Annotated in this window: 88 protein-coding genes and 1 riboswitch (2 of these 89 only partly in view); of the genes, 37 read left to right on the forward strand and 51 right to left on the reverse strand. The window is 71.5% G+C overall.

Annotation, left to right across the window (positions count from 1 at the left end; translation table 11 throughout):
- The 3 genes from ACQPZG_RS08345 to ACQPZG_RS08355 form a co-directional block, all read left to right on the forward strand.
- Nucleotides 1-1691, forward strand: the 3' portion of a protein-coding gene (locus ACQPZG_RS08345; RefSeq protein ID WP_433545196.1) for a multinuclear nonheme iron-dependent oxidase. The gene continues 28 nt to the left of window position 1, outside the view; only the last 1691 of its 1719 coding nucleotides appear in the window; its start codon lies beyond the left edge, outside the window; the stop codon is at nt 1689-1691.
- Nucleotides 1688-2809: a TIGR04222 domain-containing membrane protein gene (locus tag ACQPZG_RS08350; protein ID WP_433545197.1), complete on the forward strand. Its 1122-nt coding sequence runs from the start codon at nt 1688-1690 to the stop codon at nt 2807-2809. The genes ACQPZG_RS08345 and ACQPZG_RS08350 overlap by 4 nt, the downstream gene beginning before the upstream one ends.
- 195 nt (nt 2810-3004) lie before the next feature.
- Entirely contained in the window at nt 3005-4675 is a 1671-nt protein-coding gene (locus tag ACQPZG_RS08355) for an alpha/beta hydrolase (RefSeq protein ID WP_433545198.1), read from the forward strand.
- Nucleotides 4676-4759: 84 nt separating this feature from the next.
- Here the strand turns inward: ACQPZG_RS08355 and hemQ are convergent, their stop codons facing one another.
- Together hemQ and hemG are read right to left on the reverse strand one after the other, a co-directional pair.
- A complete protein-coding gene (gene hemQ, locus ACQPZG_RS08360) occupies nt 4760-5521 on the reverse strand; it encodes a hydrogen peroxide-dependent heme synthase (protein ID WP_433545199.1) in 762 nt (253 codons plus the stop codon).
- A 4-nt stretch (nt 5522-5525) separates the two neighbouring features.
- Nucleotides 5526-6980 (reverse strand): protoporphyrinogen oxidase, encoded by a 1455-nt coding sequence (gene hemG / locus ACQPZG_RS08365; protein ID WP_433545200.1) that lies wholly within the window; start codon nt 6978-6980, stop codon nt 5526-5528.
- A 149-nt stretch (nt 6981-7129) separates the two neighbouring features.
- Between hemG and ACQPZG_RS08370 the strand changes: the two genes are divergently transcribed.
- Entirely contained in the window at nt 7130-8296 is a 1167-nt protein-coding gene (locus ACQPZG_RS08370) for a DUF4349 domain-containing protein (protein WP_433545201.1), read from the forward strand.
- A gap of 211 nt (nt 8297-8507) precedes the next feature.
- Complete coding sequence (locus ACQPZG_RS08375; RefSeq protein WP_433545202.1) at nt 8508-9896, forward strand: FAD-dependent oxidoreductase; 1389 nt, start codon at nt 8508-8510, stop codon at nt 9894-9896.
- Nucleotides 9897-10010: 114 nt separating this feature from the next.
- Here the strand turns inward: ACQPZG_RS08375 and hemE are convergent, their stop codons facing one another.
- The gene (gene hemE / locus ACQPZG_RS08380) at nt 10011-11078 is read right to left on the reverse strand and encodes a uroporphyrinogen decarboxylase (protein ID WP_433545203.1); all 1068 of its coding nucleotides are present in this window, start codon (nt 11076-11078) and stop codon (nt 10011-10013) included.
- Between the two features lie 91 nt (nt 11079-11169).
- Between hemE and ACQPZG_RS08385 the strand changes: the two genes are divergently transcribed.
- The 6 genes from ACQPZG_RS08385 (at nt 11170) to ACQPZG_RS08410 (ending at nt 18246) form a co-directional block, all read left to right on the forward strand.
- On the forward strand, nt 11170-11865 hold the full coding sequence (locus ACQPZG_RS08385) for a DUF3000 domain-containing protein (RefSeq protein WP_433545204.1): 696 nt from the start codon (nt 11170-11172) through the stop codon (nt 11863-11865).
- 201 nt (nt 11866-12066) lie between these two features.
- Entirely contained in the window at nt 12067-12732 is a 666-nt protein-coding gene (locus ACQPZG_RS08390) for a LuxR C-terminal-related transcriptional regulator (RefSeq protein WP_433545205.1), read from the forward strand.
- A gap of 145 nt (nt 12733-12877) precedes the next feature.
- Nucleotides 12878-14170 (forward strand): HRDC domain-containing protein, encoded by a 1293-nt coding sequence (locus tag ACQPZG_RS08395; RefSeq protein WP_433545206.1) that lies wholly within the window; start codon nt 12878-12880, stop codon nt 14168-14170.
- A 247-nt stretch (nt 14171-14417) separates the two neighbouring features.
- Nucleotides 14418-15638: a thiolase family protein gene (locus ACQPZG_RS08400; RefSeq protein WP_433545207.1), complete on the forward strand. Its 1221-nt coding sequence runs from the start codon at nt 14418-14420 to the stop codon at nt 15636-15638.
- Nucleotides 15635-17767, forward strand: a complete 2133-nt coding sequence (locus ACQPZG_RS08405) for a 3-hydroxyacyl-CoA dehydrogenase NAD-binding domain-containing protein (RefSeq protein WP_433545208.1) — start codon at nt 15635-15637, stop codon at nt 17765-17767. Before ACQPZG_RS08400 ends, ACQPZG_RS08405 begins: the two co-directional genes overlap by 4 nt.
- 89 nt (nt 17768-17856) lie before the next feature.
- Nucleotides 17857-18246, forward strand: coding sequence for an NTP pyrophosphohydrolase (locus tag ACQPZG_RS08410; protein WP_433545209.1), 390 nt, complete (start codon nt 17857-17859; stop codon nt 18244-18246).
- Between the two features lie 278 nt (nt 18247-18524).
- Here ACQPZG_RS08410 and ACQPZG_RS08415 read toward each other — a convergent pair whose 3' ends face one another.
- The 13 genes from ACQPZG_RS08415 to ngcE form a co-directional block, all read right to left on the reverse strand.
- Complete coding sequence (locus ACQPZG_RS08415; RefSeq protein WP_433545210.1) at nt 18525-20024, reverse strand: glycosyltransferase family 39 protein; 1500 nt, start codon at nt 20022-20024, stop codon at nt 18525-18527.
- 920 nt (nt 20025-20944) lie between these two features.
- A complete protein-coding gene (locus ACQPZG_RS08420; protein ID WP_433545211.1) occupies nt 20945-22480 on the reverse strand; it encodes an amino acid permease in 1536 nt (511 codons plus the stop codon).
- Nucleotides 22481-22665: 185 nt separating this feature from the next.
- Nucleotides 22666-24585 carry a 1-deoxy-D-xylulose-5-phosphate synthase gene (gene dxs, locus ACQPZG_RS08425; protein WP_433545212.1) on the reverse strand — a complete coding sequence of 640 codons (1920 nt, stop codon included), beginning with the start codon at nt 24583-24585 and terminating at the stop codon, nt 22666-22668.
- Nucleotides 24586-24807: 222 nt separating this feature from the next.
- Nucleotides 24808-26121, reverse strand: a complete 1314-nt coding sequence (locus ACQPZG_RS08430) for a sugar ABC transporter permease (protein WP_433545213.1) — start codon at nt 26119-26121, stop codon at nt 24808-24810.
- Nucleotides 26118-26936, reverse strand: a complete 819-nt coding sequence (locus tag ACQPZG_RS08435) for an ATP-binding cassette domain-containing protein (RefSeq protein WP_433545214.1) — start codon at nt 26934-26936, stop codon at nt 26118-26120. The genes ACQPZG_RS08430 and ACQPZG_RS08435 overlap by 4 nt, the downstream gene beginning before the upstream one ends.
- A 166-nt stretch (nt 26937-27102) precedes the next feature.
- Complete coding sequence (locus ACQPZG_RS08440; protein ID WP_433545215.1) at nt 27103-28212, reverse strand: substrate-binding domain-containing protein; 1110 nt, start codon at nt 28210-28212, stop codon at nt 27103-27105.
- A 121-nt stretch (nt 28213-28333) separates the two neighbouring features.
- Nucleotides 28334-29557, reverse strand: a complete 1224-nt coding sequence (locus tag ACQPZG_RS08445) for an ROK family transcriptional regulator (protein WP_433545216.1) — start codon at nt 29555-29557, stop codon at nt 28334-28336.
- A 221-nt stretch (nt 29558-29778) separates the two neighbouring features.
- Complete coding sequence (locus ACQPZG_RS08450; protein ID WP_433545217.1) at nt 29779-30657, reverse strand: carbohydrate ABC transporter permease; 879 nt, start codon at nt 30655-30657, stop codon at nt 29779-29781.
- Nucleotides 30657-31604, reverse strand: a complete 948-nt coding sequence (locus ACQPZG_RS08455) for a carbohydrate ABC transporter permease (protein ID WP_433545218.1) — start codon at nt 31602-31604, stop codon at nt 30657-30659. The genes ACQPZG_RS08450 and ACQPZG_RS08455 overlap by 1 nt, the downstream gene beginning before the upstream one ends.
- 45 nt (nt 31605-31649) lie before the next feature.
- Complete coding sequence (locus tag ACQPZG_RS08460) at nt 31650-32927, reverse strand: extracellular solute-binding protein (RefSeq protein WP_433545219.1); 1278 nt, start codon at nt 32925-32927, stop codon at nt 31650-31652.
- Nucleotides 32928-33178: 251 nt separating this feature from the next.
- The gene (locus tag ACQPZG_RS08465) at nt 33179-34078 is read right to left on the reverse strand and encodes a carbohydrate ABC transporter permease (protein WP_433545220.1); all 900 of its coding nucleotides are present in this window, start codon (nt 34076-34078) and stop codon (nt 33179-33181) included.
- Nucleotides 34079-34098: 20 nt separating this feature from the next.
- Nucleotides 34099-35013 carry a carbohydrate ABC transporter permease gene (locus ACQPZG_RS08470; protein ID WP_433549312.1) on the reverse strand — a complete coding sequence of 305 codons (915 nt, stop codon included), beginning with the start codon at nt 35011-35013 and terminating at the stop codon, nt 34099-34101.
- Between the two features lie 191 nt (nt 35014-35204).
- The gene (ngcE, locus tag ACQPZG_RS08475) at nt 35205-36635 is read right to left on the reverse strand and encodes an N-acetylglucosamine/diacetylchitobiose ABC transporter substrate-binding protein (protein ID WP_433545221.1); all 1431 of its coding nucleotides are present in this window, start codon (nt 36633-36635) and stop codon (nt 35205-35207) included.
- Nucleotides 36636-37058: 423 nt separating this feature from the next.
- On the opposite strand from ngcE, the gene ACQPZG_RS08480 reads away from it, so the two are divergent.
- The gene (locus tag ACQPZG_RS08480; RefSeq protein WP_433545222.1) at nt 37059-40907 is read left to right on the forward strand and encodes a GH92 family glycosyl hydrolase; all 3849 of its coding nucleotides are present in this window, start codon (nt 37059-37061) and stop codon (nt 40905-40907) included.
- Between the two features lie 101 nt (nt 40908-41008).
- On the opposite strand, the gene ACQPZG_RS08485 is transcribed toward ACQPZG_RS08480, so the two are convergent.
- Entirely contained in the window at nt 41009-43828 is a 2820-nt protein-coding gene (locus ACQPZG_RS08485) for an aconitate hydratase (protein ID WP_433545223.1), read from the reverse strand.
- A gap of 272 nt (nt 43829-44100) precedes the next feature.
- Between ACQPZG_RS08485 and ACQPZG_RS08490 the strand changes: the two genes are divergently transcribed.
- The 6 genes from ACQPZG_RS08490 (at nt 44101) to ACQPZG_RS08515 (ending at nt 51741) form a co-directional block, all read left to right on the forward strand.
- Complete coding sequence (locus ACQPZG_RS08490; protein WP_433545224.1) at nt 44101-44511, forward strand: VOC family protein; 411 nt, start codon at nt 44101-44103, stop codon at nt 44509-44511.
- A 401-nt stretch (nt 44512-44912) separates the two neighbouring features.
- Nucleotides 44913-45380 carry a pyridoxamine 5'-phosphate oxidase family protein gene (locus ACQPZG_RS08495; protein WP_433545225.1) on the forward strand — a complete coding sequence of 156 codons (468 nt, stop codon included), beginning with the start codon at nt 44913-44915 and terminating at the stop codon, nt 45378-45380.
- Between the two features lie 205 nt (nt 45381-45585).
- Entirely contained in the window at nt 45586-46518 is a 933-nt protein-coding gene (locus tag ACQPZG_RS08500) for a Vgb family protein (protein ID WP_433545226.1), read from the forward strand.
- 124 nt (nt 46519-46642) lie between these two features.
- Nucleotides 46643-48031, forward strand: a complete 1389-nt coding sequence (locus tag ACQPZG_RS08505; protein WP_433545227.1) for an FAD-binding oxidoreductase — start codon at nt 46643-46645, stop codon at nt 48029-48031.
- Nucleotides 48032-48115: 84 nt separating this feature from the next.
- A complete protein-coding gene (locus tag ACQPZG_RS08510) occupies nt 48116-49645 on the forward strand; it encodes a helix-turn-helix domain-containing protein (RefSeq protein WP_433545228.1) in 1530 nt (509 codons plus the stop codon).
- 428 nt (nt 49646-50073) lie between these two features.
- Nucleotides 50074-51741 (forward strand): alpha/beta hydrolase, encoded by a 1668-nt coding sequence (locus ACQPZG_RS08515; RefSeq protein WP_433545229.1) that lies wholly within the window; start codon nt 50074-50076, stop codon nt 51739-51741.
- A gap of 75 nt (nt 51742-51816) precedes the next feature.
- Here ACQPZG_RS08515 and ACQPZG_RS08520 read toward each other — a convergent pair whose 3' ends face one another.
- Entirely contained in the window at nt 51817-52383 is a 567-nt protein-coding gene (locus tag ACQPZG_RS08520; protein WP_433545230.1) for a hypothetical protein, read from the reverse strand.
- Nucleotides 52384-52932 carry a hypothetical protein gene (locus tag ACQPZG_RS08525; protein ID WP_433545231.1) on the reverse strand — a complete coding sequence of 183 codons (549 nt, stop codon included), beginning with the start codon at nt 52930-52932 and terminating at the stop codon, nt 52384-52386.
- A 390-nt stretch (nt 52933-53322) separates the two neighbouring features.
- Here ACQPZG_RS08525 and ACQPZG_RS08530 point away from each other — a divergent pair, with 390 nt between their 5' ends.
- Nucleotides 53323-54495: an LmeA family phospholipid-binding protein gene (locus ACQPZG_RS08530; RefSeq protein ID WP_433545232.1), complete on the forward strand. Its 1173-nt coding sequence runs from the start codon at nt 53323-53325 to the stop codon at nt 54493-54495.
- 212 nt (nt 54496-54707) lie between these two features.
- Here ACQPZG_RS08530 and ACQPZG_RS08535 read toward each other — a convergent pair whose 3' ends face one another.
- Nucleotides 54708-57044, reverse strand: a complete 2337-nt coding sequence (locus ACQPZG_RS08535) for a collagenase (protein WP_433545233.1) — start codon at nt 57042-57044, stop codon at nt 54708-54710.
- Nucleotides 57045-57206: 162 nt separating this feature from the next.
- Between ACQPZG_RS08535 and ACQPZG_RS08540 the strand changes: the two genes are divergently transcribed.
- On the forward strand, nt 57207-58598 hold the full coding sequence (locus tag ACQPZG_RS08540) for an aminopeptidase P family protein (RefSeq protein ID WP_433545234.1): 1392 nt from the start codon (nt 57207-57209) through the stop codon (nt 58596-58598).
- Between the two features lie 355 nt (nt 58599-58953).
- Here ACQPZG_RS08540 and ACQPZG_RS08545 read toward each other — a convergent pair whose 3' ends face one another.
- The 10 genes from ACQPZG_RS08545 to ACQPZG_RS08590 form a co-directional block, all read right to left on the reverse strand.
- Nucleotides 58954-59388, reverse strand: coding sequence for a VOC family protein (locus ACQPZG_RS08545; RefSeq protein WP_433545235.1), 435 nt, complete (start codon nt 59386-59388; stop codon nt 58954-58956).
- Between the two features lie 76 nt (nt 59389-59464).
- Complete coding sequence (locus ACQPZG_RS08550) at nt 59465-60184, reverse strand: GntR family transcriptional regulator (RefSeq protein ID WP_433545236.1); 720 nt, start codon at nt 60182-60184, stop codon at nt 59465-59467.
- 41 nt (nt 60185-60225) lie between these two features.
- Complete coding sequence (locus tag ACQPZG_RS08555; protein WP_433549313.1) at nt 60226-61614, reverse strand: aldehyde dehydrogenase family protein; 1389 nt, start codon at nt 61612-61614, stop codon at nt 60226-60228.
- Nucleotides 61615-61619: 5 nt separating this feature from the next.
- Entirely contained in the window at nt 61620-62636 is a 1017-nt protein-coding gene (locus ACQPZG_RS08560; RefSeq protein ID WP_433545237.1) for a proline racemase family protein, read from the reverse strand.
- 43 nt (nt 62637-62679) lie between these two features.
- The gene (locus ACQPZG_RS08565) at nt 62680-63591 is read right to left on the reverse strand and encodes a dihydrodipicolinate synthase family protein (protein WP_433545238.1); all 912 of its coding nucleotides are present in this window, start codon (nt 63589-63591) and stop codon (nt 62680-62682) included.
- Nucleotides 63592-63672: 81 nt separating this feature from the next.
- The gene (locus ACQPZG_RS08570; protein ID WP_433545239.1) at nt 63673-65079 is read right to left on the reverse strand and encodes an NAD(P)/FAD-dependent oxidoreductase; all 1407 of its coding nucleotides are present in this window, start codon (nt 65077-65079) and stop codon (nt 63673-63675) included.
- Nucleotides 65060-65383, reverse strand: a complete 324-nt coding sequence (locus ACQPZG_RS08575) for a (2Fe-2S)-binding protein (protein WP_433545240.1) — start codon at nt 65381-65383, stop codon at nt 65060-65062. The genes ACQPZG_RS08570 and ACQPZG_RS08575 overlap by 20 nt, the downstream gene beginning before the upstream one ends.
- Nucleotides 65384-65553: 170 nt before the next feature.
- Nucleotides 65554-66780 (reverse strand): NAD(P)/FAD-dependent oxidoreductase, encoded by a 1227-nt coding sequence (locus ACQPZG_RS08580; RefSeq protein WP_433545241.1) that lies wholly within the window; start codon nt 66778-66780, stop codon nt 65554-65556.
- 150 nt (nt 66781-66930) lie between these two features.
- Nucleotides 66931-67335, reverse strand: a complete 405-nt coding sequence (locus tag ACQPZG_RS08585; protein WP_433545242.1) for a RidA family protein — start codon at nt 67333-67335, stop codon at nt 66931-66933.
- A complete protein-coding gene (locus tag ACQPZG_RS08590; protein ID WP_433545243.1) occupies nt 67332-68483 on the reverse strand; it encodes an acyl-CoA dehydrogenase family protein in 1152 nt (383 codons plus the stop codon). The genes ACQPZG_RS08585 and ACQPZG_RS08590 overlap by 4 nt, the downstream gene beginning before the upstream one ends.
- A 217-nt stretch (nt 68484-68700) precedes the next feature.
- On the opposite strand from ACQPZG_RS08590, the gene ACQPZG_RS08595 reads away from it, so the two are divergent.
- Genes ACQPZG_RS08595 through ACQPZG_RS08605 form a run of 3 tightly spaced genes read left to right on the forward strand, consistent with a single transcriptional unit; the run spans nt 68701 to nt 72157 of the window.
- Entirely contained in the window at nt 68701-70383 is a 1683-nt protein-coding gene (locus tag ACQPZG_RS08595; RefSeq protein WP_433549314.1) for an AMP-binding protein, read from the forward strand.
- A gap of 4 nt (nt 70384-70387) precedes the next feature.
- The gene (locus ACQPZG_RS08600) at nt 70388-71275 is read left to right on the forward strand and encodes a PaaX family transcriptional regulator (protein WP_433545244.1); all 888 of its coding nucleotides are present in this window, start codon (nt 70388-70390) and stop codon (nt 71273-71275) included.
- 57 nt (nt 71276-71332) lie between these two features.
- Nucleotides 71333-72157: a GNAT family N-acetyltransferase gene (locus tag ACQPZG_RS08605; protein WP_433545245.1), complete on the forward strand. Its 825-nt coding sequence runs from the start codon at nt 71333-71335 to the stop codon at nt 72155-72157.
- Between the two features lie 91 nt (nt 72158-72248).
- Here ACQPZG_RS08605 and ACQPZG_RS08610 read toward each other — a convergent pair whose 3' ends face one another.
- Both ACQPZG_RS08610 and ACQPZG_RS08615 read right to left on the reverse strand, forming a co-directional pair.
- Nucleotides 72249-74651, reverse strand: a complete 2403-nt coding sequence (locus tag ACQPZG_RS08610) for a bifunctional salicylyl-CoA 5-hydroxylase/oxidoreductase (RefSeq protein WP_433545246.1) — start codon at nt 74649-74651, stop codon at nt 72249-72251.
- Nucleotides 74648-75481 (reverse strand): enoyl-CoA hydratase family protein, encoded by an 834-nt coding sequence (locus ACQPZG_RS08615; protein ID WP_433545247.1) that lies wholly within the window; start codon nt 75479-75481, stop codon nt 74648-74650. Before ACQPZG_RS08615 ends, ACQPZG_RS08610 begins: the two co-directional genes overlap by 4 nt.
- A gap of 227 nt (nt 75482-75708) precedes the next feature.
- Here ACQPZG_RS08615 and ACQPZG_RS08620 point away from each other — a divergent pair, with 227 nt between their 5' ends.
- Nucleotides 75709-76131: an ATP-binding protein gene (locus tag ACQPZG_RS08620; RefSeq protein ID WP_433545248.1), complete on the forward strand. Its 423-nt coding sequence runs from the start codon at nt 75709-75711 to the stop codon at nt 76129-76131.
- Here ACQPZG_RS08620 and ACQPZG_RS08625 read toward each other — a convergent pair.
- The 7 genes from ACQPZG_RS08625 to ACQPZG_RS08655 all read right to left on the reverse strand — a co-directional run bounded on the left by ACQPZG_RS08625 (nt 76109) and on the right by ACQPZG_RS08655 (nt 86677).
- Complete coding sequence (locus tag ACQPZG_RS08625; protein ID WP_433545249.1) at nt 76109-77548, reverse strand: amino acid permease; 1440 nt, start codon at nt 77546-77548, stop codon at nt 76109-76111. The two genes, ACQPZG_RS08620 and ACQPZG_RS08625, sit on opposite strands and share 23 nt — an antisense overlap.
- Nucleotides 77549-77674: 126 nt before the next feature.
- On the reverse strand, nt 77675-78697 hold the full coding sequence (argF, locus tag ACQPZG_RS08630; RefSeq protein ID WP_433545250.1) for an ornithine carbamoyltransferase: 1023 nt from the start codon (nt 78695-78697) through the stop codon (nt 77675-77677).
- A gap of 63 nt (nt 78698-78760) precedes the next feature.
- A complete protein-coding gene (locus tag ACQPZG_RS08635) occupies nt 78761-79993 on the reverse strand; it encodes an arginine deiminase (RefSeq protein WP_433545251.1) in 1233 nt (410 codons plus the stop codon).
- A 436-nt stretch (nt 79994-80429) separates the two neighbouring features.
- Nucleotides 80430-82994, reverse strand: coding sequence for a polynucleotide kinase-phosphatase (locus tag ACQPZG_RS08640; RefSeq protein WP_433545252.1), 2565 nt, complete (start codon nt 82992-82994; stop codon nt 80430-80432).
- Nucleotides 82991-84490 carry a 3' terminal RNA ribose 2'-O-methyltransferase Hen1 gene (locus ACQPZG_RS08645; RefSeq protein ID WP_433545253.1) on the reverse strand — a complete coding sequence of 500 codons (1500 nt, stop codon included), beginning with the start codon at nt 84488-84490 and terminating at the stop codon, nt 82991-82993. Before ACQPZG_RS08645 ends, ACQPZG_RS08640 begins: the two co-directional genes overlap by 4 nt.
- 284 nt (nt 84491-84774) lie before the next feature.
- A complete protein-coding gene (gene mmuM, locus ACQPZG_RS08650; RefSeq protein WP_433545254.1) occupies nt 84775-85695 on the reverse strand; it encodes a homocysteine S-methyltransferase in 921 nt (306 codons plus the stop codon).
- Nucleotides 85696-85744: 49 nt separating this feature from the next.
- Nucleotides 85745-86677: an LLM class F420-dependent oxidoreductase gene (locus tag ACQPZG_RS08655; RefSeq protein ID WP_433545255.1), complete on the reverse strand. Its 933-nt coding sequence runs from the start codon at nt 86675-86677 to the stop codon at nt 85745-85747.
- A 306-nt stretch (nt 86678-86983) separates the two neighbouring features.
- Here ACQPZG_RS08655 and ACQPZG_RS08660 point away from each other — a divergent pair, with 306 nt between their 5' ends.
- Nucleotides 86984-87223 (forward strand): hypothetical protein, encoded by a 240-nt coding sequence (locus tag ACQPZG_RS08660; protein WP_433549634.1) that lies wholly within the window; start codon nt 86984-86986, stop codon nt 87221-87223.
- A gap of 11 nt (nt 87224-87234) precedes the next feature.
- Here the strand turns inward: ACQPZG_RS08660 and ACQPZG_RS08665 are convergent, their stop codons facing one another.
- From ACQPZG_RS08665 to ACQPZG_RS08695, 7 genes are all read right to left on the reverse strand, one after another.
- Nucleotides 87235-87768, reverse strand: coding sequence for a DUF6099 family protein (locus tag ACQPZG_RS08665; RefSeq protein WP_433545256.1), 534 nt, complete (start codon nt 87766-87768; stop codon nt 87235-87237).
- A 181-nt stretch (nt 87769-87949) separates the two neighbouring features.
- The gene (locus ACQPZG_RS08670; RefSeq protein ID WP_433549315.1) at nt 87950-88318 is read right to left on the reverse strand and encodes a nucleotide pyrophosphohydrolase; all 369 of its coding nucleotides are present in this window, start codon (nt 88316-88318) and stop codon (nt 87950-87952) included.
- Between the two features lie 146 nt (nt 88319-88464).
- Nucleotides 88465-89619 carry an AAA family ATPase gene (locus ACQPZG_RS08675; RefSeq protein ID WP_433545257.1) on the reverse strand — a complete coding sequence of 385 codons (1155 nt, stop codon included), beginning with the start codon at nt 89617-89619 and terminating at the stop codon, nt 88465-88467.
- A gap of 55 nt (nt 89620-89674) precedes the next feature.
- A complete protein-coding gene (locus ACQPZG_RS08680) occupies nt 89675-90064 on the reverse strand; it encodes a cell division protein SepF (protein WP_185026886.1) in 390 nt (129 codons plus the stop codon).
- 201 nt (nt 90065-90265) lie between these two features.
- The gene (locus tag ACQPZG_RS08685; RefSeq protein WP_433545258.1) at nt 90266-91621 is read right to left on the reverse strand and encodes a carbohydrate-binding protein; all 1356 of its coding nucleotides are present in this window, start codon (nt 91619-91621) and stop codon (nt 90266-90268) included.
- 91 nt (nt 91622-91712) lie between these two features.
- Complete coding sequence (locus ACQPZG_RS08690) at nt 91713-92729, reverse strand: DNA topoisomerase IB (RefSeq protein ID WP_433545259.1); 1017 nt, start codon at nt 92727-92729, stop codon at nt 91713-91715.
- Between the two features lie 166 nt (nt 92730-92895).
- Nucleotides 92896-94020 carry a spore photoproduct lyase family protein gene (locus tag ACQPZG_RS08695; RefSeq protein ID WP_433549316.1) on the reverse strand — a complete coding sequence of 375 codons (1125 nt, stop codon included), beginning with the start codon at nt 94018-94020 and terminating at the stop codon, nt 92896-92898.
- A 400-nt stretch (nt 94021-94420) separates the two neighbouring features.
- Between ACQPZG_RS08695 and ACQPZG_RS08700 the strand changes: the two genes are divergently transcribed.
- The 4 genes from ACQPZG_RS08700 (at nt 94421) to ACQPZG_RS08715 (ending at nt 99139) form a co-directional block, all read left to right on the forward strand.
- Nucleotides 94421-95674 (forward strand): APC family permease, encoded by a 1254-nt coding sequence (locus tag ACQPZG_RS08700; RefSeq protein ID WP_433549317.1) that lies wholly within the window; start codon nt 94421-94423, stop codon nt 95672-95674.
- Nucleotides 95675-95871: 197 nt separating this feature from the next.
- A riboswitch (cobalamin riboswitch) is annotated at nt 95872-96062 on the forward strand.
- A gap of 76 nt (nt 96063-96138) precedes the next feature.
- Nucleotides 96139-97134 (forward strand): ABC transporter substrate-binding protein, encoded by a 996-nt coding sequence (locus tag ACQPZG_RS08705; protein WP_433549318.1) that lies wholly within the window; start codon nt 96139-96141, stop codon nt 97132-97134.
- Nucleotides 97131-98192: a FecCD family ABC transporter permease gene (locus tag ACQPZG_RS08710; RefSeq protein ID WP_433545260.1), complete on the forward strand. Its 1062-nt coding sequence runs from the start codon at nt 97131-97133 to the stop codon at nt 98190-98192. Before ACQPZG_RS08705 ends, ACQPZG_RS08710 begins: the two co-directional genes overlap by 4 nt.
- Complete coding sequence (locus ACQPZG_RS08715) at nt 98189-99139, forward strand: ABC transporter ATP-binding protein (RefSeq protein ID WP_433545261.1); 951 nt, start codon at nt 98189-98191, stop codon at nt 99137-99139. The genes ACQPZG_RS08710 and ACQPZG_RS08715 overlap by 4 nt, the downstream gene beginning before the upstream one ends.
- A gap of 162 nt (nt 99140-99301) precedes the next feature.
- On the opposite strand, the gene ACQPZG_RS08720 is transcribed toward ACQPZG_RS08715, so the two are convergent.
- The 3 genes from ACQPZG_RS08720 to ACQPZG_RS08730 all read right to left on the reverse strand — a co-directional run bounded on the left by ACQPZG_RS08720 (nt 99302) and on the right by ACQPZG_RS08730 (nt 102580).
- Complete coding sequence (locus tag ACQPZG_RS08720; RefSeq protein ID WP_433545262.1) at nt 99302-100135, reverse strand: alpha/beta fold hydrolase; 834 nt, start codon at nt 100133-100135, stop codon at nt 99302-99304.
- 104 nt (nt 100136-100239) lie between these two features.
- Complete coding sequence (locus ACQPZG_RS08725) at nt 100240-101079, reverse strand: alpha/beta fold hydrolase (RefSeq protein ID WP_433545263.1); 840 nt, start codon at nt 101077-101079, stop codon at nt 100240-100242.
- Nucleotides 101080-101431: 352 nt separating this feature from the next.
- Nucleotides 101432-102580 carry a serine hydrolase domain-containing protein gene (locus ACQPZG_RS08730; RefSeq protein ID WP_433545264.1) on the reverse strand — a complete coding sequence of 383 codons (1149 nt, stop codon included), beginning with the start codon at nt 102578-102580 and terminating at the stop codon, nt 101432-101434.
- Between the two features lie 372 nt (nt 102581-102952).
- Between ACQPZG_RS08730 and ACQPZG_RS08735 the strand changes: the two genes are divergently transcribed.
- The 6 genes from ACQPZG_RS08735 to ACQPZG_RS08760 all read left to right on the forward strand — a co-directional run bounded on the left by ACQPZG_RS08735 (nt 102953) and on the right by ACQPZG_RS08760 (nt 111046).
- Nucleotides 102953-106063, forward strand: a complete 3111-nt coding sequence (locus ACQPZG_RS08735; RefSeq protein WP_433545265.1) for an AfsR/SARP family transcriptional regulator — start codon at nt 102953-102955, stop codon at nt 106061-106063.
- Nucleotides 106064-106412: 349 nt separating this feature from the next.
- A complete protein-coding gene (locus ACQPZG_RS08740) occupies nt 106413-106994 on the forward strand; it encodes a sigma-70 family RNA polymerase sigma factor (RefSeq protein ID WP_433545266.1) in 582 nt (193 codons plus the stop codon).
- 449 nt (nt 106995-107443) lie between these two features.
- Complete coding sequence (locus ACQPZG_RS08745; protein WP_433545267.1) at nt 107444-107899, forward strand: helix-turn-helix domain-containing protein; 456 nt, start codon at nt 107444-107446, stop codon at nt 107897-107899.
- A gap of 158 nt (nt 107900-108057) precedes the next feature.
- Nucleotides 108058-108672 (forward strand): regulator component, encoded by a 615-nt coding sequence (locus tag ACQPZG_RS08750; protein WP_433545268.1) that lies wholly within the window; start codon nt 108058-108060, stop codon nt 108670-108672.
- Nucleotides 108669-109859, forward strand: a complete 1191-nt coding sequence (locus ACQPZG_RS08755; RefSeq protein ID WP_433545269.1) for an MAB_1171c family putative transporter — start codon at nt 108669-108671, stop codon at nt 109857-109859. The genes ACQPZG_RS08750 and ACQPZG_RS08755 overlap by 4 nt, the downstream gene beginning before the upstream one ends.
- Nucleotides 109856-111046, forward strand: coding sequence for a cytochrome P450 family protein (locus ACQPZG_RS08760; RefSeq protein ID WP_433545270.1), 1191 nt, complete (start codon nt 109856-109858; stop codon nt 111044-111046). The genes ACQPZG_RS08755 and ACQPZG_RS08760 overlap by 4 nt, the downstream gene beginning before the upstream one ends.
- 233 nt (nt 111047-111279) lie before the next feature.
- Here the strand turns inward: ACQPZG_RS08760 and ACQPZG_RS08765 are convergent, their stop codons facing one another.
- The gene (locus ACQPZG_RS08765) at nt 111280-111498 is read right to left on the reverse strand and encodes a hypothetical protein (RefSeq protein ID WP_433545271.1); all 219 of its coding nucleotides are present in this window, start codon (nt 111496-111498) and stop codon (nt 111280-111282) included.
- A 632-nt stretch (nt 111499-112130) separates the two neighbouring features.
- On the opposite strand from ACQPZG_RS08765, the gene ACQPZG_RS08770 reads away from it, so the two are divergent.
- Nucleotides 112131-113135 (forward strand): DUF3800 domain-containing protein, encoded by a 1005-nt coding sequence (locus ACQPZG_RS08770; protein WP_433545272.1) that lies wholly within the window; start codon nt 112131-112133, stop codon nt 113133-113135.
- 43 nt (nt 113136-113178) lie between these two features.
- On the opposite strand, the gene ACQPZG_RS08775 is transcribed toward ACQPZG_RS08770, so the two are convergent.
- Entirely contained in the window at nt 113179-113538 is a 360-nt protein-coding gene (locus ACQPZG_RS08775) for an NERD domain-containing protein (RefSeq protein WP_433549319.1), read from the reverse strand.
- 320 nt (nt 113539-113858) lie between these two features.
- Between ACQPZG_RS08775 and ACQPZG_RS08780 the strand changes: the two genes are divergently transcribed.
- Nucleotides 113859-115343, forward strand: the 5' portion of a protein-coding gene (locus ACQPZG_RS08780) for a DNA/RNA helicase domain-containing protein (RefSeq protein ID WP_433545273.1). Its footprint extends 507 nt past the window's final position; the window shows 1485 of its 1992 coding nt (coding positions 1-1485); the start codon lies at nt 113859-113861; the stop codon falls past the right edge of the window.

The raw sequence follows: 115343 nt of genomic DNA on the forward strand, positions 1-115343 counted from the left end.
TCGGCATCGGCTGGCGCCCGGAGATCGCCGACACGGTCGAGGCCCTGCCCGGCATCGACTGGGTGGAGGTGGTCGCGGAGAACATCTGTCCCGGCCACCTCCCGGACTCCCTCACCCGCCTGCGCGCCCGCGGTACGAAGGTGATCCCGCACGGCGTCTCGCTGGGCATCGGCGGCGCGGACCGTCCGGACCCGGGCCGGCTCGCCGATCTGGCAGCCCGCGCGGAGGCCCTCGGCGCCCCGCTGGTCAGCGAGCACGTCGCCTTCGTCCGGGCGGGCGGCCACCGGACGGCCTCCCCGGTCCTGGAGGCCGGCCACCTGCTGCCGGTCCCCCGGACCCGGGACGCCCTGCGCGTCCTGTGCGAGAACGTCCGCGTCGCGCAGGACCAGCTCCCCGTCCCGCTCGCCCTGGAGAACATCGCCGCCCTGATCTCCTGGCCCGGCGAGGAACTCACCGAGGGCCAGTTCCTCGCCGAACTCGTCGAGCGCACCGGCGTCCGCCTGCTTGTCGACGTGGCCAACCTCCACACGAACCACGTCAACCGGGGCGAGGACCCGGCGAAGGCCCTGGACGAGCTGCCGGTCGAGGCCATCGCGTACGTCCACGTGGCGGGCGGCGTCGAGCGCGACGGCGTCTGGCACGACACCCACGCCCACCCGGTGACCCGCCCCGTCCTGGACGTCCTCGCGGAACTGCGCTCCCGCGTCGCCCCGCCGGGCGTGCTGCTGGAACGCGACGAGGACTTCCCCTCCCCGACGGCCCTGGCCGCCGAACTCGACCTGATCCGCGACACGGTCCGGCTCGCCCCGGCCGCACCGCGGCTCGTCACGGACGGCGCCGGGCCCGTCGCACCCCTGCCGGGGGTCCCGACGGCCACCGAAAGCCCCGCACACGTCGTGCACCTCGACACGCCCGCGCGCACCGCGACCGCCGACACGCCCACGCACGCACCCACCGGTCTCCCCGCACACACCGCCAATCCCGCCACTCCCCGGCCCCCCAGCTTCCTCCCACGCGCCGCAACCGCCGACACACGCATGCCCCCGCACACGCCCACCAGCCTTTCCGCGAGCACCACGACCGCCGACACGCACACGCACGCGCCCACCGGTCTCCCCGCAGACACCGCCACCCCCGGCACGCCCACCGGCCACCCCGCGCCCGTCCCGAACCCCGACGCGCCGGTCTCCGACGCCGCACCGGAAGCCGCCCGTCAGCGCGTCGCCCTCGCCCAGGCGGCCCTGCTGAGCGCCCTGCTCACCGACGCCCCCGTTCCCGAGGGCTTCGACGGCCCCCGGCTGCGCGTGCAGTCCCGCGCCCTTACCGCCAAGCGCGCCGACATCGTGGCCAAGGTCGCCCCGGAACTGCCGGAGATCCTCGGGTCCCGTCCCGGATCCGGGTTCCGTCCCGCGTTCTTCGCGTACGCCAGGAGCCGCCCCATGAGCGCCGGTTACCGCCGCGACGCCCTGGACTTCGCCGAGCACACCCTCGTGCACGGCTCCCTCGACCCGGTCGCCCGGCGTGCTCTCACCCACTGGTGGCAGGACCGCGTCGCGGCCCGCCCGCCGTCCCGCGTCACCCGGTTCCTGCGGGCGGCGTCGGCCCGCGTCCGCCCTGTGCGCGACCCCCTGCACGACGGCGTCGGGACGACCGGTCGCGCCGTGTCCCCGCAGAAGGTGACCCCCGCATGAGCTCCGGCGCCCTCTCCTTCGTCGTCAACGTCGGCGTCTGCGCCTCCGCCGTCCTCCTCGTCCTCACCCTGGCGCTCGCCCGGCGCCGCCGTCGGGGCGACGCCGCCCTGCACGACGTACTGGAGGCGGCGTTCCTATCGGGCGGTCCGGGCCGCGCCGTGGACACCGCGCTGGTGGCGATGCACGCGGACGGCAGGATCGGCATCGGTGGCCCCGGCATCGTCGTGGTGCGCAGCCGAAGGGCCCACGACACCGTGGAGCGCGCGGTGCTCCAGGAGTACGACGCCGCTCCCAGCGGGGCACTGCACAGCCTGCGCCACGCGGTGATGCGCCACCCCGCCGTGCAGGAGATCGGCGACTCCCTCGCCGCCCGCGGGCTGCTCGTGACTCCGCGGGAGACCCGGGTGTGGCGTCGCTGGGGCCTGGTCCAGGGCTTCGTGTGCCTGCTGGGCCTCCCGCTCTCCCTGATCGCCACCTTCTTCTTCGTGTTCGACACGGCCTGGGGGGTCTTCGGGACCGACGAGTACCCCGACGGGGTCTTCGGGACCGACGAGTACCCCGACGCCGGCTCCTCCGACAGTGTTTTCGTCCTCCGGGTGCTGCCCGTCCTCCTCATGGGCGTCGTGACCGGTTTCGCCGTCGCCCACCGCGCCCGGCGCCGGGTCACCGCCACGGGCCGCACGGCCCTGCGCGCGTACCGTACGGACCCGGCGCACCTGGTCACCGCCGCACAGCAGGTCGCCGTCGGAGGCGTCCGGGTCCTCGGCGACGAGGAGATGCGCGACCGGTTCCGCGCCGCGATCCGTCGGCGCCCGGCTCCCGTCCCGTCGGCGCGGGGATCGCGGACGTCGAGCTCCGACGTCCCGCCCGCCTTCGTCCCCGTCGTCTGGTGCGCCGGTACGGTTCCGGGCGGCGGCCGGGCCTCCTGCGGCAGCGGCTCCGGCTGCGGAGGAGGCAGCGGAAGCACCTGCTACAGCACCGCCTGCGGCTCGGGCGGGGGCGGCTGCGGCAGTTCCGGCGGCACGAGCTGCGGCGGAGGCGGCTCCAGCTGCTCTTCCAGCAGCTCCAGTTGTTCCTCCGGCAGTGGCGGAGGAAGCAGCTGCGGCAGCAGTTCCTGAAGCCCGTCACCCGTGGTGGCGGGCCCCTGTGCCTCGTCCGCCCAGGAACCCGGGCCGCGGCCGTGCAGGGTGTCGACGCGGCAGCGTGTCGCTCGTTCGGGTCAATGAGTCCGACACCGCACCCGGGTGCTTTACATCGTCAACTACTTTACTGATTATCCCTTTTGTCCACCATGGTCGGAGCAAGGGATCGCGATGAGAGCACTAGCGCTGTACGGAGCCGCCACCACCTTGGGCTCCCTGGTCCTGACCGCCCTCACCGCGGCCCCGGCAGGGGGCGCCGGCGCCCCGGCGCCCGTCGGCCCGACCGCGTCCCCCGAGGCGCACGGCACCGCGCTCGCCGCCGAGCGCGCCCTGGCCTCGGGCATCGCATTCGGCCGCTGTCCGGCCTCCGAGTCCCTCCCCGACTCGGTCCGGTGCGGCACGGTCAAGGTCCCCCTCGACTACGCGAAGCCGCGCGGCAAGCAGATCGAACTGACCGTCAGCCGGCTGCGGGCCAGGGGCAAGGAAACCGTCCAGGACACGAAGAACGGGAAGGGCGGGACGACCACCCGACCCGTCCCCCGCCAGGGCGCCCTCGTCTACAACCCCGGCGGCCCCGGCGCGTCCAGCATGTACTTCCCCCTGGCCGCCGGGCTGCCCGAGTGGAAGAAGATCGCGGGGGCGTACGACCTGGTCGGCTACTCCCCGCGCGGAGTGGCCCGCAGCGCCCCCCTGAGCTGCGTGGACCCCAAGGACTTCGCCCAGGCCCCCACCCAGTCGCCGGTGCGCCCCTCCGAGTCGTACAAGAAGGAACGGATCGCCCGCGCGAAGACGTACGCGCGCGGGTGCGCCCGCAAGAACGGTGAGGCGCTGCGGCACTACCACTCGCTCAACAACGCCCGCGACCTCGAAGTGCTGCGCGCCGCCCTCGGCGAGCCGAAGCTCAACTTCATGGGCGCCTCGTACGGCACCTACTTCGGCGCGCTCTACGCGACGCTCTACCCCTCGCACGTGCGCCGCATGGTCTTCGACTCGGCGGTGAACCCCGACACCGAGCAGATCTGGTACCGCAACAACCTCGACCAGTCCGCCGCGTTCGAGGGGCGCTGGGAGGACTTCCGCACCTGGGTCGCCAAGCACCACAAGGTGTACGGGCTGGGCGCCACCCCCCGCGCGGTCCAGCACAGTTACGCCCGGGTGCGAGCCGAGCTGGCCCACAAGCCGGCCGGCAAGGTGGTCGGCCCCGGCCAGCTCCACTCGGCGTTCCTCCAGGCGGGGTACTACGACGACGTGTGGCCGATGCGCGCCACCGCCCTGTCCGAGTACCTGAAGGGCAACCCGCAGCCGCTGATCGACCAGGCCTCGCCCCGCCCCGAGACCGCCCGGGACGACGAGAACGGCACCGCGGTCTACACGGCCGTCGAGTGCAACGACGCCCCCTGGCCCACGGACTTCGCGACCTGGGACCGCGACAACACGCGGCTCGCGGAACGCGCCCCGTTCGAGACGTGGGACAACGCGTGGATGAACCTGCCGTGCGCGTACTGGTCCGCGCCCCGGCAGCAGCCAGTGGAGGTGCGGACCGCGGAGGGCGCGCTGCCCCCGACGCTGATCCTGGCCGCGGAACGCGACGCGGCGACCCCGTACAAGGGGGCGCTGGAGCTTCAGAAGCGGCTGGCGGGCGCGGTCCTGGTCACCGAGAAGGACGCGGGCACGCACGGCATCGGCGGCGGGTCCAACGCCTGTGTCAACAAGCATCTGGACACGTACCTGTTGACCGGTGAAACACCGGTGCGGCGCGCTGAGTGCGCGCCGCACCGGGAGCCGAACCCGGTGTCGCTGGACGAGCGGGCCCTCCCCTCGGGGATTCCGGCCGTCGTCTGATCTTCCGGGCTGGGGTGACGGCCCGGCCGACTACGCACCCATAGTCGTCCGGTCCGTCACCAAGTCATGTGCTCCGCGAGGACGTTACGCGAGTCCCGCCACCAGGTCGGCGACGCTCCTGCGGCGCCCGGTGTAGAAGGGCACCTCCTCGCGGACGTGCATGCGGGCCTCGGAGGCGCGCAGATGGCGCATCAGGTCGACGATGCGGTACAGCTCGTCGGCCTCGAAGGCCAGCAGCCACTCGTAGTCGCCGAGCGAGAACGAGGCGACCGTGTTGGCGCGCACGTCCGGGTAGCCGCGCGCCATCTTGCCGTGGTCGGCGAGCATGCGACGACGGTCCTCGTCGGGCAGCAGGTACCAGTCGTAGGACCGCACGAACGGGTACACCGAGACGTAGTCGCGGGGGTTCTCGTCGGCCAGGAAGGCCGGGATGTGCGACTTGTTGAACTCGGCGGGGCGGTGCAGCGCCATGTTCGACCACACCGGCTCCAGGGCGCGGCCCAGCTTGGTGCGGCGGAAGAGGTTGTACGCGCTCTGGAGCTCGTCCGCGGTCTCGGCGTGCCACCAGATCATGACGTCGGCGTCCGCGCGAAGTCCGGAGACGTCGTACGTGCCGCGCACGGTGACGTCCTCGGCGGCGAGCTTGTCGAAGAGCGCCTGGACCTCGTCGGCCCAGCCGTCGCGGTCCTCGGGCAGCACGTCGCGCAGCTTGAAGACGGACCACAGGGTGTAGCGGATGACCTCGTTGAGGTCCTTGGCCTTCTTGCCCGCGTTCGGGGCCTTGCCGACGGCGGCGGCGCCCTCGGCGGCGGCCCCCTCGTTCGCGGCGTTCTCCTGAGCAGTCATGTGGCTATTGTCCCGTGCCTTCCGCCGTGCCCTCCACCAGGGTGGGCGTGGCCAAGATCTCTTCGGTGATCTCCGCCGCCGCCCGCCACCCACTGCCGACGCAGGCGGGGATGCCCACCCCGTCGTACGCGGCTCCGCAGACCCGCAGTCCGGGCAGCTTGGCGACGGCCTCGCGGATCCGGGCGACCCGGTCGAGGTGGCCGACGGGGTACTGCGGCAGCCCGCCGGTCCAGCGGGTCACCCGCGTCTCGACGGGCCGGGCGGCGAGCCCGGTCGCGGCCCTCAGGTCGCTCAGCGACACGTCCACCAGATCGGCGTCGTCGCGGTGCAGGTGCTCCTCCTCGCCGTACCGCCCGACGGAGGTGCGCAGCACGAACAGGTCCGGGGCGTGCTCGTTCACCCAGCCCCACTTGCGGGAGGAGAACGTCGACGCCTTGATGGTGTGCCCGTCGACCGGCGGCACGAGGAAGCCCGACCCCTGCGGCAGCGCGTCCGCCACCTCCGCACGGGCGAAGGCCATCGTCACCAGCGCCATCGACGCGTACTCGACCCCGGCCAGTTCGGCCGCCGCCGACGGGGACTCACCGGCCAGCAGCCGGGAGGCGGGTCCGGCGGGGGCGGCGAGGACGACGCCGTCCGCCTCGTACGTCTCCGCGTCGGTACGCACGAACCACCGGCCCTCGCGCCGGGCCAGCCCCCGCACCGGCGTCCCGGTGCGGATCCGCCCGCCCCCGGCCCGTACCGCGTCCGCGACGGCGTCCGGCAGGGTGCCGATGCCGCCGTCGATGCCCATGAAGACGGGCCCCGTCTGCTGGTGGGCGCCGGCGCGGCGCTGCAGTTCGCGCACGCCGTCGAGCAGCGAGCCGTACGAGGCGGCCGCGTCGTACAGGGTCGGCACGGCGGCCCGCAGCGAGGTGCGGTACACGTCGCCCGCGTACACCCCGCCCAGCAGCGGCTCCACCAGCCGGTCCACGACCTCGCGGCCGAGGCGCGCGGCGACGTACTCCCCGATGGCCATGTCGTCGCCGACCTCGGTGCGCGGCAGCGTCCGGTCCTGTTCGATGCGGGCGAGCCCCTCGGCGGACAGGACGCCGCTCAGCACGGAGGGGTCGCCCGGGACCCCCATCACGTGGCCCTTGGGCATCGGGGTCAGCACGCCCCGGTTCCAGAGGGACGCGGAGGCGGTGGACGGCGGCTGGAGGCGGTCGCCGAGCCCGACCGCGCGGGCGAGGTCCACGGCCTCGGGCCGCCGCGCCAGCATCGACTCGGCGCCGAAGTCGACGGGGGCGCCCGCGATTCTTCCGGCGAGCAGCTTGCCGCCGAGCCGTTCCGCCGCCTCCAGGACGGTCACCCGCGTGCCGCGGGCGAGCAGCCGGTGGGCGGCGGCGAGGCCGGAGATCCCGCCGCCGACGACGACGACGTGCGGCGTGACGCGGGTTCCTGTGTCCGTACCGTTCATGCCTCCACTGTCTCAAACGCTCCGCCCTGTTCCGCCGAGTCCCGTCCGTGACCCGTTCGGAGCCGCTTCGGAACCGGGGAAGGGAAACCCCCGCCCCGCCCCCGCGCGTCGAACCGACGACACGGATCACTACGTTCGGGGGGACCGACATGCAGGCAGCAGGGCGTACGACAGCCCGTACGACGGGGCGGCGGCGGATGTCCCGCGCGGGCGCGGCGCTGGTGGCGGCGTCGCTCGCCGTCGGCGGGTGCGCGGCGGGCGGGAACGCCGAGAGGAGTGACGGCGCCGCGAAGGAGGCGGCGGCGCCCGCGCCGCAGAAGCCGGGAGCGGGGGCAGGGGCGGCCGACCGGGCGAACCCCGGCGCGGGGAAGCCGAACGCGCCCGGCGCGCCCGGCGCCGCGCGGGCGCCCAAGCCCTCCGCGCCCCTCCACGTGATCCGCACCGCCGAGCTCCACCTCCAGGTGTCCCGCGTGACCGAGTCGCTGGCCAGGGCCCGGACGGCCGCGGAGGCGGCCGGCGGTTTTGTCGGCAACGAGTCCACCGAACGGGACGCGTCCGGCTACGTCTACTCCCGCGTCTCACTGCGGGTGCCGCAGGACAAGTACTCCGAGACGCTGACCTCCCTGGAGAACAGCGGCGGCAAGCTGCTGGCCCGTAAGGCTGAGGCCAAGGACGTCACCGACGAGGTGGTGGACATCGACAGCAGGATCAAGTCGCAGCGGGTGAGCGTGGCGCGGGTCCAGGAGCTGATGGACCGGGCGACGAAGCTGAGCGACGTGGTCGCGATGGAGGCCGAACTCTCCAGCCGGCAGGCCGCGTTGGAGTCGCTGATCGCTCAGCAGTCCTCATTGAAGGACCGCACGAGCATGGCGACGATCACGCTCGTCCTGTCCGAGGTCCCGCCGAAGAAGAAGCCCGCCCCGCCGAAGGAGGACGACCAGCCGGGCTTCGCCGACGCACTTGGCGGCGGCTGGGAGGCGTTCGTGACGACGGTGCGGTGGATCTCGGTGGTGGTGGGCGCGGTGGCGCCCTTCGCGGTGACCCTCGGTCTGCTCTACCTGCTGTGGCGCAAGGTCGTCGCCCCACGACTGCCCGCGAGGCGAACCCGTACCGCGTCGGCCTTCCCCACCCTCCCGGCCGCCCCTGGCCTTCCCCGGCAGGACCGCCCCGCCGATCCGGCCCCCGCAACCCCGGCCCCGGCGCCCCGGACCCCGGGCCCGGAAACCCGAGCGCCCCGAACCCCGGACCCCCAGACCCCGGACCCCCAGACCCCGGACCGCGAGACCCCGGACCGCGAGGCCCCGCCCCGCTCCTGACCCGGCCGCTCCCGGCGGGGCCGCGCCTCCTTGCCCCGGCCCCGCCTTCCGACGCGGTCGCCCCTCGGCGGAGCCGCCCCCCTGCGCGCCCTGCACCGCCACCGCTCCTGACCCGGCCGCTCCCGGCGGGGCCGTTCCCTCCGTACCCGGCCCCGCCGCCGCATCCGCACCCCCACACCCGCCCGCCCCTGCCAGCCCCTACCGTGTGGCCATGACCACCACCTCGCCCGAGACCCTCCTCGTCATCGGCGGCGACGCCACCGGCATGTCCGCCGCCTCCCAGGCCCGTCGGCTCAAGGGACCGGACGCCCTCAAGATCATCGCGTTCGAGCGCGGCCACTTCACCTCGTACTCCGCCTGCGGAATCCCGTACTGGGTGGGCGGTGACGTATCGTCCGTGGACGACCTGATCGCCCGTACGCCCGAGGAGCACCGCGCCCGGGACATCGACCTGCGCATGCAGACCGAGGTCGTCGAGATCGACCCGGCGAACCACCGCGTCAGGTCCCGCAACCTCAAGACCGGCAACGACGTGTGGACCGGTTACGACAAGCTCGTCATCGCCACCGGGGCCCGCCCGGTCCGTCCGCCGATCCCCGGCATCGACGCGCCCGGTGTGCACGGCGTGCAGAACCTGGAGGACGGCCGGTCGCTGATCCACACCCTGGAGAAGACCGAGGGCCGTCGCGCGGTGGTCGTCGGCGCCGGGTACATCGGCGTGGAGATGGCCGAGGCCCTCCTGCACCGCGGCTACGAGGTCACCGTCCTCAACCGGGGCGAACAGCCGATGGCCACCCTCGACCCGGACATGGGCGCCCTGGTCCACGAGGCGATGAACGGCATGGGCATCACCACCGTGTCCGGCGCCGAGGTCACCGGGATCCTCACCGGGGACGACGGCCGGGTCCGCGGCGTCGCCACCGAGGAGGCCGAATACCCGGCGGACGTCGTGGTCCTCGGGATCGGCGTGGAGCCGGAGACCACGCTCGCCCAGGAGGCCGGGCTCCCTGTCGGCCCGGCCGGCGGCCTGCTCACCGACCTGTCGATGCGGGTGCGCGGTTGCGAGAACATCTGGGCGGGCGGCGACTGCGTCGAGGTCCTGGACCTGGTGTCGGGCCGGCTGCGGCACATCGCCCTGGGCACGCACGCCAACAAGCACGGCCAGGTCATCGGTTCCAACGTCGGCGGCGGTTACGCCACCTTCCCGGGCGTCGTGGGCACCGCCGTCAGCAAGGTCTGCGACCTGGAGATCGCCCGTACGGGCCTGCGCGAGAAGGACGCCAGGGCGGAGGGCCTCCAGTTCGTCACCGTCCGCATCGAGTCGACGAGCCGGGCGGGGTACTACCCCGGCGCCTCTCCCATGACCGTCAAGATGATCGCCGAACGGCGCACCGGCCGGCTCCTGGGCGTCCAGATCGTGGGCCGCGAGGGCGCGGGCAAACGCGTCGACATCGCGGCCGTCGCGCTGACCGCGGGCATGACCGTCGATCAGATGACCGCGCTGGACCTGGGATACGCCCCGCCGTTCTCCCCGGTCTGGGACCCGGTCCTGGTGGCCGCCCGCAAGGCGGTGGCGGCGGTACGGCAGGCCGGCGGCTGACCGGCCGTCAGCTGCCGCCGCCCGTCGCGGAGTTGCGGTGGGCCGTACGGGAGCATCACTCCGGCGGGCCGGTGCCGCGCCGGGGCGAGGCCCCCGTACTCCGTCGGCCCGGTGTCAGCGCGCGGTCCGCGTGTGCACGTACTCCACGAGCCGCGAGAGGGCGTCGGGGTCCATCGAGGGCAGCACCCCGTGACCGAGGTTGAAGACGTGGCCCTCCAGGTCCTTCGCCGCGGCCAGCACCTCGTCCGTCTTGGCCTCCACGGCCTCCGGGCCGGCGAAGAGGACGGCCGGGTCCAGGTTCCCCTGGAGCGCCTTGCCGGGGCCGACCCGGCGGGCCGCCTCGTCCAGCGGCACCCGCCAGTCGACGCCGACGACGTCCGCTCCGGCCTCGCCCATCAGGCCGAGCAGCTCGCCGGTGCCCACGCCGAAGTGGATGCGCGGCACGTCGTACCGGGCGACCGCGTCGAAGACCTTCGCGGAGGCGGGCAGCACGGACCGCACGTAGTCGGCGGGGGCCAGCGCCCCCACCCAGGAGTCGAAGAGCTGGACGGCCGAGGCGCCCGCCTCGATCTGCACCTTCAGGAACTCGCCGGTGATGTCCGCCAGGCGGTCCACGAGGTCGGCCCACAGCTGCGGGTCGCCGTACATCATGGCCTTGGTGTTCTCGTGGTTGCGGGACGGGCCGCCCTCCACGAGGTAGCTCGCCAGGGTGAAGGGCGCTCCCGCGAAGCCGATCAGCGGCGTCTCGCCCAGTTCCTCCACCAGCATCCCGATCGCCTCGCGGACGTACCAGACGTCGTCGGGGGTCAGGTCGCGGAGACGGTCCAGGTCGGCGCGGGTGCGGATGGGGTCCGCGACGACGGGGCCGACGCCCGGCTTGATGTCGAGGTCGATGCCGATCGCCTTGAGCGGGACGACGATGTCGCTGAAGTAGATGGCCGCGTCGACCTTGTGGCGGCGCACCGGCTGGAGGGTGATCTCCTTGACCAGCTCGGGCCGCATGCACGACTCCAGCATCGGGATTCCCTCGCGCACCTTCAGGTACTCGGGCAGCGAGCGCCCCGCCTGCCGCATGAACCACACCGGCGTGTGCGGCACCGCCTCGCGCCTGCACGCCTTCATGAAGGCGGAGTCGTACGTCTTGCTCTGCGGTCGGCCCGTGGGGCTTTCGTTGGCACTCACGCCCAGAATCTTCGCACGCGCCGGGAAGCACTCGCCCCGGGCCGGGTGTCCCTCCCGCTGTCGGGGCCCCCTTCCGCCTACCCTTCCCCGCATGGCTCCGGCTCAGGGACGATTTTCAGATGACGCGCACGGCCACTCGCACGGCAGCGACAGCAGGGCAGGCATGGAGGACGACACCGCCCCGCTTCCGTTCCGTCAGGCGGTGGCCGCACTGCGCGCCGCGCGGCTGCGTCCCGAGGTGGAGGTCGACCCGACCAAGCCGCCCAAGCGGCTCGCCCCGTACGCGTACGCGCTGGAGTCGGCGGTCGTCGACGGTGACGAGGATCTGGCCGACGGCCGTCTGGTGCTGCTGCACGACCCGGCGGGCCACGACGCCTGGCAGGGCACCTTCCGCCTGGTGACGCTCGTACGGGCGGAGCTGGAACCGGAGATGGCCGCCGATCCGCTGCTGCCCGAGGTGTGCTGGTCGTGGCTGACCGGCGCGATGGAGGCGCGGGGCCTGTCGTACGGGGAGGCGAGCGGCACGGTCACCCGGGCGGGTTCGCACTACTTCGGGGGCCTGTCCGACCGCAGGCCCGCGACCCAGATCGAGATCCGGGCGTCCTGGACGCCCCGCGAGGGGCTCGGCGGCGTGCCGGACACGGCGTCCCATCTGGCCGCGTGGTGCGACCTGCTGTGCCAGGTCGCGGGCCTGCCCCCGGCTCCCGCGGCCGGCCCCGAACAGGGGCTCCAGAGCGTGCCGGGCGTGGTGTCGCTCCCGCAGCGGCGCGGTCCGCAGACGCCCTGACGGACTCCTCGCCGACCGCCCGGGTCAGGGACTTCCTCGATCGCCCGTCCTAATTGCCCGAATTGTTACTCATCAATTTGTGATCTTTCCCTAAAGCCGGGCGGGATTGCTGCCGAAGAGGTCATTGACCCTTCCAGCACGGTTCGCCCCGGCTTGACCCTCTCAAGCCGGAGCCTTCCCGCCACTCCCCCCGGAGGCCTGGTGTCCGTTCTCCTTGAGCAGCCCGCAAGCCTTGGCGCCTACCGGCCGACCAAGCCGACCGCCATGGTCGTCGTGGCCGACCCGCGCGTCCGCTCCACCGTCACCCGCCACCTGTGGGCCCTCGGAGTCCGTGACGTCATCGAAGCGTCCTCCATCGCCGAGGCCCGCCCCCGCGTCGGCCACCCCCGTGACATCTGCGTCGCCGACGTCCACCTCCCCGACGGTTCCGGCCTCACCCTGCTGTCCGAGACCAGAGCGGCGGGCTGGCCCAACGGGCTGGCCCTGTCCGCCGCCGACGACATCGGCGCCGTGCGCAACGCCCTCGCCGGCGGCGTGAAGGGCTACGTCGTCACCGGCACCCGCAACGCCATCGGCCACCACCCCGGCCGCCCCGGTGCCGCACCCATCGGCGCCGCCGCCGCCCGCATGCACCGCCGCCCGCCGGGCTCCCCCAACCACCCGGGCGGCTACCGCGAGCTCTCCGGCCGCGAGGTCGAAGTACTGCGCCTCGTCGCGGAGGGCCAGTCCAACAAGGCCATCGGCGTCTCGATGGGCCTGTCCGCCCTGACCGTCAAGAGCCACCTGGCACGCATCGCCCGCAAGCTCGGCACGGGCGACCGGGCCGGCATGGTCGCCGTCGCGCTGCGCACCGGCATCATCCACTGAACCCCCCGGACGCCTCGGCCGGGTGAACCTCCAGGCACCCGGACGGGCACCGCCCAACCGCACAACAGATGTCTCCCGACACCCCGAGCCCGGCGACGGAACGTTCCGTCGCCGGGCTTCTGTCATACACAGATACCCTGGGCACGTGACCGACGCCCAAGAGACCGCAGCAGAAGCAGACCTGCGAACCACCGGGGGCGCTCCCCCGGACGACGTCGAACCGGCGCCGATCCCGTTGCTGGCACCACGCGAGGGCGTTCCCCCCGTGGTGGCGACGCAGGAGGCCCTCGACGAAGTCGTCGCCGCCTTCGCGGCCGGAACCGGCCCCGTGGCCGTGGACGCCGAACGCGCGTCCGGCTACCGGTACGGGCAGCGGGCCTACCTCGTGCAGCTGCGCCGTGAGGGTGCGGGCAGCGCACTGATCGACCCGGTCGGCTGTCCCGACCTCACCGCCCTGGGCGACGCGATCGCCGACGCGGAGTGGGTGCTGCACGCGGCGACCCAGGACCTCCCGTGCCTGCGCGAAATAGGCATGATCCCCACCCGCATCTTCGACACCGAGCTGGCCGGCCGCCTCGCGGGCGTCCCGCGCGTCGGCCTCGGCGCGATCGTCGAGAACCTCCTCGGGTACGCCCTGGAGAAGGGCCACTCCGCCGTCGACTGGTCCACCCGCCCGCTCCCCGAACCGTGGCTGCGCTACGCCGCCCTCGACGTGGAGCTCCTCGTCGACCTGCGCGACGCCCTGGAGAAGGAGCTGGACCGGCAGGGCAAGCTGGACTGGGCCCTCCAGGAGTTCCGGGCGATCGCCGAGGCGCCGCCCGCGCCGCCGCGCAAGGACCCGTGGCGCCGCACCTCGGGGATGCACAAGGTCCGCGGCCGACGCCGACTGGCGGTCGTCCGGGAGCTGTGGACCGCCCGCGACGCGATCGCGCAGCGGCGCGACGTGTCGCCCGGCAAGGTGCTGAGCGACTCGGCGATCGTCGAGGCCTCGCTGGCGGTACCCCCCAACGCCAACGCCCTGGCCGCCCTGCCGGGCTTCGGCAACCGGATGAGCCGGCGCCAGCTGGAGCAGTGGCAGGCGGCGATCGACCGGGCCAGGGCCCTGCCCGACATCGAGCTTCCCCAGCCGGGGCAGGCGGTGGCGGGCCCCCCGCCGCCCCGCTCCTGGGCCGACAAGGACCCCGCGGCGGCGGCCAGGCTCTCGGCCGCACGGGCGGCGGTCTCGGCGCAGGCCGAGGAGATCAACATGCCGCAGGAGAACCTGGTCACCCCGGACACGGTGCGCCGGGTCTGCTGGGAACCGCCGAAGCCCGCGACGGAGGAGAACGTGGCCGAGGCGCTGGCGTCCTACGGCGCGCGGCGCTGGCAGATCGAGCTGGTCGCCCCGCTCCTCGCGAAGGCCCTCACCGCCACCGCGCCCGCCCCGGTGGAGTCCTGAGCTCCGTACCCGCGCTCCGCAGCCCCCGGCCGTTCCCACGGCCGGGGGCTGCGGTGCGTACCGGACCGGTCGGCCGTGCCCGGCGGCACCCGAATGCCGCGTCCGGAGTGTGACCTTCACCGCTCCGGCCCCGGGGACTGGGCAGCTTGGTTACTCGTAAGTAGCATGATGGGTGTGCGGACGCGCCCACCTCGGCGTATCCGCATACCGGCAGCAGCACACCCCGCACCCCGGAGGAGAGCCAATCGTGCCTCGTACCGTCAGGGACGTCGTCTTCGTCGACGGCGTCCGCACCCCGTTCGGCAAGGCGGGCCCGAAGGGCATCTACCACGAGACCCGGGCCGACGATCTCGTCGTGAAGGCGATCCGGGAGCTGCTGCGCCGCAACCCGGACCTCGACCCCGCCCGCATCGACGAGGTCGCCCTCGCCGCGACCACGCAGATCGGCGACCAGGGCCTCACCCTCGGCCGCACGGCGGGCATCCTCGCCGGTCTGCCGACGAGCGTCCCCGGCTACTCGATCGACCGCATGTGCGCCGGCGCGATGACCGCCGTGACGGCCGTCGCGGGCGGCGTGTCCCTCGGTGCGTACGACATCGCCGTCGCCGGTGGCGTCGAGCACATGGGCCGCCACCCCATGGGCGAGGGCGTCGACCCCAACCCGCGCTTCGTCTCCGACAAGCTCGTCGACGAGTCCGCCCTCTTCATGGGCATGACCGCCGAGAACCTGCACGACCGCTACCCCGGCATCTCCAAGCAGCGCGCCGACGAGTACGCGGTGCGCTCGCAGGAGAAGGCCGCCAAGGCGTACGCGGACGGCAAGATCCAGGCCGACCTGGTGCCGGTGGCCGTGCGCCGTACGAACGCCGAGGCCGGCGAGACCGGCTGGGGCCTGGCCACCGCCGACGAGCCGATGCGCCCGGGTACGACCCTGGAGTCCCTCGCGGGCCTCAAGACGCCGTTCCGCCCGCACGGCCGCGTCACCGCCGGCAACGCCGCCGGTCTCAACGACGGCGCCACCGCGTCCCTGATCGCCGCCGAGGACGTCGCGCGCGAGCTCGGCCTCCCGGTCAAGATGCGCCTGGTCTCCTACGCCTTCGCGGGCGTCGAGCCCGAGGTCATGGGCATCGGCCCGGTCCCGGCGACCGAGAAGGCCCTCGCCAAGGCGGGCCTGTCGATCGACGACATCGGCCTGTTCGAGATCAACGAGGCCTTCGCCGTGCAGGTGCTGGCCATGCTCGACCACTTCGGCATCCCCGAGGACGACGCGCGGGTGAACCAGTACGGCGGCGCCATCGCCTTCGGTCACCCCCTCGCCTCCTCCGGCGTACGTCTGATGACGCAGCTGGCCCGGCAGTTCGAGGACCAGCCGCACGTCCGCTACGGCCTGACGAGCATGTGCGTCGGCTTCGGCATGGGCGGAACGGTCATCTGGGAGAACCCGCACTTCGACGGAGGCAACAAGTGAGCACCCCTACCTCTGAGCTCCTGAAGGGCGCGGCCGAGCTGTTCCCGGACGAGGTCGTCACCCAGGCGCACGTACGACACCTGGAACTCCCCGGCGGCGCGGGCAACTTCGCCCTCATCACCCTGGACAACGGCCTGGACCACACCAAGCCGACCACCTTCGGCCCCCAGTCGCTGGCGAACCTCGACGCCGCCGTCGACCAGGTCGAGAAGGAGGCCGCCGAGGGCACCGTCGTCGGCATCGGCATCACCGGCAAGCCGTTCATCTTCGCGGTCGGCGCCGACCTCAAGGGCGTGGAGCTGCTCAAGCGCCACGAGGACGCGCTCGCCATCGGCAAGGGCGGCCACGAGGTCTTCCGCCGCCTCTCGCACCTCGCGGTCCCCACCTTCGCGTACTACAACGGCGCGGCGATGGGCGGCGGCGTCGAGGTCGGCCTGCACTGCTCGTACCGCACGGTCTCCTCCTCGATCGCGGCGTTCTCGCTGCCCGAGGTATTCCTCGGCCTGGTCCCGGGCTGGGGCGGCTGCGCCCTCCTGCCCAACCTGATCGGCGCCGACAAGGCCGTCTCGGTCATCATCGAGAACTCGCTGAACCAGAACCGCCAGCTCAAGGCCGAGCAGGTCTACGAGCTGGGCATCGCCGACGCGATCTTCGAGGGCGCCGACTTCCTGGAGCAGTCGCTCATCTGGACCTCCGCGGTCCTGCGCGGCGAACTGCAGGTGCAGCGCCCGGAGATCGACCGCGGCGAGGCGTGGGACGCGGCCGTGGCCCGTGGCCGCTTCGTCGCCGACTCCAAGGTGCACGGCGCGGCCCCGGCCGCCTACCGCGCGCTGGACATCATCGAGGCCGCCAAGTCCGGTGACCTGTCCGCCGGCTTCGACGCCGAGGACCAGGCCCTCGCCGACCTGATCATGGGCGGCGAACTCCGCTCCGGCATCTACGCGTTCAACCTGGTCCAGAAGCGCGCCAAGCGCCCGGCCGGCGCCCCGGACAAGTCCCTGGCCCGCCCGGTCACCAAGGTCGGCGTCGTCGGCGCGGGCCTGATGGCCTCGCAGCTCGCCCTCCTCTTCCTGCGCCGTCTGGAGGTGCCGGTCGTCCTGACCGACATCGACCAGGAGCGCATCGACAAGGGCGTCGGCTACGTCCACACGGAGATCGAGAAGCTCCGCGGCAAGGGCCGCATCAACCAGGACAAGGCCAACCGCCTCAAGGCCCTGGTCACCGGTGTCCTGGACAAGGCCGAAGGCTTCGCCGACGCCGACTTCGTCATCGAAGCGGTCTTCGAGGAGATGTCGGTCAAGCAGCAGGTGTTCGCGGAGGTCGAGGCGGTCGCCCCCGCCCACGCCATCCTCGCCACGAACACCTCCTCCCTCTCCATCACCGAGATGGCGTCGAAGCTCCAGCACCCCGAGCGGGTCGTCGGCTTCCACTTCTTCAACCCGGTCGCGGTCCTCCCGCTGCTGGAGATCGTCCGCGGCGAGAAGACGGACGACGCGTCGCTGGCCACCGCCTTCGGTGTCGCCCGCAAGCTGAAGAAGTCGGCCGTCCTGGTCAAGGACGCCCCGGCGTTCGTCGTCAACCGCATCCTGACCCGTTTCATGGGCGAGATCCAGAACGTCATCGACGAGGGCACCCCGGTCGCCGTCGCCGAGAAGGCCGTCGAGCCCCTCGGTCTCCCGATGTCGCCGCTGGTCCTCCTGGAGCTGGTCGGCCCGGCCATCGGCCTGCACGTCTCGGAGACCCTGAACCGGGCCTTCCCGGACCGCTTCACGGTCTCGCCGAACCTGGCCGCCGTGGTCAAGGCCGGCAAGCGCGGCTTCTACGTCTACGACTCGGGCAAGCCCGAGCTGGACCCCGAGGTCGCCGCGCTCCTCAAGCAGGGCGACTCCGTCCTGACCGAGGAGCAGGTCCGCACCCGGGTCATGGACGCGGTCGCGCAGGAGATCCGCCTGATGCTCGACGAGGGCGTCGTGGCCGAGCCCCAGGACATCGACCTGTGCCTGATCACCGGCGCGGGCTGGCCCTTCCACCTGGGCGGCATCACGCCGTACCTGGACCGTGAGGGCTACTCGGAGCGCGCCACCGGCAGGAAGTTCCTGGCGCAGGGCGTGGCGAGCGTGCCCGCGTAGCGTTCGCGGGGGAAGGGGCCGCACCGGTGAACATCCGGTGCGGCCCCTTCGTCGTACGGCGGGGGCACCGCACGTGCGAGGCTGGGCCCATGACAGCTGTCCGGCCTCCGCAGTCCCTCCTCGTCGTCGACGCCGCCAACGTGGTCGGTTCGGTGCCCGACGGCTGGTGGAAGGACCGCCGCGGTGCGGCGGAGCGGTTGCGGGACCGGCTTCCCGCGTACGCCGCGGACGGGATCGCGGGGTGGCCGGGGCCCGTCGAGATCGTGCTGGTGGTGGAGGGTGCGGCCCGGGGCGTGGAGTCCGTGCCGGGGGTGCGGGTCGTGGCGGCGCCCGGGAGCGGGGACGACCGGATCGTGGAGGTCGTCGCGGGGCGCGACCCGGCGCAGGACTGCGTGGTCGTCACGGCGGACCGTGAGCTGAGGCGGCGGGTGGAGGCCCACGGGGCGCGGTGCGTGGGCCCGCGGACGGTAAGGGGGTAGCGGCCCCGGCGGCCCTGTACGGAACGGCGCGCGCCCGTCGTCGGGGCGAGGTTCACGCGTGCGTCACCCGGGGCCCGGTCCGGAGCGGCCCGGTCCGTCGGGGCGCGGCGCGTGCGTGCGGGCCGCTGCCCGGAGCTGCCCGGTCCGTCAGGATGCGTGGGGGCCGCTGCCCGGAGCGGCCCGGTCCGTCAGGGTGCGCGTGCGTGCGGGCCGCTGTCCGGCCCGGTCCGTCGAGGCGCATGCGTGGGGGGGGCCGCTGCCCGGAGCGGCCCGGTCCGTCAGGGCGTGTTCGCGCGTACGTAGATGACCGCGCCGTCGACCGTTCCGGCGCGTACGTACGACTCCTCCAGGACGCGCCGCAGCGTCGGCAGCCGTTCCGGGGCGTACGGCTTGCCCCGGGAGTCGTCGACGACGAGCGCCGGGGGGTGCGCGGCGAGTTCCGCGCGGAAGGTCGGCCAACTGCCTTCGACCCCGTACTCCTCCCCGACCAGGGAGCCGGTACTGCGCCCGCCGCTGAAGTTGGTCAGCAGGCCGGCGGTGAGGTAGCGGCTCGCGGGGGTGCGGTCGGCGAGCCAGTACGTCTCCGGGTGCATGCCCCAGATCAGCACGCGGTCGCCGGGGTCCGTGCGCGCACGGATGGTGTCCGCGAGGCGTCGGGCGTGGGCGAGTTCGGGCCGGGGAGCCAGGAAGCCCCAGGTCACGAACACCGCGCAGGCGAGGGCCATGAGAGCGAGGGCGGTGGCCGTCCAGCGGCGCGGCAGGACTTGCAGGGCGGCGGTGCCCAGCAGGACCAGGGGCGGCATGAGTTGCAGGTAGTAGTGCCCGAAGAAGTGGAAACCGGTCATGACGGCGACCGCCGACGCGGCGAGCCAGAGCCACAGGTCGGCGGTCGGGGCCTTCGGGCGGCGCAGGAGGGGGATCAGGAGGCCGAGGCCCGCGCCCGCCAGGATCGCCGCGTTGCCGAGCCCCCGGCCCAGGGCGTGCAGCCCGGAGCCGGAGAGGTCGGCGTACGAGCCCGAGCCGGTGACCACCCAGAACAGGAAACGCGAGGGCCCGGTGGTCAGTGCCACGGCGGCCACCGGCAGCGCGCATCCCGCGAGGGTACGGAGCAGGGCCCGGCCCCTGGTTCCGGCGGCCGTGGACCAGAGCAGCCACAGGACGGGGACGAGGACCGCGCCGCCCGTCTGCTTGGTCAGGAGGGCGGCGGCGACCGCCGCCCCGGCCGGGGCCCAGTACCCGCGGTCGGCGCACCACATCGCCAGCGCGGTGAACGGGAGCATGAACAGTCCGAAGGCCGCCGCCTGGGTGTCCTCCGGCGGCATGCCGACCGAGAGGAGTACGAAGCCCGCACCGGCCACCGCCCCGGCCCGGTCCCCCCAACGGCGGCGGGCCAGGGAGGCGAGGAGGGCGGCCGTGGCGAGGACGGCGAGAACCGCGAGGACCTTGAGCGGGACAAGGGTGTCGTCCCCGAAGAGGACGAAGGCCGCTTCGTACAGCCAGGGCAGGAAGGGGGGCTTGCGGTCGACGACCGTGTCGTAGAGCACTCCCCCGGAGGCGAGGAGGCGGGCCTGGGTCGCGAGAAAGCCTTCGTCCGGGTTCCACAGGGGGTGGAGGAAGGAGGGGAGGCGGGTGAGAGCTGCCAGGACGAGAAGGACGGGGAGCAGGCGCCGCCAGTAGGGCCCGGGGGTGGTGGGGGGCGTGTGGGGGGGCGTGTGGGGGGACGTGCCCGGAGACGTACGCGAGGGCGTGCAGGGGGGATCGGGCTGCTCGGCGGGCATGGGGGCAAAGTTATCGGGCGGCGGGGGGCGGGGCGGGAGCGGGGCGCTTCGTGAGGGGGCGGGCGGGGGCGCCTACCGCGGGCCGGGGAGTGCGGGCTCGTGGAGACGGGAGCGGGGGCGCGACCGGCGCGGCTCGTGAGGACCGCAGTCAGGGCGCGGCGGGGGCCCGGGGGATGCGGGCTCGTGAGGACCAGAGCCGGAGCACGACCGGCGCGGCTCGTGAGGACCGCAGTCAGGGCGCGGCGGGGGCCCAGGGGATGCGGGCTCGTGAGGACCAGAGCCGGAGCACGACCGGCGCGGCTCGTGAGGACCGCAGTCAGGGCGCGGCGGGGGCCCAGGGGATGCGGGCTCGTGAGGACCAGAGCCGGAGCACGACCGGCGCGGCTCGTGAGGACCGCAGTCAGGGCGCGGCGGGGGCCCAGGGGATGCGGGCTCGTGAGGACCAGAGCCGGAGCACGACCGGCGCGGCTCGTGAGGACCGCAGTCAGGGCGCGGCGAGGGCCCGGGGGATACGGCCTCGTGAGGACCAGAGCCGGAGCACGACCGGCGCGGCTCGTGAGGACCGCAGTCAGGGCGCGGCGAGGGCCCGGGGGATACGGCCTCGTGAGGACCAGAGCCGGAGCACGACCGGCGCGGCTCGTGAGGACCGCAGTCAGGGCGCGGCGGGGGCCCGGGGGATGCGGGCTCGTGAGGACCAGAGCCGGAGCACGACCGGCGCGGCTCGTGAGGACCGCAGTCGGGGCGCGGCGGGGGCCCGGGGGTGCGCCTCCGGTGGGGACTGCCCCCTTGCCCGCCCTCCCCCAAGCACTCGGCTTCGCTCGTGCAGCGGCACCTCCGCGCCCCCGGGGCGGCCCCGCCACCCGAGGGCGCTACCGGGGGCAGGGCCGGCTCCGCCGCTCGAAGGGGGCGACCGCGTGGGGTTATCGGGGATTTCGGGTGCCGTGGTCGAGCTTGCTGTGGCGTTTGCCGTAGACGAAGTACAGCACCACGCCCACCAGCATCCACGCCCCGAACCGCAACCACGTCTCGCCCGGCAGGTTCAGCATCAGCCAGAGGGAGGCGAGGACGGAGAGGGCGGGGATCAGCGGGACCAGCGGGGTGCGGAAGGAGCGCGGCAGGTCGGGGCGCTTGCGGCGCAGGATGACGACGCCGATCGCGACCACGACGAAGGCGAAGAGCGTGCCGATGTTGACGAGTTCGGCGAGTTCGTCGATGGAGGTGAAACCCGCGACGACGGCGACGAGGACGCCCAGCAGGATGGTCGAGCGGTACGGGGTGCCGAAGCGCGGGTGGACGTGCGAGAACGTCTTCGGGAGGAGGCCGTCACGGCTCATCGCGAAGAAGACCCGGGACTGGCCCAGCAGCAGGATCATGCAGACCGAGGTGAGGCCGACGGCCGCGCCGAAGCTGATCAGGCCCGCCCAGAAGGGGTGGCCGACCGATTTGAAGGCGTCGGCGAGCGGGGCGTTCGTCGACAGTTCGCTGTACTTCTGCATGCCGGTGACGACGACCGAGACCGCCACGTACAGCAGCGTGCAGATGATGAGGGAGCCGAGGATGCCGCGCGGCACGTCGCGCTGCGGGTTGCGGGTCTCCTCGGCGGCGGTGGCGACGATGTCGAAGCCGATGAACGCGAAGAAGACGACGGCCGCCGCGGTGAACACGCCCATCACGCCGAAGCTGGTCGGGGTGAAGCCGAAGAGGCTCTGGACCAGGGGGGCGGTCAGGCCGCTGCCGCCCTCGGCGTCCTGGGCGGGCGGGACGAAGGGCGTGTAGTTCGAGCCGGTGATGAAGAAGGCGCCGACGATGATGACCAGAAGCACGACGGTCACCTTGATGCCGACGACGATGCTGGTCACCCGCGAGGAAAGCTTCATTCCGGCGACCAGGATCGCGGTGAGGAGGAGTACCAGGACGCAGGCCAGCAGGTCGAAGCCGAACTTTCCGTCGTGGGTGCCGGAGAGGACGTCGGGGAGGTGGATGCCGGCCGTGTCCAGGAGCGAGCGCATGTAGCCCGACCAGCCGACCGCGACGACCGCGCAGCCGAGCGCCAGTTCCAGGACGAGGTCCCAGCCGATGATCCAGGCCGGCAGCTCACCGAGGGAGGCGTACGAGAACGTGTACGCGGATCCCGCGACCGGGACGGTCGAGGCGAACTCGGCGTAGCAGAGGGCCGCCAGGCCGCAGACGATGCCCGCGACGACGAAGGCGAGGGCGACGGAAGGGCCCGCGGTCTCCTTGGCGATCTTGCCGGTGAGGACGAAGATGCCGGTGCCGATGATGACGCCGACACCGAAGACCGTGAGGTCGAAGGCGGAGAGGGACTTCTTGAGCTCGTGCTCCGGCTCTTCGGTGTCCCGGATCGACTGCTCGACGGTCTTGGTGCGGAAGACGCCGTTCTGCCTCGTGCCCGCTGGTCCCTGGTGGTCCCTGGATCCTTGGTGTTCCGTGCTCACCGCAGCACCTCCGCCGGTCGGGTCGTCCCCACCTCCGTGTGGAGGGTCACCCGCAATCATCGTGATCATTCGTGCGGGTCCGCGACTGCGCGAACATGTTTTCACCCGATGGGGCGAAGGTGCGAAAAGGTCCGGGCCGGGGGTTTTTCCCCGGCCCGGACGCAGAAGGTGACAGCGGCGGTGCGTCAGTCGCGTGCGATCTCTGCCGTCGCGCTCTCCAGGCGGCCGTCGAGTTTCGCGACCAGGCCGGTGACCTGGCGGGCGATGTCCGGGGCGGTCAGCCCGATCTCGGCCATGACCTCCTTGCGGGAGGCGTGGTCCAGGAAGACCGGCGGGATGCCGAAGTCGCGGAGCGGAACGTCCACGTCCGCGTCGCGCAGGGCCTGTGCGACGGCGGAGCCGACGCCTCCGGCGCGGGAGTTGTCCTCGACGGTGACGACGACCCGGTGCTGCTCGGCGAGCGGGGCCATCGCCTCGTCGACCGGCTTGACCCAGCGGGGGTCGACGACGGTGGAGGAGATGCCCTGCGCGTCCAGCAGGTCGGCGATCTCCAGGCACATGGGCGCCAGGGCCCCGATCGACACGAGGAGGACGTCGGGGCGGGCCTCGTCGGCGGTGGGCCTGCGCAGGACGTCCATGCCGCCGACCTTGCCGACCGCCTTGACCGCCGGGCCGACCGCGCCCTTGGAGAAACGGACGACGGTCGGGGCGTCGTCGACCTGGACGGCCTCGCGGAGCTGGGCGCGGACCTGGTCGGCGTCGCGCGGGGCGGCGATCCGCAGGGTCGGCACGACCTGGAGGATCGACATGTCCCACATGCCGTTGTGCGAGGCGCCGTCGGTCCCGGTGACACCGGCCCGGTCCAGTACGAAGGTCACACCGCACTTGTGGAGGGCCACGTCCATGAGGACCTGGTCGAAGGCACGATTGAGGAATGTCGCATACACGGCGAAGACGGGGTGCAGGCCGCCCGTGGCGAGACCCGCCGCGGAGACGGCACCGTGCTGCTCGGCGATGCCCACGTCGTACACCCGGTCCGGGAACGCCTTGGCGAACCTGTCCAGGCCGACCGGCTGGAGCATGGCCGCGGTGATCGCGACGATGTCCTTGCGCTCCTTGCCGAGCTTGACCATCTCCTCGCCGAAGACCGAGGTCCAGTCGACGCCGGAGGAGGCGATCGGCAGGCCGGTGTCCGGGTGGATCTTGCCGACGGCGTGGAAGCGGTCGGCCTCGTCGGCGAGGGCGGGCTGGTAGCCGCGGCCCTTCTCGGTGAGGCAGTGCACGATGACCGGGCCGCCGAAGCGCTTGGCGCGCTGGAGGGCGGATTCGAGGGCTTCGATGTCGTGGCCGTCGATCGGGCCGACGTACTTGATGCCGAGGTCCTCGAACATGCCCTGCGGGGCGATGAAGTCCTTCAGGCCCTTCTTCGCGCCGTGCAGCGTCTCGTACAGCGGGCGGCCGACGACCGGGGTGCGCTCCAGGAGGTCCTTGCCCTTGGCGAGGAAGCGCTCGTAGCCGTCGGTGGTGCGCAGCGTGGCCAGATGGTTGGCGAGGCCGCCGATGGTGGGCGCGTAGGAGCGTTCGTTGTCGTTGACGACGATGACCAGCGGGCGGTCCTTGGCGACGGCGATGTTGTTCAGCGCCTCCCAGGCCATGCCGCCGGTCAGCGCGCCGTCGCCGATGACGGCGACGACCGCGTCGTCCTTGCCGAGCACCTGGTTGGCCTTGGCCAGGCCGTCGGCCCAGCCGAGGACGGTGGAGGCGTGGCTGTTCTCGATGATGTCGTGCTCGGACTCGGCACGCGCCGGGTAGCCGGAGAGGCCGCCCTTCATCTTGAGCCGGGTGAAGTCCTGACGGCCGGTGAGGAGCTTGTGCACGTAGCTCTGGTGGCCGGTGTCCCAGAGGACCTTGTCCTTCGGCGACTCGAAGACACGGTGCAGGGCGATGGTCAGCTCGACGACGCCCAGGTTCGGGCCCAGGTGTCCGCCGGTCTTGGACACCTCGTCGACGAGGAAGGTCCGGATCTCCGAAGCGAGCTGGTCGAGCTCCTCCGGGGTCAGCCGGTCCAGATCGCGCGGTCCCTTGATGCGGGTCAGCAGCGCCACCCGTGCCTCCTAGCGGTTGAACTGGCTTACGTGCACATCAAGTGCGTGGACGGTCGTGCCGATCTGCCGAGTCTAATGTTCCGCGCGCGGCGGCGGTCGGCGGGATGTGCGATGTACGTCACGCAAAGGGATGTACGGGCGCACAGATGTGCCCGGCACCGGTGATTCGCGGTGCCGGGCACGGGAGGTTCGGCGGCCGTACGGGGGGTACGGCCGCCGGGGTCAGGCGCGTCCTGCGGACTTCTGGGTGCGACGGGAGACCGAGTCGATGACCACTGCGGCGAGGAGGACCGCACCGGTGATCATGAACTGGATCTCGCTGGCCATGCCGAGCATGTTCAGACCCTGCTGGATGGACTGGATGACGATCATGCCGAGCAGTGCGGACCAGACCTTGCCCCGGCCTCCGAAGAGACTGGTGCCGCCGATGACGGCGGCGGCGATGACGAGCATCAGGGTGTTGCCCGCGCCGACGCTCTTGGTGGCGCCGCCGGAGAGGCTCGCCACGAAGAGGCCGCCGAAGGCGGCGAGCAGGCCGGACAGGCCGAAGACGGTGATCCGGATCCGGTCGACGCTGATGCCCGCGCGGCGGGCGGCCTCCGCGTTGCCGCCGACCGCGAAGACCTGCCGGCCGAACATGGTGCGCCGGGCCACGAAGTCCGCGATCAGCAGGACCGCCAGGAACAGGACGAGCGCGAGCGGCAGGCCACGGGCGCCCTGCGGCTCGTTCAGCACGTACGCGACGACCAGGCAGAGCACCGCGACGACGGCCGTACGGAGCACGATCTCACTGGTCGGGCGGGCGGGCAGGGCCGCGGCCCGGCGGCGCCTGCTGTCCAGGAACTGCGAGAGGCCGTAGATCAGGATCGCGGCGACGGCGAGGCCGTACGCGGCGAACTTGTCCTCGAAGTAGTAGCCCGTCAGGTTCTCGACCACGCTGCCGGTCGGGGTGTTGATCGAGCCTTCCTTGCCCATCAGCCAGATCTGGAGACCGCTCCAGCCGAGGAAACCGGCCAGGGTGACGACGAAGGCCGGCACTCCGATCTTGGCGAAGAAGAAGCCGTGCAGCAGGCCGAGGGCGAGGCCGGCGAGCAGCGCCACGGCGATGGCGAGCCAGCCGTTCCAGCCGTTGGAGACCTGGAGCACCGCCCATATCGCCGCGCCGACGCCCGCGACGGAACCGACCGAGAGGTCGATCTCGCCGAGGATCAGCACGAAGACGATGCCGACCGCCATGATGCCGAGCCCGGAGGTGTAGACGGCGATGTTGGCGAGGGAGCTGGCGGAGAGGAAGTTGCTGTTCTGGGTCTGGAAGACGACCGCGATGACAACCAGGCCCAGGAACACGGGCAGCGAGCCGAGCTCGCCGCCGCGCACCTTGCGGGTGAACTCCGTCAGGTAGCCCTTGAAGCCCTCTTCGCGGATCAGGAGACGGGGGTCGACGGCGGGAGCCGCGGGGGCTGCCGTGGCGTCCGGACCGGGCGCCGCGGCCGGGTCCGCGGACTTCTTCTCGGGGGTCTTGGCGAGGTCGCTCACTTCGCGTCCTCCTTCGCTGCCGTGGCCGTGGCCGAAGCCGTGGCGGTACGCGCCTTGCGGCGGGTCACGGCGTTGTCCGTGGCGCCGGTGATGGCGGAGATGATCACTTCGTGGGAGGTCGTCTTCACGTCGAAGACGCCGTTGTTGCGGCCGAGGCGCAGGACCGCCACCTTGTCCGCGACGGCGCGCACGTCCTCCATGTTGTGGCTGATGAGGATGACGCCGTGGCCGCGCTCGCGCAGCCGCTCGACCAGGTCGAGGACCTGAGCGGTCTGCTCGACGCCGAGGGCGGCGGTCGGCTCGTCGAGGATGACCACCTTGGGGTCGCCGACCAGGGCGCGCGCGATGGCGACGACCTGGCGCTGACCGCCGGAGAGCGAGGCGACCGGGATGCGGACGCTCGGAATGCGGATGGACAGGGTGTCCAGGAGTTCCTTGGCGCGCTTCTCCATCGCGATCTCGTCGAGGATCGAGCCCCGCCGGATCTCGCTGCCGAGGAAGAGGTTGGCGACGACGTCGAGGTTGTCGCAGAGCGCCAGGTCCTGGTAGACGGTGGCGATGCCGAGGTTCTGGGCGTCCTGCGGCCGGTTGACCTGCACCGGCTTCCCGTCCCACTCGATGGCGCCCTCGTCGATCGGGTGGACGCCCGAGATCGTCTTGACGAGGGTGGACTTGCCGGCGCCGTTGTCGCCGACGAGGGCGACCACCTCGCCGGGCTGGATCTCCAGGTCTACGTCGGTCAGCGCCTGGACGGCGCCGAACCGCTTGGAGACTCCGCGCAACGCCAGCACGGGCGTAGCGGACACGTGAATCATCTCCTTCGCCGCCTGACCGGCGGGGATGGTGGTGCATGGTGCACAAGGACTTGCGAGGAGGGGGCGGCGCCGGCGTCCCGCCCGTGCGGGGGCGGGAGGCCGGCGCCGACTGGGTACGGGAGGCCGGGGCCGCGGGGCCCGTCGGCGTCCGTACCGGGAGCGCGAGCTACTTGATGCCCGCCGCTTCACAGGCCGACTTGAAGTCGGCCGTGCAGATCTCGGACGCCTTGTAGACCTCGTCCTTGATGACGGTGCTCGCGATGTTGTCCTTGGTGACGACCTGCGCGTCGTACAGCTTGGACGGCGTGGCCTTGAACTCGCCGCTGATGCTGTCGACCTTGGTCGGCGCCAGGTCGTCGAACTTCTCGCCCTTGAGGATGCGCACCGCGATCTCGGCGGTGGTCTCGGCCTCCGGCTTGATCTGCTTGTAGATCGAGAAGGCCTGCTCGCCCGACAGGACGCGCTGGAGACCGGCGAGCTCGGCGTCCTGACCGCCGACCGGAACCTTGATGTTCTGCTTCTTCAGCGCGGTGATGATGCCGCCGGCCATGCCGTCGTTGGCCGAGTAGACGCCCTGGAAGCCGTCCTTGCCGAGGGAGTCGATGGCGGCGCCCATCTTCTTGTTCGCCTCGTCCGGGGACCAGTCCGGGATGTCCTGGGAGTAGACGATCTTCTTCGTCTCCTTCTTCAGGACGTCTTCGGCGCCCTTCTTGAAGAAGCCGGCGTTCGGGTCGGTCGGCGAGCCGTTGATCATGACGACGTTGGCGTCCTTGGCCTTGTCGCCCAGGGCCTTGACCAGGGCCTCGCCCTGGAGGTTGCCGATCTTCTCGTTGTCGTAGCTGACGTACGCGGAGATCGGGCCCTCGGCGAGACGGTCGTACGCGACGACCTTGACGCCCTGCTTGGCGGCGGTGGTGATCCAGGACTTGGTGGCGTTGAAGTCCACCGCGTCCAGGATGATCACCTTGACGCCCTGCGTGACGAGCGCGTCGAACTGCTTCTTCTGGGTCTCGATGTCCTGCGCGGCGTTGTTGTACTTGACCTCGCAGTCCGAGCAGAGCGCCTTGATCTTCTTTTCCATGATCGGGCGGTCGAAGGTCTCGTAGCGCGTGGTCTTGTTCTCCGGCAGCAGCAGACCGATGGTCTTGCCGAGGCCGCCGTCCTTGCCGCCACCGTCGGCCTTGTCGCCGTCGCCGGCCTTGCCGCAGGCGGAGAGCGAGACGGCCATGGAGATCGCGGCCGTGGCTATGACGACGCGACGCGTCATTGCGTTCATGTGGTGTGCCTCCCTGACGAGGCCGCGTCGTTGCGGCCGAGGTGTCTGGAAGTCAACTCGCGCGCCCCCGAGGCGTCAAGGAGTAAACCCTTAACGAGATGACAACGGTGCCATTCGTTATCTAAGTGAAGGCAGGCGCAGAATGTTGGTCCGCACCAAAGGAGTTGACCGACATCGAGGTGCCCAAGAGGGTCGAATCGCCCATTTCACTCAGCACGAGGGCGAGGGCGCCCAGTACCTCCGCGCGTCCGCCCAGCGCCCCGGGCAGCACCTTGAGCTGACGGGCCGCGCTGGGGATGGCGTAGCGGGAGACGGAGTCGCGGATCGGGCCGAGCACGAGTTCGCCCGCTTCGGCGAGGTCGCCGCCGAGGACGACCCGACTGGGATTGAGGAGGTTGCAGAGGTTGGCGACACCGCTGCCGACGTGGCGCCCCACGTCGGAGATCACCCGGCGGCAGCCGGGATCGCCCTCGCGGGCGAGCCGCACGACGCGCTCCATGGTGAGGTCGGGGCCGTGCGAGGGCATCAGGAGGGGAAGTACGTAGCGGGCCGCGGCGAAGGTCTCCAGGCAGCCCCGGTTGCCGCAGCGGCAGACCGGACCCGATTCGTCGAGCGTGATGTGGCCGATCTCGCCGGCCGTGCCGCCGGGCCCCCGGTAGACGCGGCCGTCGATGACGAGACCGGCGCCGACGCCGCTGGCGACCTTGATGTAGGCGAGGTCGCGCACGCCGCGGCCGGCGCCCCAGACCAGCTCGCCGAGCGCACCGAGGTTGGCGTCGTTGTCGACGTACACCGGGACGCCGAGGCGCCCGGACAGCTCCTCGCTCGGGTTGATGCCCTGCCAGCCCGGGAGGATGGCCGTGGAGCCGAGACGGCCGGATTCGACGTCGATGGGACCGGGAACGCCGAGCCCGACGCCAATGACCTTGTCCTGGCTGATGCCGGTGGCCCCCACCAGGCGTTTCACCAGCTGTTCCGCGCGGTCGAAGCCCTGGGCGGCGGAGGCGTCCACGTCCAGCGGCTCGGATTCCTCGGCGAGGACCTGATGGGCCAGGTTGCCCACGGCGACGCGCAGGTGCGTATGGCCGAAATCGACGCCGATGACGACGCCCGCGTCACCGCTGAGCGAGACGCTGCGGGCCCGCCGTCCGCCCGCCGAGGTGGGGGTGACCTCGACGGTCCCCCCGTCCTTCAGCTCGCGCACGATGTTGGAGACCGTGGCGGCGGAGAGCCCGGTGCTTCTGGCGATCTCGGCCTGGGTCAGCGAGCCGGCCATGCGCACCGCGCGCACCACCCGCTCAAGATTGGCCCGGTGCAGAGACGTCTGCGATCCCGGAGTCTCCATCGACTCATCCACTCCCGTTACCGGCGTACGGCACGACGGCCGTCCGCTCCGGGGCCCCGGCTGCGCGGCCCCGCCGTTCTTCCAACATGTGAACCCTAAGCAGAGTCTTAGAGGCCTGCTTCCGTCAAGGCCTTGAGCGTAGAGGTACGAGAACGCGCCAAAGCGCCCGTCGGCCATGGCCGACGGGCGCTTCGTACCGCGGGAAAGCTTCCGCGGAATCGTTACTTGACGGAGCCGGCCGTCAGGCCGGACACCACGTGCCGCTCGATGAACGCGAACAGGATGACCACCGGCACGATCGCCACCACGGACGCGGCGAAGATGTAGTTCCACTGGACGGTGTAGGCGCCGACGAAGTTGTTGATGCCGACCGTCAACGGCTGGCTCTCCGGCTGGGTGGTCAGGGTCAGCCCCATCGCGAACTCGTTCCATGACGTGATGAACGTGAAGATCAGGGCGGTCACCACCCCCGGCAGCGCCAACGGCAGGGTGACCCGGATCATCGCGCCGAACCGGCTGGTGCCGTCCACCATCGCCGCCTCCTCCAGCTCGGCCGGGATCGATCCGATGTACGCGGTCAGGATCCACACCGCGAACGCGAGGTTGAAGGCCGCGTTCGTGATGATCAGCGTCCAGATCGAGTTGAGCATGCCCAGCTGGTAGAACTCGCGGTACAGGCCGACGAGCAGCGCGGTCGGCTGGAACATCTGCGTGACCAGGACCAGCAGCAGGAAGACCTTGCGGCCGCGGAACTTCATCCGGGCCGTGTAGTACGCGGCGGGCAGGGCCACCAGCAGGACCAGCAGCGTCGACCCGCCGGCCACCAGCAGCGACACCTGGAGGTTCTGCCCGAGCGTGGATTCCTTCCACACGTCGATGAAGTTCGACCACTCGAAGCTGCTCGGCAGGTAGGTGCGGTCGCGCAGCTCCTCCCGGGGCCGCAGCGCGGTGATGACCATTTCCAGGTACGGGGCGAGGAAGAGCGCGGCGAGGCCCCACGCCACCGCAGCGATCAGCAGGGTGCGCGGGCGGAAGGCGCGCTTGGGGGTCTTGGGCGAGGGCCCCGTCGTCCTCGGCCGGGCGGCCGTAGCGGTGGCCATCAGTCCTCCTCGTTCCAGCGGCTGACCTTCAGGAAGATCAGGACGAGCACCACGACCAGCACGAAGTTGACGACCGACATGGCCGCCGACTCGCCGATGTCGGTCTCCTTCAGCGTGTACATGAACACCATCGAGGTGGAGGTGTCGTTGCCCGGCCCGCCCTTGGTCATGGCGTAGATGATCGGGAAGGAGTTGAAGACGTTGATGAGGTTGATCACCAGGCCGATCAGGAACGCCGGGCGCAGCATCGGCAGCGTGATGTGCCGGTACGTCTGCCAGGTCCCCGCGCCGTCGATGCGCGACGCCTCGTACACCTCGCCCGGGATGGTCTGGAGTCCGGCCAGCAGGGTGTACGTGGTGAACGGCAGCGACACGAAGACGGCGACCGCCATCATCCACGGCCAGGCGGTTTCCGAACGCCCCAGCCAGTCCTCGGACTTGTCGATCAATCCGAGGTCCAGCATCAGCGTGTTGAGGACGCCCGCCGTCTGGTTGAGCATCCACTTGAAACCGATGGCGGTCATCAGCACGGAAGCGGCCCAGGGGGCGATGAGCGCCCAGCGGGTGACGGTGCGGCCGGGGAACTTCTGGTTGAACAACTGGGCGAGGGCCAGCGAGATCAGCATCGTGAAGACCACGACGACGACCGTCCAGATCACCGTCCACATCAGGACGGAGGCCAGGTCGGTCTCCCCGAAGAGCTTGGTGTACTTGTCCGTTCCGGCGCTGCCGCGCACCTTGCCGGAGCTGGAGACTCTGAGGAACGAGGTGCGGATCAGCTCGACGACCGGCCATACGACCACGAAGAGGATGAGCAGGATGACGGGCGCGATCCAGGGCAGCGGGCCGAGCCTGGCCAGACCGCTGCGGCGGCTCACCGGCCTGGGGGCGCGCCCGCCCCGTCCCCCGCCGGTCTCGGCGGGGGACGGAGGGGCCTTGAGTGACACGATTTCTCCTGGGCGGGTACGAGGCGAACGGTCCGGACCAGCGCGTTACTCGGCGGCGGCCGCGTCCTCGGCCTTCTTCTGGAGGTCGTCCAGGACGGCCTTCGGGTCCTCGTCCTTGCTCGCCGCCTTGCCGCCGGACTTCTTGATCTCGGCGGAGATGACGTCCCAGGCGGTGTCGTTGACCGGGTAGAACTTCGCGGTGGGCAGCGCCTCAAAGAAGGGCTTCAGGGAGGCGTGCTTGGGGTTGGCCTGCATCTCGGCGACGGCGTCCGTGGTGACGGGCATGAAGTTGTACATCTCGGCGAACGCCACCAGGTTCTTCTTGGTGTACGTGAAGTCGAGGAACTTCTTCACGGCGTCCTTGTCGGCCTTGCCGTCCTTGAAGGCCATCGTCCAGTCGGCCACGCCGAGGGTGCTCTCCAGCGGGCCCGTCTTGCCGGGGATCTTGGCGACGCCGTACTCGACCTTGCCGTCCTCGGCCATCTTGACGACGCTCGGGTGGCCGTTCATCATGCCGACCTTGCCGGCGGCGAAGTCGGCGAAGGCCGTCTTGCGGTCGGTGGAGGCGGGGTTGGGGTAGGTGAGGCCGGGCTTGACCAGGTTGTCCTGGAGCCACTTGAAGGTCTCGACGTTCGGGGCGCTGTTGAGCGTGTACTTGCCTGCGGCGTCGGTGTAGCCGCCGCCGTTGCCCATCTCCCACATCAGGGTCTCGCCCTGGGCCTCCTCGGGGCCGAGCGGGAGGGCGTAGGGGGTGTCCGCGGCCTTCTTCTCGGAGATCTTCTTGGCGGCGTCGGCGACCTCGGCCCAGGTGGTCGGCGCCTTGTCGACCCCGGCGGCCGAGAAGACCTTCTTGTTGTAGAAGAGCACCCGACTGGAGGACACCCACGGGATGCCGTACGCGGCGCCCTTGGCCTCGCCCGCCTTGGCGAACGCGGGGACGATGTTGGCCTTGGTGGCGGGCGACAGCACGTCGTCGACCTTGTGGAGCAGGTCGTCGGCGACCTTGTCCGCGTAGCCGCCGGTCTGGAGGACGTCGGGGTAGTTGTCCGTCTGGATCATGTTCTTGACGGACTTGTCGATGTCGTTCCAGTTGATGATCTGGAGGTCGACCTTGTAGCCGGAGTTGGCGGCCTCGAAGTCCTTGGCGACCTTCTCCCAGAAGATCTTCGAGGCGTTGGAGGCCTTGTCGCCGTAGTCGGCGGCGACGACCTTGATCGTCTTGCTCTTGCCTTCGCCGCCACCCTCGTCGCCGCCGCCGCAGGCGCTGAGTCCCAGTGCCATCACCAGCGTTGCCGCTCCGGTGGCTACTACGCGATTCCTCATACTGTCCAACCCTTCGACATCAGCGTCGACTTGCAGTTTCTTCCCGGGGTCGGCCCCGGACCCGTCGGCCGGGTGATGATCTCCCCGCAGCGCCGTGGCGCAGACACTACTCACGCTGCGCGACGGCGCAACAGGCCTAGACCACTTTCGTGTCCAAGCCGAAATGAGGCTTCAAAAAGGTTCCTTCGCAAGTCACTTGGACGACACCCGGACGCCGCGCGCGGATGCCGCCGCAAGCGGGTTCGGACGTGCTACTTGAGCGCGCCGGCGGTGAGTCCCGCCTGCACCTGGCGCTGGAAGACCGCGTACACGACGAGCACCGGCACCATGGCGATGGTCAGCCCGGCGAAGAGCGCGCCCCAGTCGCCGCGGTAGCCCTGCGCGACGGCGAGCGAGGCGAGGCCCTGGGGCAGTACGTAACTGGTCTCGTTCTCGTTGTTGAGCAGCAGCGGCAGCAGGTACTGGTTCCACTGCCCCAGGAAGTTGAAGATGCCGATGCTGACCAGGCCGGGCTTGGCCATCGGCAGCATGATCTGGAAGAACGTACGGGTGTGCGACGCACCGTCCACCATGGCGGCCTCCTGGACGCCGGTGGGCAGCGTACGGAAGAAGGAGGTCAGGAAGAAGGTGGTGAACGGCAGCGAGTAGGCGATGTACGCGACGATCAGCCCCGCCCGGGTGTCCAGCAGCCCGAAGTTCTCCATGACGGCGAACAGCGGGACGAGCGCGAGGATGACGGGGAACATCATGCCGCCGGCGAACAGCAGGAAGACGAACCTGTTGCCGGGGAAGGTGAAGCGGGCTATCACGTACGCGGCCATCGATCCGAGCAGCATCGTGCCGGTGAGCGAACCCGCGAGGATGATCAGCGAGTTGACGGCGTACTGCCCGATGTGCGCCTGGGTCCAGGCGTTGGCGAAGTTCTGCCAGTGCGGCGAGGAGGGCAGCCCCATGGGGTCGCCGAGGATGTCGCCGGAGGTGCGCAGGGCGGTGATCGCGACCCAGATCAGCGGCCCGGCCGCCATCACGGCCCACAGGACGAGGAAGGCGTGCGAGAAGACGTTGAGGGCGGCGCCGCCCTCCCTGACCCGGCCCGCGCCGCCCCGGCTCCCAGGAGCCCCGGTGCGTCCGCTCTTGCTGAGTGTGCTCATCGTGCGTCTCTCCCACGCTCTCAGTATTCGATCCGGTCGCGGTCCCCGACCCGCATGACGATCAGGGAGAACACCACGCTGAGCAGGAGAAGCACCACGCCGATGGCGGTGGCGTAACCGAACTGCCCCTCCCGGAAGCGTTCGTAGAGGAAGACCGGGGTCACCTTCATGGCGTGCGGGGGCATCATCACCAGCACGATCGCGAAGGAGTCCAGGGCCTGGATGCCCATGTAGATCCAGCCGGTGCGCACGGTGTCCCGGATCAGCGGGAGGGTGACCCGGAAGAACGTGGTTCCGCGGCCCGCTCCGTCGAGCAGCGCCGCCTCGTGGATGTCCTTGGGGATCGCGCCCATCGCGGCCGAGAAGAGCACCACGTAGAAGCCGACGAAGCTCCAGCAGATGACGGTGAGCGTGGCGATCAGGGCGAGACCGTACTCGCCGCCGAGCCAGGCGGGGCCTTCGATGCCGACGGAGTTCAGACCGCCGTTGATCAGACCGGCGTTGGTGTTGAAGACCCGCCCCCACACCACGGCGATGATGGCGACGGAGAGGACCTGCGGGAAGAAGTAGACGATCTTGTACAGCGAGGAGCCCGCGACGCCCGCGATGGCCCGGCCCCTTCGGTGCCTGCCGCCCGCGGTGATCATGTACGCGAAGAACATGCCGAGTACGAGGGTGACGACAGGGGCGAGGATCAGCAGGGTCAGGCTGGTGGTCGTGGAGTCCCAGAACCGCTCGTCGTTCCACATCTTGACGAAGTTGTCGAAGCCGATGAAGTTGGCCACCGGCCCGCCCGACCAGTCGGTGAACGCGTAGTAGATCGCCTGGAGGAACGGGGAGACGACGAACACCGCGTAGAAGGCCAGCGGGATCGCGAGGAATCCCGCGACGAACCGGTACTTGTCCAGCGTGCGGTACCTGCGGTCGTAGCGCACGCTCTCCGGGGTGAACCGGGGCGGCAGGACGACCGCCGCGAGGAACAACAGCCGATGGGCCGGCCTGGCCGCCCGTTTGTCCGTACTCACGTCAGTGCTCACGCCGCTCCGATTCCGCCCGTTCCCACACGTACGAGGACGCGCGCCCCGCGCTCGCGAGGGCGCGCGTCACGCGCCGCACTCGTCTTGTCTCAGACCTTTTTGATCTTGGTGATGTCGGGGTCCTTGGCCACCCGGTCCGCGGCCTTCTGCATGGTGTCGAGGGCCTGGGTGGTCGACATGTCGCCGGTCATGAAGCGGCCCATCACCGTGTTGTAGTCCTCGGTGAACAGCTCGCCGTACCACTCCTTGAAGAAGGGGATGACGATGTTGTCGCCGGCCGCCGTGATGGCCTTCTGCGCGCTGTCGGTGCCGGGCGGCAGCTGCATTCCGTCGATCGCGCCCTTGAGCGCGGGGATGCCGCCGGTCTCCTTGAAGAGGTTCACGGACGCCTCCTTGCTGTACATCATCCGCATCCACTCCAGCCCGCCCCGCACGTTCGTGGCCTGGGCGGGGACGATGAAGGGCTCACCGGGCGGCGAGTAGAGCGTGCCGAAGGGCAGCTTGTCCGCCGACGAGAGCGAGGGGGTGGCGCCGACCGTCATGCCGAAGCCCTTGGGCGTGGTGTCCTTGGCCTCGTTCTCGACCCAGGAACCGTTGGGGACGAAGACGCACTTGCCCTTGGTCCAGGCCGTCTGCATCTCGGTGTGCCCCTGCGGGCCGTCGAAGCCGGTCAGGACGTACTTCTTGGCGACGAGTTCCTCGAAGGCCTCGAAGACGGACTTCACTGCGTCGTGCTTCCAGGCGCTCGGCTCCAGGTAGTCCATCGCCTCCACGACCTCGCGGCCGCCGGCCTGGGCGAACATCGCGTACATGGAGAAGAGCATGTAGCGGGGGTGCCCGCCGGGGTAGCTCCAGCCGTGGATGCCCTTGTCCTTCGCCTTCTTGCAGACGGCGAGCATCTCGTCCCAGGTCTTCGGGTACTCGGCCTCCAGCGTCTCCTTCAGCATCCGCTGCGAGTACCAGTTGCCGTACACCGTCATGGCGATGTTGAGCTGGTAGCAGCCGTCGGTGCCGAAGGCGCCCATCGACTGCATCGCCGGGTAGAGGCTGTCGCGCACCTTGACCGCGGGGTCGTCCCAGGAGGGCGCGTCGAGCATCTCCGTGAAGTCGGCGACCTGCTTGTTGGTGACGAGCTTGCCGATGTTCATCTGGTCGGCGCCGGAGTTGTTGACGACGTCCGCCGAGGGCTTGCCGCGGACGATCTTCGGCTGGAGCTGGGTGGCGATCTTCTCCGTGGCCTTCTGGTCGACCTCGGCCTTGGGGTAGGCCTTGCCGTACATGTCGGTGACGAACTGGGCGTACCTGTCCTTGTAGCCGCCGTTGAAGATGTACACCGACAGCGCGGCGTCCTCCTTCACCCCGAGCGGGTTCTTGTCGGACTTGGTGCCCTTCTCGGCCTTCTTCTCACCGCCGCCACCGCTGGCGCAGGAGCTCAGGGCGCCGACCGCGGGCAGTGCGAACAGGCCCGCGGCGGCCGTCCTCTTCAGTACGTCACGACGGTTGACGTGGGTGGGTCCCATGCTCAAGTCCTCGCTCTCTTCAGGACTCAGGCGGTGTGCCGGTGTCACCTCGACCGAATGCGACTCGGAACAAGGACCCCGTCACCGCGATCGGATGACTCGAATCTTCGTTGCTCCGGCCGGATGCGCGGGAGACGCGAAGGGGCGTGTCGACATGCCCCGGCGCCCCCCGTCTCCCCTGGTCCGGAACCGGTTTCCCGGGCGGTGCGGACGCCGATAGGTATAGTCCACTTGCCGTCAACTCGGCAAGATCGAAGCCGGGTTGGCGGGCCTTCTTTCCCTAGTTGAGACCTCTGAGGGCGCAGCTCACCCATTTGCTCCACCGACGCCCCTCCCATCTCCTTGACAGCATCGGCCACTTGACTCCCTACTGGTGGTACGTACGCCTCTGACAACGTTGTCCAGGGAGAGGAACCACCCGGGATGCAGTCCACATCCAGACGTGGCGGGGGCGCTTCGGCGACCTTCGCGGGCCTGCTGGCCGCCGCCCTCGCGGTCGCCCTGCTGGCCCCGTCCGCCGCGGCCCAGCCGATCCTGCCACTCCAACCCGACCCCGCGGAGAGGGGGTTCAGCTCCTCCTTCGAAGCGGACGACCCCGCCCCCGCGTGGCGCAACACCGTGGAAGCGGACGCACAGGGGCGGCCGAAGACCTCCGGCGTCGACGGCGGCGACACGGAGGGCATTCCCGGCAACGTCACCGACCACGTCACCGCGCTGCGCGCCAGCGCCGAGAACCAGGCGGGCGGCGAGGTCAAGGAGAACCTGGTCGACATCACGCCGGGCAGCAAGTGGCTGACCTTCCTGCCGGTGGGCTGGGTCGAGTTCGACCTGGACGAGCCCGTCAAGGTCGTGTCGTACGCGCTGACTTCGGCCAACGACGCCGCCGAACGCGATCCGAAGGACTGGAATCTCCTGGGGTCCGCGGACGGCACGACGTGGAAGACCCTCGACACCCGCAAGGACGAGTCCTTCGCCTCCCGCTTCCAGACGAAGACGTACGGCTTCGCGAACGACACCGCGTACCGGCACTACCGCCTGGAGATCACCCGCAACGCCGGCGCACCGCTGCTCCAGCTCGCCGACGTCCAGTTCTCGAACGGCGACACCTCCACTCCGGTCCCCGAGCAGATGCGCAGCCAGATCGACCGCGGGCCCTCGGGCTCCCCCACCGCCAAGTCGGGCGCGGGCTTCACGGGGAAGCGGGCGCTGCGGTACGCGGGCACGCACAAGGCGGACGGCCGGGCGTACTCGTACAACAAGGTCTTCGACGTGCACACGCGCGTCGGCCGGGACACCGAACTGTCCTATCGGGTCTTCCCGTCGCTGCCGACGGACGAGAAGGGCGCGGACCTCAACTATCCGTCCACGTACGTGTCGGTGGACCTGGCCTTCACGGACGGCACCTATCTGAGCGACCTGCGCGCCCTCGACCAGCACGGCGCGGTGGTGTCGCCGCAGGGCCAGGGGGCGTCCAAGACGCTGTACGCGAACCAGTGGAACCACAAGGCCTCGCGGATCGGCGCGGTGGCGGCCGGCAAGACGGTGGACCGGATCCTGGTGGCGTACGACAACCCGAGGGGCCCGGCGAAGTTCCGCGGCTGGATCGACGACGTACGGATCGAGCGGAAGCCGCCGGAGAAGCGGCACGCGCGGCTGTCCGACTACGCGAGCACGACGCGGGGCACGAACTCAAGCGGCGCGTACTCGCGCGGCAACAACATCCCGGCGACCGCCGTGCCGCACGGCTTCAACTTCTGGACTCCGGTGACCAACGCGGGCTCCACCAGCTGGCTCTACGACTACGCGCGCGGGAACAACGCCGACAACCTGCCCACCCTCCAGGCGTTCAGCGCGAGCCACGAGCCGAGCCCGTGGATGGGCGACCGGCAGACCTTCCAGGTGATGCCGTCGGCCGCGGCCGGCACCCCGGACGCCTCCCGCACGGCCCGTGCACTGCCCTTCCGGCACGAGAGAGAGACCGCGAAGCCGCACTACTACGGGGTGACCTTCGAGAACGGTCTGCGCGCCGAGATGACGCCGACCGACCACGCGGCGATGATGCGCTTCACCTATCCGGGTGAGGACGCGAGCATCGTCTTCGACAACGTCTCCAACGACGGCGGGCTCACCCTCGATCCGGGTACCAGTTCCTTCACCGGCTTCTCCGACGTCAAGAGCGGCCTGTCCACCGGCGCCACCAGGCTCTTCGTGTACGGCGTCTTCGACGCGCCGGTGACCGCGAGCGGAAAGCTGAGCGGCGGCGGGGGCGACGACGTGACGGGCTACCTCCGCTTCGAGCCCTCCGCGCGGAAGCAGGTGACGCTCCGCCTCGCCACGTCGCTGATCAGCGTGGACCAGGCCAAGCGGAACCTGGCCGACGAGATCCCGGCCGGCTCCCGCTTCGAGCGCGTCCGGGACCGCGCGCAGGACGCCTGGGACGACCTCCTGGGCCGGGTGCGGGTCGAGGGAGCGAGCCACGACCAGCTGACCACCCTCTACTCCAGTCTCTACCGGCTGTACCTGTACCCGAACTCCGGCCACGAGAAGGTCGGTTCGAAGACCAGGTACGCCAGCCCCTTCTCCCCGCAGACCGGCCCGGACACCCCCACCCACACCGGCGCGAAGATCGTCGACGGGGAGGTCTACGTCAACAACGGGTTCTGGGACACCTACCGGACGACGTGGCCCGCGTACTCCTTCCTCACGCCGAAGAAGGCGGGGAAGCTGGTCGACGGGTTCGTGCAGCAGTACAAGGACGGCGGCTGGATCTCCCGCTGGTCCTCGCCCGGTTACGCGGACCTGATGACCGGCACCTCCTCGGACGTCGCGTTCGCCGACGCGTACGTCAAGGGCGTCGACTTCGACGCGTCGGCCGCCTACGAGGCCGCGCTCAAGAACGCCACCGTCGTGCCGCCCTTCTCCGGCGTCGGCCGCAAGGGCATGGACACCTCCCCGTTCCTGGGTTACGCCTCCACGAAGACCCATGAGGGCCTGTCCTGGTCGCTGGAGGGCTACCTGAACGACTACGGCCTGGCGAAGATGGGCGAGGCGCTCTTCAAGAGGACGAAGAAGGCCCGGTACCGGGAGGAGTCCGCGTACTTCCTCAACCGGGCCCGCAATTACGTGCAGTTGTTCGACGCGAAGGCGGGCTTCTTCCAGGGCCGGGACCTCAAGGGCGACTGGCGCGTCCCCTCGGAGAAGTACGACCCGCGCGTCTGGGGCCACGACTACACCGAGACCAACGGCTGGGGCTACGCGTTCACCGCACCGCAGGACAGCCGCGGCCTCGCCAACCTGTACGGAGGACGCCCCGGCCTCGGCAAGAAGCTGGACACCTATTTCGCCACCCCGGAGACCGCCTCGCCCGAGTTCACCGGTTCGTACGGCAGCGTCATCCACGAGATGACGGAGGCGCGGGACGTACGGATGGGCATGTACGGCCACTCCAACCAGGTCGCCCACCACGCCACGTACATGTACAACGCGGCCTCCCAGCCCTGGAAGACCCAGGCCAAGGTCCGCGAGGTGCTGGCCCGCCTGTACACCGGCAGCGAGATCGGCCAGGGCTACCACGGGGACGAGGACAACGGAGAGCAGTCCGCCTGGTACCTCTTCTCGGCGCTCGGCTTCTACCCGCTGGTGATGGGCAGCGGCGAGTACGCGGTGGGCTCCCCGCTGTTCACCAAGGCCACCGTCCGCATGGAGAACGGCCGGACGCTGACCGTCCGCGCCCCGAAGAACAGTGCCAAGAACATCTACGTCCAGGGCCTCAAGGTCAACGGCAAGCGGTGGGACTCCACCGCGCTCCCGCACGACCTGCTCGCCCGCGGCGGCACCCTCGACTTCGAGATGGGCGCAGCCCCGTCCGCCTGGGGCTCGGGCCCGGACGCCGCTCCGGTCTCCGTCACCCAGGACAACGAGGTGCCGAACCCGCGCCGGGACGCCCTCACCGGGCCCGGCCCGCTCTTCGACGACACCTCCGCCACTGCGGCCCGGCCGGCGACGCTCACGGACCTCCCGGTGGCCGCCCCGACCCGCGCCCTCCAGTACACGCTCACCTCGGCCGACCGCGCGACCGCCCCGGCGGGATGGGTGCTTGAGGGCTCCCGGGACGGCACGACGTGGGAGGTTCTGGACGAGCGCCTGAAGGAGACGTTCACCTGGGACCGGCAGACCCGCGTCTTCACGGTCCGCCAGCCCGGGACGTACCGCCACTACCGCCTGGTGACGACCGGCCCCGCGACGTTGTCGGAGGTGGAACTCCTGTCGTGAGCCGCGGGCTCCTGCCGGGAGCCCGGCGCAGTCGCACGCGGCGCCCATGACGACGGGCCGCACCCCGAGGGGTGCGGCCCGTCGACGTACTCCGGTCGCTGCTAGCTGCGGATCAGGCTGCGCAGCACGTACTGGAGGATGCCGCCGTTGCGGTAGTAGTCCGCCTCGCCGGGGGTGTCGATGCGCAGCTTCGCGTCGAACTCGACACTGTCACCATCAGCGTCTCCGCCGCGGGCGGCCTTGACCTTGAGGGTCTCCGGGATGCCGCCGTCGTTGAGACCGGTGACGCCCGTGATGGAGAAGGTCTCCTCGCCGGTCAGGCCCAGGGACTCGGCCGAGGCGCCCTCCGGGTACTGGAGCGGCAGGACGCCCATGCCGATGAGGTTCGAGCGGTGGATGCGCTCGTAGGACTCGGCGATGACGGCCTTGACGCCGAGGAGCGCGGTGCCCTTGGCGGCCCAGTCGCGGGACGAGCCCGAGCCGTACTCCTTGCCCGCCAGGATGACCAGCGGAGTGCCGGCGGCCTGGTAGTTCTGCGAGGCGTCGTAGATGTACGAGACCGGCGCGTCGGGCTGGGTGAAGTCGCGGGTGAAGCCGCCCTCGGTGCCCGGCGCGATTTGGTTGCGCAGGCGGATGTTGGCGAACGTGCCTCGGATCATGACCTCGTGGTTGCCTCGGCGCGAGCCGTACGAGTTGAACTCGCGGCGCTCGACGCCGTGCTCGGTGAGGTACTGGCCGGCCGGGGTGTCGGCCTTGATCGCACCGGCCGGGGAGATGTGGTCGGTGGTGACCGAGTCGCCCAGCTTGGCCAGGACGCGGGCGCCGGCGATGTCCTCGACCGGGGTCGTCTCCATCGTCATGCCCTCGAAGTACGGGGGCTTGCGCACGTAGGTGGACTCGTTGTCCCACTCGAAGGTGTTGCCGGTGGGGATCGAGAGGGCCTGCCACTGGGCGTCGCCCGCGAAGACGTCCTGGTAGGACTTGTTGAACATGTCCTCGCCGATGGAGTTGGCGACGACGTCGTTGACCTCGGCCTCGGTCGGCCAGATGTCGGCGAGGAAGACCGGCTTGCCGTTCTGGTCGGTGCCGAGGGCTTCCGTGGTGATGTCGACCTTCATCGAACCGGCGATCGCGTACGCGACGACCAGCGGCGGGGAGGCCAGGTAGTTCATCTTGACGTCGGGGTTGATGCGGCCCTCGAAGTTCCGGTTGCCGGAGAGGACCGACGTGACCGCGAGGTCGTTGTCGTTGACTGCCTTGGAGACCTCCTCGGGCAGCGGGCCCGAGTTGCCGATGCAGGTGGTGCAGCCGTAACCGACCAGGTTGAAGCCGACCTTGTCGAGGTAGGGGGTGAGCCCCGCCTTGTCGAAGTAGTCGGTGACGACCTTGGAGCCCGGGGCGAGGGTGGTCTTGACCCACGGCTTGCGGGTCAGGCCCTTCTCGACGGCCTTCTTCGCGACGAGCGCGGCGGCGACCATCACGTACGGGTTGGAGGTGTTGGTGCAGGAGGTGATGGCCGCGACCGTCACCGCGCCGTGGTCCAGCTCGTACGTGGAGCCGTCGGCGGCGGTCACGGTGACCGGGTTGGACGGTACGGAGGCACCGGTGGAGGAGGCGTGCTCGGGCGCGCCGGCGCCGTTGTCGTCGCTGCCGTAGGCCGGGGCGTCACTGGCCGGGAAGGACTCGTCGCTGGCCTCGTCGACCGGGGAGCCCTGCGCCTTGGTCGGCTGCGGGACGGGCGCGTCGACGTAGTTGAGGACGTCCACGGCGAACTGCTCGGCGGCGTTGGCGAGGACGATGCGGTCCTGCGGGCGCTTGGGTCCGGCGATGGAGGGGACGACCGTGGAGAGGTCGAGCTCCAGCTTCTCGGAGAAGTCCGGCTCGGCGGCCGGGTCCAGCCACAGGCCCTGCTCCTTGGCGTACGCCTCGACGAGCGCGACCTGCTGCTTGTCGCGGCCGGTCAGACGCAGGTACTTCAGCGTCTCGTCGTCGATCGGGAAGATCGCGGCGGTGGAGCCGAACTCCGGCGACATGTTGCCGATGGTGGCGCGGTTGGCGAGCGAGGTGGCGGCGACGCCCTCGCCGTAGAACTCGACGAACTTGCCGACGACGCCGTGCTTGCGCAGCATCTCGGTGATCGTGAGGACCAGGTCGGTGGCGGTGGTGCCGGCCGGGAGCTCGCCGGTCAGCTTGAAGCCGACGACGCGCGGAATGAGCATGGAGACCGGCTGGCCGAGCATCGCGGCCTCGGCCTCGATGCCGCCGACGCCCCAGCCCAGCACGCCCAGGCCGTTGACCATGGTGGTGTGCGAGTCGGTGCCGACGAGGGTGTCGGGGTACGCCTGGCCGTTACGGACCATGACCGTGCGGGCGAGGTGCTCGATGTTGACCTGGTGGACGATGCCGGTGCCCGGGGGGACGACCTTGAACTCGTCGAAGGCGGTCTGACCCCAGCGCAGGAACTGGTAGCGCTCCTTGTTGCGGCCGTACTCCAGCTCCACGTTCTGCTGGAAGGCGTTGGCGGTGCCGAACTTGTCGGCGATGACGGAGTGGTCGATGACCAGCTCGGCCGGGGCCAGCGGGTTGATCTTCGCCGGGTCGCCGCCCAGCTCCTTCACGGCCTCACGCATGGTGGCGAGGTCCACGACGCAGGGCACGCCGGTGAAGTCCTGCATGATCACGCGGGCCGGCGTGAACTGGATCTCCTGGCTGGGCTGGGCCTGGGAGTCCCAGTTGCCGATCGCCCGGATGTGGTCGGCGGTGATGTTCGCGCCGTCCTCCGTGCGGAGCAGGTTCTCCAGCAGCACCTTCAGGCTGTAAGGGAGGCGCGCGGAGCCCTCGACCTTGTCCAGCTTGAAGATCTCGTACGACTCGTCGCCCACTCGCAGCGTGCTGCGGGCGTCGAAGCTGTTCGCCGACACGACAGTCTCCTTCAGTCAAAAAAGTGCGCGTTCTACCGCAATACAGCAATCCTGCCGCCACGACTCCGGGCCGACCCGCTAAGGTAAGGCTTAGTTAGGTAACCCTTACCGAGAAGTGGCGACTGCGGCGCGCTGGGCAGATATCTCGATGTCGAGATAACTCTAGTACATGGCCGCTGTTCGGTCATGCCCGGCCACGGCCGGAAGAGAAAGGTGCGGGAAGGATCGCATTCCGAGGAGCGTGGGCGCCGGGCGGTGCCTAGCATCCGCCCATGGACATCTCCCTGCACACCAGCTCCCTTCCGCACGACGACCCGGACGCCTCGCTGGTCTTCTACCGCGACGTCCTCGGCTTCGAGGTGCGCAGCGACGTCGGCCGGGGAAAAATGCGCTGGATCACCGTCGGCCCGACGGGCCGGCCCGACACCTCGCTCCTGCTCGCCCCGCCGGGCGCCGACCCCGGGATCACCGAGGACGAGCGCCGCACGATCGCCGAGATGATGGCCAAGGGCACGTACGGCTGGATCCTGCTGGCGACCCGTGATCTCGACGGCACCTTCGAGAAGGTCAGCGCGAACGGCGCCGACATCGTGCAGGAGCCGACCGAGCAGCCGTACGGGATCCGCGACTGCGCCTTCCGCGACCCGGCGGGCAACCTGATCCGCATCCAGGAACTGCGCTGACGGCTGCCGGACCGGTGAGTCAGGAGGAAGCACCGGGCGCCCGTGCCGCAGCCGGCGTGGAGGGCGAGGGGTCCGTGCTCCTGCTGGGCGTCGCGGACCCGGCCGCGAGCAAGCGGTCGTCCTTCGGCCGGGACTCGGCGTGGCGAAGGGCTCCGGCGGGATGTGCCCGCCAAGCGCCGCCGGGGTGTCGAGCCCGGCGGGGCCGGTGCCGTACCGGCGCCGCGCACTGGCCGAGGACGTCGGCGTCCCGTGGCGCCGACGGACATGGCGCCGGCTCGTGCTGGGCGGCTCCGGCGGGGCGGGGACCGGCCCGGACGGTTCGTGCGGGAGGCAACCGGGTCGCCGTCGCGCGCGTCCTTGCACCTGGTGCCCGTCGGCACCACGGGCGAACGGGAGCAAGCATGACGGACACGCCACCGCGCGGACTCGCGGAGCGGCTGCGGGACATCCGGGCGAGGCTGGAGAACGACGTCGACCTGTGGGTGGCGACGGCGGGCGCCGCGGACGGCTCCCCCGGCGGCGTCCACCTCATTCCGCTCTCCTTCCTCTGGGACGGGGCCGCGTTCCTGCTCTCCACTCCCCGCGCGTCGGTCACCGGGCGCAACCTCCTGGCGGACGGGCGGGTGCGGCTGAGCCTGGGTCCCACCCGTGACGTCGTCCTCGTCGACGGCGTCGCGGAGCCGGTGGACCTCGCCGACCTCGACCCGAAGGCGGGCCGGGCGTTCGCCGCCAAGACCGGTTTCGATCCGCGCGAACTCGCCTCGACGTACCAGTACTTCCTGGTCGGGCCGCGGCGCGTACAGGCATGGCGGGAGGCGAACGAGCTGCGGGGGCGCGACCTCATGCGGGACGGCCGCTGGCTCGGCTGAACGGCGCACGCCGACGACCGCGCACGGCTGGGCGGACGGCGGTCCGGCGCGGGGCGGACGTCCGCGGAAGAATCGCGCGACAGCGGGCGGGGAGGCGGCAAGCCGATCGCACGGCCGACAACTAGCATGATCGAAGGGCCTGTTCAGGTCCGGGTGCCCCTCACCCACCCCCCGCCCCCGGCAGTTCCGTGAAGGAGTCCCCCGCATGCCACACCCCCAGTCGTCCTCCGGTCCGCGCGTCACCCTCACCGGTGTCCCGGTGTCCGACGGCGAGGCGGGACCGTACGGCATCGCCACCGGTCCGGACGGCGCGCTGTGGTTCACCAAGGTGCACGAGGGCAGCGTCGGCCGGGTCTCGCCCCGCGGCGGAGTGTCGTCGTACCCGCTCGCCTCCGCGGACAGCGGGCCCACGGTGATCGTCGCGGGACCCGGCGACGGGGCCCTGTGGTTCACCGAGTACAAGGGACACCGGATCGGCCGGATAGCGGCGGACGGCACGGTCGACTCGTTCGCGCTGCCGACCCCGCAGTGCGGGCCGTACGGGATCGCGGCGGGCGGGGACGGTGCGGTGTGGTTCACCGAGATGAACACCGACCGGATCGGCCGGATCACCACGGACGGCGAGGTGATCGAGTTCCTGCTGCCCCCCACCGTCGCCGGGGGGTATCCGTCCGCCATCGCCGCCGGTCCGGACGGGGAGCGGATGTGGTTCACGCTGAACCTGGCCAACGCGGTCGGTTCGATCCGTACCGACGGAAGCGACATCGAGATCCATCCGCTGCCCACCCCCGACGCGGGCCCGGTCGGCATCACGGCGGGACCCGACGGGGCCATGTGGTTCGTCGAGATCGGGGCGGGGCAGATCGGCCGGATCGACGCGGACGGCGGGATCCGCGAGTTCCCGCTGCCCGACCGCACCTCGCGCCCGCACGCCCTGGTGACCGGCGGCGACGGCGCACTGTGGTTCACCGAGTGGGGCGCCAACCGGGTCGGCCGCATCACCGCCGACGGGAGCCGGATCGACGAGTACGCCATCCCCTCCCCCGCCTCCGAGCCGCACGGCATCGCGCTGGGCGCCGACGGGGCGCTGTGGGTGGCGATGGAGACGGGGTCGCTGGCCCGGGTCGGGATCGCCTGACGCGCCTTCTCCACGCCTTCCCGCCCTCTCCGGTGAAACAGGCCAAAAGGTGGCCTGTTCACCGGAGAGGCTGTTGCGCACAGGACGACACCGCACGGGCGGTGGCGAAGAGAGGAGCTCGGCAGTGGTGCACACGGAGCAGTTCAGGGACTTCCCCCGCGTCGAGGGTTCGGTGCACTTCCCCGGTGACGAGGGATACGAGGCGGAACTCGCCGGTTTCCAGACGGCGTACGCGCACCGGCCCGACGTGGTCGTCGCCGCGAGGAGCGCGGAGGACGTACGGATCGCCGTGGCGTACGCGGCGGGGCGAAAGCTGCCCGTCGCGGTGCAGGCCACCGGGCACGGGCTGTCGGTCGCCGCCGACGGCGGGGTACTGGTCGCCACCCGGGCGCTGGACGGCGTGCGCGTCGACGCCGTGGCGGGCACGGCGTGGATCGGGGCGGGCGCGCGGTGGGAGCAGGTCGTGAAGGAGGCGGCCGGGCACGGACTGGCGCCGCTGAGCGGGTCGTTCCCCGGGGTGGGCGCGGTGTCGTACCTGCTGGGCGGCGGAATCGGGCTGCTGGCGCGGGAGTTCGGGTACGCGTCGGACCACGTCCGTACAGTCGAAGTGGTCACCGCCGACGGACAGGCGCGGACGGTCGACGCGTCGAGCGACCCGGAACTCTTCTGGGCGCTGCGCGGCGCCGGGCACAACTTCGGGGTCGTGACCGCGGTGGAGGTGGGACTCGTGCCGGTGCGGCGCGTCTACGGCGGCGGGCTGCTCTTCGACGGGGAGCACGCGCACGAACTGATGCGGGTGTACGGGCAGTGGACGGCCACCGTGCCCGAGACGCTGACCTCGTCGATCGGGTTCGTCCCCTACCCCGACCTGCCGATGCTCCCCGACGACCTGCGCGGACGGTACGTGGCACACGTCCGCGTCGTGTTCAACGGGCCCGCCGAGGAGGGGGAGCGCCTCGTCGCCCCGCTGCGTGCGGTCGCGCCCCGGCTGGTCGACGACCTCCGCGACATGCCGTACACGGAGAGCGGCCACATCTACCGCGAGCCGCCCTTCCCGCACGCGTACGCCGGGACGGGAGTGCTGCTCCACGGACTGCCGGACGCAAGCACGCTCGACGGGGTGCTCGGGGCGACGGGACCGTCGGCCGGGATCATGTGCGTGCTCGGGGTGCGGCACCTCGGCGGGGCGCTGGCGCGGACGCCGGAGGGCGGCGGGGGCGCGGTGGGACACCGGGACGCGCAGTACCTCGTACAACTGCTCACGCCGGTCGACGGGGCGGCGGACCTCGGCCTCTCCCGCTCCGTGCAGCGGGAGGTGAGGGCGGCGCTCGCGCCGTGGACCCTGGGCAGCGCGCTGCTCTTCGAGTTCGGGGACGGGGAGCGGGCTTCGCAGGAGCAGACCCGGGGCGGATTCTCCGCCTCCGATTACCTGCGGTTGCGTCGGCTCAAGCGGCACCTGGACCCCGACAACCTCTTCCGTTACAACCGCAACATCGCCCCCGCGGAGCACTGAACGCGACTGACGGGTCGCCAGGCCCGTCACCCCGTTGGCCCAGTCGAGTGAGTTGTCATCTCATATCTGAGATAGCCTGCCCCCATGGCAGACGACTACCTCGTACGCATCGGCAAGCTCATCCGTGACGCGCGTCAGCACCGTGGCTGGACCCAGACGCAGCTCGCGGACGCACTCGGCACCAGCCAGAGCGCGGTGAACCGGATCGAGCGCGGCAACCAGAACATCAGCCTTGAGATGATCGCCCGAATCGGTGAAGCCCTCGACAGCGAGATCGTGTCGCTCGGGTACTCGGGTCCGATGCATCTGCGCGTGGTGGGGGGTCGTCGCCTGTCCGGCGCGATCGACGTCAAGACCAGCAAGAACGCGTGCGTGGCGCTGCTGTGCGCGACCCTCCTCAACAAGGGCCGCACGGTGCTGCGCAAGGTGGCGCGCATCGAGGAGGTGTACCGCCTTCTGGAGGTACTCAGCTCGATCGGCGTCCGCACGCGCTGGGTCAACGACGGCAAGGACCTGGAGATCGTCCCGCCGGCCGAACTGGACATGGCGGCGATGGACGCGGACGCGGCCCGCCGCACCCGCTCCATCATCATGTTCCTCGGCCCGCTGCTGCACCGCATGGACCGGTTCAAACTGCCGTACGCCGGCGGCTGCGACCTCGGCACGCGCACGATCGAGCCGCACATGATCGCGCTGCGCCGCTTCGGCCTGGACATCACCGCGACCGAGGGCATCTACCACGCGGAGGTCGAGAGGTCGACCGGCCCCGACCGGCCGATCGTCCTGACCGAGCGCGGCGACACGGTGACCGAGAACGCCCTGCTGGCCGCCGCCCGGCACGACGGCACGACCGTCATCCGCAACGCGTCCTCCAACTACATGGTCCAGGACCTGTGCTTCTTCCTGGAGGCGCTCGGCGTCAAGGTCGAGGGCGTCGGCACGACGACGCTGACCGTGCACGGCGTGCCGGAGATCGACGTGGACGTGGACTACTCCCCCTCCGAGGACCCGGTCGAGGCGATGAGCCTGCTGGCCGCGGCCGTCGTCACCGAGTCCGAGCTGACCATCCGCCGGGTGCCGATCGAATTCCTGGAGATCGAACTCGCGGTACTGGAGGAGATGGGGCTCGACCACGACCGCTCGGCCGAGTACCAGGCCGACAACGGGCGTACGCGCCTGGTGGACCTGACGGTGCGTCCGTCGAAGCTCGAAGCGCCCATCGACAAGATCCACCCGATGCCGTTCCCCGGGCTCAACATCGACAACGTGCCCTTCTTCGCGGCCATCGCGGCGACCGCACAGGGCCAGACCCTCATCCACGACTGGGTCTACGACAACCGCGCGATCTACCTGACCGACCTCAACCGCCTCGGCGGCCGCCTCCAGCTCCTGGACCCGCACCGGGTGCTGGTCGAGGGCCCGACCCGCTGGCGCGCCGCCGAGATGATGTGCCCCCCGGCCCTGCGCCCGGCCGTGGTCGTCCTCCTCGCCATGATGGCCGCCGACGGCACGTCGGTCCTGCGCAACGTGTACGTGATCAACCGGGGTTACGAGGACCTGGCGGAGCGACTGAACTCGGTGGGCGCGCAGATCGAGATCTTCCGGGACATCTGAGGTACGGCTGCCGCCGCTTCCCGTCCGACCTGCCGCTCGGCACGGCGGATCGGGGTGCGGCGGCACCTCTGCGACTTCCCCCGGGACTTCGAGCCCGCGCGGGGTCCGGCCACGCTCTGCGGGGCCCCTCGGCGAGACCGCAGGTCCGTCCGGACCGGCCCCGCGCCCGCCGCAGCGGCCCCGGGCCTGCTCGGTCCCTCCGCCGCCCACGTCCTGCGCCCCCTCGCCACGTCTTGGCGCAGAACACCCTTTCCCGCGTTCCCGGCGGTGCGCGGCGCTTGGTGGGCCTCCTCCTCGGGGAGGAGGCCCACCGGGCCGCTGGTCCCGGGTGGCGGCGCGACCGGGACCCAGGTCCTCGTGCCCGTGGGCGATGTGCCGCGTCGGGTCGGATTCCTAACGTCGAGGCAAGCCACGACGTACGGAGCCCCATGTCCCCCCTGCACCCCGCCGCGCGCCGCGCCTCCGCCACCGGGCTGGCCCTCGCCGCCTGCCTGAGCACATCCCCCTCCCTGGCCGCCCACGCCGCGACGGCGGCGGGCCCCGGTTCCGGGGCTTCGGCAGGCCGTGCCTCCCACAGCGCCACCGGAAACGGCCCCGGGTCGCTGCTCGACCGCTACTACCGGCAACGCCCCGACTGGGGCAGCTGCGCCCGCGGCCCACAGGACGCGGCGGGCCGCGCCATGGACGGCACCGGCTTGCGATGCGCCACCCTGACGGTGCCGTTGGACTACGCCGACCCCCGGGGGCGCACGATCACCCTGGCGATCTCCCGGCTCGAAGCAACCGACACCCGCCACCGCATCGGCACGATGCTCCTCAACATCGGCGGCCCGGGCGGCCCCGCTCTCCAGGCCCCGCCGGTCATTCGCAAGGCGATGAAGGACGTCGGCCCGCGCTACGACATCGTCGGCTTCGACCCGCGCTTCGTCGGGCGCAGCACCCCCCTCGACTGCGGCTGGCCCGTCGGGACGGCGTGGTTCTCGGCCGGCGCGGGCCGGGCCGGCTTCGACCGCCAGGTCGCCCTGCAGAAGAACCTGGCGGCCAAGTGCCGCTCCGCGGGCACCTCCGTACTCCCCCGCACCGCTGGGTCCCCGCCGGTCTCGGTGCTCCCGCACGTCACCACTCGCAACACGGCGCGCGACATGGACGTGATCCGCGGTGCGCTCGGCGAGCGGAAGATCTCCTACCTGGGCTACTCGTACGGCACCTACCTGGGCACGGTCTACACGCAGATGTTCCCCGGCCGCTACGACCGGATGGTGCTCGACGGCGCGTTCGCCCCGGCCGACTACGGACCGCGGATGCTCACGGGCTCCGAGCGCGAGAACGAGAAGGCGCTCGCCGACTGGGCGGGCTGGGTGGCGGGCCGCCACGACACCTACCGCCTGGGACGTACCCGTGCGGCGGTGCTCGCCACCGTCGACCGTGTCGTCGCGGCGTCCGCGCGCGAGCCGCTGCGGGTCGGCACCGGTGCCGACGCCTTCCGGCTCGACGACACCCAGGTGCCCGCCCTCCTCTTCTCGGCCACGGCGGACGACACCGACCCGGCGCGGGCCGCCTTCAGCGAGCAGATGTCCGTACTGGCCAGGGCCGCCGAGGGAGCGGCGCCGGTCGCGCTGTCACCGGGGTTCGCCGCGGCTCTGCGTTACGTGCTGCACGGAGGGGGTGAGCCCTCGGGCGTACAGCACGCGGTCCTCTGCGGGGACGTGGCCGCCCCACGCTCCCCCCGCACGTACTGGCGGGACGTCGAACGCAGTCGTGCGGCGCACCCGTTGTTCGGGCCGCTCACCCACAACATCGGCCCGTGTGCCTTCTGGGACCGGCCGCGCGAAGAGCCGACCCGGGTGCGGCGCGACGCCGGGGCGCTGATCGTGGCCGCCACCGGCGACCCGCGCACCACGTACCGGAGCAGCGTCGCCCTGCACGCCCAGCTGCCGGGCTCCGCACTCCTCACGCTGAAGGGCGCCAATCGGCACGGTCTCTACGGGCGTTACGGCAGCACGTGCGTGGACGACGAGGTCAACCGGTACCTGGCCACCGGCGTCCTGCCGCGCAAGGACCCGACCTGCGTCACGGCGCTCCGGACCGACTCGTAGTGTTTCGTTCCGCCGCAGGGCCGTCGCGCGCTCGCGTCTTCGGGGCCGGGCGCCGCCGGACTCCTCCTGGCGGTGCTAGTCGTGCGGCGCTCCGGGCGGGTCGGCCGTCAGGGCACGGTGCATGCGGTCCAGGCGGGATCGCAGGCGCCGGTTCTCCGTGACCAGGAAGACGGCGAGGCCGCACCAGATCAGAAGGCCGAGCACGGAGTACGGGGGTTCCACCACCCTCAGGGACGCCACGCCGATACCGGCCAGGAGGACGAAGAAGACCGGAACCACCCATCTCCGGTCCCGCATGCGACGGCGGCGCCCGGCGACCAGGACACGCATGGCCTCCCGGTCCTGTGGGCGGTCGGGCACCTCACCGCGTTTCAGCCGCTTGTCGAGCCGCGCGAGTTCGGATGAGGACACCCCGCTTGCCCTGGCCTCGCGATGGCTCCGGTAGAGGCTCACACCCGCCGACGTCAGGCCGGCCAGGACACCCGCCAGGGACCCCCGCGTCCAGGGCGACGTCGAGGCGACCGCCCCGTACACCAGCAGCACGACGGCCCAGGCCGCCACCAGGTACAGCCACGGGCGGTCGTTCAGCCACGCGGTGGCGCGCCGCAACACGCTCGGGGTGCGGGAGGATGCGTCCGGCATCTACCTTCGCCCCGCGCGCCCGGGTTCGTCGGCGGACGGAGCCGCGCCCAGCGCTTCCTCCATGGCGCTCAGCCGGGTCCGGGTACGCCACGCCATCCAGAGGAACCAGGCGATGAAGACGACGACGCCCGCACCCGCCCAGGCGTACCGGGTGCCCAGCGGTCCCGCCAGCATGAGCACCGCGATGCCGCCCGTCATCAGACACCACAGGGGCAGCAGCCACTTCAGGTGCCGCGAGGTGTGCCGGCGCTTCGCCACGAGTCGTCGCATTTCCTCGCGTCCGGCCTCGTCCTTCGGCACCTCGCCTCGTTGGAGCTGCCGGTCCCGGGAGAGCATCCGGTCCTCCCCGGTTCCCATCGCCCTGCTGTCCTTCCGTCGGCGGTAGGTCAGGATGCCCATCGCGATCGCCGTCATGCCGGCCGCCCGTATGGCGGCGCTCAGAAGCGACCGATCGGGGCTGAGCAGGACCAGCACCCCGGTGGCGGACAGCCAGCTCAGCAGGGCGTACACCCACAGGTGACGGTCGAGCCGTTCCAGGGCCTGACGCATCGGGCACTCCTCACGTTCCGCAGACGGGTAGAAGTGGCACGTGTACCCGGTAACGACGTTGCCATGAAACGGAGTTGCTCGCTCGACACGGTGGCCGGTCGCCGGGCGGGGCGGCCGCGGGCATGGACACCGAGGAAGCCCGGGGGCGACGGACACGGGCGCAGACCTCCGCGACGGCCCGCCCGCACCACGCTCACGACCGGCCGACGTGACGCGTCCGCAGAACCCGGCACATCCCCCCGAAGCGGTCGTCGAGCTTGCGTTCGAAGGTGGTTCACATGGTGGGATGAGCTGATGCGACCCCCCACGCGCAGGGAACCGAACGCCGAATCCCCCCACATACGGAACCATGTGAACAATCCGACGAAACCATACAATCCATACGAAGAGTTGGCCCTTCTGGCCCCGCCCGAGCCGGACTACGCGGCCTACGAGCCGGACGAGAGGCTTCTCGGTCTCGGCCTGAAGTCGGACCGCGACGACGAGGACGAGGAGTGGAAACCCCCCAACCACCGCGGCAGGAGCCGCTTCGGGGCGATACCCGGCGCCCTCAAAGCGGCCGTCACCTGTGTGGTGATCATGGCTTTCCTCCTGCTCGCGGACCGGTTCGCCGTGATGTACGCGCAGGACAAGGCCGAGGACCAGTTGAAGAAGTCGATGAAGCTGGCGACGGCTCCCGAGGTCGACATCCACGGCTTCCCCTTTCTCACCCAGGTCTTCGCCAAGCGACTTGAGCGGGTCGACGTGGCCGTGCCCGACGTCGATGCCGACCGGGTGTCGATCGCGGAGGTACGGGCCACCGCGCGCGACGTCAGCATCGTCGGCGATCTGCCCTCGTCCCTCCAGGGGGCCGTCATCGGCAGCGTCGAGGGTGACGTACTGCTCTCCTTCGACGACCTGAACCGCGAACTCGGCGCGTCTCAGGCGAAGTTCCGGAGGGACGGTGACGACCGGATCAACATCAGCGGCGAACTGCCGATCCTCGGCGCGAAGGTGCTGATCAGCGCCGAGGCGCACGTCGGACGGGACGGCGACCGGGCGGTGACGACCACCGTCGACCGGATGCGGGTCGACCTGCCCGGCATCGTGACGTACCGGCCGGGCAAGGACCGGGCCACCTCCGGCCTGCGGCTGCACCCGCAGGCAGCGGAGGCACTGGCCCGGCAGGGCGAGCGGATCAAGGCGATGCTGGCCGTTCCGGCGGTGGTGGAGCGTCTGGGCGTCCCGCAGGAATGGGTGGGGAAGGCGCTGAGGAGTGACGCGGAGCTGCACAGGCTGACCGGGTCGCCGCAGTTCGTGAAGCAGCTGATGGGCCTCAACCTGGTGGACGTGGTGAGCGAACACCCGTGGCTGCTGGAGAAGGTCGGCATCGATCCGAAGTTGATCGCCTCGCTGTTGGCGATGCGGCCGCCCGAGCTTTCGGAGAGGCTGTCGATGTCCTTCCGGCTGCCGGCGGCTCCGGCCGAGCTGCGGCTCCGGGAGATCAAGGTCGAGCCGGAGGGCATCCGCGCGGACCTGGGCGGCTCGGGATTGACCTTCGGCGACGTGGCGGCCGGGGCTTAGGCGCCGGTGCGCCCTGCGGCGACGGAGTAGGAAGTGCGTGGCCGGAGGCGATGCGTCGCTCCCCGTCCCCGCCCCTCGCCGCGCGCCCGTCGCCCCCTTCCTGCGCGGCGTGCCGCACCGGCCCACGAGAGAGCCCCGGGGTGTCTGCCCCGGGGCTCTCCCCTGTCCTCCGTACGGTTCGCGCCCTGGTGCGGCTCCTCGTACGGGAGTTGCTAGCGGCGCAGCGGGCCCTCGCACACGTAGTCCGCGCTGCCTGCCCTGCCGTTGGTCCAGACGTCGACCTCGCCGAAGGAGCAGTTCATGTCGGCGAGGTTGTTCGCGGCGGCACCCGAGCGGTCGAGGATGAAGTAGTCGACCGACTCGGACATGTCCTTGAACACCTGGCCGGGGTCTTCGGCGTTGCCCAGGTTCGCGGTGAAGCGGCCGGTGCAGACGAAGCGGCCGAGTTCCTTGCCGCCGTCGTCCTTGCAGGTGGTGTCCACGGAGGTGGCCGACTTGAACGCGGCCTGCACCTCACCGACACCCGCGTACTTCAGCGATCCGTTGGGCGTGTACTGGGTGTCGGGGACGAAGAGCTCGTCGACGATCGCGATCTGCCGGTCGAGGAACGCGTCGTATGCGCGCTGGAGACCGGCGTCCGAGCCCTGCTTCTTGCGCCAGGCGTCGAAGGCGGCCGGGTCGTTGGCGCGCAGGTGCCGGTACATCTCCTGGAGCTTGGCCGGGTGGTCGCGCCACAGGTACTGGAAGAAGGTGCCGGCGTACGAGTAGAACCGGAAGCCGTCGCGGTCGTAGGTGGCGTGCAGGATCTGGTCGACCGTCATGCGCGGCCCGCCGCGCGAGGTGTCGGCGATGATGCTCTTCACCAGCGACTTGCGGACGGCGACGCCGTCGTCGCGGGTCGCTCCGTCGAAGAACTCGCCCGTTCCCTCGTCCATGGCGGTGGTGCGGTCGTTCTGGTACCAGGGGCCCTCGCCGAACGAACCGTGCACGGCGAAGCGTCCGTTGAGGTAGTGGACGTACTCGTGGCGGAACAGCTCTTCGAGGGTGAGCGAGGAGTCCTGCGGGACGCGCCGCTGGTAGGTGTAGAAGGTGGCGCCCTTCTCGATGTAGATGCCGCCGTTGTTCGTGTCCATGCCGGTGAGCAGCGGGTGGTAGTTCTCGTAGTCCGCGCGCGAGCCGTACAGGACGATGTTGAGGGTGGCGTTGGTGTCGCCGGCGAGCGGTTCGGTGGTGCCGAGCACCCGGTGGAACTGGGCCTTGACCTGCTTGGAGGCGTAGTACAGCTGGTCGACGGTGGCGCGGCTGAGGCCGGTGCGGACCTTGATGGCTCCGTTGTCGTAGACGTAGGTGTACGGGAAGATCTTCTTCTCGATGTCCTCCTTGCACACCCCGTACTGCTTGCACGCGCCGTAGGTGTTGAGCCAGGAGGCGACCTTCGCCCAGGGCTGGCTGCCCTCGCCGAAGTTCTGCTTGGTGGTGGCCAGCAGGGGGCCGAGGTCGGCGACTATGGACTCCTTGAGGCCGTCGATCTGGCCGAAGCGGGCGTACTCGCTGAGCGCGTCGCGCACCACCCACTCGTTGGGGGTGCCCTTGAGGTGGGTGTAGCCGGCGAACTTCTTGAAGGACTCGCGGTACTGGGCGTTCTGCCTGACGACGTTGTGGAACGCGGTGTCCTGGTTTCCGGGGTAGACGCCGAGGTAGTTCGTCGACAGCGCGGCCAGCGCGGCGCCGCCCCAGGCCGGGTCCGCGTACTGCGTGTTGTGGTACTGGTCCATGGTGGCCAGCACCTTGCGGATCAGACCCAGTTGCGAGTGGCGCAGGCCGGGGCCGGCGGCGTAGAGCGCCTCGCGCAGGGTGTTGGCGTTGGCCTTGGTGACGTCGAAGGTGCGGGCGGCGGTGCCGTAGGCGTTGATCGCGCGGCGCACCGTCTCCACGGTCGGCGTGTCGGTGGTGTCGATCTCGTCGCGCGAGAAGTCGTGGTAGGCCACCGCGTGCAGGTAGGTGAACATCTCGTACAGGTGGCTGGAGTTCCTGCCGTCGTGCGAGGGGGCCAGGCTGGTGATGCGCCGGGCGACGGCCTGCACGTGCGCGTCGGACATGACGGGTGCGAGGCGGGCGTCCCAGGTCCAGATGAGATCGCGCATGCAGCCGTCGGCGGTCACGGCCGGGTCGGCGAGGAAGTCGGCGAACTGCTCGGGGCCGAGACGGGTGATGCCGTCGAGGGTGCAGGGCACCCCGGCCGCGCGCAGGGATCTGTGCGCGGCGGATCTCTCGGCGGGTGCGCCCTCGCTCTGGGTGCCCGGTACACGTCCTTCCTGGGTGATGGAGCGCGGCACCGGAACCTTGTTCGCCGTCCTGGGGGCCGTGGCGAGGCGTTCCACCTCGTCGAAGGGGTTGACGTCGGCCTGGGCCGCACGGGGCTGCGGCTGGCGGGCGGCGTCGGAGGAGGCGTTCGCTGCGGGCGGCAGGGGCGCGGCCTGGGCGGACTGGGCGACCGGCATGACGAGGGCGGTGGAGAGAGTTGCGGCCAGCAGAATCCTGCGCGGCATACGCGGGTGTGACACCTGGATCTCCGGATCTGTGTGGGGAGTTGAGGGGGCGGGGCGGACGGTTTCCGTCGGCTCCACCCCCGAGGTGTGACCCGTAACATAGTAATGTGAAATTGCACTGACAAGACTTCAGACAACTCTCCTGTCCCCGGAGGCGAAAACGTGACCTCGCAGCCCGCCGAACTCCGCACCGTCAGCCACGATCTGCCGGTATCGCCCGCACTCGACACCTACATGGGCGGCCACTGGGCGCCGACTCCCGCCCCGGTCGGCGACCGGGTGCCCGGTTTCGCGCACTTCGCGGGCCGTCGCGCCCGGCTGGCCGCCCGCTTCCCCGGCCAGCAACTCGTCATCCGAGCTGGGAAGTTGAAGGTCCGCTCCAACGACTGCGACCACCGCTTCCGGCCGTACAGCGCGTACGCCTGGCTCACCGGTCTGACCGGCGAGGACCAACCGGGTCACGTGCTGGTGATCGAGCCGGACGGCGAGGCGGTCCTGTACGTGCGCCCTCGCTCGCCGCGCGACGGCGGACGCGGGGAGGGGCGCGGCGAGTTCTTCCGGGACCGCAGGTACGGCGAGTTCTGGGTGGGCCGTCGACCCGACCTCGCGGAGGCCACGCGGCTGACCGGCGTCCGGTGCGCCCACCTGGACGGCTTCGCACCGGCGCACGGAGCGCGTCACGCGGGCCACGACCCGGAACTGACGTCGTTCCTCAGCGAGTTGCGGCTGGTGAAGGACGCCTGGGAGGTGGAGCAGATCCAGCTGGCGGTCGACCACACGGTGACCGGGTTCGAGGATGTCGTACGCGCGCTGCCGACGGCCCTTCGCCATCCGCGCGGCGAACGCTGGATCGAGGGCGTCTTCGGCCTGCGCGCCCGCGCCGAGGGCAACGGCACCGCGTACGACACGATCGCCGCCTCCGGCGCGCACGCCTGCGTCCTGCACTGGATACGCAACGACGGGCCGCTCGACCCCGGCCAACTCCTCCTGCTGGACGCGGGCGTGGAGACCGACAGCCTGTACGCCGCCGACGTCACCCGCACGCTGCCGCTGTCCGGACGGTTCTCCCCCGTCCAGCGGCAGGTGTACGACCTGGTGCTGGCGGCCCAGGACGCGGGCATCGCCGCCCTGAAGCCGGGGGCCAGTTTCCGCGACTTCCACCTGGAGTGCTCACGGGTGCTCGCCGAGGGGCTGGCGGACTGGGGCGTGCTGCCGGTGCCGGCGCGCGAGTCGCTGCGCGCGGACAGCGGACTGCACCGCAGGTACACGCTGTGCAGCTCGGGTCACATGCTGGGGCTGGACGTGCACGACTGCGCGCAGGCCCGCGCCGAGCAGTATCTGGACGGGGTGCTGGAGGAGGGTCAGGTCCTCACGGTGGAACCGGGCCTCTACCTCCAGCCCGACGACGAGACGCTGCCGCGGGAGCTGAGGGGGATCGGGGTGCGGATCGAGGACGACCTGGTGATCACGAGCGAAGGCGCACGGCTGCTGTCCGGGGCGTTGCCGAGGGACGCGGTTGCGGTGGAGGAGTGGATGGGGGCGCTGTTGGGGTGACGGGTGGGTCGGGCGCTGACGGCTTGACGGGGGGCAGGCACTGCGGACGCAACAGGTGGGTCGGGCACTGCGGACATGACGGGAGGGGGGCGGGCACTGCGGACGCAACAGGTGGGTCGGACAGAGTCGGGAGGTTTACCGCCGACTCGGGCAAGGTGGGAAGGTCCGGCGACCCGGGCGCTGTGACGGTGACCGGCGGCGTCGGCACAGACGGAACCGCTCCCCCGCAGACCGGCCCGCCGGGCCGGAGGCCCAGGCTGCTCGGGCACTCCGGCTCCGCGTCACCTGCGCCGCGTCAGCCACCACAACGGCGTCGGCGACGACACCGGCACCGGCACCGGCACCGGCACTACGACTACCGCTGCGCGAGCGGCGACGGGACCTCCTGCATCACCCAGCCGTTCCCGTCCGGGTCCTTGAAGTAGGCCCACGAGTTCCAGGTGTCGCCCTTCCCCTCCGTCCAGCCCTTCTCCCCCAGATGCATCACCGGGCTCACTTCCACGCCCCGTCCCGCCAGTTCCTCTCGTGCGGCCTCCACGTCGACCACGCAGAGCTGGAGGCCCTGGAGCGCGCCCGGCTCCGTCGGAGTGACCCACTCGGCGGGCGGTGCCATCCCCTGCGTCAGCGCGATCGAGCAGCGGGACCCGGGCGGGGTGAGCTGGACGACCCGCGCCGACTCCCCCATCTGCATGTCGACGTCGACCGTGAACCCGCACTTCTCGGCGTAGAAGTCCTTCGCGCGGTCCAGATCACTCACGGGGACGATGACGACTTCGAGCGTGTACTCCATGGACGACCCTCCGTTGCCCGGCACTGCCGGGTGCTGACTCGGACCTCCCCATCCTGGTGCGCCGACGCCTCGCCCGCTAGCGGACGCCCAGCTTCCGGGCGGTCGGTCGGCTCGGTTCCACCGGTTCGTCGCGGGCCTGCGCCCACAGTGACCGCACGTGCCCGAGATGGCGGGCCATGCACGCCTCCGCCGCCGCCACGTCGCCGGTCAGCATGAGGTCGAGCAGCTCGATGTGCTCCTCGGCCGACGGCAGCAGCTCGTTGCGCTCGTCGAGCCGGGTCAGGCCGTAGAGGCGGGATCGTTTGCGCAGGTCACCGACGGTTTCGACCAGCCGTTCGTTGCCAGCGAGACCGAGCAGGGTGAGGTGGAAGCGGCGATCGGCCTCCAGGTAGCCGATGAGGTCGTGCTCGCGCGCGGCGGCGACGATCTGCTCGGCGTCCGGACGCAGCGCCTCCAGTTGCTCGCGCGTGGCGGTCCGGGTCACCCGGCCGACGACGGGCACCTCGATGAGGGCGCGGATCTCGGCGTACTGGTCGAGGTCGCGTTCGCTGACCTCGGTGATCCGGAAGCCCTTGTTCCGTACGGGCTCGACCAGACCCTCCCTGGCCAGGTCGAGCATCGCCTCGCGCACGGGCGTCGCGGAGACGCCGAAATCGGTCGCGAGGCCGGGTGCCGAGTAGACCGAGCCCGGCCGGAGTTCGCCCGCGATGAGTGCCGCGCGCAGGGCGTTCGCGACCTGGTCGCGCAGCCGCTCCTGGGCGGTGATCAGGTGACGTTGTTGCTTGAGTTCGCCCATGGCGGCCCTCCGGGTTGCTACGGACCGCCCAGCGTACAATGTCACGTTGTGCTGTCGGTCGCCCGGTGGAGTGCGTAGGTGCGGGTGGAGGTGTAGAAGTCCGGCGCGCTGCGGCCCTGTTCGCGCGGGCCGTGGCTGGAGGACTTCGTGCCGCCGAACGGGAGGTGGAAGTCGACGCCGGTGGAAGGGGCGTTGACGCGGATCATGCCGGTGTCGAGGCCGTCGAGTCCGTGCAGGGCCGCGTCCAGGTCCGCGGTGTGGACGGAGGTGACGAGCCCGTACGTGACGGAGTTGGTCATCCGCACCGCCCGGCCGAGGTCGTCGGCGTGCAGGAGGACGGCGATGGGCCCGAAGACCTCTTCGCGCAGGAGCGGGTGCCCGGACGGCACCTGCTCGACGAGGGTCGGTTCGGCGTACCAGCCCGGTCCGTCCCCGCGCTTGCCGCCTGCCAGCAGGGCGAGGTCATGTCCGGCGGCCAGCACCTTCTCGCGGGCCTGTTCGGAGATCAGCGGGCCGCACACGGTGGCCGGCCGGGAGGGGTCGGCCGCCGGGATCGCGCGCAGTGCGTCGGCCAGCGCGTCGCGCAGCGGGCCCAGTGCGCCGCCGACGGCGATGACGCGGCTGGTCGCGGTGCACTTCTGACCGGCGTACCCGGCGATGGCGGCGGCGATGTGGGCGGCGGCGCGTGCCGGGTCGGCGTCGGGCAGGACGAGCGCGGCGTTGAGGCCGCCGGTCTCGGCCTGGACGGGGATGCCGCGCGCGGTGGCGGTGCGGACGACCGCACCGCCGGTGAGGGTGGAGCCGGTGAACGAGACGGCGTCCACGGCGGTGACCAGTGCGTTGCCCTCCGGGGCGCGGCCCGGCACGAGGGCGAACACCCCGTCGGGCAGAACCTGTTGGAAGAGTTCGGTCAGGCGCAGGGCGCAGGCCGTGGCCTCGGGGGCGGGTTTGAGTACGACGGCGTTCCCGGCGGCGAGCGCGGGCGCGGCCTTCCAGACGGGGATGGCGTACGGGAAGTTCCACGGGGTGATCAGCCCGGCCACTCCGCGGGGCCTGCGGCGGGTGAGGAGCAGTCCCGTGCCGGCGGCGGGCTCGTGCACCGATCCGGTCGCGTCGTACGGCAGTTGGGCGTAGTAGCGGAGGATCGTGACGGTACGGGACACCTCGGCGCGCGCCTCGGTGAGGGGTTTCCCCACCTCGCGCACGGCCAGGTCCGCCAGTTCGTCGGCGGCCTCCTCCACCGCGTGGGCGGCGGCCGTGAGCGCCGAGGAGCGGGCGGCGGCCCCGGCCGCGTACCAGGCGCGGTGGGCGTCCCGGCCCCGGTCGGCGGCCTCCACGGTCGCCCAGGCCCCGGTGGCGGGCAGGTCGCAGACGATGTCGGCGGGGTCGGCGGGGTTGCGGGAGACGATCCGGGAGGCGTCCGTCGGCATGCCGGTCACAGGAGGAATCCTCCGGGGAAGGGGTCGGTGGGGTCGAGGAAGTACTGGGCGGTGCCGGTGATCCAGGCGCGGCCGGTGACGGTGGGGACGACTGCGGGGAGTTCGCCTACGGTCGTGGTGTCGACGAGGCGGCCGGTGAACCGCGTGCCGATGAAGGACTCGTTGACGAAGTCGCGGTCCAGGGGCAGTTCGCCGCGTGCGTGCAGCTGTGCCATGCGGGCGGAGGTGCCGGTGCCGCACGGCGAGCGGTCGAACCAGCCGGGGTGGATGGCCATCGCGTGCCGTGAGCGGACGGCGTCCGAGCCGGGGGCGGCGAAGTAGACGTGCTTGAGACCGCCGATGCGGGTGTCCTCGGGGTGCACGGGGCGGTGGTCGGCGGAGGCGTTGACGGCGTCCATCAGGGCGAGTCCGGCGGCGAGGATGTCGTCCTTGCGGGCGCGGTCGAAGTCGATGCCGTCCGGGCCGACGGTCTCCAGCGGCACGAAGGCGTAGAAGTTGCCGCCGTAGGCCAAGTCGTAGGTGAGCGTGCCCAGTCCGGGTACTTCGATCTTGCGGTCGAGGGCGACGCTGAAGGCGGGGACGTTGGTGAGGGTGACGGCGGTGGCGGCCCCGTCCTCGATCTGGACGTCGACGGAGACGAGCCCCGCGGGGGTGTCGAGACGGACGGTGGTGACGGGCTCGTGGACCTCGACCATGCCGGTCTCGACGAGGACGGTGGCGACGCCGATGGTGCCGTGGCCGCACATGGGGAGGGTGCCGGACACCTCGATGAACAGGACTCCGTAGTCGGCGTCGGGCCGGGTCGGCGGCTGGAGTATCGCGCCGCTCATCGAGGCGTGCCCGCGCGGCTCGTACATCAGGAGGGTGCGGACGGCGTCGCGGTGCTCGGCGAAGTGCAGTCGCCGCTCCGCCATGGTGGCGCCGGGGATGGTGCCGACCCCGCCGGTGATGACCCGGGTGGGCATGCCCTCGGTGTGGGAGTCGACGGCGTGGAAGACGTGTCGGGTGCGCAAGTCGGCCTCCGTGGGTGCGGGTTGACGTCTGTCCGGGCGGCGGTCAGCGGTGACCGTCGGCGAGGAGCTTCTCGGTGACCGCGCGGACCACGGCTTCCTGCTCGGCAGGGAGGGGGAAACGCGGCGGCCGGGTGGGGCCGCCGTGCTGTCCCGCGAGGTCCATGGAGAGCTTGATCGCCTGTACGAACTCGGTCTTGGAGTCCCAGCGCAGCAGCGGGTGGAGGGCACGGTAGAGGGGCAGCGCGGTGTCGAGGTCACCGGCGACGGCAGCCCGGTAGAGGGCGACGGAGGAGGCGGGCAGCGCGTTGGGGTATCCGGCGATCCAGCCGACCGCCCCGGCGAGGGCGAGTTCGAGCAGGACGTCGTCGGCGCCGATCAACAGGTCGAGCTGAGGCGCGAGTTCGGCTATCTCGTAGGCCCGGCGGACGTCACCGCTGAACTCCTTCACGGCCACGATGCTGCCGTCGGCGTGGAGGGCGGCCAGTAGCTCGGGCGTCAGGTCGACCTTGGTGTCGAAGGGGTTGTTGTACGCGACGACGGGGACGCCGACCCGGGCGACCTCGGCGTAGTGCGCGCGTACCGCGCCGGCGTCCGCCTTGAAGGCGTTGGGCGGCAGGAGGAGGACGGACCCGGCGCCGGCGCGGGCCGCCTGTTCGGCCCAGCGTCGCGATGCGGCGCTGCCGTACGCGGCGACTCCCGGCATCACCCGGTCACCGCCCGCGACGTCGACGGCGGTACGGACGACCTGGGTGCGCTCCTCGTCGGTGAGCGTCTGGTACTCGCCGAGGGAGCCGTTGGGCACGACGCCGTCGCAGCCCTCCGCGAGGAGGCGGGAAACCTGGGCGGCGTACGCGTCGTGGTCGACGGTGAGGTCGTCGCGGAAGGGGAGGGTGGTGGCGACCATGATGCCGTGCCAGGGGCGGCGACGGTCACCGGCGCCGAACGTCGTGTTCATGTGGGGACTCCCTAATGTGGTGTGTGACATTTTACTGAATGGCGTACGAACCCCGCAAGAGCCACGGGGCGAGAACTGCCCTCACCCGTCCGCGAGTTCGGTCAGGGCGCCCAGGGTGATCGGGCAGGCGAGGGGGCGTCGGTCGGGGGACGCGCCCGTGCCGGCGAGGCAGGCGACCGCGGGCCCGCACATCCGTCCCTGGCACCACCCCATTCCGGCGCGGGTGAGGAGTTTGACCGTACGGACGTCCCGTGCCCCGAGTTCGTCCACGGCCTCCCGCACCCGGCTCGTGGTGACTTCTTCGCACCGGCAGACCTCGGTGTCGTCCCGCAACCACTCCGACCAGCCCGGCCCGGGGGCGTGGGCGGCGGCCATGGCTTCACCGAAGCTGCGGAGCCGGTGGCGACGGCGCACCAGGGAGGCCGCTCCCTCACGACTTCCGGCGATGTCACGCGCCGCCAGTTCCCCCTCCAGCAATGCCAGTTCCGCGCCTCCCACTCCCCCGGTCTCCCCGGCGGACCACAGCCCGGGGACGGTGGTGCGCTGCCTGCCGTCGACGACCAGGGCGTGCGCGCCGTCCGGGGTGCGGCGGGTGGCGCAGCCCGCGCCGGTCGCCAACTCCACCTGTGGCAGCAGCCCGTGCCCGACGGCCAGCACGTCGCACGGGATCCGCACCCCGGTCCCGGGCACCGCCCGCCAGTCCTCGTCCAGCCGCGTGACGGTCACCGCCTCGACGCGCGTGCCGCCGTGCACCTCGGTCACCGCGCTGCGGGTACGTACCCGTATCCCGTGCCGGGCGAGGGCGGCCGCGTGCACCGCGGCCTCCGCGAGCTTGCCGGGGTTGGCGGCGAGCACGCCCGGACGGCGGGCGTATCCTCCGTAGCCGCTCGCCTCGACGACGACCGGCACCTCCGCGCCCGCGGCGGCGAGCGATCCGGCGACGGCGAGGAGCAGCGGCCCGCTCCCGGCGACGACGATCCGGCGGCCCGGCAGCACCAGCCCGCCCTTGAGCAGCGCCTGCGCGCCCCCGGCGCCGACGACCCCTGGCAGCGTCCAGCCGGGGAAGGGGAGTTGGCGTTCGTAGGCGCCGGTGGCGAGCAGTGCCTTGCGGGCCCGGACGACGACCGTCGCGCCGCTCCCGTCCGGCCCGCGCGCCGCGTGCACGGTCCACTCCCCCGCCTCGCCGGTGACGGCCCAGACGTGGTGCTCGGCGAGATGCCGGATCCGTCCGGCGGCCGTGTGCACGTCCAGTTGCGCGGCGCGCCGGGCGAAGGCGGACCAGGAGTGGTGCAGTGCTTCGGGTCGCCGCGCGCGCAGCCCGGCCGCCGGCTGCCGGTAGAACTGGCCTCCGACGCGGGGGGCCGCGTCCACGAGGGCGACGTGCAGCCCGAGGCGGGCGGCGGTGACGGCGGCGGCGAGCCCGGCGGGCCCCGCGCCGACGACGGCGAGGTCGTACGGCCCCTGCTCCTCAGACGGCGAGATCGGCACGTCCGTGTCCTTCCTGGGTGGTGACGGCGTCGCCCGGCCGGGCGGGAACGAGACAGGCACGCTGGTTGGGGACGGAGTTGATGCTCGCGAGGCAGTCGTAGCAGGATCCGATGGCGCAGAACGCCCCGCGCGGCCTCCCGGTCCCGCGCGTGGTCCGCCAGGAGAGCACCCCGTCCGCCCACAGCGCCGCGGCCACGCTCTGCCCGTCGAACGCGGGCACCGGACGCCCGTCGAGGGTGATGTCGAACGGGGCGCCGGGGGTGGCACGGGCCAGCCCGAGGGGACTGCGACGGGAACGGAACACGGTTCGGACTCCTTCATCGGGTCGGGCTCATGCGGAGGACCGACGCGCAGGGCTCGCGCGCGGGGACTGACAGAGGGCTTGTCCGCGGGGACCGGCACGGAGGGCTTGTCCGCGGGGCTTGCGGGCGGGGTGGGGACAGCCCGCTCGTCCGGCGCTTTCGTACGGTGACGTCAAGTGGGCGGCGCGGCCGCCGGGCCGGGTCCGGAGGGCAGCGCTCCGGCGTCGGGAGGGCCGGGCCGGGGCGGCCCCGGCCCGAACCTCTCCGGCCGGAAGGCCCGGACGTCCACCGCCCCGCCGGTGAGTTCTCCACCGCTTGCGGCGAGCCCCTCGGCGATCAACGCTCCCGTCGCCGGGGCGAGCCCGACGCCCGCCCCCTCGTGCCCGCAGGCGTGCCACAGCCCCGGTACCCGCCCGTCCGCCCCGATCGCCGGGAGGTGGTCGGGCAGGTACGGCCGGAACCCGTGGTAGGCGCGCATCACCCGCACCTCCCGCAGCACCGGGAACAGTTCCTGGGCCTGTCGCGCCAGCTTCCCCAGCACTTCCGTCGAGAGCGACCTGTCGAACCCGACGCGCTCCCTGCTCGCCCCGATCAGCACCGGCCCGGCCGCCGTCCCCTCGACCACCGCCGACGTCTGGAGTGCCGCGGACCCGCTCGCCACGTCGGCCACGTAGTCCGCCGCGTACACCTTGTGCCGTACGACCCGCGGCAGCGGCTCGGTGACGAGGACGAATCCGCGCCGGGGCAGGACGGGCAGCGACGTCCCGGCGAGTTCGGCGAGCTGCCCGCCCCACGTACCGGCGGCGTTGACGACCGCGGGCGCCAGGAGGTCGCCGCGCGGCGTGCGCACTCCGCGTACCGCGCCGTACGGGTCGCGCAGGACGCCGATGACCTCCTCGCCCAGCCGCAGCCCGGCCCCGGACGCCTTCAGGAGGTGGGCGGCGGCCAGGGCGGGCTGGACCTGGGCGTCCTGCGGGTAGCGGACTCCGCCCGCGAGCCCGGGGGCGAGGTGCGGTTCCAGGTCGGCGAGGTGCGGGACCTCCTCGCACTTCACGCCCGCCGCCGCCTGGGCCGCCGCGAAGGTGCGGAGCGCCGCCAGCCCGTCCTGCTGCGAGGCGACCACGAGGCCGCCCTTCGCTTCGTACTCGAACGCTCCCGGGAACTCCTCGGCGAGCTCGCGCCACAGTCTCGTGGACAGCAGCGCGAGGCCGAGTTCGGGGCCCGGCTCCTTGTCGGAGACGAGCAGGTTGCCTTCGCCGGCGCCGGTGGTTCCGCCCGCGACCGGGCCCCGGTCGACCACTGCGACGGAGAGCCCGGAGCGGGAGGCGTAGAAGGCGCAGGCCGCGCCGACCACTCCGGCCCCGACGACGACCACATCGAAGACGCGTCTCGTGAACACGGCAGTAATATGTCACACGACACCGTGTCTGCCAAGGGACCCGAACTTCCCGCGCCCCGCCCGCGTTTCGGGCACGGCAGTGGCGCCGCTTCCGGGATACGGGGACGGCGACGGCCTGCCCGAGTCACCCCGTCGGCATCGTGCCCGCCGTCACAGCACGGCGATGCCGTCCAGCTCCACGAGCGCCTGCTCGTCCCAGAGCCGGACCACGCCCACCACCGCCATCGCCGGGTAGTCCCGGCCCGCCAACCGGCGCCAGACGTCTCCCAGTTCGGCCGCGTGCTCGCGGTAGTCGGCGACGTCCGTCGCGTAGACGGTCACCCGGGCGAGGTCGCCGGGAGCGCCACCGGCCGCGGCGAGCGCGCCCAGCAGATTGCCGAGTGCCGTCTCGAACTGCTCGGGCAACGTCGTGCCGACCACCTTTCCCGCCCCGTCGAGCGCGGTCTGTCCGGCGAGGAAGACCAGCCGCGACCCGCTCGCCGCCACGCTGACGGCGTGCGAGAAGCCGGTGGGCGGGGAGAGTTCGGCGGGGTTGTGGCGCTTGAGGGAGGTCATCGGGCGTACAGCTCCTTCGCGATGATGGTGCGCTGGACCTCGGTCGCGCCCTCGTAGATGCGGGGGGCGCGCACCTCCCGGTAGAGGTGTTCGAGGAGGTGACCGCGCTGGAGGGCGCGGGCGCCGTGCAGTTGGACGGCCGCGTCCACGACGAACTGTGCGGTCTCGGTGGCGAAGAGCTTCGCCATGGCGGAACTCTTGGGCACCTGCGGTTCGTTCCTGTCGTACGCGGCCGCCGCCGCGTAGACGAGCAGCCGGGCCGCTTCCGTGCGGGTGGCCATCTCGGCGACCCGGTGTGCCACGGACTGGAGGTCCTTCAACGGTCCGCCGAACGCGGTGCGTCCGGCGGTGTGGGCGAGTGTCGCGTCGAGTGCGGCCTGCGCCATGCCGACGGCGAAGGCGCCCACGCTCGGCCGGAAGAGGTTGAGGGTGTCCATGGCGACGCGGAATCCGCGGTCCGGTGTTCCGATGACGTCGGCCTCGGTGACGTGGACGCCGTCGAAGGCCAGGCTGCCGATGGGGTGCGGGGACAGCATGTCGAGCGCGGCACCGGTCAGTCCCGGACGGTCCGCGGGAACGAGGAACGCGGTGACGCCGCGCGCGCCCGCGCCCGGGGTGGTGCGGGCGAAGACGGTGTAGAAGTCGGCGTGCGGCGCGTTGGAGATCCAGCACTTCTCCCCGCTGAGCCGCCAGCCGCCTCCCCCGGCCGCCGCGGGTCCCCCGCTCCCCGCAGTGCCGGTCACGGGCTCGGCCCGCAGGGCGAGCGACGCGGCGTCCGACCCGGCCCCCGGCTCGCTCAGCGCGAACGCGGCGACGGTACGGCCGGCCCGTACCCCCGGCAGCCAGCGGGCGCGCTGCTCGTCGTTGCCGGCGCGGGCCACCGGCGAGGCGCCCAGCCCCTGGAGCGCCAGGGCCGTCTCCGCCTCCGTGCAGCCGTGTGCGAGGGACTCCCGCATCAGGCACAGGTCCAGCGCCCCGGCGGAGAACAGCCGTCCCAGCAGACCGAGTTCACCCAGAGCGGCGATCAGCGGGCGGTTGAGCAGACCGGGTTCCCCCTTCTCCGCAAGGGGGCGCAGTCGCTCCGCAGCCAGCGCGCGCAACTGCGCGCACCACTCCGCCTTCTCCGGCTCCAGCGCGAACTCGGGCATCTGCGGCCCCTCTCATCTGGCGTGTTATCGCGGACCGTTGACTGTCGTCACCATCACGATACGCTCGTCCGTGCCAGCACCACAGCGCCCGGCAACACAGCACTGCCGGACCACTCGCCCGCCCCGCCCGTCGGCCGTCACCGGTCCGTCGGCCGCCACCGGACCCGTCAGCCGCAACCCGGACCGCTCGCTGCAAGGGGGCCAACCCGCCATGGCCATGGAGCTGCACCCCTCGGCCCACGCCGACACCTTTCCGCGCGACCACCTGCCGCCCGCCGACCAGTGGCCCGCACTCCTCTTCGAGCTGCCGGAACTGCACTACCCCGTCGGCCTCAACTGCGCCGTCGAGCTCCTGGACCGCACCCTGGAGCAGTTCCGCGCCGACCGGCCCGCCCTGCGCACCCTCTCCGGCGAGGTGTGGTCGTACGGGGAACTGCGCGACCACACCGACCAGATCGCGTACGTCCTGACCCAGGACCTGGGCGTGGTTCCCGGAAACCGCGTCCTGTTGCGCGGGCCCACCACACCCTGGCTGGTGGCCTGCTGGCTGGCCGTGCTGAAGGCGGGCGCGGTCGCCGTGACCGTGCTGCCGCAGCAGCGGGCGTCCGAACTGGCCACGATCTGCGACCTCGCCCAGGTCGGCCACGCGCTGTGCGACGTACGGACCGTGGACGACCTGGTGAAGGCGCAGGTGCCCGGACTGCGGATCACCCTGTTCGGCGGGGACGCGCCGGACGACCTGGTACGGCAGGCGGCGATCAAGCCCACGCGGTACGAGGCGGTCCCGACGTCGTGCGACGACGTCGCGCTGATCGCCTTCACGTCGGGGACGACCGGGCGCCCCAAGGGGTGCATGCACTTCCACCGGGACGTGCTGGCCATCGCGGACACCTTCTCCCGGCACGTGCTGAAGCCGGAGCCCGACGACGTGTTCACGGGCAGTCCGCCGCTCGGCTTCACCTTCGGGCTCGGTGGTCTGGTGATCTTCCCGTTGCGGGTCGGCGCGTCCGCCCTGCTGCTGGAGCAGGCGGGCCCCCGGCAGTTGTTGCCGGCCCTGGCGGAGCACCAGGTGTCGGTGCTGTTCACCGCCCCGACCGCCTACCGGCTGATGCTGGACGAGCTCACGTCCCCCACCGCCTACGACCTGAGTGCCCTGCGCCGGTGCGTCTCGGCGGGCGAGAACCTTTCGGAGTCCACCTGGCGGGACTGGTTCGAGCGCACCGGCGTGCGGATCATCAACGGCATCGGCGCGACCGAGCTGCTGCACATCTTCATCTCGGCCGCCGACGAGGAGATCCGGCCCGGGACCACCGGCCGGCCGGTCCCCGGCTGGCACGCGCGCGTGGTGGACGCGACGGGCGCCGAAGTCGCCGACGGGGTCCCGGGGCTGCTGGCCGTACGGGGGCCCGTCGGCTGCCGGTACCTGTCCGACGCACGGCAGCAGGTGTACGTACGCGACGGCTGGAACCTCACCGGCGACACCTACGTGCGCGACGCGGACGGCTGCTTCCGGTACGTGGCACGAGCGGACGACATGATCATCTCCGCCGGGTACAACATCGCGGGCCCGGAGGTGGAGGACACGCTGCTGCGCCACCCCGACGTGCTGGAGGCAGCGGTGGTCGGCCGCGAGGACGCCCTGCGCGGACAGGTCGTGTCCGCCTTCGTGGTGGTACGGGAGGGAGTGCCGCGCAGCGAGGAGACGGTGGCGCTGCTGCGGGACTTCGTGAAGGCGGAGCTGGTCCCGTACAAGTGCCCGCGCGAGATCGAGTTCCTGGACGCGCTGCCGCGCACGCCCACGGGGAAGCTGCAACGGTTCCGGTTGCGGCGGCCGGGTGCGCGGGAAGCGGCGGCAACCGATGGCCCGAGGTCTCCCGCGGACCCCGGGAACGTACAGTGATCACGTGGCTGACCTGCACACTCCCCGTTCCCTGATCATCACGCTGTACGGCGCCTACGGGCGCGGCGCGGACGCCGAGTCCGGTGCGGACGGTGACGAGCCGGTGCCCGTCGCCTCGCTCATCCGGCTGCTCGCGGCCGTCGGCGTGGACGCGCCGTCCGTCCGCTCGGCGGTCTCCCGCCTGAAGAGGCGCGGGCTGCTGGTGTCGGGGCGTACGGCCGGGGGCGCGGCCGGATACGCGCTGTCCGGCGACGCCCGGCAGCTCCTGGACGACGGCGACCGGCGCATCTACTCCCGTACGGAACCCCGCGCGTCGGACGGCTGGGTGCTCGCGGTGTTCTCCGTCCCGGAGGCCGAGCGCGCCAAGCGGCACGTGCTGCGCTCCCGGCTCGCCCGGCTCGGCTTCGGGACGGCGGCGCCGGGGGTGTGGATCGCTCCCGGCGGCCTCTACGAAGAGACCCGGCACACCCTGGAGCGACTGCATCTCGACGCCTACGTGGACCTGTTCCGGGGTGAGCACCTGGGGTTCGCGGCGACGCGGGAGGCGGTGGCGCGGTGGTGGGACCTGGGGGCGATCGCCCGGTTGCACGAGGAGTTCCTGGAGCGGCACGAGCCGGTGCTGCGGGAGTGGCAGGCCGGGCCGCGCAGCGCTCCGGCGGCGTCCGGGTCCGGCACCGGGCCGTCGTCGGACACGGAGCGTGCCTACCGGGACTACCTTCTGGCCTTGGACTCGTGGCGGCGTCTGCCGTACGCGGACCCCGGGCTGCCGGCCGCGCTCCTGCCTGTGGACTGGCCGGGCGGCCGGTCGGCCGAGGTCTTCGCGGAGTTGCACACCCGGCTGCGCGATGCGGGCGCGGCGTTCGTACACCCGGACGCACTTGTACGACCATAGGTCCGGCGCTGTGGAAAGCGCGGCGCAGGGTCTGCGGCCGGGTGCGCATGATGGGGCATGACCTGGACATTCAGCGAGGACCTCGACACGTATCTGAACGCTGCCGGTGCCACGGTGGCCGCCCGGCCGGTGGAGAACACCGTGCTGCTGACCTGTGCGGCCGCGTTACGGCGACGCGGCTTGGCCGCCTTCGGTGGTGAGGCGCCGCTCTTCGGCTGGTGGCGAGGGGCGGACGGTGGTGTGCATGCGGCGGCACTGTGGACGCCGCCGCACCCCCTGGTGGTGAGTGCCGTTCCGGCGGAGGCGGTGATCCCGTTGGCCCGCGCCTGCGAGCAGCACGGCGCGACGGCGGTCGACGCCGAGCGGCGCCTCGCGTCCGCACTGGCCGGACAGTGGCCGGGATGCCGGAACGTGCGGGAGCACCGCCTCTACCGGCTCGGCGAGCTGATACCCCCCTCGCCCGCCCCTTCGGGACGGGCACGCACCGCCACCGGCGCCGATCGGGCTCTGCTGGCCGACTGGCTCCGTGCCTTCGGCCGGGACACCGGGCTGTCGGCGGCGGGCGCGGAGGCGTCGGTGGCCGAGCGGTTGTCGTACGGCGGGCTGATGCTCTGGGAGCACGACGGCGCTCCGGTGTCCATGGCCGGGGTGAGCCGCCCGGCCGAGGGCACCGTGCGCCTGGCCCCGGTCTACACGCCGCCCGAGCAGCGCGGCCGGGGATTCGGAGCGGCGGTGACGGCGGCGCTGAGCTCGTCCGCGCGCGCCGCCGGGGCCGCGGAGGTGCTGCTCTTCACCGACCTGGCCAACCCGACCAGCAACGGGCTCTACCAGCGGCTCGGCTACCGGCCGGTGACGGACAGGGTGGTGATCGAACGCGGGTGAGGCGACCGGGGCGGTCAATCGGTAGTGAGGCGACCGGGGCGATCAATGGGCGCCGCGTGTGCGCCCGGAGTGCGGCGGAGCGGCGGGCCCGTCATGGACTGCGCAGGCTGAGTCGGGGCTTGGGGCCGTCGGTGCGACCGGTCGGGGGGCGGCGGCTGCCCGCCCGGTACGGGAGGGGCCAGGGAGCGCCGGGCCCGGAGTAGTCCTGTTCGGCGGCGGCGTGCAGGGTCCAGTGGGGGTCGTAGAGGTGGGGGCGGGCGAGTGCGCAGAGGTCGGCGCGGCCGGCGAGGAGGAGGGAGTTGACGTCGTCCCAGGAGGAGATGGCTCCTACGGCGACGACCGGAACGCCGAGGGTGTTGCGGATCCGGTCGGCGAAGGGGGTCTGGTAGGAGCGGCCGAACTCGGGGGCCTCGTCGGGGACGACCTGGCCGGTGGAGACGTCGATGGCGTCGGCGCCGTGAGCGACGAAGGCGCGGGCGATCTCGACCGCTTCCTCCTCGGTGGTGCCGCCGGCGGCCCAGTCGGTGGCGGAGATGCGGACGGTCATGGGTTTGTCGTCGGGCCAGATGCCGCGGACGGCGTCGAAGACTTCCAGCGGGAAGCGCAGGCGGCGGGCGAGGCTCCCGCCGTAGGCATCGGTGCGCCTGTTGGTGAGGGGGGAGAGGAAACTGGACAGCAAGTAGCCGTGGGCACAGTGGAGTTCGAGGAGGTCGAAGCCGCAGCGGGCAGCCCGCCAGGCGGAGGCGGCGAACTGTTCGCGGACGTCGATGAGGCCGGAGCGGTCGAGCTGGGCGGGTACCTGGTTGATGCCCGGACGGTAGGGCAGCGGGGAGGGGGCGACGAGGGGCCAGTTGTCGTCGGCTGGGAGCGGCTGGTCGATGCCGTCCCACATGAGCCTGGTGGAGCCCTTGCGGCCGGAGTGGCCCAGCTGCACGCCGATGGCGGTCCCCGGGGACCGCCGGTGGACGAAGTCGGTGATGCGCCGCCAGGCGGCGGCCTGTTCGGGGGCGTAGAGGCCGGCGCAGCCGGGGGTGATGCGGCCCTCGGGGCTGACGCAAACCATCTCGGTCATGACCAGGCCCGCTCCGCCGAGCGCGCGGGCGCCGAGGTGGACGAGGTGGAAGTCGCCGGGGACGCCGTCCTCGGCGGAGTACATGTCCATGGGTGACACGACGACGCGGTTGCGCAGTTCGAGGCCGCGCAGCCGGAAGGGGGTGAACATCGGGGGTGTGCCGGGCGGGCAGCCGAAGTCCTGCTCGACGGTTCCGGTGAAGGCGCTGTCGCGCAGCCGGAGGTTGTCGTGGGTGACGCGGCGGCTGCGGGTGAGGAGGTTGAACGCGAATTGCCGGGGCGGCTGGTCCAGGTAGGTGGCCAGGTCCTCGAACCAACGGAGGCTGGCGGCTGCGGCGCGCTGCGTGGACTCGACGACGGGGCGGCGTTCCGCCTCGTAGGCGGCGAGGGCGGTCGGCAGGTCGGGTTGTTCGTCGATGCATGCGGCGAGGGCCAGTGCGTCCTCGACGGCGAGCTTGGTGCCGGAGCCGATGGAGAAGTGCGCGGTGTGGGCGGCGTCGCCGAGGAGGACCGTGTTGCCGTGCGACCAGCGGTCGTTGACGACGGTGCGGAAGGCGATCCAGGAGGAGTTGTTGCCCTTCAGGGGACGGCCGCCGAGGGCGTCGGAGAAGAGCTTGGCGCAGCGTTCGACGGACTCGGCCTGGCCGCAGGCGTCGAGTCCGGCGGCGCGCCAGACCTCCTCGCGCATCTCGACGATGACCGTCGAGGAGTCCTTCGCGTAGGGGTAGCCGTGCAGTTGCATGGCGCCGTGTTCGGTCTCGGTGATCTCGAACCGGAAGGAGTCGAAGGCGAAATCGGCGGCGAGCCAGATGTACCGACAGTGGTGGGAGGTGAGGCGGGGACGGAAGACGTCGGCGTGCGCCTGGCGGGTGAGGCTGTGCACACCGTCGGCGGCGACCACCAGGTCGTGGGAGCGGGCGAGTTCGGTGGCGGGCGGAGCCTCGGTGCGGACGCGCAGGACGACGCCCAGCTCGCGGCAGCGGGCGTGCAGGATCTCCAGGAGCCTGCGCCGGCCGAGGGCGGCGAAGCCGTGGCCGCCGGAGGTGAGGCGGCGGCCCCGGTGGACGACGTCGATGTCGTCCCAGCGGACGAATTCGGCGGTCAGTGCCCGGTAGACCTCGGGGTCCGCGTGCTCGATGCCGCCGAGGGTCTCGTCGGAGAGGACGACGCCGAAGCCGAAGGTGTCGTCGGGGGCGCCGCGCTCCCAGACGGTGACCTCGCGGGCGGGGTCGAGCCGCTTGAGCAGCGCGGCGGCGTACAGCCCGCCGGGGCCGCCGCCGACCACGGCGATGCGCAGGGGGCGGCCGGTGTTCCCCGGGTCGGAGTGGGCCGGGGCCGCCGGGGAGGGGTGGGCAGGGGAGGGGGCGGGCGGGGTGGGGTGGGGGGAGGGGGGGCCCGGGGAGTCGGAGGCGGTGGTCGTCATGGCTGGCGTCCCTGCCACTTCGGGGGGCGCTTCTCGGTGAAGGCCGCGTGGAACTCGGCGTAGTCCTCGCCGTTCATGAGCAGGGCCTGGGTGGCGGCGTCGAGTTCGACGGAGGCGGCCAGTGGCATGTCGAGTTCCGCGGTGAGGAGGGCCTTGGTCTGGGCGTACGCCAGGGCGGGACCGTCGGCGAGACGGCGCGCGAGGGCGGCGGCGCGGGCACCGGCCTCGCCCTCCGCGGTCAGCTCGCTGAGCAGGCCGATCCGTTCGGCCTCCGGGGCGCGGACCGGCTCGCCCAGCATCAGCAGCCGGGTGGCGTGGCCCAGTCCGACGACCCGGGGCAGCAGGTAGGCCGCTCCCATGTCGCCACCCGACAGGCCCACCTTGGTGAAGAGGAAGGAGAACGTGACGGAGGGGTCCGCGATGCGGAAGTCCGCGGCCAGCGCGAGGACCGCGCCCGCTCCGGCGGCCACCCCGTGCAGGGCGGCGATCACCGGGAACGGCGCCTCGCGCAGGGCCCGTACGACCTGGCCGGTCATCCGGTTGAAGTCGAGGAGCTGGGCGGTGTCCATGCCGAGGGTCGCGCCGATGATGTCGTCCACGTCGCCGCCCGAGCAGAAACCGCGCCCCTCCCCCGCCAGCACCAGGGCGCGCACGGAGCGTTCCCTGGCGAGTTCGGCGAGGAGGTCGCGCAGGTCCGCGTAGGCCCCGAAGGTGAGGGCGTTGAGCTTCTCGGGCCGGGCGAGGGTGACGGTGGCGACGCCTTCGTCCAGGGTCAGCCGCAGGTGCTGCCACTTCTCGGTGCGCGGGGCGGAACTGAGGAACGGGCTCATGGGACGCGGGCCTCCCGGTTGCCGGTGGTGGCTGGTGGCGGTCCCCCGAAGTTATCATCGGCCCGTGACTCCCGTCACGAGTGCGCGATATTGCCCGATCCGCCCGCCGTTGGTCCCGTGCCGCTGTGGCGCAGGTCCCGCACGGTTTCGGCGAGCGACCCTAGGGGAACGGCCGTTCGCTTCGTACGGTGGAGGGGAGAAACACCGCTCCGCGATCGGATCCCGCCTTGCTCTCTGCCTCCGGCCCATCCTTCTGGCGCATCGAGCTGCCGCACTCGGCCTCCGCGGTGCCGCTGGCCCGCGCCCTGGTGCGTACGGCGCTGGCGGATCTGGGGACAGCGGCGACGGACTGCGACACGGCCGAACTGCTCACCGCCGAGCTCGTCGCGAACGCTGTGGAACACACCAGCAGCTCCACCCCCATCGAGCTGGTGGTGGAGCTGCTGCCGTCCGGCTGCCAGGTGGAGGTGCACGACGGCGACCCCGAGCCCCCGGGAAACCTGGACCGCTCGTCGGACGACGCGTGCCCCGACCCGTGGCAGGAGCACGGACGCGGTCTGCTGCTGATACGGACGCTCAGCTCCGACTGCGGCCACCGCCGCACCGACTCGGGCAAGGCCGTCTGGTTCAGGCTTCCGGCCGCGGGGTGACCTCAGGGGCGGCGTCCGCGGTCTTGCCCAGCCGCGAGTTCCGGCGGCCGTAGAGCGTGTACACCAACGCTCCGACGAGCAGGAACGCGCCGAACTGGAGCCAGGTCAGCCAGCCGGTCCCGTAGATCAGGTACAGGCAGAAGAGCACGCCCGCCACCGGCAGCACCGGGAAGAACGGCACCCGGAAGGACCGCGGGAGGTCCGGGTTGCGGCGGCGCAGCGCGATGACCGCGATGTTCACCACGGCCATGACGGCGAGGGTGCCGATGGTCGTGAGGTTCATGACGACGTCCAGCGGCACGACGGCCGCCGGGACCGCGAAGACGCACGCCACGATCCACGTGTTGGCGACCGGCGTGGAGGTCTTGGGCGAGACGCGTTCGAAGACGCGCGGGACGAGGCCGTCGCGGGACATCGACATGAGGATGCGGGTCTGCCCGTACATCACGGCCAGGACGACGGACGCGATGGCGACGACCGCGCCGAAGGCGATGATTCCGCCACCGAGGGTGGAGTCGGTGACCTGGTTGACGATCAGCGAGAGCGCGGCGGGCTTGGACGCCACGTCGCCCGCGGACATCGCACCGATGGCGGCCACCGCGACCAGGCAGTAGAGCAGCGTGACCACGCCGATGCAGATCATGATCGCGACGGGGATGTTCTTGCGCGGGTTCTTGACCTCTTCACCGGCCGTCGTGATCGCGTCGAAGCCGATGTACGAGAAGAACGCGAGCGAGGCGCCGGCCGTTACGCCCGCCATCCCGTGTTCGGCGAACGGCGAGAGGTTGTCGGAGCGGAAGGCGGTGAAGGCGATCGCGCAGAACAGCAGCAGTACGCCGATCTTGATCACGGCCATCACGGCGGTGGCGCGGGCGCTCTCGCGGATGCCCCGGACCAGGAGCAGCGCGGCGAGGGCGATCACGACGACGGCCGGGACGTTGACGACCCCGCCGTCGCCCGGCGGGTTGGAGAGCGCGGCGGGCAGCTGCCAGCCGATCAGGCTGTGCAGCAGTTCGTTGAGGTACTGCCCCCAGCCGACGGCGACGGCCGACACCGACACGCCGTACTCCAGGAGCAGGCACCAGCCGACGAGGAACGCGATGCGTTCGCCGAGGGTGGCGTACGCGAAGGAGTACGAGCTGCCCGAGACGGGGATCGCGCCGCCCAGCTCCGCGAAGGAGAACGCGGTGAAGATGCAGGTGATCGCGGCGAGGACGAAGGAGATCACGACGGCGGGGCCTGCCTCGGCGACGCTGTCGGAGAGCCCGACGAAGATGCCGGTGCCGACGATCGCGCCGACGCCGAAGCAGACGAGCTGGAAGAGCCCCATGGTCCGCTTCAGGCCGTGGCCTTCGAGGTCCGCGCCGGACTCGGCGACGAGGAGATCGGGCGACTTGATGCGTTGCAGCGGGGACATGGGGCGGTTCTCATCTCTGGTGCACGGTCTGAGCAAGCGAATGGGGTCCGAGCACATGTGCCCGAACCCCATGAAGCGATGACATCGTAAGCACCGCACCGCATGTTCACCCAATCGGGCGTATCGCTATTCGCGGCCCTTGGCCGTGCCCATCGTCGCCACCAGGACCGCCTTGATCGTGTGCAGCCGGTTCTCCGCCTCGTCGAAGACGACGGAGTGCGCCGACTCGAAGACCTCGTCGGTGACCTCCAGCGAGGACAGCCCGTACTGCTCGTGGATTTCGCGTCCGACCTTCGTGCCGAGGTCGTGGAAGGCGGGCAGGCAGTGCAGGAACTTCACGTCCGGGTTGCCGGTGGCGCGCAGCACGTCCATGGTCACGGCGTACGGGGTGAGCGCCTCGATCCGCTCCGCCCAGACCTCCTTGGGCTCCCCCATCGACACCCACACGTCGGTCGCGACGAAGTGCGCCCCCCGGACGCCCTCCTCGACCTCCTCGGTGAGCGTGATCCGCGCACCGCTGCCCTCGGCCAGTGCACGGGCCTGGGCGACGATTGCCTCGGCGGGCCAGTAGGCGCGGGGCGCGACGATCCGCACGTCCATGCCGAGCAGGGCACCCGTCACCAGGTAGGAGTTGCCCATGTTGAAGCGCGCGTCGCCGAGGTAGGCGAAGGCGGTCGTTCCCAGCGGCTCCCCCGGTCGGTGCTCGACCATCGTCAGCACGTCGGCGAGCATCTGGGTGGGGTGCCAGTCGTCGGTGAGCCCGTTGAAGACCGGCACTCCGGCGTACTGGGCCAGCTCCTCGACGGTCGCCTGCGCATCGCCCCGGTACTGGATGCCGTCGAACATCCGGCCGAGCACCCGCGCGGTGTCCTTCGGCGACTCCTTGTGGCCGATCTGCGAACCGGCCGGGTCGAGGTACGTCGTCGAGGCTCCCTGGTCGGCGGCGGCGACCTCGAAGGCGCAGCGGGTGCGGGTGGACGTCTTCTCGAAGATCAGCGCGATGTTCCTGCCGCGCAGCCGCGGGACCTCGGTGCCGGACTTCTTGGCCGCCTTCAGTTCGGCGGCCAGGTCGACCAGACCGCGGAACTCCTCAGCGGTGAGGTCCGCCTCCTTGAGGAAGTGGCGGCCTTCGAGAAACGACGACGTCATGGTGACGGCTCCAGGTGACGGCTCAGGATACAGAGATGCATCACTATACAGAAGAACGGGAACCTATACGGCCTCACGTTCGATCGGACAGCTCATGCAGCGCGGCCCTCCCCGCCCCCTGCCCAGTTCGCTGCCCCGGATCTCGATCACTTCGATGCCCTGTTTGCGCAGATGGGTGTTTGTCGTCGCATTGCGTTCGTACGCCACGACCACCCCCGGCTCGACGGCGAGGACGTTGCAGCCGTCGTCCCACTGCTCCCGCTCCGCCGCGTGCACATCCTGCGTCGCGGTCAGCACGCGTACGGAGTCCAGGCCCAGCGCCGCGGCGATGGCGCGGTGCATGTGCTCCCGCGGGTGGTCGGTGACCTTGAGTTCGTTGTCGCCGACGCCGGGTTCGATCGTGTACGAGCGGAGCATGCCGAGACCCGCGTACTGGGTGAAGGTGTCGCCGTCGACCATGGTCATCACCGTGTCGAGGTGCATGAAGGCCCGCCGCTTGGGCATGTCCAACGCGACGATCGTCTTCGCCGAACCGGCCGCGAACATCCCCCTGGCCAGCATCTCCACCGCCTGCGGGGTGGTCCGTTCGCTCATTCCGATCAGCACGGCACCGTTGCCGATGACCAGTACGTCACCGCCCTCGATGGTGGAGGGGTAGTCGCTCTGCCCCTCCGACCACGTGTGGAAGGAGCCGGACTCGGGGCCGGTGAAGAGCGGGTGGTGCTTGTAGATGGCCTCGAAGTGCACGGTCTCGCGCTGCCGGGCGGGCCGGCGCATCGCGTTGATGGACACGCCGTCGTAGATCCAGGCCGAGGTGTCGCGGGTGAAGAGGTGGTTGGGGAGCGGGCCGAGGAGGAAGTCGTCGGGCTCCATGACGTGGAAACGGACCGAGATCGGCTCGGAGTGCCGTTCCAGGTACTCGCGCTTGGTCATGCCGCCGACGAGCGCCTCGCACAGTTCGGCGGCGGGCAGTTCCTCGAAGGCGGCGCGCAGGTGGTCGGTGGCGAGCGGCCCGTACTCCTTCTCGTCGAAGACCCGGTCCAGTACGAGGCGTCTGGCGTCCGGGAGTTCGAGGGCCTCGGCGAGCAGGTCGCCGAAGAGGTGCACCTCCACCCCCCGGTCGCGCAGGACGTCCGCGAACCCGTCGTGTTCCTGGCGCGCGCGGCGCACCCAGAGCACGTCGTCGAACAGGAGCGCGTCCTTGTTGCTGGGCGTGAGCCGCTTCAGCTCCAGGTCGGGACGGTGGAGGATGACGCGGCGCAGCCGCCCGGTCTCGGAGTCGACATGGAATCCCATGGCTACATCCTGGCCGAGACGGGCGGCTCGCGCCCTGCTGATGACCACCGGCGTCGCGGCCGCTCCCGGCCCGGCCCCGGAAGGGCCCGCCGAGCCGCCCCGGCCCTCCGCGGTGCCGGGCCCGTGCCCGGCCCTCTCCAGCACCGGCGTCCACCCGTCTGGACGCTCGCGTCAGGACGGCCTTGCGCCCGCGCCGGCACCGCGGGACGCCCGGCCCAGGGCTGCTCGCCCCCTGCCAAAGAGCCTCGGACGTCCGCGCCGGGCAGGCTCGATCCCGGCGTACGGGCACGGCTCGACGCGCCGCTGGACCGGCACGGCTCGACGCCCGTGTACGAGCACGGCTCGACGCACCGTTGCACCGGCACGGCTCGACACCCTGCACGGGCATGGCCGGGGCCGCAGTCCTGCGACGGCGGCCCCGGCGACCCGGCGTGCCTCAGAGCCGCGGGTCGACCGGTTCCGACTCCAGCGCCAGCACCGCGAACACCGCCTCGTGCACCCGCCACAACGGCTCGCCCTCCGCCTGCCGTTCCAGCGCTTCGAGGCCCAGCGCGTACTCCCGCAGGGCGAGGGACCTCTTGTGTCCGAGAAAACGCCCGCGCAGCCGCTCCAACTGCTCGGGCCGGGTGTACTCGGGACCGTAGATGATCCGCAGGTACTCCCGTCCCCGCACCTTCACTCCCGGCTGGACGAGCCGCCCCTTGCCGTCCCGCACCAGCGCGTCCACCGGCTTGACGACCATGCCCTCGCCGCCCCGCCCGGTCATCTCCAGCCACCAGTCGACACCGGCCTGCACGGACGACTCGTCACCCGTGTCGACGACCAGGCGGCGGGTGGTGTGCAGCAGGCCGGTCGGGTCGTGCTCCACCAGCCGGTCCACCCAGGCGAGTTGCCGGTCGTGCGGGACCGCTGCGAGCGAGCGCCCCTGCGCCGCGAGCACCTGGAACGGTGCGAGCCGTACCCCGTCCAGGCCCTCGGTCGGCCAGCAGTACCGCCGGTAGGCCTCGGTGAACAGCCCGGCGTCGGCCGCCCGCTCCCGCTGTCGCGCCGCCAGGTCCCGGGCGCCGTCGACGCCGCGCGCCGCGGTCTTCTCCAGCGCGGCCAGCGCGGCGGGGAAGACCGCCCCGGACGCCGCGCCGACGGCCGCGTACTGCTGCCGCAGCAGCCCGGACGCCTTGAGGGACCAGGGCATCAGCTCGGCGTCCAGCAGAAGCCAGTCGCTGTCGAGCTCCTCCCAGAGCCCGGCCGCCTCCACGGCGGTGCGCAGCCGCGCCAGCACCAGCTCGCCGACGGCCTCGTCGCCGAAGAAGGGCCGCCCCGTCCGTGTGTGCACCACGCCCGTGACCCCGTCCGCTCCGAAGCGCTCCCGTGCCACGTCCGCGTCCCGGCACACCAGCACCACCGCGCGCGAGCCCATGTGCTTCTCCTCGCACACCACCTTGGCGACCCCGTCGCTGCGGTACTGGGCGAAGGCCTCGGCCGGGTGCTCCAGGTACCCGTCGACGGCGGACGTGCCCGTCGGCGCCATCGTCGGCGGCAGGTACATCAGCAGCTGCGGATCGACGGCGAACCGGCTCATCACTTCCAGTGCGGCCGCGGCGTTCTCCTCGCGCACCGCCACCCGCCCGTGCTCCCGGGTCTCCACGACCCGCCGTCCTGCCACGTCGGCCAGGTCCAGGGGACGGGCGTCGTGACCGCCCGGCGCTTCGGTCAGCAGCGGCCTGACCGGTTCGTACCAGACCTTCTCGGCCGGTACGTCGACCAGTTCGCGTTCCGGCCAGCGCAGCGCGGTCATCCTGCCGCCGAACACGGCGCCCGTGTCGAGGCAGAGGGTGTTGTTGACCCATGAGGTGCGGGGGACGGGCGTGTGTCCGTACACGACGGCCGCGCGGCCCCGGTAGTCCTCGGCCCACGGGTAGCGCACGGGCAGGCCGAACTCGTCGGTCTCGCCGGTGGTGTCCCCGTACAGGGCGTGCGAGCGGACGCGGCCCGAGGTCCGCCCGTGGTACTTCTCCGGCAGACCGGCGTGGCAGACCACGAGGTTTCCGCCGTCGAGGACGTAGTGACTGACGAGGCCGTCGATGAATCCGCTCACCTGTTCCTTGAACTCATCCGTCTCCTTGTCCAACTGCGCGATGGTTTCCGCGAGTCCGTGGGTGTGCTGGACGTTCCTTCCCTTGAGCCAACGTCCGAGCTTGTTCTCGTGGTTCCCGGGAACGCACAGGGCATTGCCGGAGGCGACCATTGCCATCACTCGGCGCAGCACTCCTGGGCTGTCCGGGCCGCGGTCCACGAGGTCGCCGACGAAGACGGCGGTCCGCCCCCGCGGGTGCACCCCGTCCTCGTACCCCAGTTTGCCGAGCAGCGTCTCCAGCTCGGAGCGGCAGCCGTGCACGTCACCGATGATGTCGAAGGGTCCGGTGAGGTGGGTGAGGTCGTTGTAGCGCTTCTCCAGGACGACCTCGGCCGCGTCGACCTCCGCCACGCTCCGCAGGACGTGCACCTTGCGGAAGCCTTCGCGCTCCAGGCCCCGCAACGAGCGGCGCAGCTCACGGCGGTGCCGCTGGATGACGTGGCGGGGCATGCCGGCCCGGTCGGGCCGCTCGGCGTTGCGTGCCGCGCAGACCTCTTCGGGCAGGTCCAGCACGAGGGCGATCGGCAGGACGTCGTACTTCCTGGCCAGCTGGACGAGTTGCTTGCGTGCCTCGGGCTGCACGTTCGTCGCGTCGACGACGGTCAGCCGCCCCGCCTGGAGGCGCTTGCCCGCGATGTAGTGCAGGACGTCGAAGGCGTCCCGGCTGGCGCTCTGGTCGTTCTGGTCGTCGGCGACCAGCCCCCGGCAGAAGTCGGAGGAGATCACCTCGGTCGGCTCGAAGTGCCGAAGGGCGAAGGTGGACTTGCCGGATCCGGTGGCTCCGACCAGTACCACGAGGGACAGGTCGGGGACGGGCAGGCTGCGCCCCGGGGCGCCGTCCTGCACGTCGTCACGGTTGACACTCATGCGGCCGTGTCCTCCTTCTTCGCTTCGTCGCGCACTGCTTCGCCCTTCTCGCTAGTGGCCGCCCGCGTGAACACGGCCATCTGGGTGGGCGGCCCGACCTGCGGGTCGTCCGGCCCGACGGGCGCGAACGCGACGGCGTACCCGTGCCGCCCGCCGACCTTCGCCGCCCAGTCCCGGAACTGCTGACGCGTCCACTCGAACCGGTGGTCGCCGTGCCGTGCGTGCCCGGCGGGCAGCGCCTCCCAGCGCACGTTGTACTCGACGTTCGGTGTGGTCACGATCACCGTCGTGGGCCGCGCCGAGCCGAAGACCGCGTACTCCACGGCGGGCAGCCGGGGCAGGTCGACGTGCTCGATCACCTCGCTCAGCACGGCCGCGTCGTACCCGGTCAGCCGCTTGTCGGTGTACGTCAGCGACCCCTGCGTCAGCGTGACCCGCTGGGCCTGCCGCTCGCCCATCCGGTCCAGGTTCAGCCGCCGCGAGGCGATGGTCAGCGCCCGCACGGACACGTCGACGCCCACCATCTCGGTGAACGTCACGTCCTTGAGCATGGCCTGCAGCAACTGCCCCTGCCCGCAGCCGAGGTCCAGCACCCGGCCTGCTCCGGCCTCCCGCAAAGCAGTCAGGATCGCCTCACGCCGTTGGACGGCGAGCGGCGAGGGCCGCTCCTCGGTCTCGGTCTCCTGCGCGACCGCGTTGTCGATCTCCTCGACGTCGGCGTCGTCGGAGGCCGCGAGCCGGGCCAGCTCCAGCCGCTCGGTGGCCTGCCGGGTCAGTCCCCAACGGCGCGCCAGGTAGCGGCTGGTGATGAGTTTCTGCTCCGGGTGACCGGCCAGCCAGCCCTCTCCCGCCCGCAGCAGCTTGTCCACTTCGTCGGGCGACACCCAGTAGTGCTTGGCGTCGTCGAGCACCGGCAGCAGGACATAGAGGTGCCGCAGGGCGTCCGCCAGCCGCAACTCCCCCTCCAGGACCAGCTGTACGTACCGGGAGTCCCCCCACTGCGGGAACTGCGCGTCGAGCGGTACCGGCTCCGCGCGCACCGACGCCCAGCCCAGCGGCGCGAACAGCTTCTCCACCAGCGCCGCGCCCCCGCGTGCGGGCAGGGCGGGCACCTCGATCCGCAGCGGCAGCGTCTGCGCCGCACGCTCGGGACGGGCGGTGCACACGCCGTGCAGGGCGCTCTTGAACACGCCGCTCAGTGCCACCGCCAGCAGCGAGGAGGCGGCGTAGGGGCGGTCGTTGACGTATTGCGAGAGCGCCGCGTCGGGCGAACCGCCCCGTCCCTTTCCCTTGCCCCGCCGCACGAGCGCGACGGGATCCACCTCCAGGAGCAGTGCAGCCGTGCAGCGCTCGGCGGTGGCCTCGGGGTAGAGGACGTGGGCCGTGCCGTGCGAGGTGGAGAACGTCTGCTTCCGCTCGGGATGCTTGTGCAGCAGAAATCCGAGGTCGGTGGCCGGACGTTCCTGGGTGCCGGAGGTACTGATCGTCAAGAACACGCGTCCGAGTATGGTCCGGTTCGCCCGGCCCGACCATGGGTTTTCCCGGTCCCGGTCCCGGCCCCCACACCGGCCACTCCCCGGCCCCGCTCCCCCCGTGCCCCGCTCCGGCCATGCCCCGGGCCCGCCCCGGAACCCGCTCCGGCCCATGCCCCTGCCCCGCCCCGGAACCCGCGTCTGCCGGGCCCGGCGGGGGTGAGTACTCGGCCGGAGGCCGGGCCGGGTGCTCGCCCCGGCCCCGGACCGAGTCACCGCCCGGCCCTGGCCTTAGCACTGCTCGCGCCTCAGCTACGGGCGCCCGTCCCGCCATGCAGGTCCGCGGCCAGCGCGGCGATCCGGTCCGGCCCCACCCGGCAGCAGCCCCCGACCAGACGGGCGCCGGCCTCCCGCCAACCCCGCGCCCGGCCCGCGTCGAACGTCCCGGCCCCCGCCCAGTCGCGCTTCACGGCGTCCCACCGCTCCCCGCTGTTCGGGTAGGCCACGACCGGCTTCCCTGTCGCCTGCGCGGCGATCGCCACCGCCCGGTCGACGTCCCCGGGCTCGCAGCAGTTCACTCCCACCGCGAGCACCTGGTCGTTGCCCGCGGCGACCGCGAACGCCTCGGCCAGCGGCTGCCCGGCCCGCGTCCTGTCCCCGGCGATGCTGTACGTCAGCCAGACCGGCGTCCCGGTTCCCCCGACCGCGCGCAGCAGCGCCTCGGCCTCGTCGACGTCGGGAACCGTCTCCAGGGCCAGCACGTCCGGCTCCGCCGCGGCCAGCGCCTCGATCCGCGGCCGGTGGAAACGCTCCAGTTCCCGCACCGAGAGCCCGTACCTGCCCCGGTACTCGCTGCCGTCCGCGAGCATCGCCCCGTACGGCCCGATCGAGGCCGCCACCCACACGCTCCGCTCCGCCGGCGCGGCGGCCTCCCGCGCCAGCGCCACGCTGCGGGCCAGCAGCACGCCCACCTCGTCGCGTGCCAGCCCCCGCTGCGCGAACCCCTCGTAGGTGGCCTGGTAGCTGGAGGTGATGAGCACCTGGGCCCCCGCCCGCACGTACGCCGCGTGCGCCTCCCTGATCTGTCCCGCGTCCTCGGCGAGGAGCCGCGCCGACCAGAGCGCGTCGGACAGGTCACACCCTTGCGAGCCGAGTTGGTTGGACAGCCCGCCGTCGAGGACGAGGGTCCCCTCGGCGAGTGCGGCAGCGAGCGAGCGGGTGGGCTTCACGGCTTCTCCTGTACGGCGTGGCTCGGCCGGGGCCGCACCCACGCGGGGCTCAGCGGGACCGGCCGAGCTGGGACAACACCTGCGAGGAGATCAGGTCCAGGTGGTCGAGGTCGTCCAGGTCCAGCATCTGGAGGTACACCCGCGTCGAGCCGATCTCGGCGAACTCCCCGATCCGGTCCACCACCTCGGCGGGGGAGCCCGCGAGCCCGTTCGCCTTCAGTTCGTCCACCTCGCGTCCGATGGCCGCCGCCCTGCGCGCCACCTCCCTGTCGTCCCTGCCGACGCACGCCACCAGCGCGTTGGAGTACACCAGGTCGCCCGGCTTCCGTCCGGCCTGCTCGGCCGCCGCCCTGACCCGGCCGAACTGCCGCGCGGTGTCGTCCAGCGACGCGAACGGGATGTTGAACTCGTCGGCGTACTGTGCCGCGAGCCTCGGCGTGCGGACCGCGCCGTGTCCGCCGATCAGCACCGGCACCTTGGTCTGGGCCGGCTTGGGGAGCGCCGGCGAGTCGGTCAGTCGGTAGTGGGTGCCTTCGTAGCTGAAGGTCTCGCCCACCTCCGTCGCCCACAGCCCGGTGACGATCGCCAGCTGCTCCTCCAGCCTGGCGAACTTCTCCTTGGGGAAGGGGATGCCGTACGCCTTGTGCTCCTCCTCGAACCACCCGGCCCCGAGACCGAGTTCGACCCGGCCGCCCGACATCCGGTCGACCTGCGCGACCTGGATGGCCAGTACTCCCGGGAGCCGGAAGGTGCCCGCCGTCATCAGGGTTCCGAGGCGGATCCGCTTGGTCTCCCGGGCGAGTCCGGCCAGGGTGATCCAGGCGTCGGTCGGCCCCGGCAGCCCGTCGGCGGAGCCCATGCTCAGGTAGTGGTCCGAGCGGAAGAAGGCGTCGAATCCGAGGTCCTCGGTGGCCTTGGCGACGGTCAGCAGTTTCTCGTAGTCGGCCCCTTGCTGGGGCTCGGTGAAGATTCGAAGATCCATGCCTCCATCCTGCACGTTCGAACCGTCGTCAACCCTGTTGGCGCCGGCTGTCTCCCGTCTGCCCTGTCGAGTGAAAGTTCTGCGCCGTGGGGGTCCTCGCACGGCCGTGTCAGTGACTGGTGTCCCTCGCACTCGTTTGCTCGGGCGGAGCCGGACAGTCCGGCCAGCGCACCGACGACCGCTGCCGGGGCGTCGACAGCGACACCGCCCTCCCCCGCCGGGAGAGGCTGGGCCGAGGAGGCCGTCATCTCCCAGGAAGCCGTTCCCGAACAGACCGTTCCGTCCGCGGATCCTACGACGGGGTCCGTGCCGGGTCAGCAGGTCGCCCCGAAGGGCCTGTTGCAGCAGATGGAGGAACTGATGGCGGCGCTGACCGCCGATCTGTCGCAGCTCGACGCCGATCTCCAGACCACCGACGATCGTGCGCACGCCTCCGCGCTCCCGTCCGCCACGGATGTCTCCGGGGCACAGCAGGAGTACCGCGCGAGCCACCGGCCCGGTCGCCCGGAGGACCGCTACGACGGCGACCACGACCGCTCCCACTGACCGGACCCGGGTCATGGCGACCCCGCCGCCGAGTCGGCGACGGCCTGCAATCTGTTGTGCTCCCACACCGTGAGCCGGCGGAGCAGTCCGCGCACCCGGTCGTTCGACTCGTCGGCGGCGTCGATCGCCTCGATGGTCTGCCAGTAGAAGCCGTCCTCGTCCGTGGCGCAGGACACCGCGACGAGGGCCATGCCCACCTCTCCCAGGAGCTCGCTCAGTTCCACCAGCGCACCCCGTGCGTCCGGCACCTCGGTGAGCTGCGCGGCTCTCGGCATCAGGTCGGGCGGCTGCCCCGCCAGGAACCCCGGCAGCTCGGGGCCGGCCGCGGAGAGCGCCGCCCAGTCGAGCGGCCCGCATCCTCGGCCCCCCGCCTCGCAGAGCCCTTGTGCCTCGCCGCGCAGTTCCGGCGGGCCCTTGATCGCCAGCATTCCGCCGACGGCCTGGGTCAGCGCCTGGGCCTGCCACGCCTCCGCCAGCACGTGCAGTGATGCTCCGCTGTGCAGCAGCGCGTGCCTGCAGGCCCTGATGAGTCTCTTCGCGTCCACCAGCCGCCCCCGTCGCCGTCCCGCTCGCTCATATCCCGTTTCCAGTTCACTACCCAGAGTGAGGGCGGAGAGTCGCAAAAGCCAGTGCTATGCGGAAATCTGTGCATACCAAAGCCGTTGTGGATATTGCCATCACTCCGAAGAGTGACGAAGCGCGGTCCGGCCGGGCTGGTGCGAGGGGTCAGACTCCCTTGGCAGGGAAGCGCAGTTCGTTGCGTTCGATCTTCGCTGCCAGCGCCGCCAGGGGGTCGATCCCGAGCACTTCACAGAACTGGAGCAGGTAGGCGAGGACGTCGGCGACCTCGTCCGCGACCCGGTGCGCGGAGTCCGGTTGCTCCATCACCCGGGCGGACTGCTCCGGGGTCAACCACTGGAAGATCTCCACGAGTTCGGACGCCTCCACGCTCAGCGCGGCGGCGAGATTCTTGGGCGTGTGGTACTGCTCCCAGTTCCGCGCCGCGGCGAAGGCCGCCAACCGCTGCTGGAGCGCCGCCACATCGGGACCCGCTTCCCGCTCCGCCCCGCCTCCCTCGGTCCCGGCACCGTGCACGCCGCCCGCACCGCTACCCCGCACGCCGCTTCCGCCCACGTCGCCCCGCAGCCCGCCCTCGCCCCCGTGAGCGCCTCGCGTACCGCCCTGGCCCTGGCCCGCCGCCTCGCTCACGCCTGTCGCACCTGTCATCGCCGGATCGTTCGTCATGGCACCAGGTCTACCACCGTCACGCCGTCCGCCCCGCGTACCGGCGAAGCGTCCGCGACCGTCCCGGTGAGTCTCAGGTGCCCCCGTCGGCACACCTCTCCGGCCAGCTCCGTCAGCGCCCGCACCTGCCGCGCGTCCATGGCGCGGTCGAAGCCGTCGGCGAGCACGGTGAGCGCCCGGTGCGCGTCGGGGACCCCGACCTCCTGTTCGACGTCCAGCACCCGGGGCCCGGTCAGGAGCACCAGCGCGAGCGCCAGGTACCGCAACTCGCCCTCGCCGAGCCGTCCGACCGGCGTCACGCCGCGCGGACCGCGCCCGATCAGCGCCCGTACCGCACCGTCCGGGAGGTCCTCCGCCGTCAGGTCCACGACCGGGCCCGTGCATCCCGCTCCGAGTGCCTTGACCAGGGCATGGTGGCGGTTCGCGCATTCGCCGCCGGTGCGCCGCAGTACGGCGGCGAGGTTGTCGCAGCCACGCCGCAGCAGCCCTTCCCCGGCCGCCGCGGGAGCCCGCATGCGCTGCGGCTGCGGATCGCAGGCGAACACCGACCGCAGCGCGACGAGCACCTGTTCCGCCGCGGCCAGCACCAGGAGTTCCCCCTCGGTCCGGCCGGCCACCCGCAGCGGCAGCAGCGCCGTGGCCATCCGGTCGTCCGGCAACGGGGCACGCGTCACCGGCACCGCCCCCGCGGTGTACCAGGCGGCCTGGACCCTGGGCTGCCGCGGATCGCGCAGCGCGGTGGTCAGGAGTTCTTGTCCCTCGTGCGTCAGGCGTTCGCTGACGACCCGCAGGTCCGGCTCCGCCTGGACGGCGAGATCGAGGTGTACGGGACCGAGCGGTCCGTCGACCGTGCAGCCGATGCGGAAGCCGCGTCGCCCCTGCCCGTCGGCGACCGCCCCTTCCGGAACGCAGGCAGCCGGATCCGTGAAGACCTCTGCGAGTTCCTCGCCCGAGGCCAACCGCGTCAGTGCCTCGTACGCCTTCAGCACCGTCGTCTTGCCGCTTCCGCTCGGTCCCGCGAAGAAGGTCAGCGGACCGAGCGGAAGGACCGCACCGCGATGCGGGCCGAAGGCGGAGAGCCGCAGTTCGGTGGCCGCGGGGCGGTGCGGGCGGACGGGAGCCGCCGGGCGGGCGGTGGAAGTCGCAGTCATGGTGCGGACGTTATGCAGTGCTTCGGCAGACGAACCGTTACGCCTGCAAAGCTTCCTACGAACGGGGGACGACCGCCGCCTCGGCCCCCTCGACCTCCATGCCGACCGGCGCCAGCAGGAACACGTTCCGGTCCACCCGGTGCATGCCGCTGCCGAGCCCGAAGACCACCCCGCTGCTGAAGTCCAGGATCCGCTTGGCGACGTCGCCTTCCGCGCTGGTCAGGTCCAGCAGTACCGGGATCTGCGCGATCAGGTACTCCGCGACCTCTCTCGCGTCCGAGAAGACCTGCACCCGCAGGACCACCATGCGCCGCTGCTCCGCCGCTTCGTACTCCTGCGGCATCGTGCGGTGATCGGCCCTGGACGGCCATTCGTTGCGGCTGCGCAGCGGTACGACCTGGGCGAGCCCTTCCCACTGCTCGTCGGTGACGTCATACCTGCTCACCGGACCACCCCACCCACGTGCTGTATCTGCATCCGGCAATTCTGACGCCCCTCACCCGTACGGCCTACCAGCGACACGGGGCGGGGGCCTTCCATTCTGCAGGCAGCAGTGCGTCCGGCACCGCGCGGGGCGGCACCGGACGCAGGAGGTGCGGTACTGCGGCTGCTGTGGACGGCCGCTACGGGGCAGGGTGCCGGGCGATCACACGCGCTGCCACAGGGCGGGGGTGTTCGAGGGCTCCCAGCCGGGCTGGGCCTGGTGTGCCTGGAGGCAGCGGTAGGTGGCGCCGCCGTACGTGACCTGGGCGCCGGCCGCGTAGACGGTGCCCGCGGACCAGGTCCCGCCGGGCTCGCCCGGTCCGGGGCCCGGGTCACCGGACGTGGTCTTGAGCGTCAGCCCGTAACTCTGGAGGAGCGGGTTGATCGGCTGGTGGTAGGTGGTCCCGCCGGTGCGGCAGTTGCCCGAGCCGCCGGAGGTGACGCCCTGTGCCTGGCTGCCGGAGATGTACGAGCCTCCGGAGTCGCCCGGTTCGGCGCAGACCGACGTGCGCGTCACGCCGGAGATGGTTCCCTCGGGGTACGTCACGCTGGTGTTGTGCTGCTGGATGGTGCCGCAGTGCCAGCCGGTGGTGGACCCGGAGCGGCAGACCGAGGCTCCGACCGCGGCCTGCGTCGACCCGGTCACCTGAACGTTTCCGCTGCCGCTCTTCACGTACGGCGTGGCCGTCCAGTTGGAGTTGGTGGCCACCCAGGCCATGTCGCGTCCGGGGAACGTGGACGCCTGGAAGGAGCCCTGCGCCACCCGGTTGAAGCCGGTGGTCGAAGTGCCGGGACGCCCGCAGTGACCGGCGGTGGCGAAGCCCTGCTGCGTCCCCCGGGTGATCGCGAATCCGACCGAACAGCGTCCGCTGTTGTTCATGTAGTACGCGTCGCCGCCCCGTATGTCGTACAGCGGTCGCGGCTGCTCCGCCGAGAGGGTCGTCCGTACGAGCGAGGAGTCGACTCCGGCGGCGGAGACGAGCTTCTTCGCCGCGTCGGTCCCGGTCGCCTCCAGGGTCACCGCGTTCGTCCGGACGTCCACGTAGCGGACCGGCACGGCCTCGCCCGTCGCCCCGGCGGCGGCCCTGTCGAGCTTGGCGAGGGCGCTGTCCAGCTGGTGCAGCGTGTGCTGTACGACGAGGGCCCGAGCGCCCTTGCGCTCGATGGCCGCCACGTCGGACGCGTCCACCGTGGCCACGGTCAGCGCGGCGGAGTCCTTGCCGTGCACCCACGCCCCGGCGAAGTCCTTCCCGAGTGCGTTGCGCAGCGCCCCGGCGACGGCACCCGCCTTCGCCTCGTTCGACAGCCGTGCGAGGGCCTGCCCGCGGGTGACGCCGAAGTCGCGCTGCATGGCGCGCAGCAGTTCGGGGGACGCCTTGTCGACGCCGAGGGTCTCCGCGGCGGAGGGGACGGCGGGCGCGGCGGATTCGGCGGCGGCGGAGCCGGGGAATCCGGCCAGTACGAGGGCGCCGACCGCGACGAACGCGGCACAGGTCGCCCTGACATGTCGGTGGAGCATGGGGGGGTCTCCTCGTTCTCGGTGTGGGGTACCGAAACCGTAGGAGTCCTCGTATCGCGGCGGGAGCTGCCAGTTACCCCCTCGCTGAAGGTTATGACCCCAGCAGGCGCAGGACGGCGGCCTCCGCCGGGCCGTGGGTGGCGAGAGCGCCCGTCCGGGAGACGGAGCCGAGGGAGGCGAGGGACGGGGCGATGGTCTTCCCCTCGTCGAACAGTTCGAAGAGGCGCGGGTTGATGTAGGAGGAGCGGCAGACGGCCGGGGTGTTGCCGAGGTAGCCGGCGACCTCGCGGACCGCCCGCGCGCAGGCGCGCTTCCGGGCGGCGGGGGAGGCGCCGGCCACCGGTGCGGACACGGCGAGCGCCACGGCGGCCAGTACGGTCGCGTGCCAGGTGCGGAAGTCCTTGCAGGTGACGTCCAGGCCGGCCAGACGGCGCAGGTGCTCGTTCAGGTCGCCGGCGTCGATCGGGTGCCAGCGGCGCCCCTCCCAGTACGCGAAGAGCCGTTGATCGCCGTCGCGACGGCGCAGCAGTGCCCGCAGGGCGGCGCACGCCTCGGCGTCGTCGATGGCGCGGCAGTAGCGGGTGCCGCTCTTCGCCGCGTAGGCGAAGACGACTCCTCCGCGGCGGCCGGTGATCTGGTCGCGCCGTACGGTGGTCAGGCCGTAGGAGTCGTGGGACCGCACGTACCGTTCGTCCCCGACGCGGAAGAAGCCGACGTCGAGGAGGCGGATGCCGAGCGAGAGCACCCTCTCGCGGCTCAGGCCGGAGCCTCCGAGGCCCTTGGCGACCTCGCGTCTCACCTCGGGCAGCACCGCGCCCATCTCCAGGACCCGTGCGTGCTTGGCGGCTTCCTGCTGCTCGCGGAAGAGGGGGTGGTAGAGGTACTGGCGGCGGCCGGCCTCGTCGGTGCCCACGGCCTGGATGTGGCCGTTGGGGCGAGGGGAGATCCAGACGTCCCGCCAGGCGGGCGGGATCACGAGGGCGCGCACGCGTTGCAGCTCGCGGGCGTCGGTGAGGCGCTCGCCACGGGTGTCGAGGTAGCCGAATCCGTGTCCGTGGCGGCGTCGCCGGTACCCGGGGGCCGTGAGGTCGCTGGTCCGTAGCCGCATGTCGTTCCCCTTGCGGTTCGCGGCACGGGGCCGTCGCCGTGCCGGGCCCGTACGGCCGCCCGTGCGGGTACCCCGCCATTGTGGCCGCGGTGGGTGCCGCGGGCCACAGGAGCGGGGGTACGGCGGAACGCGGGCGCGCGCCCGCGGAGCGGCCCCCGGCGGTCCGTCAGAAGGCGTACCGGATGCGCAGCCACGGCGCGTGCGCGGACAGCAGTTGCCGCAGCCTCGCCAGCGACTGCTGTTTGACCTGCGGCGTGTAGCGCACGTTGAGGGCCCCGTTCTGCGAGCGCTTGGTCTCCTGGGCCGCGGGCTGCCACAGCACCTCTTCGGCACGTGGGTGCCAGCCGAGGTTGACCTCGTGCAGGGCCTCGTTGTGGGTCAGCATGATGATCTCCGCCGCCGCCTGCTCCTTCACCCGTTCCGGCAGGACGTCGTCCAGGTGCACGAGGAGTTCGGCCCAGTCCCGCTGCCACCCCGGGCGCAGCACGACGGGCGAGAGGTTGAAGTGGACCTCGTAGCCCGCGTCGAGGAAGTCGGCTGCCGCCGCGATCCGCTCGGCGACGGGGCTGGTGCGGATGTCCAGCAGGCGGGCGTCGTCGGGAGGCATCAGGGAGAACCGCACCCGGGTGCGCCCCTGGGGGTCGAGGCGGAGCAGGTCGGGGTTGACGAACTTGGTCGCGAAGGATGCCTTCGCCGTCGGCAGACCGCGGAACGCGGCGACGAGGTCCGCCGTGTTGTCGCAGACCAGGGCGTCGACGGAGCAGTCGCCGTTCTCGCCGATGTCGTAGACCCAGGAGTGGGCGTCGCACTGGTTGGGCGTCGTCTTGGGCCCCTGGGTCCGGACGTGGCGGCGGACGTGGGCCACGATCGCTTCGATGTTGGTGAACAGCGTGATGGGGTTGGCGTAGCCCTTGCGGCGGGGGACGTAGCAGTAGGCGCAGGACATCGCGCACCCGTTGGAGGGGCCCGGGGCGATCCAGTCGGCCGATCGGCCGTTCGGGCGGGTGGAGAGGGAGTGCTTGACCCCGAGGACGAGGGTCTCGGTCTTCACCCGCACCCATCGCGAGACGTTGCCGTCGTTGCCGTGGAGGGAGGGGATGCGCCAGTGGCTCTCCACCTCGGTCACCCGCACTCCCGGCAGCCGGGACATGATCTGCCGGCCGCGCGGGGAGTCGAGTGCGGCGCGCTCCGCGTAGACCTCCCGGACGTCCAGCAGCCGACGTGCCTGGGGGCTGTCCCGGAACGGCTGCGGCACGGGCGGGACGGGGTCGTCGTCCGGCCACCCGAACAGCGTCGGCTGCTCGGGCCGTGCGGCCCGGGCGGGGACGGGCCCGCCGGGCTCGTCCGGGGCGGGCTCTCCCGGCGTCGGCTCCACGTGCTGTCCTTCCGCGTGACGGCGGCCGGTGCGGCCGGGGAAACGTCGTGTCGCACCCATCGTGCCGTACCGGTGCAAAGGTGTCGTCGCGGCACCACCACGCGCTCACCGGCCGCGCGGCACCCCGGCACGCACCGGCCGTCCGCGGCCCCTCGTCGTCCGCGCTCCCGTCTCCGGCGTCCGGGGGACCTGCCGTCTGCCGGACGCCCGAGGGGGTATACGGCACCACGTGAAAAATCCACCTGACCGGTTCGAAACGTCGGATTCCCCGGCAGCTTCCTCGGGAACGCCGCTCAAGAAGACCCTGACCACGTCGCTGCTCTACTTCTTCATCCTCGGCGACGTTCTCGGCGCCGGCGTCTACGTCCTGGTGGGCCAGGTCGCGGCCGACTCGGGGGGCGCGGTGTGGGCCCCGCTGATCGCCGCACTGTGCCTGGCGCTGCTGACTGCCGCGTCGTACGCCGAACTGGTGACCAAGTACCCGCGCGCGGGGGGTTCGTCCCACTACGCGACCCGGGCGTACGGGCCGTTCACCGGTTTCCTCGCGGGGTTCTGCATGCTCGCCGCCGGCATCGTCTCGGTGGCGGCTCTGGCCCGCGGTTTCGGCGGCGACTACCTGACCGAGTTCTTCACCCTCCCCCTGGTCCTCGTGACGATCGTGTTCCTGACCGCGCTGGCGCTGCTGAACGCGCGGGGCATCAGTGAGTCGACGCGGGCCAACGTCGTCGCCACCGTCATCGAGGTGGGCGGACTGCTGCTGGTGATCGGCCTGGGCGTCTGGATCGTGCTGCGCGGCGACGGGGACCTGGGCAGGCTGACCGACCTGGGCACCGCCGAGAAGGGCCCGCTGGCCGCGCTGCTGAGCGGGGCGGTGCTGGCCTACTACTCGTTCGTCGGCTTCGAGACGTCCGTCAACGTCGCCGAGGAGACCAGGGACCCGCGGCGTTCGTACCCCCGGGCGCTCTTCGGCGCCCTGATCACCGCGGGCGCGGTGTACGCCCTGGTCGGTGCCGCCGCGGCGGCGGCCGTTCCGACCGCGAAGCTGGTCGAATCGAGCGGTCCGCTGCTGGAGGTGGTCCGGGCGGCCGGCGGTGTGCCCCCGGAGGTCTTCAGCGCGGTCGCCCTGGTCGCGGTCGCCAACGGCGCGCTGCTCACCGGCATCATGTCGTCACGGCTGGCCTACGGCATGGCCCAGGACGGTCTGCTGCCGGGCTTCCTGACGAAGGTCCTGCCCGGCCGGCGCACCCCGTGGGCCGCCATCGCCGCGACGGGCGCGCTCTCGCTGCTCCTGGCCCTGACCGGTGACGTGGCCACCCTCGCCTCCACCCTGGTGCTGCTCCTGCTGGTGGTCTTCTTCCTCGTCAACACGTCGCTCCTGGTGCTGCGCCGCGACCGGGTGGGGCACGACCACTTCCGGGCGCCGACGGTCCTGCCGGTCCTCGGCGCGCTCTCCTGCATCCTGCTGGCCACCCAGATCGAACGCGACGTCTGGTTCCGGGGCCTGCTGGTCCTGGCCGTCGGCGTCGTCCTGGGCATCGTCGCGGCGGCCCGGCTGCGCCGCCGGAGCTGAATCCGGGGGCCCGCCGCGGCCGGGTCCACCGGCGACCGGTGGTCCGTCGGTCGGCCGGTGGTCCGTCGGCCGGTCGTCCTCGTACGGTGCGCGCTCGTCGCCGGTCCCCGTCGTCGCCGACCGGCGGGACCGGGCAAGTGGCGTTCGTCACGGGCACGTAAGGCGTGCGGGCGGCATGGTAGCTTCCGGACGCCAGTCAAACACGTGAACGCGACGGTACGCGTGCACGAGTCGGGGAATCCGGTGGGAGTCCGGAACTGACGCGCAGCGGTATGGGTGACGGGCGGGGCAGCAGCCACTGGACGTCGGTCGGTCACGGCCGGGTCCGGGAAGGCGTTCCGTCCGGGTGATCCCGAGTCCGAAGACCTGCTGGCACCCAACCGTCCGCATGGACCCCGCGATCGGGTCCTGACGTTGCGAAGGCCGCCTCTGTGCATGTGTCACGTACCACCCGCTGTTCCGTCATGCTCCTGTCCGGGGCGCTGCTGCTCACCGCATGCGGTTCCGGCTCACCCCGAAAGCCCGCCGCCTCCGGGGCGCAGGCCGTCGCGCTGGACAACTGCGGGCAGAAGACGAAGGTCGACGCCCCGCCGAAGCGAGCCGTCTCCCTGAGCCAGGGCACCACCGAAATCCTGCTCTCCCTCGGCCTCGCCGACCGCATGGTGGGAACCGCCACGTGGACCGATCCCGTCATGAAGGGCCTTGAGCAGGCGAACGCGAAGGTGCCCCGGCTCGCCGACAACCGGCCGTCGTTCGAGAAGGTCCTGAACGCCGAACCGGACTTCGTCGCGTCGTCCTTCGCCTCCGTCCTGGGCAAGGGCGGAGTGGCCCCCCGGCAGAAGTTCGAGGAGCTCGGGGTGGCGACGTACCTGTCGCCCACCGACTGCGAGGGCAAGGACAACAGCGGTGACGGCGACGGCTCACGGACCACCCCCCTGGCGATGGACACCGTCTACCGCGAAGTGCGGGAGCTGGCGCAGGTGTTCGGCGTCCCGGAACGGGGCGAGAAGCTGGTGTCCGAGCTGGAGGGCCGGGTGGCGAAGGCCGTCGCCGGCAGGCGCGACGGGAGAACCACCGTCCTGTACTGGTTCGCGAACCAGGAGTCCCCGTACATGGCGGGCTGCTGCGGTGCGCCCGGCATCATCAGCAACGCACTCGGCATGAAGAACGTCTTCGACGACAGCACGCAGGAGTGGCCGCAGATCAACTGGGAGACCGTCGCCGACCGCGATCCCGACGTCCTCGTCATCGGCGACCTCACCCGCAAGTCGCAGACCGCCGAGTCGGCCGCCAAGAAGATCGCGTTCCTGGAGTCGAACCCGGCGACCAGGAACATGCAGGCGGTCAGGAAGAAGCGGTACGTACTGCTCAGCGGCCAGGCGATGAATCCGACGATCCGTACCGTCGAGGGCGTCGAGAAGGTGGCCGCTGCCCTGCGCGAGCACGGGCTCGCCGGATGACCACCGCGCTGCGCACCCCCCGGGCCCGCTCGCCGCGCTCCGCCGGGGCGGTACGCGGGGCGATCGGCCTGGGCGCCGGGGTGGCGGTGCTCGTCACGTCCGTCGCCGTGGCCCTCACCATCGGTCCGGCGGACCTCGGCGTGGGCGACGCCTGGTCCGTGGTCGCCTCGCGTCTGGGCTGGGGGACGACGGAACTCACGCCCCTCCGGGAGGGCATCGTCTGGAACCTGCGGCTGCCGCGCACCCTGCTGGCCGCGGTGTGCGGCGCCGGTCTCGCCGTGTGCGGCGCGGTGATGCAGTCGCTGCTGCGCAACCCCCTCGCCGACCCCTTCGTGCTCGGCGTCTCCTCCGGGGCGTCGACCGGCGCTGTCGTGGTGATCGTCCTCGGCGTCGGCGGCGGAGCGCTGTCCGTGTCGGGCGGCGCTTTCGTGGGCGCGGTCGGTTCGTTCGCGCTGGTGCTGCTGCTCAGCCAGGTGCTGGGCGGGACGACGGACCGGGTGGTGCTTGCCGGAGTCGCCGCGATGCAGCTGTTCTCCGCGCTGACCTCGTTCGTGGTGATGACGGCCGCCGACGCGGAGACCACCCGGGGCGTGCTGTTCTGGCTGCTCGGATCGCTCAGCGGGGCCGACTGGGCGGACGTGGGGCTGTGCCTGGCCGTACTGGCACTCGCGCTGGCGGTCTGCCTGGGGTACGGGCGGACCCTGGACGCCTTCGCCTTCGGCCAGGATGCCGCGGCAACCCTGGGAATCGCGGTCGCGCGCACCCGACTGGTGCTGCTGTGCGTGACCGCCCTGCTGACCGCCGCCCTGGTCAGCTCCGCGGGTGCGATCGGCTTCGTCGGCCTGGTACTGCCGCACGCCGCACGCGCACTCGTCGGTCCGGGGCACGCCCGGCTGCTGCCGGTCAGCGCGCTCGCCGGGGCGGTGTTCCTGGTGTGGGCCGACACGCTGGCCCGTACCGTCCTCGACCCCCAGGAGGTGCCCGTGGGAGTGGTGACTTCGCTGGTCGGCGTCCCCGCCTTCGTCCTGATCCTGTACCGCACGAGGAGGATGCGATGACGACCGGCGCCAGGACGACGGACGACGGCACCGGACCGGGGGCCTCGGGGACGGCGCAGAGGAACGACGGCACCGGGCCTGAGACCTTCGGCACGGCACAGGGGAACGACGGCGCCCGTTCGCACGGTCCCGGACGGATCGCTTCCGGACGGACGCCCGGCCGTCCCCCCGCCCTCGCCGCCGACCGGGTGAGCCGCACCGTCGACGGGCAGCTGATCCTCGACGGCGTCAGCCTGTCCCCCGCGGCCGGCACCGTGACCGGGCTGCTCGGACCCAACGGTTCCGGCAAGTCGACACTGCTGCGGCTGCTGTCCGGGGTCCTCTCCCCCGCCACAGGCGTCGTCACGCTCGACGGGCGTCCGCTCGGCGACTGGGGCCGTCGCGCCGTGGCACGGCGCGTGGCCGTCGTCGAGCAGCATGCGGACACCCTCGTCGAACTGACGGTGGCCGACGTCGTACGCCTCGGCCGCATCCCGCACCGACGTGCCTGGACTCCGACGAGCGCTGCGGACGAGGAGGCCGTACGCACCGCGCTGGAGCGCACCGGCCTCACCGACCGGGCGGACCAGCCCTGGCACACCCTGTCCGGCGGGGAGCGCCAGCGCGTGCAGATAGCCCGTGCCCTGGCGCAGGAACCGCGCGAACTGCTGCTGGACGAACCGACCAATCATCTCGACATCCAGCACCAGCTCGACCTGCTGAGCCTGGTCGCCGCACTGCCCGTCACCAGCATCGTGGCCCTGCACGACCTGAACCTGGCGGCCATGTACTGCGATCAGGTCGTCGTTCTCCGGCAGGGACGGGTCGTCGCCGCTGGCTCTCCCGCCGGCACGCTGACCGGTTCCCTGATCGCCGACGTCTACGGCGTGCGCGCGGAAGTCACCCGTCCGGGCCCCGACGACCGCCCGCACATCCGCTTCCTGGGCACGGCGGGGCGCCGACCGTGACCGGCTCCGGCCGTCGGTCCGTCGCGCCGTCCCTGCGGCGCGGGGTGGTCCGCCCGCCGGGAGCCCCTCCGCTGCGGGTGCCCGCAGCCCGGGACCGGGCGTGCACCCCCCGCCGCGGCAGCGACGAGGGGTGCACGCGGTGCAGCACCCGGGCGGGGTCGGTCACTTGGCGAGGAAGGCGAGCAGGGCCTCGGTGACTTCCTGGGCGTGGGTCCAGAGCAGGCCGTGCGGCGCGCCGTCGATGACGACGTAGTCGGCCTGCGGGAGCGCCTGGTGGAAGAGGTCGCCGGTGGACTCGATGGGCAGGATCCGGTCGGCGGTGCCGTGCAGGATCAGTGCCGGGACGTCGATCTTGGGGAGGTCGGCGCGGAAGTCCGTGGACCAGGTCGCCACGCAGGCCAGCGAGGCGTACGAGGAGGCCCCGGCGGCGACGTTCCAGCTGTTGCGGAGGGCCTCTTCGCTGATGCGGGTGCCGAGGTTCTCGTCGAGATTGTAGAAGTCCTCGTAGAACGCGGTGAAGTAGGCGTACCGGTCGGCGGTGACGGCCGCTTCGATGTCCTTGAAGATGCCGCCGTCGACGCCGCCGGGGTTGTCGTCGGTCTTGAGGAGGAAGGGTTCGAGGGAGGCGAGGAACGCGGCCTTGGCGATCCGGGCGGAGCCGTACGTACCCAGGTAGCGGCCGACCTCGCCGGTGCCCATGGAGAAGCCGACCAGGACCGCGTCGTTGAGGTCGAGGGTCTCCAGGACCGTGTTCAGGTCGGCGGCGAACGTGTCGTAGTCGTAGCCGGTGGTGGGCTTGCTGGAGCGGCCGAAACCGCGCCGGTCGTACGTGATGACGCGGTAGCCGGCCGACAGCAGCGCGGCGGACTGCTTCTCCCAGGAGTGGCCGTCGAGCGGGTAGCCGTGGATCAGCACGACCGGCTGCCCGGTGCCGTGGTCCTCGTAGTACAGCTCGATGCTGGTCGAGTTCTCCTGGCCAACGGTGAGGAACGCCATGGTGGTTACTGCCTTTCGATGAGAGAGATGTCGGGTGGTGCCGTGCCCGGAGGGGCGTGGGCGCCGAGGTGTGCGACGGCGCGCCGGGGCGGAGCTGCCGCCGGTCAGCGGACGGTACGGGCCGCCTGCTCGACGATGCGGGCGACGGCCTCGGGGCGGGACACGGTCACCGCGTGCGAGGCGTTCACGGTGGTGGTGCGGGCCCCGGCCCGCGCCGACATGTAACGCTGGGCGGCCACCGGGATGTTGAGGTCCTTGGTGGTGACCAGCGACCAGCTGGGGATCGTCTTCCAGGCGGCCTTCGTGGACTTCTCCTCCAGCGCGGCGGCGGCGATCGGACGCTGTCCCGCCGCCATGAGCCCGGCCTTGTCCGCCGGCACGTCGGCGGCGAACTGGCCGCGGAACTTCTCCGGCCTGATGTACACGTCCGCGCCCCGACCGCCGTCGGGCAGCGCGTAGTTGACGGACTCGATCGCCTGGCCGAGGGTGCTGCCGGGGAACTTGTTCGTCAGTCCGAGCGAGCTCTCGCCCGTGTCGGGCAGGAACGCGGCGATGTAGACCAGCGCCTTCACCTTGCCCTCCAGGCCCGCGGCGGCCTGGCTGATGACCGTCCCGCCGTAGGAGTGACCGACCAGGACCACGGGCCCGTCGATGTGGTCGACGACGCTGCGCAGGTAGGCGGCGTCGGTCGACGGGCCACGCAGCGGGTTGGCGGCGGACACCACGCGGTAGCCCGCGCGCTGGAGCCGTTTGACGACGCCGTCCCAGCTCGCGGCGTCGGCGAACGCCCCGTGCTCCAGCACGATCGTCGGACGTATCGGGTGGTGGGACGCCGCACCGGCTACGGCGGGGAGGGCGACGGCGGTCGCGGACAGCCCCAGGGTCGCTGCGACTGCCAGCAGGGCGGATCTGCGGCTCGGGCGGGCCAGGCGGGTGATGCGCATGCGTGTGTCCATTTTCCTTGAGGGGTCGTTCTTTTGACGTCGGTCTGAGGGGGCGGCCCGTGTCGGGCCGTCGGGTGGATGACACCCGGAGTGGGCCTTCTCCGTGGGCGATGCGCCGCGTCGGACGGAGGAGTGGCTGCGGGCTGCGCGCTGCGGCGCATCCGGCCCCGGGCGCCACCCGACCCGGCTGCCGGGGAAGCGTCCCGCGTCCTGTCCTACGAGCGGGGGACGGGTTCGGTTCACCTCGTCGGCGGGCTGTCCGTTCGCGGGTACCGAACCCGGCACGCGGGCGGAACCGGCCACCACGGGCAGGCGGCACTACCGCTTCCGGTCTCCGCGGGAGCCGGGGCCCTCAGCGGGTGGAGTCCAGTACCTCGTAGACGTGCTTGAGGTAGCTGTGGGTGCGCGCGGAGCCGAGGATTCCGTCGCCCAGCCGGTTCATCGTGTACGAGAACGTGACGCGCCGGTCGAGGTCCATCAGGACGATCGAGCCGCCCCGGCCGACCCAGAAGCAGACGTTTCCGCCGGGCAGGTGCGGCATCGTCCTCGGATCGGCGAGTGCGAAGCCGGGGCCCCAGCGCACGGGAACGCCCAGGAACAGGTCGACCCCGTCGGCCTGTACGTCGAGGACCTTGTCCACGGTCTCGTCGGAGAGGAGGCGGACGCCGTTCACCTCGCCGCGCCGTGAGATGACGGAGAGGGCACGGGCCAGGCCGCGGGCGTTGCCGTGTCCGTTGACGGCTCCCAGCTCCGCACGACGCCACTGCGGGGTGTCGACGTGCTCGTCCCGCGCGGGGCTTCCGAGCAGCGTCCTGACGAAGATCCCCTCGGGGTCGAGGCCGTCGGGTATCCCGGAGAGCGGCGACGGGGCCACCAGCGGGGCGATGCGCGGCCAGTCCGCCTGCCGCGCGCCGATCTGGACGTCGGCCCGTGACGGCTTGGCGATCTCGGTGTCGACGAATTCGGTCAGGGAGCGGCCGCTGACCCGCCGCACGAGTTCCCCCACCAGCTGTCCCTGCGTCTGCACGTGGTAGCCGGAGGCCGTGCCCGGTTCCCACCAGGGCGCCTGCGCGGCCAGCCGGGCACTCGCGGTCGGCCCGTCGTACAGATCGTCGATGGTGAAGGGCTGCTGCCAGCCGGAGAGCCCCGAGGTGTGCGCCAGCACGTGCCGCACCTCGATGTCCTGCTTGCCCTGGGCGGCGAATTCGGGCCAGTAGTGCGCGACCGGACGGTGCAGGTCCAGTGCCCCCCGGTCGACGAGGACGAGAGCCGCCAGGCTGCTGAGGGTCTTGGTCGTCGACCAGAGGCTGACCAGCGTGTCCTGTTCCCACGCGACGGTCCGCGCTTCGTCGGCGTGACCGCCCCACAGGTCGACCTCCATGACCCCGTCGACATCGACGGCGAGCGACGCCCCCAACTCCTCGCCGGACGCGAGGTGCGCCGCCAGCGCGGCGCGGACCGGTTCGAACCGGGCGGTGCTCTTTCCTTCGACGTTGACCATGGTTTCCCTCACTCCAGACGACGACCGTTCGCTCACCCAACGGAATGGACGCCCCTCCGGTTCACACATCGCCGCAGGTGGAGGGTTTGCGTCGGCACGGCGCCCGGCGCGGAGCCAGGTGGCGTCCTGCTAATGTCCTGTCCGGTACGGGGGAGGCGGACGACGGGGTCCTCACCGCTTTGGTCATCCGCGTCGGCCGCTCGCTCGGCGGGGAGGCCGTCGCGACGAGGAACGGCCGGATGCCGTGCGTACCGGCAGCCGGTTCCCGTCACCGCGGGAGCGGGCCGCCCGCATGTCCGCAGGACATGATCATGCGTGTGCCCCCGAAAGCGGCAGCGCCGAGCGGGATTCCGGGTGGGTACGGTGACAGCTGTGGGGCAGGGTCTCGATTTCGCACTGCTGGGTCCGCTGGTGGTACGCCGGGCGGGCGCGGAGATCGATCCGGGCCGGCGCCGGCAGCGGTTGCTGCTGACCCGCCTGCTGCTCGCCGACGGCAGGGCGGTCTCCGCGCAAACCCTGTGCGAGGAACTGTGGCCGCAGCAGCCGGGACGGGCTCCCGGCGGGGCGCTGGGATCCCTGCACGCCCACATCAGCAAGGTCCGCGCGGTCCTGGAACCCCAGCACCTGCGCCGACGGGGCACCTTCGAGGTGCTGGTCACCGAACCCCTCGGCTACGCCCTGCGGGTGCCGCCCGAGAGCCGTGACACCGTACGTTTCGAACGGGCCCTCGCCCAGGCACGCCGGTCCCTGGAACAGGGCCGGCCCGAGCACGTGGTGGAGGAGACCGGCAGAGCCCTGAAGATGTGGCGCGGCAGCGCCTTCGCCGACGCCGCGCACCACCTGTTCGCCACCCACGAGACGGCCCGCCTGGAAGAGCTGCGGCAGACGGCCCGCGAAGTCCGCACCACCGCCCTGCTCCTGCGAGGCGGGATTGCCGAGGCCCTGGACGCGGCACAGGACATGACCACCGAGCACCCCTTGCGGGAGACCGGTTGGGGCCTGCTGCTGCGCGCCCTGTACCTCGCCGGTCGGCACCCGGAAGCCCTGCAGCGCTACGCCGACCTGCGCCGCCTTCTCGCCGACGAACTCGGCCTCGAACCGGGCCCCTCCCTACGCGCCCTGCACCACGGCATCCTCCATCACGACCTGCCGCCCCTCCACTCGGTCGGCGCCCTGGGCGGGTTCGGCGCGGCGAGCACCCCCGGCCGGGACACCGGGCACGGCCGCGGCTCCCTCGCCACCGCCGGGTCGCAAGCATCCGACGGGGGCGCGACGACCGCATCCGTCGGCCCCGACGCCGTCGCCCCGGCCGACCCGCCCGGGGCGACGGCCCGTCCGGCCACCAAGGAGAAGGAAGCCCCGGCGCCTCCCCTGATACGCCCTGCACAGCTGCCGCGCAGCCTCCCGGTGTTCGTGGGGCGGGCGGCCGAGAGCGCCTGGCTGTCGGCGGTGAGCGGTGCACCGGGCCGACCCGCGCCGGCCGAGGCCCCCGTCGTGGTCATCAGCGGTACTCCCGGCGTCGGCAAGACCACCTTCGCCGTCCACCACGCCCACCGCATCGCCTCCTCCTTCCCCGACGGACAGCTCTTCGTCAACCTGTGCGGTGTCCACCCCCACGCGCCCGCGGTCCCGCCCGGCAACGCCCTGCACGGGTTCCTCACCGCCCTCGGCGTGCCCGCCCCGCGCATCCCCGAGGACACCCCCGGCCGCAGCACGCTCTTCCGCAGCCTCCTCGCCGACCGGCAGATCCTCCTCGTCCTGGACAACGCCCGCGACGAGCAGCAGGTTCGCCCCCTGCTCCCGGGAGGGGCGGGCTGCCTCACGCTGGTCACCAGCCGCAACCGCCTCCCCGGCCTGATCACCAGCGACGGCGCCAAATCCCTCTCCCTGCCGCTGCCCTCGCAGACGGAGGCCCGCCAGGCCCTGGAGCGTCGGCTGGGAGCGGAACGGCTGGACGCCGAGCCCACCGCCACGGCCGACATCATCCGCATGTGCGGACGGCTTCCCCTGGCCATGGCCGTGGTCGCCGCCCGCGCGGAGCTCGATCCCTCCTTCCCGCTGCACGCCATCGCCGACGACCTGCGAGACGCCCACGGCGGTCTCGACGCGTTCACCGCTTCCGACACCACCACCGACGTACGCGCCGTCTTCTCCTGGTCGTACCGGGCCCTGGACGAGTCCGCCGCCCGGCTCTTCCGCTTCCTGGCTCTGCATCCCGGTCCGCACCTCACCGCCCCGGCCGCCGCCAGTCTCGTCGGCCTGCCCCTCCCCCTCACCCGCCGCGCACTCGCCGAACTGGTCGGTTCCTGCCTCGTGGAACAACCGTTGCCCGGCCGCTACGGCCTGCACGACCTGCTGCGCGGCTACGCCGACGAACTCGCCGACTCCCACGACACCGCCGAGGAACGCCACCGGGCCACCCTCCGGGTCCTGGACCACTACATGTTCACCGCTTACGAGGCCAACCGGCTGCTCAAGCAGGACAGGTCGCGCGACCTCGACCTCGGTGCACCCCACGCGGGCGTCACCCCGGAGAAGCTCACCACCGTCAAGCAGGCGACAGGCTGGCTCACCGCCGAGCACCGGGTGCTGTCCGGCCTGCTGCACACCGCCGCCGGCCGACAACTGGACCACCACACCACCGGGCTGGCCTGGGCGCTCAGCGAACACCTCAACCGGCAGGAGTTCTGGCCCGAGGCCGTCGCCGCGCTGGCCCCCGCCCTCGAAGTGGCCCGACGCCGCGACAACCGTCTCGAAGAGGGCCGTTGCCTGCGCCACCTCGGCAGCATCCACGGCTATCTCGACCACCGGGAGCAAGCCCTCGACCACCTGCGCCGCGCCGTCACGATCTTCGAAGACCTCGGCGAGATCGGCGAACAGGCCAGGACCCACTACCTCATGGCGTGTGCGCTGTTCCTGTTCGGCCGGATCCAGGAGGCCGTGACGGGCTCCGAGCGGGGACTGGAACTGTCCCGGCAGCTGGGCGAGGAGCTGTGGCTGGCCGAGTGTCTCGTCGAACTCGCCTGGTTCCACGCCAATCTGGGCAACCTCGACAAGGCCCTCCGGTACAGCGAGGAGGGCATCGCCCTCTTCCGGCGCCTGAACGCGCCGTGGCAGCTGGCCCAGGCCTGGGACATCCTGGGCCACACCCTCCGCCTGCTCGGCCGTTACGAGGATTCCGTGGCCACCTACCAGCGGGCGACCCGGGCGTTCGAGGAACTGGGCGACCACCGCAACGCCATCGGGACGACGATGCGGCTGGGCGACACCCGGCTGGCCCAGGGTGACCGGGAAGGCGCCCGAGCGGACTGGCTGCACTCCCTCGAAAGCGCCGACGCACGAGCGATGCCCCATACCGCCCAGCAGGCCCGCGACCGGCTGACCGCACTGGACATGGACGCGGACCCCACGCCTGCCGTACCGGAAAGGGCGGCCGGGAACCACGAGCTGCCGGTGCCGCGAACCGCTGACCCCGCCCACTAGGACCACGGCCGGGCTGCGACGGCGCACGGCCATATCTCCACGCATCCGCTCAGAGCGAGCGGACACCGGCATCCTCCCTGCTTTCCCCGAAGCCGGGGTCGCGGAGTTGTCCGCTCCGCCCTCCGCACGCGCGTCCCTCGCCTGCTGAACGCTCGGAACGGCGCCTCGGTTCATCTGCCTCGCAGACGAGCGACATTTCCTCGCCGGGCAGGTCGTCGTCACCACTGCCGGCCGGCAACGACAAGAAAGCGACAAGGTCCGGGCAAGGGCTCTCTTCGAGTGTGGCACCGCTCCCCCGCGCAGGCGGGCGAGCGTGCCGCAGACACTTGAACAGGAACGGGCACCACCCATGAGCGCGATCACCGCAGCGGGGACCACCCTCCTCGCCCCCACTCGGGCGCACGCCCGCCCCGTCGCACCGGACGCCGACGCGGACGCCTTCGTCCGGGACATCTACGAGCAGTACGGGTCCCTGCTCGTCCGGTACGCCGCACGCCTGCTGGACGGTGACTGGCACAAGGCGGAGGACATCCTCCAGGAGACCGCCGCCCGCGCCTGGAAGAACGCCCGGTACCTGCGCCCTCGCGGCGAACAGATACGGCCGTGGCTGTACACCGTGGCGCGCAACCTGGTCATCGACCACCTCAGGACCCGGCAGATCAGACCGCTCGAACTCATGCCGGTCGAGGACCTGGACGCTTCCTGGGACAGCACGGAATCCACCCTCACCGCCTACGCGCTGCTGAGGGCCCTGCGGGAGCTGACCGAGCAGCAGAGAACCGTCATCCGTCTCATGTACTACCTGGAGTGCAGCGTCGCCCAGGCGGCCGAGCACCTCGGCGTCCCGCCCGGCACGGTCAAGAGCCGCGCGTTCTACGCCGTGCGGGCACTGCGCAGGGAACTGGAGAAGCAGGGTGTCGGCGGGGAGTAGCCGGACGGGGGCGTCGCAAGAACCGTCCACGCCCCCATCCGCCCGGCAGCTGGTGCCCGGGTGCGTCACGGTCGACGAAGTACGGAAGGGCCTCCTGAGCGTGTGCGCCAGGGGAGCGTTCGGGAGGCAGCGCACGGCGCCGAGGGCCGGAGCGCGCGGTTCACGCGGTGGAGGCGGTGACCCCGCAGGACTCTACGTCGGCTCGACGCGAATCCGTGCGACGGGGCCACGGCGCTCCGGGCCGTCGGCCGAGCTCACCCCCGTGAAGCTCGACCCCGACCCGGACGGCACCGCGCCCCCCTCGACACTTCAGTGGCGACGAAGCATTGGTAACGTACACCAGAGTGACTGCCCGGCGTCAACCAAAGTGTTGCCGGCACCGGCCCCCAGGGCTTCGAGAAACACTGTGGTGGGCGAACACCCGACATCACGTCAAGGAGGTCGTGCACGTGGAGGATGACCAGTCGCTCACCTTCGCCCAACTCCTGGATCACCTCTTCCGCGAGGTGCACCCCCCTTCCCGGGGGCCTTACACCTACGCGGAGGTCGCCGAGGGAATCCGCAAGGCCGCGACCGGTGAGGGGCGCGGGGTGACGGCGAGCGCCATCCAGCAGCTGCGCACCGGCGCCAAGCGGAACCCGACGCGACACACCATCAAGGCCCTGGCCGACTTCTTCGGCGTACCGGCGGGCTACTTCGTCGACAGCGCGGCGGCCGAACGCACCAAGGCGGAGATCGGCCTCCTCGCCGCCATGCGCGATCAGGACGTCCGCAAGGTGGCCCTGCGCGCCAACGGCCTGAGCGTCGACAGCCTGAAGATGCTGTCCACCGTCATCGAGCAGGCCCGGAAACTCGAAGGGCTCAGCACGGACGACCCCGCGCAGGATCTCGACCTGGACGACTGAGCCGCGCACCGGGCGGCGATCGCGCGATCCCCGCCCCGACGGCCCTCCGCGGCCGGCCATCGGCAGGGGGCATCAGCCGTTTCCCGGGACAGGCCCGGCATCCCGGGCCGCACGGCACGTGCGCGGCAACACCCCGCCCTGACCGCTCAGTCGCGAACATGTCAGCATGGGCGCGCACACCGGGCTTCCAGGGCGAGGCCCGCAACGGCCGACCGACCCCCGACCGGCGTCAGCGAAGTGAGGACATGGACTTCGAGCAGCTCCGCGCCGCGTGCGAGGCACGCGTCGAGGCGCTCCGGCTCCCGCACCGCTTCAGCACCCGCGACCTCCGCGACGCCGTCGCCCAACAGCGCGGACGCCCCATCATCCTGCGGCCCCTGAGCACGCTGGGCGCCGGGGACGCCCCGTGCGGCATCCGCCTGGAGACCCCGGACGCCGACCTGTTGTTCTACGAGGAGGCCACCTCCCCGCTCCACCAGAACCACATCCTGGCCCACGAGATCAGCCACATCATCTGCGACCACCCCGGCAGCCTGGAACTGGACCAGGACAACCTGCGCGCGCTCGGGTTCCACCCCACCCTCGTACGGCGCATGTCCGGCCGGACCAGCTACACCAGCGAGGACGAACGCGAGGCCGAGGTGATGGCCAGCGTGATCCGCCAACTCATGTACCGGGGACGCGAAGGCCCGTCGAGCCGGCCCGCCAGCGGCTCCGAGAGCTGGGACGCGCTCTTCGCCAAGCCGCACAGGAAGAAACGCCACCGAAAATGATCAACATCCTCTTCACGGGCACGGCCGTCGTACTGCTGTGCTTCGCCGCCTACTGGGTGCGCGGACGCGGCGGGCACCGCCCCACCGGCACCTGGGCGATGGCGGCGCTGCTGACCTCGTTCGCCCTCGCCTTCGCCTCCTACGCGCCCGCCGTGGAGCGTGCGGTCGAATCGGTGGTGCCCCACGTCGCCCGACTCCTCAGCAACTCCTTCACCCTGACGGCGGCCACCTCGGTCCTCGCCTTCCTCTTCCAGCTCAATCTGGACCGCGAACGGGCCCATCGGCAGATCCGACTGCGCGTCATCGCCCTCGCCCTTTCCGTCGCCGGCATGACCGCCTTCTTCGTCGCCGAACAACTCACCGGACGCAACCCGGTGCTGTACGCGTGCTACGTGCTGATCTACATCTCCTACCTGGGGTACACGGCCAAGGACTTCCTGTTGCAGACCTGGGCCCAGTCCAAGCGCTCGACCCGCCGCAGTCAGCGCTGGGGCCTGCGCACGACCTCGGTGGGCTGCGGCTTCGCCCTGGTCTACGCCGCCTACAAGCTCTTCGCCCTGGTCTCCATCGGCCTCGGCCTGGGGCTCGTTCCCGACGGCGCGCGCTGCTCGACCCCGCTGACCCCCTTCCGTTGCGCGTTCAGCGTGACCGCGCCCGCCGTCGCCGTCCTCCTCATCACCGTCGGGCTCACCCTCCCGGCCCTGCTGTGGCCGCTCAGTCAACTGCGCCGGCGCCGCTGGGAACGGAACTCGTTCACCGCGCTGGAACCCCTGTGGCGGGCGGTCACCGCGGCGGTCCCCGAGGTCGTGCTCGACCCGGGGAACACCGGGGCCGACACCCACGACCTCGACTTCCACCTGCACCGCAGGGTCATAGAGATCAACGACTGCGTGCTGGCCCTGCGCCGGTACCGCCCCGCGTCGGTACGCGACGCCGCAGCCGCCGAGGTCGCCCGCCGTGGCACGGCCGGCACACCCGAGGGCGACGCCGAGGTGGAGGCGGCGGTCATCGCCGCGTCCGTCGCCGCCAAGCACGCCGGAGCCACCTCCGAAGGCGACGAGGCCCCACCCGCCACCGGCACCGCCTCCCGCAAGGGCGACCTCCAGGCGGAGACCTCGTGGCTGCTGCTCGTGGCGGCCGCCTACCCGCGGCAGTCGGCGCCCGCGAAGACAGGCGTGGCGCCGTGACCGCCCCGCGGCAGGACCCCCTGCGCGACCCCCGCTTCTTCGCCGACCCCTACCCCACCTACGACCGGCTGCGCGAAAGCTGCCCGGTCCAGCGGATCCCCACCGGCTCCGGCGGCCACCAGGCGTACCTGATCACCGGCCACCGCGAGGCCCGCGAGGCGTTCACCGATCCCCGCCTCTCCAAGGACACGGCCCGCTTCTTCGCCGATCGTCCCTCGAACCGCGACCTGCACCCGGCGATCGCCCGCAACATGCTGGCGAGCGACCCTCCCGCGCACTCCCGCCACCGGCGGGTGGCGACGCCGCTGTTCACCACCGGACGCGTCCGGGCGCTGCGCCCGTACATCACCGGGGTCGTCGAGGACCTCGTGGCCGCGTGGCGGCCGGGCACGGTGGTCGACCTGGTGGCGGAACTCGCAGTACCTCTGCCGGTCACCGTGGTCTGCGAGCTGCTGGGGGTCCCGGAATCCGACCGCTCCACGCTCGCCGGCTGGTCCCACGACCTCTTCGACGCAACCGACACCGACCGGGTCGACGCCGCGTCGCACAGGATCGGCACATACCTGACCCGCCTCGTCGACACGGCCCGCGCCGACTCCGGCGACGGCGCGCTCCACTCCCTGCTGCGGGACTGCGACGAGGGCGGGCTCGACCGGGACGAGACCGTCTCCCTGGCCGCCCTCCTCCTCGTCGCCGGGCACGAGACCACCACCCACTTCATCGGCAACGCCGTCCTGGCCCTGCTCCGGCACCCGGAGGCCCTCCAGCGACTGCGCCGGGACCCGGACCTGATCCCCGGCGCCCTCGACGAACTGCTCCGCTTCGACTCCCCGGTGAGCGTGGCCACCTTCCGTCACAGCACGGAGGACCTGCGCGTCGGCGGGATCGACATCCCGGCGGGCTTCCCGGTGCTCATCGCCCCCGGAGCCGCAAACCGCGACCCGGCGGCGTTCCCCGACCCGCACCGCCTCGACCTCGACCGCGATGCCGGCGGCCACCTCTCCTTCGGCCACGGCATCCACCGCTGCCCGGGCGCCCCCCTGGCCCGAGCCGAGGCGGAAATCGCCCTCCGCACCCTGCTGAGCCGCTTCCCGAACACACGCCTGGCCCTCCCCGAAGACTCCCTGCCCTGGCGCCGAACCCGCCTCACCCGGGGCCTCAGCACCTTGCCCCTGGCCTTGGGCTGACCTGGCTCGGCCACCGCGCCGACGTTTGCTTGTCCGCCACCGGACGGAGCCCATCGCCTCAAGTCCCACTCACAAGGCGCGGAGGCCGGTCATGCCGTGGCCTCCTGCTGGTCGACGCGCAGGCCGGCCGGTGAAGCACTCAAGTGGTCCACCGGGCCGGTGGAGCTGTCGGGCCGCAGGTCCGTCCGGCCGTCATCGGCCGGTCGCCTGCGAGGGAACTGTGACCGCCCGCGTTACGAGTGGAGCGTCACGCACTCACGCAGCAGGGATTCCAGCCGCAGCCATGCACCCTCGCGGTCGAAGACCTGGAGGGCATCGAGGCACGTCACAATCCACCGAGCATCGTCCTCGTCGACCTTGGTCCTGACCGCCACAGCGGTGAGGGCGATCTCCCAGTCGAACGATCCGTCCCCGTACTCGTCGGCCAAGGCCCGGTAGCCGGAGACGATCAACGGGTCCCGCGTACAGTCCCGTGTCCTTGGCAAAGGCGAGGGCCCGTGCCCGGTCGGTGCGCAGACCGGCCAGGCGGCGCAGTGCCTCATCGGGGTCGTCCAGGTCTCGGTGCAGCCGATGGGCGTCGTCGACCAGCCGCAGCCAGCCACCGGTCAGCTCGTGGAGCCGGTCCAGCCGGTCCTCGCGCTGGCCCCGGCGGAAACGCGTGTGCAGAGTGGCCCACGCCTCCACAGCGCGGCACCCGCACGGCCCCGCCGAACACCAGTAGATGCCACGACAATCAGCATCGCCCCCGTTCCCCGATCTCACCTTCGTCGATATCGGGAAAGTCCCTTCCCGGCCAGTGCGTCTTCGACCCACCCCGTCCGGGAGGGCGCACGGGGGCACGGGGGCACGGGGGCACCGACATCGGATCTTCACCTTGTCTCGTACCTCCTGCACGCTCCCAGGCCAGCGAGATCGGCTCCGCCCGCGGGTTCGGCCGACCCAGCAGGCACATACCCGTGCGTCGGGGAGCCACCTGCTCTCGAAGGCGCCGGCCCCGACATTGCCTGCAGGTACCGGCTGGATTACGCTGCGATCAGAACGAACACCACTCTGCGACCCGGCGTTGCTGGGCGTGGAACCTCCTATGGCCGTCCCCCAAGGATTTGGGGTCGGCCATAGCTGTTTGTGCTTCAGGGGGAACGTCTTGCACCTGTGCTACCTCGACGAGTCCGGGACCGGGCAGGTACTCAACCCTGCGGTGGCAGACTCGGTCCCGGTCATGGCGATCGGCGGTTTCACCGTTCCGGAGAGTCAACTCAGGGGCCTTGCCTGGGACTTCATTGCGCTGAAGAAGAAGTTCCGCCCCGAGCTCTGCAAGGTTCCCACCCTGAGCGAGGTCGTCCATCACGAGATCAAGGGTGAGACGATCCGCAAGTCCTTCCGTCGGCCTGGTCGCAACCAGCGGCGGATGGCGCATGGCTTCCTCGATCACCTACTGACCATCCTGGAGCGGCGCGACTGCCGGGTCATGGCTCGAATCTGGGTGAAGCAGGACGGTGTCGTCAACGATGACACTGCCATGTACGCAGCATCGGTGAACGCACTGTGCGGCAACTTCGAGCACTTCCTCGCCGAACGGTCCAGCAGCGGAATCGTCATCCTGGACAGCCGCAACCCCCGGGACAACACTGAAAATGTGCACTGCGTGACGACCAGGAAGTTCGCCAAGGGCGGTGACCCTCTGCCGCACCTCCCCGAGTCCCCCGTCTTCGGCCACAGCAGCACCCACCTCGGTCTGCAGATCGCCGATCTCTTGGTGAGCGCAGTGCTGGCGCCCGCCGCCGCCGTGACCTATGCCGGGGACCTGGCAGCCGTCGGCAATGTTCACTGCGACCCGGGGTTCGTGGACGTACGCGACCGGCACTGCCCTCGGATCGCCAAACTGCAGCACCGCTACGAGTCGCCGACGGGAAAGTGGACCGGAGGAGTGGTGGTGTCCGATGCACGCGGGCACCGTTCTGCCCGCACGCTCTTCACCCCGGCCGTCCCGTCAGTGACCGCGCCGTCGACCGGCGTCCCCCACCAGGGTTCCGCGCTCGACCTGGCCACTGCGGCGGCGTTCTCTGGACCGGATTCTTCCTCTTCGTAATTGAGCAGAAAGTTGAGCCCTACTGAACCCGCGGCCGTGAGGATCAATCGGGTCGGCGGGTGCACCGTACGTTCTCCTGGAGTGCGACAGTGGCTCCCTCCAGGTCCGCCAGCTGCGTCGCCAGGGTCTTCTCCGCGAGTCGGGGCGGCAGCGCCGCATTCCAGGTCGAGCCTGAGATGCGGAGGCGGCCGGGATACCTTTTGATCTCGACCAGGTACAGCCGGGCCGGGACGGCGATGAGCACGTCGCACTCGTTGATGCGGACGGACTGCGCGGTGAAGGAGAAGGTGGCCCAGGCCCGGTACGGTTCGGCCGACGGCATCAGCCGACGCACATGATCCAGCGCGTCCCGCTCCCAGGGATACGGCGGGGGACGCTCCTGTTCCCACTGATTCCCACTGATTCTCGGGCCTCGGAGGCGGGCCCCGCTCGGGTACCGCGGCTGCGCTTCCTGGTGTCACGATCCGGCCTCCGCCGCGCCCAGCAAATCCCTGTGCGTATGCCCTGCCATGAAAAATCCTGTGAGAGCCTACCTCGCAGGTAGGCCCCTTCATGGACCGGCCACAGCGGCCCCCTGTCCGTTTTCCGTGAGAGCTTGGCGCGATCCGCCCCCTCGCCCCGAAAGTCGGGCTAGCGTTCCTCTCGTCATCGCGGCCCGCCAGGCTTCCGTTTGCAGGACACGCCTCCACCCGCACGAGTTTTCGCGTGCCGTGGGAGAAGTCCTTGCCGTTGTATCTGCTCCGGGAATCCGCTTCCGCTTTGGTCAAGGAGATCGAGCGACAGCCCGGGATGAGCCACCGCCCCCTGACCGAACGCCTCATTCAGGCATACAAGGACCAGCACAAGCGGAGCACCAAACCGGACGACGAGGGTACGCCCCCGGGGAAAACTCTGGTCGAGGCGTGGGAGAACAGCCTTCCGTCGGTGATCGGCTCCCTCCATGAGCTCGGCCTGGACGATGTAGAGGTCTTCATCGAGTTCGGACTGCCGCACACGGACGGAGATGTCGACGTACTGCTCGCAGGAGTGCACCCTGGCAGCGGTATGCCCTCCTATGTGCTGATCGAGCTGAAACAGCAGCGGAAGGCTACGGTGCACCCCGAGCGGTCGGTTGCGGTCGATCTTGGCTACTCAAAGTGGAAACTCCACCCCGTCCGGCAGGTGCAGAAGTACTGCCACTACATGGTTCAGTACAAAGTCGTGCTGAACGGCAAGCCGGATAGTACGGCTGGCGCTGTGCTCTTGCACAACGCTCACGACGACGATGTGCGAGAACTCTTCGAGCTCCCAGCCAGCAACCATGGTCGGCTCTACACCGCCGACCGCATGGCAGCGTTCCGAAGGTTCTTGGGCGCAAGACTGGCCCCGCGACCCGGTGCCGAAGCGGCACAGGCACTCGTCGACTCCGCCGACCGTCCACTGCCGAAGATCACCGACGTCAACCAGCCCCTGCACGGAGGATCCGCCCACCTGTTTGAGTTGCTGGATGATCAGGAACTCGCTCACCAAGACGTCCACGAGGCAGTGCAACGTGTACGCAACGGCGGGATCAAAGAAGTGATCATCGTCCGCGGCGGCCCCGGCAGCGGCAAGAGCGCGATCGCTTTGGAGCTGAGGCGCACCCTGGCCTCAGCCGGTCTGGATGTCCGACACGCGTCCGGCGCGAAGGCGCTCACCAAGACGTTGCGAGAAGGCCACATTCAGCAGGCCCCGCCCCGGATGAAGGGGAAGTTCGACCGGGAAGCGACCAAACTGTTCACCTATTTCAACCAGCTGAAGAAGCTTTCCTCCGACAGCTGTGACGTGGTGATTTGCGACGAGGCCCACCGGATCCGGCGACACTCCATCGACCAGTACACGTCGCGGGAGGAGCGGGAAAACCCACGCCCGCAGGCCGACGAGATCATCGAAGCCGCCCGTGTCCCCGTGTTTCTCCTGGACGACTGGCAGTCCCTGCGGCCGGGCGAGGTCGGCACTGCGGAGTACCTGGTGGAACGCGCCAGGGCGCTCGGGCTGAAACACACCCTGATCGACCTGGGCGGAATGTTCCGGGCACAGGGCAGCGCGTACTACCGGGACTGGGTGCTGCGACTGCTCAGCGTGGGCATCCGCACGCCTCAGGCCTGGGTCCCGGACGGCCGCATGCAAGTAGAGCTCGCTGAAACTGCTCAGGAAATGGAGGACTTTCTCTCCATGCGACGGTTCGAA

The organism is Streptomyces sp. CA-294286 (assembly GCF_050947155.1).
Lineage (GTDB): Bacteria > Actinomycetota > Actinomycetes > Streptomycetales > Streptomycetaceae > Streptomyces.

Bases quoted from the DNA above. Each gene is read 5' to 3' on its own strand.
- ACQPZG_RS08350 (WP_433545197.1), top strand. From the start codon at position 1,688: ATGAGCTCCGGCGCCCTCTCCTTCGTCGTCAACGTCGGCGTCTGCGCC.
- ACQPZG_RS08355 (WP_433545198.1), top strand. From the start codon at position 3,005: ATGAGAGCACTAGCGCTGTACGGAGCCGCCACCACCTTGGGCTCCCTG.
- hemQ (WP_433545199.1), bottom strand. From the start codon at position 5,521: ATGACTGCTCAGGAGAACGCCGCGAACGAGGGGGCCGCCGCCGAGGGC.
- hemG (WP_433545200.1), bottom strand. From the start codon at position 6,980: ATGAACGGTACGGACACAGGAACCCGCGTCACGCCGCACGTCGTCGTC.
- ACQPZG_RS08370 (WP_433545201.1), top strand. From the start codon at position 7,130: ATGCAGGCAGCAGGGCGTACGACAGCCCGTACGACGGGGCGGCGGCGG.
- ACQPZG_RS08375 (WP_433545202.1), top strand. From the start codon at position 8,508: ATGACCACCACCTCGCCCGAGACCCTCCTCGTCATCGGCGGCGACGCC.
- ACQPZG_RS08385 (WP_433545204.1), top strand. From the start codon at position 11,170: ATGGCTCCGGCTCAGGGACGATTTTCAGATGACGCGCACGGCCACTCG.
- ACQPZG_RS08410 (WP_433545209.1), top strand. From the start codon at position 17,857: ATGACAGCTGTCCGGCCTCCGCAGTCCCTCCTCGTCGTCGACGCCGCC.
- ACQPZG_RS08415 (WP_433545210.1), bottom strand. From the start codon at position 20,024: ATGCCCGCCGAGCAGCCCGATCCCCCCTGCACGCCCTCGCGTACGTCT.
- ACQPZG_RS08435 (WP_433545214.1), bottom strand. From the start codon at position 26,936: ATGATTCACGTGTCCGCTACGCCCGTGCTGGCGTTGCGCGGAGTCTCC.
- ACQPZG_RS08440 (WP_433545215.1), bottom strand. From the start codon at position 28,212: ATGAACGCAATGACGCGTCGCGTCGTCATAGCCACGGCCGCGATCTCC.
- ACQPZG_RS08445 (WP_433545216.1), bottom strand. From the start codon at position 29,557: ATGGAGACTCCGGGATCGCAGACGTCTCTGCACCGGGCCAATCTTGAG.
- ACQPZG_RS08450 (WP_433545217.1), bottom strand. From the start codon at position 30,657: ATGGCCACCGCTACGGCCGCCCGGCCGAGGACGACGGGGCCCTCGCCC.
- ACQPZG_RS08460 (WP_433545219.1), bottom strand. From the start codon at position 32,927: ATGAGGAATCGCGTAGTAGCCACCGGAGCGGCAACGCTGGTGATGGCA.
- ACQPZG_RS08465 (WP_433545220.1), bottom strand. From the start codon at position 34,078: ATGAGCACACTCAGCAAGAGCGGACGCACCGGGGCTCCTGGGAGCCGG.
- ngcE (WP_433545221.1), bottom strand. From the start codon at position 36,635: ATGGGACCCACCCACGTCAACCGTCGTGACGTACTGAAGAGGACGGCC.
- ACQPZG_RS08480 (WP_433545222.1), top strand. From the start codon at position 37,059: ATGCAGTCCACATCCAGACGTGGCGGGGGCGCTTCGGCGACCTTCGCG.
- ACQPZG_RS08490 (WP_433545224.1), top strand. From the start codon at position 44,101: ATGGACATCTCCCTGCACACCAGCTCCCTTCCGCACGACGACCCGGAC.
- ACQPZG_RS08495 (WP_433545225.1), top strand. From the start codon at position 44,913: ATGACGGACACGCCACCGCGCGGACTCGCGGAGCGGCTGCGGGACATC.
- ACQPZG_RS08500 (WP_433545226.1), top strand. From the start codon at position 45,586: ATGCCACACCCCCAGTCGTCCTCCGGTCCGCGCGTCACCCTCACCGGT.
- ACQPZG_RS08510 (WP_433545228.1), top strand. From the start codon at position 48,116: ATGGCAGACGACTACCTCGTACGCATCGGCAAGCTCATCCGTGACGCG.
- ACQPZG_RS08515 (WP_433545229.1), top strand. From the start codon at position 50,074: ATGTCCCCCCTGCACCCCGCCGCGCGCCGCGCCTCCGCCACCGGGCTG.
- ACQPZG_RS08520 (WP_433545230.1), bottom strand. From the start codon at position 52,383: ATGCCGGACGCATCCTCCCGCACCCCGAGCGTGTTGCGGCGCGCCACC.
- ACQPZG_RS08525 (WP_433545231.1), bottom strand. From the start codon at position 52,932: ATGCGTCAGGCCCTGGAACGGCTCGACCGTCACCTGTGGGTGTACGCC.
- ACQPZG_RS08535 (WP_433545233.1), bottom strand. From the start codon at position 57,044: ATGCCGCGCAGGATTCTGCTGGCCGCAACTCTCTCCACCGCCCTCGTC.
- ACQPZG_RS08545 (WP_433545235.1), bottom strand. From the start codon at position 59,388: ATGGAGTACACGCTCGAAGTCGTCATCGTCCCCGTGAGTGATCTGGAC.
- ACQPZG_RS08550 (WP_433545236.1), bottom strand. From the start codon at position 60,184: ATGGGCGAACTCAAGCAACAACGTCACCTGATCACCGCCCAGGAGCGG.
- ACQPZG_RS08555 (WP_433549313.1), bottom strand. From the start codon at position 61,614: ATGCCGACGGACGCCTCCCGGATCGTCTCCCGCAACCCCGCCGACCCC.
- ACQPZG_RS08565 (WP_433545238.1), bottom strand. From the start codon at position 63,591: ATGAACACGACGTTCGGCGCCGGTGACCGTCGCCGCCCCTGGCACGGC.
- ACQPZG_RS08585 (WP_433545242.1), bottom strand. From the start codon at position 67,335: ATGACCTCCCTCAAGCGCCACAACCCCGCCGAACTCTCCCCGCCCACC.
- ACQPZG_RS08590 (WP_433545243.1), bottom strand. From the start codon at position 68,483: ATGCCCGAGTTCGCGCTGGAGCCGGAGAAGGCGGAGTGGTGCGCGCAG.
- ACQPZG_RS08595 (WP_433549314.1), top strand. From the start codon at position 68,701: ATGGAGCTGCACCCCTCGGCCCACGCCGACACCTTTCCGCGCGACCAC.
- ACQPZG_RS08605 (WP_433545245.1), top strand. From the start codon at position 71,333: ATGACCTGGACATTCAGCGAGGACCTCGACACGTATCTGAACGCTGCC.
- ACQPZG_RS08610 (WP_433545246.1), bottom strand. From the start codon at position 74,651: ATGACGACCACCGCCTCCGACTCCCCGGGCCCCCCCTCCCCCCACCCC.
- ACQPZG_RS08615 (WP_433545247.1), bottom strand. From the start codon at position 75,481: ATGAGCCCGTTCCTCAGTTCCGCCCCGCGCACCGAGAAGTGGCAGCAC.
- ACQPZG_RS08625 (WP_433545249.1), bottom strand. From the start codon at position 77,548: ATGTCCCCGCTGCAACGCATCAAGTCGCCCGATCTCCTCGTCGCCGAG.
- argF (WP_433545250.1), bottom strand. From the start codon at position 78,697: ATGACGTCGTCGTTTCTCGAAGGCCGCCACTTCCTCAAGGAGGCGGAC.
- ACQPZG_RS08635 (WP_433545251.1), bottom strand. From the start codon at position 79,993: ATGGGATTCCATGTCGACTCCGAGACCGGGCGGCTGCGCCGCGTCATC.
- ACQPZG_RS08640 (WP_433545252.1), bottom strand. From the start codon at position 82,994: ATGAGTGTCAACCGTGACGACGTGCAGGACGGCGCCCCGGGGCGCAGC.
- ACQPZG_RS08655 (WP_433545255.1), bottom strand. From the start codon at position 86,677: ATGGATCTTCGAATCTTCACCGAGCCCCAGCAAGGGGCCGACTACGAG.
- ACQPZG_RS08675 (WP_433545257.1), bottom strand. From the start codon at position 89,619: ATGACTGCGACTTCCACCGCCCGCCCGGCGGCTCCCGTCCGCCCGCAC.
- ACQPZG_RS08685 (WP_433545258.1), bottom strand. From the start codon at position 91,621: ATGCTCCACCGACATGTCAGGGCGACCTGTGCCGCGTTCGTCGCGGTC.
- ACQPZG_RS08690 (WP_433545259.1), bottom strand. From the start codon at position 92,729: ATGCGGCTACGGACCAGCGACCTCACGGCCCCCGGGTACCGGCGACGC.
- ACQPZG_RS08705 (WP_433549318.1), top strand. From the start codon at position 96,139: ATGCTCCTGTCCGGGGCGCTGCTGCTCACCGCATGCGGTTCCGGCTCA.
- ACQPZG_RS08710 (WP_433545260.1), top strand. From the start codon at position 97,131: ATGACCACCGCGCTGCGCACCCCCCGGGCCCGCTCGCCGCGCTCCGCC.
- ACQPZG_RS08715 (WP_433545261.1), top strand. From the start codon at position 98,189: ATGACGACCGGCGCCAGGACGACGGACGACGGCACCGGACCGGGGGCC.
- ACQPZG_RS08720 (WP_433545262.1), bottom strand. From the start codon at position 100,135: ATGGCGTTCCTCACCGTTGGCCAGGAGAACTCGACCAGCATCGAGCTG.
- ACQPZG_RS08725 (WP_433545263.1), bottom strand. From the start codon at position 101,079: ATGCGCATCACCCGCCTGGCCCGCCCGAGCCGCAGATCCGCCCTGCTG.
- ACQPZG_RS08730 (WP_433545264.1), bottom strand. From the start codon at position 102,580: ATGGTCAACGTCGAAGGAAAGAGCACCGCCCGGTTCGAACCGGTCCGC.
- ACQPZG_RS08740 (WP_433545266.1), top strand. From the start codon at position 106,413: ATGAGCGCGATCACCGCAGCGGGGACCACCCTCCTCGCCCCCACTCGG.
- ACQPZG_RS08750 (WP_433545268.1), top strand. From the start codon at position 108,058: ATGTCAGCATGGGCGCGCACACCGGGCTTCCAGGGCGAGGCCCGCAAC.
- ACQPZG_RS08755 (WP_433545269.1), top strand. From the start codon at position 108,669: ATGATCAACATCCTCTTCACGGGCACGGCCGTCGTACTGCTGTGCTTC.
- ACQPZG_RS08770 (WP_433545272.1), top strand. From the start codon at position 112,131: ATGGCCGTCCCCCAAGGATTTGGGGTCGGCCATAGCTGTTTGTGCTTC.